Raw genomic sequence first — 112,519 nt, forward strand, 5'->3', positions numbered from 1 at the left:
GCCCAGCGTTTCGCTAAGCGGGTGCAAATATACGACTGTTTTGTTACCCGGCAACTTTTTGGGAAGAAAAAAAAACTTTTTTTTCAGGCCCAACGGCAAGACAAAAAAACATCAATGAGCGTTCGCACCATGTGCTCCCGTACGCCGCCAAAAAAAAGCTCCAACGGCTAACGGGCTGCAAATGTATGACCGTTTTTTAAAATTCAAAGAAAAAAAATCACATTTTTTGGACTTTTTTTTCAGCTTCAATCACAACAATCTTAAAATGAGATAATTGTATTTTTTAAAATAAAAAGGGCCATGAATTTAGTAAAAAAATCTTTCCTCTCAAAGAAAAAAAACAACATAATAACACCCCTATATAATCCAGCGAAATCACAGATTGTGATTTTGCCCATAATGATTACAATTTTACTACTTAAACATATTGTTCCATACTATTGCGGACATAACAACAACATAGTATCTTTGCTCCCCGTATAAAATTACATCATGATAGAGATTGTCTTGCCAGATGGCTCAACAAAGGAATTCCAAAAAGGGGCTACCCCAATGGATGTAGCCAAAAGCATTAGTGAAGGACTTGCCAGAAATGTTATATCTGCAAAATTTAACGACACAACCGTTGAAAGCACCACTCCCCTAACCGAAAACGGATCTCTGACCTTATTTACGTGGAACGACAAAGAAGGTAAGAAAGCTTTTTGGCACTCAACCTCCCATATTGTCGCACAAGCGCTTGAAGCACTATATCCCGGTGTAAAACTAACTATAGGGCCAGCGATAGAAAACGGGTTCTATTATGATGTAGACCTACCTGAGGGCACCATATCCGAAAAAGATTTTTCCAAAATTGAACAAAAGGCCTTGGAAATTGCCCGCGGTAAACATGACTACAAGATGAGAAAAGTATCCAAATCGGACGCTTTAAAATTTTATAAAGAACAAGGCAATGAATATAAGGTCGAATTAATTGAGAATTTAGAGGACGGTTCTATAACATTTTGTGACCATGATACTTTTACCGACTTGTGCCGCGGCGGACATATTCCCAATACGGGAATTGTAAAGGCAATTAAAATTTTAAGTGTTGCAGGAGCTTACTGGCGCGGTGACGAAAACAAGCCCCAATTAACCAGGGTGTATGGTATTTCCTTTCCAAAACAGAAAGACCTTACCGAATATTTAGCGCTTTTGGAGGAGGCTAAGAAAAGGGACCACAGGAAATTAGGAAAAGAATTGGAACTCTTTACTTTTTCACAGAAAGTGGGGCAAGGACTTCCTTTATGGTTACCAAAAGGTGCCGCCCTAAGGGAGCGCCTTGAACAATTTCTAAAAAAGGCGCAAAAGCAAGCAGGTTATGAAATGGTGGTTACCCCACATATTGGACAAAAAGAGCTTTATGTAACATCCGGACATTACGCAAAATATGGGGAGGATAGCTTTCAACCTATTCACACGCCCAAACAAGACGAAGAATTTCTCTTGAAACCGATGAACTGCCCACATCATTGTGAAATTTACAACACCCGTCCGTTTAGTTATAAAGAATTACCTAAAAGGTATGCGGAGTTTGGTACCGTTTACAGATATGAACAAAGCGGAGAACTACATGGTCTTACCAGGGTTCGCGGTTTTACCCAGGATGACGCACATATTTTTTGCACACCTGATCAATTGGATAAAGAATTCAAAAATGTTATCGACCTATCCCTTTATGTTTTGGGCTCTTTGGGTTTCGAGGATTTTACCGCCCAGGTCTCAGTACGCGATTTGGACAAACCTGAAAAATATATAGGTTCCGTTGAAAATTGGGAAAAAGCGGAGCAGGCGATTATTAATGCCGCAAAAGAAAAGGGCCTTGACTATGTCATTGAACGTGGAGAAGCCGCATTTTACGGTCCAAAGTTGGACTTTATGGTTAAAGATGCACTTGGTAGGCAATGGCAATTGGGGACCATACAGGTTGATTATAATTTACCCGAAAGATTTGAACTGACTTATAAGGGGAGCGACAACGAATTGCATAGGCCGGTCATGATTCACCGTGCACCATTTGGCAGTATGGAACGTTTTATCGCTCTTTTATTGGAGCACACAGGTGGTAATTTTCCGCTATGGCTAATACCGGACCAAGCTATTGTCTTGCCAGTTAGCGAGAAACATGAAAAATATGCTGAAAAAGTTTTAAAATCGCTAGAAAATAACGAAATTCGCGCCCTTGTAGATAATAGAAACGAAACGGTCGGCAAAAAAATACGGGAAGCGGAGATGAATAAGATTCCATTTATGCTTATCGTAGGAGAAAACGATGAAAGTTCCAACACCATTTCAGTAAGAAGGCACGGTGGTGAAGATTTAGGAGCCATAACCATTGTAGCATTTACCGACTTGGTATCTAAGGAAATAAATAGTACCTTAAAGTCGTTCAAAAATTAAGTTTAATTAAAAATAGTAAGTCATAGCAATACGTAAAAGATTCAGGCCTCAACCTAGAAGGGAAAATAAAAACCCTCACAATATTAATGAACAGATACTTGCTCCGGAAGTAAGGTTAGTTGGTGACAACATTGAAGTTGGAGTATATCCTATTCGAAAAGCCTTGGATATTTCCAAGGAACTGGAATTGGATTTAGTTGAAATTTCACCAAAGGCGGATCCTCCTGTTTGTAAAATTATAGATTACAAAAAGTTTTTATACGAACAGAAAAAAAGGGAGAAGGCCATGAAAGCCAAGGCTTCCAAAGTAGTTGTTAAGGAAATTAGGTTTGGACCGAATACTGATGACCATGACTATGAGTTTAAAAAGAAGCATGCTGAAAAATTCCTGAAAGATGGTGCAAAGTTGAAAGCATACGTTTTTTTTAAAGGACGCTCGATAGTCTATAAAGATCAAGGAGAAATTCTGCTTTTAAAACTAGCTTCTGAACTGGAAGAACTTGGAAAGGTAGAACAAATGCCAAGGTTGGAAGGAAAAAGAATGACCATGTTCATAGCTCCAAAAACAAAAAAATAAACGCTTCGGTTTTTCAAACCAACTGAAGCTTTTTACATAAAAACTAAACGCTATTAGTAATTCACTGATAGCGTTTGGCTTGGAAAGAGACCCTTAAGCAACCTTCTGGGTCCAAAATATAGAAGGTAGCAAGTGAGATTTAATCAAAAAATAGGAGAAAATGCCTAAACAAAAAACAAAATCCAGTGCCAAGAAGCGTTTTAAGCTTACAGGTACGGGTAAAATCAAAAGAAAGCACGCTTTTAAGAGCCACATTCTTACTAAGAAATCTAAAAAGCGCAAACTTGCTTTAACGCATGATACTTTGGTTCATCCAAATGACGTTAACAGCATCAAGGAACAATTACGTTTAAAGTAAAAGTTCAAAAGGTAAATTTATTAACCATGGAGTTAGGCCAATCAAAAAGAGTTAAAAGTTAGAAGTTAAAAGTTAAGAGCCTCTGAAAAACCTTGACGTACAACGGATAACTATTTAATCGCCAACTACAAAAAAACGAAAAGAAATGCCAAGATCAGTAAATGCAGTAGCTTCCAGAGCCAGGAGAAAAAAGGTAATGAAGCAAGCCAAAGGTTACTTTGGAAGACGTAAAAATGTTTGGACAGTAGCCAAAAACGCGGTCGAAAAAGCAATGTTATATGCTTATAGAGATCGAAAAAACAAAAAAAGAACATTCCGTTCATTATGGATTACCCGTATTAATGCAGGTGCCAGACAGCATGGAATGTCCTACTCGCAATTTATGGGTAAAGTAAAAGCCAGTGGAATTGAACTAAATCGAAAGGTTCTCGCAGATTTGGCCATGAATCACCCAGAAGCTTTTAAAGCTATCGTAGAGCAAGTAAAATAAATTAAAACGAATCTCACTTAAAATAATCCGACTTAAAAGGTCGGATTTTTTATTTTCCATTATGAACTCACCTTCACTTTGACCACCCTACACTTCCCTTAATCCATTAGCGCATCCCTATTTTTACCATATCCCTAAACAAGCCATTAATTTTCTCCTCTTCGGGAAGATTAAAATTTCCCTTTTCAAATGTTCGTTCATTCTGTTTGCCAAGAACACAAAGACTTTTGGTGACTTCTTAATAGGTAATTGATTTAGGTTTGTATTCTGTTCAAAATCGATGCCTCGCAAGTCATTAGGTAAAGACTACTTTATCAATTACCGAAGATGGTAACCACCAATGTTCTACCCGAAGCATGATTCCTGTGTTCACATAGATATATACCTTGCCAAATACCCAAGTTAAGTTTACCCTGTGAAATAGGAATTTGAACCGATGCTCCCATTAAGGAGGACTTAATGTGCGCGGGCATGTCATCTTGCCCTTCATAGGTATGCACATAATACGGGGCATTTTCCGGCACCATCATATTCATATGGCTTTCAAAATCACTTCTTACCGTAGGGTCTGCATTCTCATTAATGGTAAGGCTTGCCGATGTATGTTTGATAAAGACCTGACAAATTCCTATATCAATATCGTTTATCTCTGGACATCTTTCCAATATCCTATTCGTTATTAAATGAAAACCCCTAGAAAATTTGGGAAGTGCAAACTCTTTTTGAAACCAATGCATGCCAATTTCTTATTAAATAAAGGTAAAACTTTACCTATTATCTATTAAATAGATATCGTTGAAATATCTTTGCTCCTTATTTAAAAATATGGATTTATCTAAAATAAGGATGGTCGTCACCGATATGGACGGTACCTTACTCAACTCAAATCACGAAGTAAGTGCTGAATTTTTTAAACTTTTTGAACATTTAAAAAGTAAAGGAATTCATTTTGTAGCGGCCAGTGGCAGACAATATAATAGTATTATTGATAAGTTGTATCCTATTAAGGACGACATCATCGTAATCGCCGAAAACGGGGGGTTTGCAAAACAAAGGGACCGTGAAATTCTATCTACACCCCTTAACACCCAGTATGTTTTCGAAATATTGAAAACAATAAAGCAGGTTCCCAATACCCATCCGGTACTATGTGGCAAGCATATGGCCTACATATCTGGTAAATCCGATTTATTTTCTCAAAAGCTCAAAGAATATTATACGCAATTTGAAATACTGGATGAACTAAGCGTTGTGGATTCAGAAATCATTAAAATTGCCATTTATCATTTTGATGATTCTGAAAGATACATATACCCCCATGTTAAACACTTTGAAAATAGGATGAAAGTCAAAGTTTCAGGTGAAAATTGGGTAGATATATCAAGTCCCAATGCACATAAAGGATTCGCCCTGGAAAAAGTCATGCAAATCTATGGCATTACATCGAATGAAATTATGGTGTTTGGGGACTACAACAATGATTTGGAGATGCTAGCCCTATCCGAATATAGCTTTGCCATGGAAAATGCCCATCCTACCATAAAAAGGGCCGCCAAGTACCTTACATTAAGCAATGACGACATGGGGGTTGAACATCAGTTGAAAAAATTAACTGACTATTTATTGACCAATTAAGTCTTTTGTTTTTTCTTTCTAGCCGCAGGAAACAACACATTGTTTAAAATTAACCGATACCCCGGCGAAGTTGGATGCAATTCCAACTCTGTTTTTGGATCCCCTACCCTGTGTTGATAATCCTCAGGATCATGACCACCATAAAACGTAAAAAAACCCTTCCCTTTTATACCATGAATATAGCGGGCCTCGCCATTTAATTTATTTTCCCCTAGCACCAATACGGTTGGTTTGATTTCAGAACGCTCAAAAGCCGTGGTCTGTCCCATAAACCCTTTTACCAGCGAGGTGTGGTTTTGACATAGCATGGTAGGAACTGCATCCCATTTGGCCGAAAAATCCATTAAGGAAAAATAGTCCTGCTCTTTTGGGACATTCCCCCTTTTTGAAGTCATATCTATGGAAGAAAATTCATATTTGACCGGACTTCTTTCCAAGACAAAATCCGTGAAAGCGAAGGTTTTGTCAAAGTCCAAACTAGCCTGATAATTAGGGTCCGATGGATCCCCATCAAACATGGGCTCACAAATATCTACGCCGTCTGCCGCAAGTGCTATATCAAAACTATCGGTCGCAGAGCACATGGCGAACATAAAACCACCTCCAATTACATAGTTTCTGATCTTTAGTGCGACGGCCAGTTTCTCATCTGAAACTTTATCATAACCTAATTTTCTGGCCAACTTTTCCGCTTCCTTCTTACCTTCGATATACCATGGAGTAGCCCGGTACGCACCATAAAACTTGCCATATTGTCCCGTGAAATCCTCATGATGCAAGTGTAGCCAATCATATAGGGCCAGCTTATCCTCCATGACTTCCTCGTCGTACACCGTGACATAAGGTATTTCGGCATAGGTTAACGCCATGGTAACCGCATCGTCCCATGGCTGGTTTTCTTTAGGGGAATACACCGCAATTTTCGGTGCCTTCTCCAAAATTACAGCATCTTGATTCTTGGACGGACTGCTTATTTCATCGAGTATTGTATTTGCTTGGTCATCCGATAGTATTTCAAAGGAAACGCCCCTGATTTGGCACTCTTTTCGTATAACTTCACCATCCGGCAAAAGAAAGGATCCTCCCCTATAATTAAGCAACCATTGTACTTTTTGCTGTTTGGAAAGTACCCAATAGGTAATTCCATAAGCCTTTAAATGATTTTTTTGAGATTCTGAGTCCATGGGTATTAGAATGGAAGAGGCATGCCCTAAATGGGAAATAAAAAATAGTGACAGTAAAAAAAGAATTCTAGTCATACCAAAGGTTTCAATTGGTCTCCTCCCAAAAATAAACGAAAAAAAACGCTCCTGTGTTTTAGGAGCGTTAAAGATTTTTAAAATTAGACCGATTAAAATCTAAAAAATGAGTGCCTTACGACCTTAAAATGGTACATCGTCTTCATCTTCTGGATCCAACCCTTGATTCATGGAGCTACCAAAGGCGTCGTCAGCACTTGGAAGGTTCTTCGTTGTAAAAGGGTTCTCCTCGTTATCGTTCATTTTGGACTGAAACTCAAAAGGCGAATCGAAATCATCCAAATTATCAAATTTACCTTGACTTCCAATAAATTTAAGTCGAATATTGTCCAATCCACCATTTCTGTGTTTTGCTACAATAAATTCCGCTTGGCCTTGCGTTGGGGTGCGTTCTTCGTCGTCCCATTCCTCAATTTTATAGTATTCGGGTCGGTAGATAAAGGAAACAATATCGGCATCCTGCTCTATAGCCCCGGATTCCCTCAAATCTGAAAGAATTGGTCTCTTGCTACCACCTCTCGTCTCAACGGCCCTTGAAAGCTGTGACAAGGCGATTACGGGCACGTTCAATTCCTTTGCCAACGCTTTTAAATTCCTGGATATCGTAGATATTTCCTGTTCCCTATTTCCTCCTTTTTGACTACCACCGGCCGTCATCAACTGCAAGTAATCTATCATAATCATTTTAATACCATGTTGGGAAGCCAGTCGCCTTGCCTTGGCGCGCAAATCAAATATGGATAAGGAAGGCGTATCATCAATGAACAAAGGAGCTTTTTCCAAGGTTTTTACCTTTACGTTCAATTGTTCCCATTCGTGTTTTTCTAATTTGCCCGTTCTCAATTTCTCCGAAGAAAGACCCGTCTCCGATGAAATCAATCTAGTTATCAACTGTACAGAGGACATTTCCAAGGAAAAGAAGGCTACCGGAGTGTTTGAATTTACGGCCATATTTCTGGCCATGGACAAGGTCAACGCCGTTTTACCCATACCCGGACGCGCGGCAACGATTATTAAATCACTCGGTTGCCAACCTGAGGTCAACTTGTCCAACTTATCAAATCCGGAAGGTATTCCACTAAGACCCTCCCTATTGGCAATCTCCTCGATTTTCTTCTTGGCTTGTATCACCAAATTCTGCGCGGTTTCGGCAGACCTTTTAAGATTACCTTGGGTGACATCATATAATTTAGCCTCGGCATTGTCCAGAAGGTCAAAAACGTCGGTACTTTCATCGTATGCATCCTCAATAATCTCGTTTGAAATTTTTATCAAGCTGCGCTGAATATATTTCTGAAGTATGATACGGGCGTGGAACTCGATATGTGCCGAAGATGCCACTTTTTGAGTCAATTTTATAAGGTAAAAATCGCCCCCAACGGCTTCCAATTTTCCAGCTTTCTTCAATTGGGAAGAAACGGTTAATAAATCCACGGGTTGCGATTCCTCGAACAATATGAATATCGCCTCATAGATAAATCTATGGGCATCCTTATAAAACACATCGGGATGAAGAATATCTATTACTTCATCGACCCCTTTTTTGTCAATCATCATTGCGCCAAGCACAACTTCCTCTAAATCAATAGCTTGTGGCGGTATCTTTCCCCTTTCGAGGCTAATAATTGTAGATTTGTCAATCTTGCGACCAACAAAAGGTTGTGTGTTCTCCATAGTGCGAAAATATACAATTAACCTTTAGTTAACTTTAATTGAGTTGAAACCAATGTCCACAGTTAACTAACAATTGCCTGTTGATAAAATACAATTTTATGTTGATAACATAAAAAAACCGAAGATGAAAATCTTCGGTCCAATGTCATGCTGTTAAAATGGTAGTTTAACCATTAAATACTCCCATATTGGCATATTTTTCCATCCGTTGCTTCACCAATTCTTTTGGTGATAACTTTTGGAGTTCCTCATAATGTGCGGCAATTTTATTTTTGAGGATTTCAAAGGTTTTTTCCCTGTTGGCGTGTGCCCCTCCTGCGGGTTCCTTTACAATTTCATCTATCAATTTGAGTTTTTTCATATCACTGGCCGTAAGCTTCAATGCTTCCGCCGCCCTTTCCTTGAATTCCCAACTTCTCCAAAGAATTGATGAACAGGATTCTGGTGAAATAACCGAATACCAAGTGTTCTCCAACATCAAAACCTTGTCACCTACTCCTATTCCCAAGGCTCCGCCCGAAGCTCCCTCACCAATTATCGCTACGATTATGGGTACTTCCAATCGCGTCATTTCCAAAATATTCCGGGCAATTGCCTCTCCCTGACCTCTTTCCTCCGCCTCAATTCCTGGATAGGCACCAGGAGTATCGATAAGTGTTACCACTGGTATGCCAAATTTCTCGGCAGATTTCATCAATCGTAACGCCTTTCTATACCCTTCTGGATTGGCCATACCAAAGTTCCTGTATTGTCTTGTCTTGGTGTTGTAGCCTTTTTGTTGCCCAATGAACATGTAACTCTGATCACCTATTTTACCCAATCCCCCGATCATGGCCTTATCGTCCTTTACGTTACGATCCCCATGCAATTCAAGAAATGTATCCCCACAAATTGCCCTGATGTAATCCAACGTGTAGGGTCTGTTTGGATGTCTCGATAATTGAACACGTTGCCAAGGTGTGAGGTTCTTATAGATTTCCTTCCTTGTCTCCTCTAATTTCTTCTCTATTTGTTTACAGGTTTCGGATACGTCTACATCACTTTCCTCTCCTATAACAATACACTTGTCCAATTGGTCTTCCAATTCCTTAATTGGAAGTTCAAAATCCAAATACTCCATAGTTTTCAATAAGATTTCGTTCGTTGTGCAGGCAAAGATAAAACTTTAATGGGTAATCTGCCCATAGTCATTTGGCAGATAACTTGGAATGTAAAGCATCCAGCTTTATCCATACTTTACAATTTTTGTTTCCATATAAAAACCTCCTTACTTTCCTTATGGGTAGTCTGTTTAGACTTGCCCTGTATTTTAATATCCCGTTCAATATCACCGTGCATAAAATAATTAGGGCACCTATATAAAACAATGGATTCAATTGTTCTTCCGAACCAAAAATAAACCAAGCCAATAGGATACCGTAAACGGGTTCCAAATTGGTCGTTAACATTACGGTATAGGGTGTCAATACGCGCATCACTTTAATAGAAGCAAAAAAAGCATAGGCAGTACAAATTAGGGCCAGAATAAAAATATATGACCAATCCATCTTGCTTAGTTGAAAAAATTCAGACGAAAAACTGCCTCCTATGGCCAAAATCAAGGAAAGAAACAAGACTCCTATACTTAATTCATAAAATGATATTACCGAAGGTTTATGCTGTTTTACCAATTTTCCATTGACCAATGAAAATACCGCAGCCAAAAAAGCAGAGCATAAGGCCACCAACATGCCATAGGTATGGTTGGACTCCACCCTAAAGATCAAAACGAGCCCTGCAATAACCAAGATCCCAAACAACAATTCATATACAATTACTTTGCGCCCAAAAACGAAGGGTTCCATCAAAGCGGTAAAAAAAGCTCCCGTGGACATCATGGCCAGTGCTACGGATATGGTGGAAATCTTTATGGCATAAAAAAACGTGACCCAGTGGCTGGCAACCACCATCCCTCCAAAAATCAACCAACCCAAAGCCCTTCTGTCTACCTTTAAACGAAGGCGAACCACTAAGATGTAAATTAAAATAAATACAGAAGCCAATAACATCCTATACCATACCAACGGTAGGGAATCAATGGAAATCAATTTTCCCAATATCGCTGTAAAGCCCCAAATAAAAACAATTACGTGTAAATGGATTAGGTTGAGAATTCTATCTTTTTGCATTTTGCAGAAGATAAAAGGCCAATAGGCCAAAAAGTACATTAGGAATGATTACCGCCAATAAAGGCGAAAATCCGGACTGTTCCGCGAGCGTTCCAAAAACCTTGTCAAAAAAGATAAATACAAAGGCCACCAAAATACCGAAAGCCAAGTTCACACCCATTCCACCCCTTCTTTTTACCGAGGAAACCGCTACCGCTATTATAGTGAGAATAAACGCCGTTAAAGGCAATGCCCATCGTTTGTATTTGACCAGAATATAGGTATTGATATTGGATGCCCCCTTTCGTTTTTGATCGGCAATAAATTGATCTAGTTCAAACAGGTTTTTCGTCTCTGCTACATAGGAAACGGGGGTGAGATCATCTATTTTAAATGAAAAAATCGTGTCCAGTCGACGTTTGCTCTCCAAGATTGCGGAATCCCCTACCATTTTACGTTTTACATAGGAAGTAAGCCTATAGGTACTGTCCTTTTCCACCCATCGTATATTTACTGCGGATATTTTAAAATCGAGCTTGTTGTCTCTATGGAACCTTTCATAGGTGAAATTATGCCCCAATTGCCTCGCGGGATCAAAACTACTAACATAGATAAAATCCGTTTCGTTAAGTTGGTTAAATATATTGTTGGTAATCCTGTCCTGCTTACCGCGCTTAAGGTATTTAAACTTGAATTCATTAAAACCGATACTTGCCTGAGGAACAATAAACATGGTCATAAAGAACATGATAATGGCGATGATGGTGGCCCCGATCAAGTAGGGTCGCAGGAACCTGCCATAGGAAACCCCGGAACTTAATATGGCAACGATTTCCGTATTATTGGCCAGCTTTGACGTAAAAAAGATGACCGATAGAAAAAGAAAAATTGGAAAGAGAAGACTACCTATGTAAATGGTAAAATTTAGATAATAGAACAGTATTTCATTCAATGGTGCCTCATTGTCGATCATCTTCCCGATCTGCTCCGCCAAATTTACCATTATCCCTATTGGGATGAATAAGAGCAGCATCAAGGCGAAAGTGGCCAAGTAACGCTTTAATATGTATTTGTCTATTATAGAGAGCACTACAGTCTTCTGTCCATTTGTTTTACCATGCTATTCTTCCAAGTATAAAAATCCCCGTCCAAAATATGCTTTCTTGCTTGACGTACCAACCAAAGATAGAATCCTAAATTGTGAATTGTAGCGATTTGTTTTCCCAAATATTCATTCGCCACGAACAAATGTCTTAAATAGGCCTTGGTGTATTCCCTATCAACAAAGGTAGTTCCCATTTCATCAATGGGCGAAAAATCATCCTCCCATTTTTTGTTCTTTATATTGATGGTGCCATGTGCCGTAAAAAGCATCCCATTTCTTGCGTTTCTGGTCGGCATTACACAATCGAACATATCAATTCCCAGGGAAATATTTTCCAAGATGTTTATGGGAGTACCCACCCCCATTAAATATCTGGGTTTGTCCTCGGGAAGGATTTCACAGACCACCTCGGTCATGCCGTACATTTCCTCGGCAGGTTCCCCAACAGAAAGTCCGCCGATGGCATTTCCCTCAGCACCCGCGTTCGCTATATATTCGGCGGACTGTCTACGTAAATCCTTATAGGTAGAACCTTGTACTATGGGGAAAAAGCTCTGGGAATAGTCGTAGACAAAAGGGGTTTTTTCCAAATGGCCGATACATCGGTCCAACCATCGGTGGGTCATGTGCATGGAACGCTTGGCATAATTATAATCACAGGGATAAGGGGTGCACTCATCAAAGGCCATGATGATATCCGCGCCAATTACACGTTGGATTTCCATGACATTTTCAGGTGTGAACATATGCATTGAACCATCAATGTGGGATTTGAACTTCACCCCTTCTTCCTTTATTTTTCGGTTTCCGGACAGCGAGTACACCTGATAGCCTCCACTATCGGTCAAAATGTTTCGGTCCCATCCCATGAATTTATGAAGACCGCCCGCCTTCTGAAGAATATCGGTCTTTGGCCTTAGAAACAAGTGATAGGTGTTGCCCAGAATAATATCCGGATTTATCTCCTCCTTGAGCTCCTTTTGATGTACCCCCTTGACAGATGCTACCGTTCCAACGGGCATAAAAATAGGGGTTTCAATCTTACCATGATCGGTTACAATAGTTCCCGCCCTAGCCTTGCTCTGAGAATCGGTTTTATGTAGTGTAAATTTCAATACCCTTTAATATAAGGAGCAAAGATAATGAACTCCTTGGCTCCAAAACTTAATAAAAACCAAAGAAGGTTTTAGGTTTTAAGTCAATCTTACTACTCCTTGCGACCAAAGAAAAACCCCAACGCCACTAAATTTGCCAAACAATAAAAGAACTTTACCTTCCGTTCTGATGGTATAACGAGAAAGGAAACGATTGGTATTGTTCTTGATACTGATGTTTCAATAAAAACAAAACTATTATGAAAAAAACACTTTTTCTTACTGTTATGCTCTTGACCGGTCTGACCGCAATGGCACAAAGTGGCTCCGGTTTCGGAATAAAGGGAGGTTTAAATTACGCAGGTAATGGAAACTATTTTGATTCTACACGTGACGCCTTCGAAAACCCCGATAAAAATTTAGGATACCATTTGGGTATTTTCGGGAAATTAGGAGGTAAAATCTATGTGAGACCTGAATTGGTATACACCAAAATATCCTCCACGTATGAGAACGATGATTTTAAAATGAGTAAACTTGATGCTCCCGTTCTATTGGGTATCAATGTCATTGGTCCTTTACATGTATTTGCGGGACCCTCTTTCCAGTACATTTTGGACACCGAGTTTGATGGCGTGACCTTAGGTAATGTAGAGAACGATTTTACCGTTGGCCTAAATATTGGTGCCGGCGTGAATTTGGGCAAGTTGGGAATCGATTTGCGCTATGAACGAGGATTTAGTGAAAACGAGGTCAACTTCATCAACACTACAGGTGGTATACCCACAGGTGATAGAATCGACACTAGACCGGACCAACTTATATTAAGTCTGTCCTTAAAGATTTAACCAGGTATATTTCACATAAAAATTAAAAAGGCTTCCAAAGTTTGGAAGCCTTTTTAATTCCTGAGAATATACTAATACCGATTATGAATCTCTATCCAAATGATCTGGGGTACCATCCCCATCCGTGTCCTTAAACTCCACAAATTTCCCTTCTTCGTCCAGCACGATTTCCTCTCTAGTGGGTATACCATCACCGTCGTCGTCTGTATCGTTATAGTTCGCCAAAAAAACATTAAACTCGGTATCTCCATCCGTATTATCGTTGTTTAAGTTTCCATCACCATCAATATCCTCCAGAATAGAAGGTATACCGTCTCCATCAAAATCCGTATCCTTTTCATAAGCAAATGCGTCAACCTTAAAAATCAACGGTGTATAAGCGGCAATAGCAGAACCTGAACCACGATTAAAATAGGCCAAACCAGATGGTATAAAAATAGCTCCTATACCATAATCCGAATAAGCTACCGTGCCGTCCTCATTCAACATTAGATCGGTACCCGTTTTAAAATATTCCATACCATTACCAAACCCTCGTACAACTCCTGATAAGTTAAATGAAATCGGTTGATTACTGGATGCGTCAAATAATGTACCGTCTAAAAGTGTTCCTTCATATCTCAAAAGCACATTATCACCTATCGTAGGTGTATTCTCTGAGGATCCTTGTCTTACTACAAGATAATATAGTGTATGTTCCGCAATCTCTTCATCACTTACCCCAAAACTAGCCGACTCCACGGTAATCGTTTCCATCCCGAATTCTATACCCGGTAAGGAACCACTATCTAATATGGAGGTCTTTGTTTCATTTTCCCCGGCTATCGTATCAAATCGTATTTTAAAGTCGAATCCTTCTGGCGGGTTTTGAAAATCCTCATAGTTAAAAAAATGGGTACTTAAAAACTCCCGTATTTCGGCATCATCCTCAGCGGCAACTTCTATGATGGATCTTGGAGGAACTATCGTCCCCGGCGAATCATCATCCTTTTTACAGGACCAAATCGTTACGAAAACAACGGTAAGAATTACAATGTTTTTGAATTTCATCAACAATATTTTAGGCGCGCAAGATACAATTTTCCCCTATTTTTGTGGGAAACCTTAACAAAGATTTTAGTTTGCCATGCGTATTGATAAGTACCTTTGGAGTACCCGTTATTTTAAGACAAGAAATATTGCCACCATTGCCTGTAAAAAAGGTCAGGTCAAAATTAATGACCAAACAGCAAAGCCTAGTAGGGAAATATTTCCTATGGATAAAATAATCGTTCGTAAAAACCAAATTGATTACGAACTTACCGTTTTGGATATTCCAGAAAGCAGAGTAGGTGCCAAATTGGTGGATATCTACAGAAAGGACACTACGCCTAAGGAAGCTTTTGACCATCAGGAACTTTTACAATATTCCAAGGAATATTACCGTAAAAAAGGAACGGGTAGGCCTACCAAGAAAGATCGTAGGGAAATCGATGACTATTTGGACATCAATGAAGAAGATGATGAGTAAAGAATGAAGAGTGAAAAATGATCATAAACAACAAGTGCAGAATGAAGAGTTCAGACTGAAAAACGTAAAATGAATAGTTTTTTTCTAAAATCCAACAACGAACAACCAACAAGAAACAATCAACAACCATCAACCAAAAACGAGCAACGTAAATGTGTAGAATGCATAGTTGAAAGTGCAGAGTGAATAGCTCAAAATTCATTAAGAATCAAATTACCAACATCGAATAGCGAATAGCGAATAGCGAATAGCGAATAGCGAATAGCGAATAGCGAAATTAACCTCTATATTTATCCTTTAGAACTGAATGGCCATGCAACAACAAATATTGAACCATCAACAGATTCAGCACAAAATTGAACGGATTGCCTATCAAATTTACGAGACCAATGTTTCAGAAAAGGAAATTGTAATAGCCGGCATTGATGGCGGAGGACTTCTTTTTGCTAAAAAAATAATGGACGTCCTTAAAAAAATTACGGAAGCCGAAATAATTCTTTGCAAAGTTATGATGGATAAAAAGGACCCACTGAAAAGCGGTGTATCCACGTCTTTAGCAGAAAACGACTATGCCAATAAGTCGGTCGTATTAGTAGATGATGTGCTGAACTCTGGCACCACATTGATTTATGGTGTGCATCACTTTCTTAAAACCCCGCTTAAACAATTAAAGACCGCGGTTTTGGTCAATAGAAATCATAAAAAATACCCTGTGAAGGCCGATTATAAAGGAATTTCCCTTTCCACTTCCTTACAGGAACATGTAAACGTGCTCTTTGAACCCAAGAAAAACAGGGTTTATTTAGACTAGTACCTTTTGAATTTCAATTACTACCTCCTCCACTGTTTTATTCTGATTGGAGATTGTGTGATGCGCTTGATTATAAAAAAAACTTCTTTCAAAAAGATGCTTTGCTATAAATTCCTGAAATTCTTCAGGAGCTATATCCGCTATTAGAGGACGCTTCTCCTTTTCCTTCATGAGCCTGTCACTTAAAACATTCAAATCTGATTTTATATATACAGAATTTGGAGTTGCATCATTGATCAATTGCATGTTGATGCCAAAACAAGGAGTGCCCCCACCTACCGATAGGACGAAATCCTCATTTTGATCTAAAACTTCCCTCAAGTACTCGGTTTCCTTTTTTCTGAAATAGACTTCCCCCCTATTCTTGAAAATTTCCCTTATGGACATTTCCTCGGCCTCCTCAATATAATCATCCAAGTCTAAAAATTTAACTTCCAAGTAATTGGACAACCTTTTACCAATTGTTGTCTTTCCACTCCCCATGTAACCTATCAGTATGATTTTCACTGTAGAAATATTTTTGCAAAAATCCATCAAATTAAGCCGATTTCAAAAAAAAATAAATTTTACACTTTTGGACTTGGTAAATAAATAATAGGCCTTATATTTGCACCCGCAAACTAGGAATCTTTGCGTTTACATTTTGACCTGGTAGCTCAGTTGGTAGAGCATTTCACTTTTAATGAAAGGGTCCTGGGTTCGAATCCCAGCCAGGTCACGAATAAATCAACAAGAAGTTGAAAACGAAGCAAGCTAAAAAACATAGCTTGCTTTTGTTTTTTGGCGCAATAGGTTTTCTTTTGTTGATTTTCAACGCGGAGCGTTGAGGGAAAGGCGCAGCCAATCCCAGCCAAGTCACAAAAAACCTTGACTTTTCGGTCAAGGTTTTTTTTATTTAAAAAGCATGCACTTATGGAACCTACAATTGCAAAAAAGTAGCAGTGTTTTCATCATAGCATTAAAAGCTACTTTTCACTAACGATATCTATCACTTCCAAATTCACCTTACGTACTTCTGGAACTTTCATTTTATCCACCTTACGGTCATAGGTCATAAATCCGTTCACTTCCCCTTCAACATCTGTTGTCTGCGTGTAAATCGCCCCTGAGAAACCAGCCTTCACCAATTTTTTCAGTTCTTCGGCGTATTCAACATATTGATTCGTTGTTTCCTTGGAGTTTTTAAATTTTACGTATCCCCAATTGTTATCAGGCTTCCAAAGATGGTTCTCAACTGCCAATCCAATACCGCCATATTCCCCAAGTACGTTTACACGTTGCGCATCGTACAAATACATGGCAGGCCCGGGATAATTATGCAAGTCTACAATATCTCCTGTCCTATAAAAATTTCCGCCACTGGCCGCATTTACCAACCTACTCGGGTCGTAACTTTTGGTCCATTGGGCAATTTCCTCCGTTTTGAATTGCCCCCAGGCCTCATTGAAAGGAACCCAAACCACTATACTTGGTACAGAATACAGGTAATCCATTATTTCCTTCCATTCGGACCTATATATCGCCTCGGATTCTGCACTCCTTGTGAATTCAGTACCTGAGAAATAATCATGGTTCTGCCATTGCGGACCCTTGTCACCATTGGGCATATCCTGCCAAACCAATATGCCCAGTCTGTCACAATGGGCATACCACCGTGCCGGTTCCACCTTTACATGTTTTCGTATCATATTGAAGCCTAGCTCTTTGGTCTTGACAATATCGTATTTAAGTGCCTCGTCCGTAGGCGATGTATAAAGTCCGTCCGGCCACCAACCTTGATCTAAAGGACCATACTGAAAATAATCTTTGTTGTTCAATTGCATTCTTACAATGCCAAAAGCATCCTTTTTCATACGGATTTTTCGCATTCCAAAATAACTAGCGACCCTATCCACTTCCTTGGAATCGGACATGAGACTAACTTCCACATCGTAAAGAAAGGGAGTCTCCGGTGACCATAGTTTTGCATTTTTTACGGGCAACACTATTTCCATACCTGCCCTAGTCTTGGCCTTGGAAACCAAGGCTCCCTCATCAAATATGGATATCTCAACAATATCGCCATAGGAAGTACCTTCAAGTTCAGGAGTAATGGAAACGGTTCCTGTATCCATGTTGGGAACTGTCTTTATGTTGCGAATACGTTTTTTTGGTACCGGTTCCAACCATACGGTTTGCCAAATTCCGGTGACCGGGGTATACCAAATTCCCTCGGGTTTATTCACCTGTTTACCCCTAGGTTGTGGACCATCGTCCGTGGGATCCCAAACCTTCACCAATAATTTTTGTTTTCCATTCCTTAAAAAAGGTGTGATGTCAAAATTGAAAGGAGCATATCCACCAGTATGGGAACCTATTTGAACATCATTTATCCAAACGTCGGCTTTCCAATCTACGGCTCCAAAATGAAGTAGTACATTTTGACCTTTCCAATCCAAAGGAATATCAAAGGAAGTCTGGTACCATAGTTCCTTAGAACCGCCAACTTGTTCCATAACCCCTGATAGACTGGATTCTATGGCAAATGGAACCAAAATCTTACCCCTAAAATCGATTGGGGCAATAGCTCCTTTATCAGTAATTGCGTAATCCCAAAGACCATTTAAATTCTTCCATTGCTCCCTTACCATCAAAGGCCTAGGGTATTCGTTAAGCACATTTGCTGGATCCAATTGATCGGCCCATTGCGTCTTGATTTTATCACCAGCGGGTTTCCACTGACCAAAGGTCATGTTGAAGCCGCCAATAAGATAAGATAGAACGACACAAAAAAGAGTGGCTTTACTTCTACGCATAAGCTATAAATTAAATATTTAAATTTCAACAAGTTAAAAATATTTTCTTCAGGGAATGCATATTGAACTTAGGGAGAACAATAAATTCATGAATTATTTGGAAGGAATCCCAAATAAAATAATTTTTATATCATACATAAAACTCGTCATGGATTTGCTTTGAATTACACAATACCTTTATATCTTTACCGCCGATTCTTAATTGCCCACGTGGTGAAATTGGTAGACACGCTACCTTGAGGGGGTAGTGTTCGCAAGGACGTGCTAGTTCGAATCTAGTCGTGGGCACAAAGGCCAGGTCAAAAACACCTGGCTTTTTTTATTTGGCGAGATTTTAACTTCTTTTACAACGAACTTTAAACTCAATTCCTTAATTTTGTTTAACGTTTTACGGCAAAATATGAACAACGTAAAAAAAGTATTCAGTATTCGAGACCTGGAAAATTTGTCGGGTATTAAGGCTCATACCATTAGAATATGGGAGAAAAGATACAATTTATTTTCACCCGAAAGAACGGACACCAATATACGCACCTATAGCCTTTCCAGCTTACAGAAACTTTTGAACATAACCCTTCTATACGACAACGGCTATAAAATTTCCAAGATTGCGAAAATTCCCGAGTCGGAAATTCCAAATATGGTCAGGGAAGTAGTTTCAAACAAGACGAGCAAGTCGCAAAATTTGAATGCCTTTAAGTTGTCAATGATGAAGTTTGACCAAACCTTATTCTTTGAAACCTATGATAAGCTCTTGAGGACAAAGTCTTTTGGGGAAGTCTTTAAGGAAGTATTCATTCCTTTGTTAAACGAAATAGGCCTTCTTTGGCAAACGGATACCATTAGTCCGGCACATGAGCACTTTATTACTAGTCTTATAAAACAAAAAATACTGGTGAATACGGAGCGTATCCAAAATCAAAAACCTACCAAGACAAATAAAGTCTTTGTGTCCTTTTTACCAGAAAATGAGATACATGAAATTGGAATACTTTATTTGAATTATGAAATACTTTTAAAGGGATATAAAGTAGTGTATTTAGGGCAGACGATACCCATTGAAAATTTAACAGATCTCATAAAATATTTTGACAACATTTATTTCCTATCTTACTTTACCGTAAAACCGGACAAAACTGAGATATCCAACTATCTTAAGGAGTTTGAATTATACTTGAGAGAAAGCTCAAACCCCCATTTTTGGATATTAGGCAGGCAAATCCAACACTTGGAACGTTCCGAAATTCCAAGCTTCGTAAAGACATTCACCTCGATTGAAGAAGTGATTCAAAATTTATAGCCAACCCATGAAAAGGAACATAGCTATCATAGGATCCGGTTTCTCCTCGCTCTCCGCGGCCTGTTATCTTGCCAAGTCCGGCCACGAAGTAGCCATATACGAGAAAAACGAAACCATTGGTGGCAGGGCCGCACAATACATTAAAGATGGATTTACCTTCGATATGGGCCCCAGCTGGTATTGGATGCCGGATATTTTCGAAAAGTTTTTCAACGATTTTGGAAAATCTACGAAAGATTATTATGAACTAGATAAGTTAAGTCCAGCCTATAAAATTTTTTTTGCTGATGATGTTATTACCATTGGCGACTGTATGGATAAAATTTGTGAGGAATTTGAACGCCTTGAATCCGGAAGTTCCCAACAACTAAGAAAATTCATTGCCCTTGCACAAGAGAATTATGAAATCGCTATCAACAAAATTGTCCTAAGACCCGGAATATCGCCTTTTGAATTGGTCACAAAGGAAACCGTTCTAAAGGTGGACCAATTTTTTAAAACTATTAGTTCCGAAGTTAGAAAAAGATTCAAAAACCCAAAACTTATAGCAACATTGGAGTTTCCTGTGCTTTTCCTGGGTGCAAAACCAAGTGATACTCCCTCTTTTTATAGTTTTATGAATTTCGCTGATTTTGGTTTGGGTACATGGCACCCCCAAGGTGGTATGTACCAAATAATCAGGGCCATGGGAAATTTGGCAGAAGAACTTGGCGTCAAGATACATACCGGTTCTAACGTAGAAAAAATATTGGTTTCCAATAAAAAATGTAAAGGGATTATCTGTAATGGTGAAACGATTCTCGCCGATATTGTTGTAAGCGGAGCGGATTACCACCATTCCGAGTCCTTATTGGACCAAGAATACAGACAGTACTCTGAAGCTTATTGGAAAAAAAAGACATTTGCTCCCTCATCCCTGTTGTTCTACATCGCATTTAACGGAAAACTGAAAAATGTTGAGCACCACAACTTATTCTTTGATACGGATTTTGAACAGCACGCAGAAGAGATTTATGACAATCCTAAATGGCCCACAAATCCCCTTTTCTATGCCAATTTCCCTTCCAAAACAGATCAAAGCATGGCACCCAAGGGTTGTGAAACAGGATTTTTTCTGGTACCCATTGCCCCAGGTCTGGAGGATACCAAAGAACTAAGGGATCAATATTTTGATTTGATATTGAATAGGTTCGAAAAAAAAACCGATCAAAAAGTCTCGGAAAAAATTCTATTTAGGGAAACATTTTGTGTGAACGATTTTGTAGAAAGGTACAATTCCTACAAGGGTAATGCCTACGGTATGGCGAACACGCTTTCCCAGACCGCATTTTTAAGACCAAAATTAAAAAGTACTAAAGTCAAGAACCTTTATTTTACAGGTCAGCTTACGGTTCCTGGCCCTGGTGTACCCCCATCGCTAATTTCTGGTAAATTAGTTTCTGAACTTCTAACTAAAAATAACTAACTTAAAACCATGAAAATTACTTTTGACAAGGTATCCTACCAGTGTAGTAAAATAGTTACCGAAAAATACAGTACATCGTTCGCCTTGGCAACCAAAATGCTTCATAACTCCATACGTGGGGATATTTATAATATTTACGGTTTTGTTAGGTTCGCGGATGAAATCGTGGATACTTTCCATGATTACGACAAAAAAACTCTTTTTGATAAATTTGAGGAGGAACTTGCTGCTGCACTTGAAAACAAAATAAGCCTGAACCCCATTCTTAATTCCTTTCAATATACATTTCATAAATACAATATTCCAATGCACTTGGTAGATTCGTTTATGAAAAGCATGCGTGCAGACCTTACCAAAAATGTTTATAAAAGCGATGCGGAATACAAGGAGTATATTTACGGCTCTGCCGATGTAGTAGGCTTAATGTGCTTGAAGGTCTTTGTAAAAGGGTGCGATCAATCTTATGAGAATCTCAAGGATTCCGCTATGGCACTAGGTTCGGCGTTTCAAAAGGTAAACTTCCTTAGAGATGTAAAAGCCGATTTTGAAGAACTGAATCGTTCCTATTTTCCAAATGCTAATTTGGCAGCATTGGACGAAGTTGCGAAAAAAGAAATCGTTGATGAGATACGGAAGGATTTTGAAGAAGGATACAATGGAATCGTTAAATTGCCTATTGAAGCTAAATTTGGAGTATATACGGCCTACAGGTACTATTACAGATTATTAAAAAAATTGCAGGACACGCCATCCACGGAGATTAAAAGCACTCGAATTAGAGTTCCTGATTACGAAAAATTTGGCCTTTTGGCAAGGTCCTACGTTAAATATAAAATGAACCTGGTTTAAATGAAAACTTTTTTTTGGATACTTATTTTTTTGGGCACATTTTCGTTCATGGAATTTATGGCATGGTTCACCCATAAATATATCATGCATGGTTTTCTATGGTCTTTGCATAAAGACCATCACCATAAGGACCATGATTCATGGTTTGAAAGAAACGATGCCTTCTTCATTTTCTATGCAATAGTAAGTATGTCCTTATTTTATACCGGAGCCAATGGATTTTGGTATGGATATCCCCTCGGTTTTGGAATCTTGGCCTACGGCATCGCATACTTCTTTGTGCACGATATCTTCATTCACCAAAGATTTAAAATTTTTAGAAATGCCAATAACTGGTATGCCCGGGGCGTTAGACGTGCCCACAAAATACATCATAAGCATTTGGGCAAAAAGGATGGGGAATGCTTTGGTATGTTGGTCGTTCCTTTCAAATATTTTAAAAAATAGGGAATGCCTCATGCTTTGGTCATTGGTGCCGGCATTGGTGGTATTGCGACATCCCTACGGCTACGCAGTAAAGGCTACGATGTAACGGTTTTAGAATCCAATAGTTATCCTGGAGGTAAACTCCATGCAATTGAAAAAGATGGGTATAGATTTGATCTAGGACCTTCCTTGTTCACGATGCCTCACTTGGTAACTGAACTTTTTGAACTCTATCAGGTAGATTCACAAAAGTATTTTCAATTCAAGAAAAAGGAGATTGTTTGTAATTATTTTTGGCAGGATGGTCAGAAATTTTCAATCACATCGGATTCAGAAAAATTCATAAAAGAGGCGGCGCTTTACTTTAATGAACCACAACAGAAAATAAGGTCCTATTTGAGAAGGAATCAAAAAAAATATGATTTGACCGCTGAGCTTTTTCTAGAAAATTCGCTGCACAAACTATCCACATATCTAACCAAACAAACGATTAAATCTATCCTTCAAATTGGGAAGCTAAACATAAACGACTCTCTTGATTCAGTAAACCAGAAGTACTTTAAAAATCCAAAATTGGTGCAGCTTTTTAATAGATATGCCACTTATAACGGCTCATCACCATACAGGACCCCAGGTATTATGTCTATGATTCCCCATCTGGAAATGTATTACGGCACTTTTTTTCCCAAGGGAGGGATGCATCAAATTAGTATTTCATTATATGAGTTTGCAAAACAGCAGGGTGTCACTTTTAAGTTTGAACATCCTGTGGATAGTATAACCATTAAGAATAAAATAGCACTTGGAGCAGTATGCAACAATGACTTCCATGAGGCGGATGTCGTAGTTTCCAATATGGATATTTTTCCTACCTATAAAAAGCTGATGAAGGACGAACCCCATCCAAAGAAAACCCTGGAACAAGAACGTTCAAGTTCAGCACTTATATTTTATTGGGGCATTTCAAAAGAATTTCCCGAATTGGATCTGCACAATATTTTGTTTACCGAATCCTACCCAAAGGAGTTCAACGCTCTTTTTGAGAAAAAAAACCTTTACAAAGACCCAACAGTATACATCAACATTACTTCAAAAGAGGAAACAAATGATGCTCCTAAGGGACATGAAAATTGGTTCGTAATGATAAATGCACCCGGAAATTACGGACAGGATTGGGAATTATTGAAAAAGGAGGCTAGGAAGAATATCATCTCTAAAATAAATAAGATCTTAAAAACCAATATTGAAGAATTCATAACTACGGAGCAAATTTTAGACCCCGTGGGTATAGAAAACAATACAAGCTCGTATAGAGGCGCATTGTACGGTGCATCAAGCAATAGTAAGTTCGCCGCCTTTATAAGGCATGCAAACTTTTCAAAATCAATCAAAAATTTGTATTTCTGTGGGGGTTCAGTACATCCGGGAGGCGGAATTCCACTTTGCCTATTATCGGCAAAAATAGTTTCCGATTTAGTTCCAATACCTACCCAAAATGCTTGAAACCATTTCAAAAAACAAAGTTATCATCGCCATTGGCATAGTATGGCTCTTTCATATTTCGGCCTTGATCGGAATAGCTTCGGGAGCGTTGGAATGGTTCATTGAAAAAACTCCCTTCAATTTAATGATTAGCCTCTTGCTTTTCCTCTTCATATATCCCATAAACAGTATCGGTAAGATAATAGCCTTTGCACTCTTCTTTTTTGGAGGCATGTTTGCTGAATGGCTCGGGGTACATTACGGTATTTTGTTCGGGGATTATGTATATGGAAACAATCTGGGGCCAAAACTTGACGGAGTACCTTTTTTAATAGGTATCTACTGGGCTCTATTGACTTTTATTACGGCAAGTATCTTAGACTATACCCAATTGAAAGATATTCCAAAAATTTTATTGGCAGCCGCCTTGATGGTATTGTTGGATTATTTTATGGAACATAATGCCCCAGTGTTCGATTTTTGGCGATTTGAGGGAGGAACCGCTCCCTTGGAAAATTATACTACATGGTTTATCCTGGCACTTGTATTTCAATCCGTAGTTAGAGTTCTAAAAATTAAAGGAAATAAACCATTTTCAACACATTTATATTTGGCCCAACTTGTATTCTTTGCATTTTTACTTTATTCATAGGTCAAGTGGGGCAATAGGTTTTCACCCATCCAGGTACCAATGGACCTATAGGGTTGAAACCTTGAAAAAAGCTCCTCTTTGTACCAATTCAACTGTCGGGTTTTTTGAATGGCTTTTTGATGCTCCTTGCTGGAATAGGCAAAATTCATCAAGGATTCTTTATCGCGCCAAATACTGAACGTAGCCATTTGTAGAACCGGTACTTCACCAATTCCCTTTGTAAACAATAAACCAGTATTTTTCCCTAAGGGCTTTTGGGATGTTGGAACATATTTCCAAAATCTGAACAACATTCCAGGTTTTATGGTCGCCCTCGTTATAACGGCTATAAATGGATTTGCCGCTTCTAGGGAATCGCTTTTTAAAAACGGATTTTTACCTGACCATTCGCCCTTTGCCATACTGTTTTTCATGTAGACGGTCCATCGTTCGTCACTTTTTTTTAGATAGCGTTTGATAAGAGGGGATGAATCAAAAAAAGCATCGGCAAATGCTTCATTTTCCCAAATTTGAAGCAATGCGTAAACAGACCAGTCCGGTAGGGGATTAAAGCCCTCCTTTCCACTGCCCATAAGTTTATACATCTGTAGACCGGAAACCTTAGAAAGCGGTGAATTGGCAAATTGCATAGTGCCAAAAGCCCATATTTTACCTTTAAGATTTAAATATCTAAAAAAAGTAAGCGTAGTAACTTGAGACATTGGATATTTAAAGAATAATGGGATTTAGATATGCCCTAAATACAAATTGAAACTATTCCAATCTGTCACTATATATCTATTATACCCTATTCGTCAATTAGCTTTTGCAACAAAGTATCAATAGAAGAATTATCCCAATCGGCAATGGCAGTTTGATGTACCGCTATGAATCCATTTTTATCGATTATATAGGATCCAGGTGGCTTCAAAATAGTAATTGGACTATCTTCTCCCACAATCCTATATGTAACGGGGAATGTATAGCCATGCTTCTCCATAAACAACTCTACAGGGGCCCTTTCCTCATTGGTGATGATATAGAATTTTACTTTTTCCCCGTATTTGTCGTATAAATTCTGGATATCCTTTAGCTGTGCTTGGGATGGCATATGCCATGAGGTCCAAAATGAAATAAATATGACTTTTCCCTTAGCTTCCTCAAAATTAATGAATTTCCAATTTTCATCCTTTAAGGTCCAGTCATAGCTGGCTATTTTCCCCCTTTTTTCTGGGGTAATAATGGTGGGCGCCATAGCGAACCATCTATTTAAAAGAATCTTGCTGTAGTCACCAAGGGGAGTGACAAAGAAAGACAACACAAAAGCTATGACCAAAAGGGTGAAAAAGGTTTGTTTCTTCATTTTAAGATTATGGTATAACCAAAACTAAAAAACTCCCAAATAGGAATGGGAGTTTTCGTAATTTATTTTAAAATTATGTTAAGAAGCGTTTTGCCTCTTGATGACGTTCAAAGCGGAACCTTCCCTAAACCATCCTATTTGAGCATCGTTATAGGTATGGTTTGCCTTTATGGTGTCTTTAGATCCATCTGCATGTACAACCTCAATCGTTAAAGGCGTATCCGGAGCAAATTCGGCAATATCCACAAAATTAAAGGTATCATCCTCTTTGATTAAATCATAGTCCTTCTCATTGGCAAAAGTCAATGCCAACATCCCCTGTTTTTTCAAGTTTGTTTCATGGATACGTGCAAAGGATTTTACCAAAACCGCAGCAACGCCCAAATGTCTTGGTTGCATGGCCGCATGCTCCCTTGAAGAACCCTCACCATAGTTATGGTCTCCAACTACAATGGATTTTATTCCCTTAGCCTTGTAAGCCCTTTGTGTATCCGGCACACCTTCATATTCACCTGTCAATTGATTCTTGACAAGATTTGTTTTTTGATTGAAGGCGTTAACGGCACCTATCAAGGTATTATTGGCAATATTGTCCAAATGCCCCCTAAATCGCAACCATGGTCCAGCCATGGAAATATGGTCCGTTGTACATTTGCCATAAGCCTTTATCAACAGTTTGACATCTTGTAATTCTTCATTTTTAATTGGCTCAAAAGGCTCCAACAATTGCAGCCTTTCCGAATTTGGATCTACAACGACCTTAACACTGGATCCATCCTCCCTAGGGGCTAAATAACCAGCATCCTCAACCTCAAAACCTTTAGGCGGCAACTCCCATCCTGTTGGTTCCTCAAACCTTACTTCCACTCCATCCTCATTGATCAAGGTATCCGTCATGGGGTTAAAATCCAACCTTCCGGCGATTGCTATGGCAGCCGTAATTTCAGGGGAAGCCACAAATGCATGGGTGTTGGGGTTTCCATCGGCACGTTTTGCAAAGTTCCTGTTGAATGAATGGACAATGCTATTTTTTGGTGCATTTTTTGGATCACTGTAACGCGCCCATTGACCGATACAGGGCCCACAGGCGTTTGTAAAAATCTTGGCATCCAATTTTTCAAATATTCCGAGGATTCCATCCCTTTCCGCGGTATAGCGAACTTGCTCTGATCCCGGATTTATACCAAACTCCGCTTTTGTCTTTAGTTTTTTATCCAAAGCTTGCTGTGCAATGGAAGAAGCCCTGGACAAATCCTCATAGGAAGAGTTGGTACAGGAACCTATGAGTCCCCATTCCACTTGCATGGGCCAGTCGTTCTTTGTGGCCTTCTCTGTCATTTCCTTTCCAACGGGCGTTGACAAATCTGGTGTAAATGGACCGTTCAACAACGGATTAAGTGTTGAAAGGTCGATATCGATAACTTGGTCAAAATATTGTTCCGGATTGGCATACACCTCTTCATCTGCCGTTAGGTATTCCTTTACCTCATTTGCGGCATCGGCCACATCTGATCTATCGGTAGCCCTTAAATATCTTTCCATGGATTCATCATAACCAAAGGTCGAAGTGGTAGCCCCAATTTCCGCACCCATATTACAAATCGTACCTTTTCCTGTACATGAAAGCGCTATGGCACCAGGACCGAAATATTCAACGATTGCTCCTGTACCTCCCTTCACCGTAAGAATTTCGGCAACTTTTAGAATAACATCTTTCGGAGCGGTCCAACCCGAGATTTTACCGGTCAACCGAACACCTATCAACTTTGGAAACTTAAGTTCCCAAGCCATTCCCGCCATTACGTCCACAGCATCTGCCCCACCAACGCCTATGGCCACCATGCCCAATCCGCCGGCATTTACAGTGTGTGAATCGGTTCCTATCATCATACCCCCTGGAAATGCATAATTTTCCAAAACCACTTGGTGGATAATACCAGCCCCAGGTTTCCAAAACCCGATTCCATATTTATTTGAAACGGACTCCAAAAAGTCAAACACTTCCGCACTGGTAGAGTTGGCAGATTTCAAATCTGCCGCCGCACCACTTTTTGCCTGGATCAAGTGGTCGCAATGCACTGTTGTAGGCACCGCAACTTTTGGTTTACCGGCCTGCATAAATTGTAACAATGCCATTTGGGCCGTTGCATCCTGACATGCGATACGATCTGGAGCAAAATCAACATAATCCTTACCTCTGACAAAAGCCTTAGTAGGAGTACCATCCCACAAGTGAGCGTATAAAATCTTCTCCGAAAGGGTCAGTGGTTTTCCCACAATTTCACGGGCCTTATCCACCCGCTCCGCCATATTGGCGTACACCCCTTTAATCATATCAATATCAAATGCCATATTTATCTATTTAATGTTAAAGCAATTCCGTAAAATTAAGAAAATCTATAGCGCAATTAAAATTTTAAACGAAGTAATAAGACCTTTTTTATGGTTCCCTGAAATTTGAAACGGCGCATCACGCAAAAAGAAACCTTGGACAAAAAACTTTTGATATATAAATACCTAAGATTGGCTATTTACAATAGTTCCCTAATGATACCTTCTTCAGAAATGCCTTCTGCTTCGGCCTTGTAGTTTTTGATAATTCTATGCTTTAGAATTCCGTTGGCCACTTTTTGGACATCCTCAATGTCGGGTGAAAATTTCCCATGGACAGCGGCGTTCGCCTTAGCTGCCAAAATGAGATTTTGTGATGCCCTAGGACCAGCACCCCAATCCACATATTGTTTCACAAAATCCGACGCTGTTTCTAGATTGGGCCTTGTATTGTTCACCAATTTTACCGCGTATTCCACAACATTGTCCGGAACGGGAATTCTTCTCACCAACTCCTGTATCTCCAGTATTTGTTCAGCATTGAACTGAGGATCCACTTGGTTCCTGATTGTGGTAGTGGTATTTTTAACTATCATTACCTCTTCCTCTACACTTGGATATTTCAATTCTATTGCAAACATAAAGCGGTCCAATTGCGCTTCGGGCAAGGGATAGGTTCCCTCTTGTTCAATGGGGTTTTGGGTGGCAAGTACAAAATAGGGCAAATCCAATTTGTACTGGTGGCCGGCAATGGTCACGGCCCTCTCCTGCATGGCCTCCAATAGGGCCGCTTGGGTCTTTGGAGGAGTTCTGTTGATTTCATCGGCCAGAATAATGTTGGAAAATACCGGTCCCTTGATGAATTTGAAATTCCTGTTCTGATCTAATACTTCACTTCCCAGAATATCGCTCGGCATCAAATCAGGTGTAAACTGGATACGTTTGAAATCCAAACCCAATGCCTGGGCAATGGTATTGACCATCAAGGTCTTGGCCAATCCAGGGACCCCTATCAGAAGGGAATGTCCACCCGTATAAATAGAAAGCAATATTTGGTCGATAACGCCTTCTTGACCAACGATTACCTTGGCAATTTCCTTTTTTAAGGCATTGTGTTTTTCTACCAATAACTTAACCGCAGCAACATCTGACATACTTAATTCTTTACCCAATTATTCGCAAAATCACAATCCTTGTTGGCATCGCTTACACTGATATAAGTGTCCTCTATGTGATCTTCCATCCACTCTTTAATTGCGTTGTATTGCTTTTCCGTTAGGGCAATCTGTTGAATTTTTGTGTAGTCCTTGGCAAAATCCGCTACATGTTCATCATAACGGTTGGTGACCTTAAGAATTTTGTATTTCGAAGGTCCGCCCCTTGGATCCGCTTCCAAAATTGGATAGGATATTTGGTCGTCCTGCAAATCACGTACTTGATTATATAGGGTAGGGTCCATTTTTGTGAGCTCAAAGCGTGAACTGAAATCCTGGGGGTTTCTAAGTAGACCGCCATCGAACTTGGTTTCCTTTTCATCTGAAAAATTAAGGGCCGCTTCGGCAAAAGTAAACTTGCCTTCAATAACTTTCTTACGGATGCTATCCAATTCTTGTTTGGCTTCTTCCAAGGCCTTGTCGGATATTTCGGGCTGAATCAAAATGTGTCTTAAATCCAGTTCTTGACCCCTGATTTTTTCAATATAGATGATATGAAAGCCAAAAGGGGTTTCAAAAGGTTCTGATACCTCCCCTTCCCGCAGACTAAAAGCAACATCCTTAAAGGTTTTATCAAAACCAGTTTCCTTTGTAATGCTATAAAAACCACCTTTTGATTTAGACCCGGGATCTTGGGAATATAGGATGGCCTTTACGCTAAAACTGGCATCGTTATCCTCAACATCCGCTTTGATTTCGTTGAGTTTATCTATAACCTTTTGTTTCTCTTCCTCAGATGGCTCAGGAGCCTTTACGATTTGGGCAATCTCCAATTCCGCACCAAAGACGGGCCTTTCATTTTCCGGAATCTTATTGAAGAATTGACGTACTTCCTCCGGGGTAATTTCAATTTCCGAAATGATATCCTGCTGCATTTTTTCGGATAACATTCTTAGCTTGTTGATTTTATAGAGCTCCTCCCTAAAACTTTGCTCGTCTTCCTTCTTATAGTACTTAAGCACCTTCTCCATAGAACCGATCTGTTGCACCAAGGATTGCAATTGGCGGTCTCCCGTGGCATTTACTTCATCATCCGAGACCAAGATACTATCCTGAACCGCCTGATGGGCATATAATCTATCCTCCATTAATTTCCCCAAAAGACTGCAATGTGTGATATCCTCAGTGGAGGCGCCTTGACTCTTCAAATCGATAAGCGTTTTCTCAATATCCGAATCCAAAATCACATAATCGCCTACTACAGCGGCTATACCGTCCAACTTTATTTTTTTGAAGTCTATGGAATCTTTTTTGGCCGGAGCTTCCACAACTGCCGTCTCTTCAGAGGTTTCTCTCGCAGTGGGTTCCTGTGCCCCCACATGGGCGCAAAAAATACTTGCCAAAAAGACAAACTGTAGTTTATTCATTGTCATTGTAAACTTCGAATTCTTTTTCTCTAATTGCTTCATCTATGATTTCAGTTTCTAGTTTTCGCAGGTAGTCGATTCTTCTGCGACTTAATAAAACTTGCTTAATGGTAGGCGCTATATATGAGAGCGGTGCGATATCATTGACATCCTTCACCTCTTCAATTTTTCCCAAATATACCCCTATTGAATCCTGTAATTCAAAAAATTGTGAATTTTTTAAGTACCTATCCTGATTATCAAAGGTTATGGGCGGAATTTCCTCAAAAATCCTAGCGGAGCTTACCCAAATGGAATCGTTAAAATTCAGTTTCTTGAACTGTACCCCAATGGAGTCCAAATAGACCAAATCTTCCTCTGTAAAGCTCTTCAATCTTTTTACCACTTCGTCCCGGTTCAAAAAATTCAAAGGCAACTGTACGAATCGTATCCTTACGATCCGCTCCTTTAACTTGAAATTTTCTTTTTGGCGGTCGTAAAATTCCTGTAATTGGTTTTCCGTAACTACGGAATCCGTTCCCTGGGCGACCAAAGCCTCTTGATAGGCCCTTGTGTAAAGGTCCGTTCTGTAAGTATCGACCAAAGCATCAAATTCCCTAAGCTTCTCCTCCGGCAAGTTGATTTTAGACTTGGAAAGCAAGAGTTGTTTGGAGGCCCAATTGTTGATGTAATTGGTAACGAACGTAGCACTATCCCCCTTGGAGATACCCACTTTAAGAAAAGGCTCCAAATCCTCCTTGTACAGATAGGATTCCCCCACCCTGGCCAATGGCTCCTTTTCCAGTTTTTTGTTGAAATAAGCATCGCAGGAAATCAAGTTTCCAACAATACCTACGGCCACCAACAAAAAAAAGACCCTCCTTCGTATCATTTGAGAATTACTCATCATGCAAAAATAGTAAATACAATATCCCAAGCAAATGCTATGGGTTTTCCTTAACAGAATTCATAACGAAACGCAATAACACCCTTTACAAACTTCGTTATACCAAATAAAAATTTTGAAATCCATTGAAAAACAACGGCCAAACGTTAATTTTACCCTTCAGGCTTAAATTTTGGAAAGACGGATAAAACTTATATGGGATTTTAGGGGCCCTGCCGCCCTAAAGACCGCGGAACATCATGAGATACATCTCAAGGAATTCATTGCCTTGGAAAAAGCAGAAGTTATTACCACAGGCTACAAAGAAATGAACGACATGTACAGCATTGCCTACATGGTTGTCCATGAGCGCGATATGATCGCCATGCGGGATAAATTAAAACCACATAGAGGGGAAATTTATGTTGAAAACTAGATATACACTTGGATTATTTTCAAAGATCATTTGTTGGGTAAGTATCGGTACGTACTTTTCATGTTCGCATAAACCAATGAACGAGAATATTTTGGAAGTTGCCCTAAGCTCCAAAAATCCAAAAATAAAAGGGGTCATGGATAGCCTAGATCAGTACGAGTTACAGATTAGGTACACCAAAATCGACAGGAAAAATGATAGCATATTTTTTACCGACTATGATTTTCAAGTGGATGAAAACGTTTATTTCTATCCGGCCAGCACTGTCAAGTTCCCAATCGCCGTTTTAGGTCTGGAACGATTGAACGAAACCGATACCTTAAACAGGGAGGTACGCTATTATGTAGAAGGAGACACTTTGGAATCGACATTTTCCAAGGACATTGTCCAAGTCTTTACTGTAAGTGACAATTTGGCCAATAATCGATTGGTGGAACTTTTGGGGCAGGACGCTATAAATGAATCCTTACAAAAAAAAGGAATTGGGCCGGTTCGTATTTCCCATAGATTGGGATACCATTCTGAAGACCTGAAAACAAAACCACTAATAATCTACATGAATGATAGTACCACCAGTATAACCATCCCAAGTATAAACACCGCACCCAAACCCTTATCTTTAAAGGAAATTCGTAAGGGAAAGGGGTATTATGAAGATGGCGCCTTGAAACAGGAACCTTTTGATTTTTCATTAAAGAATTACTATCCCATAACGGCCCAACATGCCGTTTTAAAACGGGTGATTTTCCCCGATGAATTTAGTCCAAAACAACAGTTCAATCTCTCCCAAGAGCAACGCCAATTTTTATTGGAAGCCATGAAAACACTTCCCAGAAGTGCGGGCTACGACCCCATGGAATATTATGATGGTTACTGCAAGTTCTTTATGTACGGTGATACAAAGGACACCATACCCTCCTATATGGAAATCTACAATAAGGTAGGATTTGCCTATGGTACACTTACTGACTGTGCCTATATAAACGATACAAAAAACAAGGTCGATTTTATGCTGACCGCAACCATTTTGGTAAATAAGGACGGGATATTCAATGATGATGCCTATGAATACGATGAAATAGGCATTCCCTTTTTAGCAGAATTGGGAAGGGAAATACACAGATTGGAACTAGAAAGAACCCGGTAGATGCCCGAAGAAACTAAACAGACCCGAATCAATAAATATTTGAGCGAAGTAGGTTATTGTTCCCGTAGGGAGGCAGACAGGCTTATCGAACAAGGACGTGTGACCATCAATGGAAAAATTCCTGAAATGGGCACAAAAATTTCAGAAGGCGATTTGGTCCAAGTGGATGGCGAATCCATTTCCGAACCCAAAGAAAAACCTGTTTATCTGGCATTTAACAAACCTATTGGAATTGTTTGTACTACTGATACCGGTGTAGAAAAGAACAATATTATCGACTTTATAAACTACCCAAAAAGGATATTCCCCATTGGTAGATTGGACAAGCCCAGTGAAGGACTGATTTTCCTTACGAACGATGGCGACATCGTCAATAAGATTTTAAGGGCAAGGAACAATCACGAAAAGGAGTATCTAGTTACCGTTGATAAACCAATAACCCCTGTGTTTTTAAAAAAAATGAGAAACGGCGTACCCATTTTGGATACGGTAACCAGGAAATGCGAAGTGCACCAAGTAAGCAAATATCAGTTTAGAATTATTCTGACCCAAGGACTCAACAGACAAATTAGGCGCATGTGCGAATATTTGGACTACAACGTAAAAAAATTGAAGCGCATTCGAATTATGAACGTTACCCTGGATATACCGGTAGGCAAATGGAGAAACCTTACCCCAGATGAACTAAACGAAATCAACAGACTTGTGCATAATTCTTCCAAAACCCATAAGGAACAAACGTAACCACGTTAAGACTTCGGCAAAATTATTGACCTCGTATTTTAACTAAAATTAATTTTATATACCTCTAAATATCATTAATTTAGATAGGTATCTAGTTAAATAAAAATTATATGAAAAAGATAATAAACAAGGAAAAAATAAAAAGCGTGTTAAACTTAAAGTTTGGACTATTTTTTATTTTAACGATATTGAGTAATGGAGCATTCTCCCAAACGGATGGATTTAAGGAATATTTAGGTGAAATATATGACAGTGATACCAAAAAACCCTTGATTTTTGCGACACTTACCTTGGAGGGAACGAACATTAGTACCATAACGAACACTGAAGGTGAATTTTCACTTAAGGTTCCGGAATCCAATACCAGTGAAAACGTTATCGTGTCGTTTTTGGGCTACAAGACCAAACAAATACCTATATTACAGTTTAAATCTGATGGCAATGAAATAGGTATGACGGAACTTGTTACCCAATTGGCGGAAGTCAATCTTAGCGTTCCGAAAGACGCTAGGGCCCTGGTAAGGGAAACTTTAAAAAAACGAGGGGAGAACTATATAGATAATCCCACCGTAATGACGGCATTTTATAGGGAGACCATTAAGAGAAGAAGACAAAATGTAAGTCTTTCCGAGGCCGTGGTAAACATTTATAAAGCACCCTACTCCAGTAATAAGAACGATGCCCTAAAACTATTTAAGGCTAGAAAAAGTACGGATTATAGCAAATTGGATACTCTGGCCCTAAAACTTCAGGGCGGACCCTTCAATGCCTTATTTGTGGATATGGTAAAATACCCCGACTATATTTTTGCGGATGACCTATTTGAATTTTATGATTTTTCATTCTCCAATGCCACTAGAGTAGACGACAAGCAAATTTATGTGATAAATTTTGAGCAGAAGCCCGGTGTTTTAGAACCCTTATATTCAGGTAAGCTGTATATAGATGTTGATAATAAAATTCTTACAAGTGCCATTTATTCATTGAATATTACGGATAAGGATTTGGCGGCGCAAATGTTCGTAAGAAGAAAACCTAGAAATGCGGATGTTTGGCCAACAGAGGTCGTTTACAGGGTCGATTATCGGGAAAAAGATGGCAAATGGTACTACGGTTATAGCAATGTAATGATGGAATTTAAAATTAATTGGGACAAAAAACTTTTCAATTCCGTTTATAGTATGAGCTGCGAAATGGCCATAACCGATTGGGAAGAAAACCTAAGCAATGAAATTCCCAAATATAAAGATCGCATAAAATCTGACATCATATTGACAGACGAGGCCATAGGTTTTGCCGACCCGGATTTTTGGGGTGAGTACAACATTATAGAGCCAGAAAAATCTATTGAATCTGCCATCAAAAAAATTCAAAGGCAATTAAAGAGAGGTAAAATCGATGGTGGCGGCGCCTCTTCGGCATCTCAATAATTGAGGTAATTAATAAAAAAGCCGTTGAAGAAATCTTCAACGGCTTTTTTATTTCGAAAAACTTTTAATTATTTGGGCATTACTACACTGTCTAAAGCATGGACTACTCCATTGGAAGCAGCAACGTCCGCAATAACCACTTTGGCCATAGCGCCCGTGGCATCTTTCAGCATAACATTTCCTTCTGAAAGGGATAAAGTAATGGTACCGCCCTGAACTGTTTTTACATCAAACGAGCCATTATTGTCGTTGATTGCCTTAATTACATCTTTGGCCATAAATGTACCCGCAACCACATGATAGGTCAAAATTCCTTGAAGTGTTCCTTTGTTTTCCGGCTTTAGAAGACTTTCAACCGTGCCACTGGGCAAGGCCTCAAATGCACTATTCACAGGGGCAAAGACCGTAAAGGGTCCATCACTACTTAATGTGCCCACCAAATCAGCCGCTTTTACCGCTGTCACCAATGTTGTGAAATTGTCATTTCCCGCAGCTACACCAACAATCGTTTGGTTTTGGGAAAACCCTGTAGCAATGCACAGAAAAAAAATACTGAATGTTGTAATTTTCAAAATTTTCATAGTTCTATTTTTTAGATTTAGCCAAATGTAATCGAATGATACATAGCAAACTCTTAATTTTTGTTTAATTTATTTTTAAAATAGTTAAACAAAACAAAATATACGAAATATGCCCCCCATACTTCCAAGAAGAAAGTTTTTAAAACCCACCATGAGCCTATCCGTTTCTACAGGGCATGATTTTCTCAAATGTCCAGTCCAAGAACGAACTACAAGCAAAATTGTATTCAATACCAGAATAGAAAAGGGGCAACCATAGGCTTAATCGCTATAGGTTTTTTTTTGAATTCCTGCCCTTAACCAAAGGCCTACTGGAAAAAATGGGATGAACTTTTTATTTACTGAAAGACTCACTAAGAGCCATGGGTATTTTAGCCATACCGATGTAGAACGGGCAGCCGACCTAATCCATATGTTCCAAAACAAAAATGTGGACGGAATACTATGTATTCGAGAATGTCATGGTTGCACCCAAATTTTGATCCTTATAGAATACGACCTAATACAATCCAACCCGAAACCACTCATTGGCTTAAATGACGTAACGGCGCTATTAAACAGTATTTACAAGAGAACTGGTCTTATTACCTTACATGGCTCCGTGGGAGGCACCTTCGATGATAATTTCCCAAAAAAGGACTGTATTGATGCAATTCGAAAACCCGAACAAGAAATGATCTTACAAAATGCCAAACGTATAAAAGAACATCGTTAAAACCCTTAATAATAACGATATACCATCCATCCCGGTATGGCAAAGGGTGTACTCCGTGGAGGAAGTCCCAGCTTGATAAATGCCCTCATAGGATTTCCCTATGAAATTGATTTTACCCACAATTTGGTTTATCTTGTAGATGCTGGCGAGGCACCTTATTAAATGGATAGAATGCTGACCCAGTTACTATAGGGAAAACTTTTTAAAAAGGCTTCGGGTATTCTTTTTGGTGTTTGTAAAGGATACAATTCAATTTCGGACACCCATTCATTTAATTTAAAAGAAAGTAATACTTAACAGAATAAAATCTTTGGGAATTACCGCTGCCTATAGATTTAGTTTTTGAAATGTGGAACAAGACTTCACATTTCCCATCGGGACGCAAGCCTTTTTTGATACATATGAACAACAGTTCAAACTAACCGAAAAACCAATTGCCTGTGCAATACACTTAATTGGCTACTTCGCTGATGAATTTCAATCGGTATAACCGCAATTCCTCGTCCTCATACTCGCCATCAAATTCCCTCATGGCATCCTCCAAGTTATCGGTTTTGGCCTCCAAAAAGTATTCGTGGATTTCTTCCTGTTGGTCCTCATCCAATACTTCGTCTATCCAATAGTCCAAATTCAGCTTTGTTCCACTATATACGATTTGTTCCATTTCCTTGATCAGTTCGGGTATTTCCAATCCTTTTGCGGAAGCAATATCATCCAAGGGCAATTTTCTATCAATATTCTGAATAATATAGAGTTTTAAACCTGAATTGGCTCCGGTACTTTTTACTACAAGGTCATCCGGACGTAGTACTTCGTTTTCTTCAACATACGATGCAATAAAGGAAACAAAGGGCTTGCCATACTTCTTTGCCTTCCCCTCACCCACACCGTGAACATTCAGAAGCTCTTCCAATGTTATAGGGTACTTAAGTGCCATGTCCTCCAATGACGGGTCTTGAAAAACCACAAATGGCGGCACACCCATTTTATTTGCTTGGGATTTCCTTAAATCCTTTAATTGCTTGAGCAAGTTTTCATCGGCTACACCACCGGCCTTTGAGGCTCCTACTATGGCGTTGTCATTTTCAGCGTTGTATACATGGTCCTTGGTCATCATGAAGGAGTGGGGTTTCTTGAGAAACTCATGACCTTTATCAGTGAAGCGCAATACCCCATATTGTTCAATCTCCTTTTGCAAATACCCTGCTACCAGCATTTGCCGTATCAATGCCATCCAATGGCTCTTATCCTTGTCTGAGCCTATTCCAAAAAATTCCTTTTCATTGGTTTTATGTGAACTGATCAAGGCATTGTTTTTACCTCGCAAGGTATTTACGATTTCCTTGGACTTGAACTTTTCGCTGGTGCCATGTACCACCTTTAAGAGCTTAACGGCATCTTCCATGGCCTCAACCTTTTCTTTGGGATTTCTGGTATTGTCATCCATATCTGCCCCTTCTCCATTGATTTCGTCAAATTCTTCCCCAAAATAATGGAGCATGAATTTTCTGCGTGACATGGATGTTTCCGCATAGGCAACTACTTCTTGCAAAAGGGCATTACCGATTTCCTGTTCCGCCACGGGTTTCCCGGCCATAAATTTTTCCAGCTTTTCAATATCCTTGTACGAATAAAAGGCCAGACAATGGCCTTCGCCACCATCCCTTCCTGCCCTACCGGTTTCCTGATAGTAACTTTCGATGCTTTTAGGGATATCATGATGGATTACATATCGTACATCCGGTTTATCTATACCCATACCAAAAGCGATTGTCGCCACGACCACATTAACATCTTCCATCAGAAACATGTCCTGGTACTTGGAACGGGTCTTAGCATCAAAGCCGGCATGGTAAGGGACGGCACTAATGCCATTGACCTGAAGAACCTGGGCCAATTCCTCCACTTTTTTTCGGCTCAAACAATAAACAATCCCAGACTTGCCCTCGTTCTGTTTTATAAAACGAATGATGTCTGCGTCTATGTTTTCTGTTTTGGTCCTCACCTCATAAAATAGGTTTGGTCTGTTAAAGGAAGCCTTAAATACGGTGGCATCCCCAATGCCCAGGTTTTTAATAATATCTTCCTGAACCTTTGGTGTTGCCGTTGCGGTCAGACCTATTATAGGAATCCCTTCGCCCAATCTTGTAACAATAGCTTTTAGGTTTCTATATTCCGGTCTAAAATCATGGCCCCACTCAGATATGCAATGGGCTTCGTCTACGGCCACAAAGGATAGTTTTATAGAACGCAAAAACTCCACATTCTCGTCCTTGGTCAAAGATTCCGGTGCCACATATAATAATTTAGTGATACCGTCCTTAATATCCTTTTTGACCTGCTTTATTTCGGTTTTGTTCAATGAGGAATTCAAAACATGGGCAATTCCCATTTCCGCGGAAACACCTCTAATGGCATCCACCTGATTTTTCATCAAGGCTATTAGGGGAGAAACAATAATGGCCGTACCATCTTGCATGAGCGCCGGCAACTGATAGCACAACGACTTGCCACCACCTGTGGGCATGATTACAAAGGTGTTCCTACCTTCCAAAATATTTTTCACCACGCCTTCCTGAAGCCCCTTGAACTGGGAAAAGCCAAAATATTTTTTTAAAGCGGCGTGTATATCAATTTCACTCAAATTTATACTGTATTTCAAAAGTATCAGGGTCGGAACAAGGAATCCCGATCACGGTCCAAATTAGAAATTAAATTTTTATTTTAAACAACCAGATAACACTAAAATATTGAAGGATCAGTATCCAATCAAATTAAGTTTACGTAATTTTGTATTCTTAAAGATAACACATCTTTACAAGAATACCATTGATAAAATTAAATAATACATTGACATCCAATAGCACAATTCTTGAGCTGGCAAAAAGAACTATTGAAAAGGAACGGGATGCTATTGGACATCTGGCCACTTTGTTGGATGAGGACTTTTCCAAGGCGGTAGATTGCATTCTAAATTCCAAGGGCCGCGTTATTATTTCGGGTATTGGCAAGAGTGCCATTATAGCTTCGAAAATCGTAGCCACCCTCAATTCTACAGGGACTCCAGCTATCTTTATGCATGCAGCCGATGCCATCCATGGCGATTTGGGAACGATTCAGGATGAAGACGTGGTTATTTGCATATCAAAAAGTGGGAGTACACCAGAAATAAAAATGTTGGTGCCCCTTATAAAAAGAGGCAAAAATACCTTGATCGGTATGACCGGGAGTCCAGATTCATTTTTGGGCAAACAAGCAGATTTCATCTTGAACACGTATGTTGACAAGGAAGCTTGCCCCAATGACCTGGCACCAACTACGAGTACCACTGCCCAATTGGTCATGGGCGATGCGATTGCCATTGTATTATTGGAGCTTAGAGGATTCAGTGAGGCGGACTTTGCCAAATACCACCCGGGGGGAGCTCTTGGAAAAAGACTGTATTTAAGAGTTGCCGATATTGCCAAGAACAATCAAATCCCCGCTGTTCAGGTAACTACGGAGGTGAAGCAGGTCATTGTCGAGATATCCAAAAAGATGCTCGGTGTCACCGCCGTTTTGGACGGAAAGAATGTGGTGGGAATTGTTACCGATGGTGATATTCGTAGAATGCTCAACAATCACGATAACATTAAGGGGCTTACCGCAGCGGATATTATGTCGACCGAACCTAAAACTATAGAAATGGACACCTTGGCGATAAAAGCCCTGGAACTGATGCAAAAAAAGGGAATATCACAACTATTGGCAATGGACAACGGGGAATACTCCGGTGTGATTCATTTACATAACCTTATTAACGAAGGTATTTTATAATGGCAAAAAACAAGACCTCCCCAGATGAGATGTCCTTTTTGGACCATCTGGAAGAATTGAGATGGCATTTAATTAGATCTACCCTAGCCGTAGTCATCATTGGAATCGTAGCCTTTGTATTTAGCAGGTTCATATTTGATGTCATCATCTTTGGCCCTTTAGATATGGATTTTCCCACGTACAAAGTCTTTTGTGACGCTGCAACCTCCATTGGTATGGAATCGGATTTTTGTAAAGACAAAGTTCCATTTACCATCCAAAGTAGAACGATGTCCGGTCAATTTTCGGCAGATATCTGGACGGCCATTTGGGCTGGTATTATCATAGGGTTTCCCTATATCCTTTTTGAATTGTGGAAATTCATCAGTCCTGGGCTCTACGAAAAGGAACGTAAGCATTCCAAAGGTTTCATCTTCATCGCATCACTCCTATTCTTTCTCGGGGTCTTGTTCGGCTACTATATTGTAGCACCTTTGTCCATAAATTTTTTAGGTTCTTATCAGGTAAGTGATATTGTCCTTAATGAATTTGACCTTGATAATTACATAGGACTTCTTAGATCGGCCGTCTTGGCCTGTGGAATTATTTTTGAGCTTCCAATTATCATCTACTTTTTAACAAAGGTGGGATTGGTAACTCCTGAAATTTTGAAGAAATATCGTAAGATAGCCTTGGTTATCGTCTTGATTATATCGGCCGTCATTACACCACCCGATGTTACTAGCCAAATTATTGTGGCCATACCTGTACTCATTCTTTATCAGGTAAGTATTTACATATCTGCCAGAGTATTGAAAAGGGAAGCAAAAAGGGAAGCTAAACTAAAAAAGAACCATGTCAAATCCAGTTGAGGAATTTAACGCCTATCGTTCAAAAATGAACGAGAAGCTTTTAGCGGACAACAATAAAGTCATCAAACGTATCTTTAATCTGGATACCAATGCCTATGCGCCGGGGGCCCTTGACGTAAAGACCAAGGAGCTATTGGGCCTAGTGGCATCGGCGGTACTTCGGTGTGATGACTGCGTAAAATACCATTTGGAGAGTTCCTTTAGGGAAGGTGCCTCCAAGGAAGAGGTCATGGAAACCTTAAGCATTGCTACTTTGGTAGGGGGAACTATTGTAATTCCCCACTTAAGAAGGGCCTATGAATACTGGGAAACATTGGAGGGAATTCAAGGTTAAAGATTTTATAATTGCTTTTCTCCACCGCCAATTAGGGTTAGATTTGAAGAAATGAAGCTAAGAGCAGAGAATATAATGAAATCCTACCGCGGCCGTCAGGTCGTAAAGGGTATTTCCTTGGAGGTTAATCAGGGTGAAATTGTAGGCCTCTTAGGGCCCAATGGAGCTGGAAAAACCACCTCATTCTACATGATCGTAGGACTCATCAAGCCCAATGGTGGCAGTATCTACCTAGATGACATGGAAATTACCAATTTTCCCATGTACAAACGGGCGCAGAACGGTATTGGCTACTTGGCCCAAGAAGCATCCGTCTTTAGAAAACTTAGTATAGAAAAAAATATTTTAAGTGTACTGCAGCTTACCAAATTAAGTAAGAAGGAGCAACAAATGAAGATGGAATCCCTAATCGAGGAATTTGGTTTGGGACACATCCGTAAAAATCGTGGCGATCTCCTATCGGGTGGTGAACGAAGGCGTACCGAAATTGCGAGAGCCTTGGCGACCGATCCAAAATTTATCTTATTGGATGAACCATTTGCAGGGGTTGACCCAGTTGCCGTAGAAGACATACAGCGCATCGTAGCGCAATTGAAGAATAAGAATATTGGCATCTTGATTACGGACCACAACGTACAGGAAACCTTGGCCATTACGGAACGCTCCTATCTAATGTTCGAGGGAGGAATCCTCAAATCAGGTATACCGGAAGACTTGGCCGCCGACGAAATGGTCCGTAAGGTGTATTTGGGGCAAAACTTCGAGCTAAGAAAGAAGAAGCTGGATTTTTAATTGGGATTGATTTCAACCTCTTCCACTGTAGAATAAAGAATACCCCCCTCTCCTATTCCTTCAATAAAGATTTTTATTCGTTCTATATTTAAGTGATTGAAGGTAAAGGAAGTGCTTCCGTTTTTATCTATTTCTAAATTGGGTTGCCAATCAATTGTCCCAAAGTTGTGAAATGAAGTATTGTTAAGGCTTGCATATTTAGGCACATAAAATTCCTTAACAGGACTAAATCCATTTTTTACAGTATGTTCAAAAAAATCACTACTTACATATTTTCTACCTAAACCTGGGGCATCCTTATCAACACCTTTCTTCGTGTATACCCTAATAACACCCCCAGCAGCACCTTGTTCCCCATTCCCTGACCGATCTATAAAATAGCTTTCCAATCTTCCTGTGGGAAAATCCATTAAAATGTTAAAATCGGAATATGGTATGTCATCTACATATAATCTTGGGGAGAGAGGTATTAATGAGAGTGCGGACGGCCTTTTGGAGGTTATTCTAATGCGGTCATAACCTGTATTGGGTGCTTCCCAGACATTAAATCCGCTAGACCTTATAAGGTCCAATAATCTAGGGTAGTTGCCTTCTGTCTTCTGAGTGACTTTTATCAACCTACCCTCGCTAACAAATGGACTAACATAAATCTCCTCTTCTCTTTGTCCCTCTACAGTAACTTCATTTAGGGCGATGGTATTATCGGGAAGGACAAAATTAAAATTGTTTGAATCACTTAATTGGTATTCGAAAATTGTGCTTAAATATTCCAAAGGACGCTCATGTAGTAAATCCGAGGTTGACCCGTCGTCTATCCTAACATATAAATTAGGTCTTGAAAACCTACCATTCGCATCGATTATCGTAAATTTCAAATTGTCCCCTCTATTCAAAAGAAAATTACTAAGGGTAAAACTACCTGAATCCTCTTTCATCTTAATAATTTGGGGTAGCATTCCCTCACCAGGGTAGAACATGATATTTTCATTTTTTCTTAATTCGAAATTCAATGTCGCTAAAATATCAACTCCAGTCTCAAAACCATATCTGTCTACAGGTGGATTTTCAAAGATATTCTTCCAACTAAAACGGGACCAACCCTGCGTTAATAAAAGTAAATCCAAATCCCTCTCTGTTTTTTCTGAAACGTTGGTGAAATAATATCGGGGGTCTTCTACATGTCCCTTTAAATAAGGGTTTAATAAAAAGGTACTGAAAATATTATTTTGATGCCCGTAGGCCTTGGTATCAGCTGGTAGAATTGAAGCACTTAGATACTGTAGACCCCGTGATTTACCGGGTAAAGATATATTTACCGATACCGAATCCAAACTCAATGATTCCAACGAAGTTGTCAACTCCCCCTTTTTAATCGATTGCCTATTAAATACCAATCTTTCCAATAATGGATTTCCCTCAAAATCCAACAACGTAACTATGTTGGTTCCCGGATGCAATGAATTTGCATCCAAAATATGGGAAACATAGTTTTCACCTTCCGGAAACTCAACATTCATATGCTTTAAAAGTCCGTCCCTATGGAAAATCAAGGTATAAGGCCCATTTCCCATTGTAGCCCTTGTCTCTGGGTTCGTACCCAATAAAACTTGAATGCGACCCGCACCTATTCTCTTAATTGACATTATAACTCCTTTCGATTTGGAATTGGGCAGTAAAAATTTATGTTGAATTCCATTATAATCGTCCAGTGTTGCAGAATATAGGCTACCCTGCACTGGTAAAAGGTCAAACTTTGAATGTCCAAAATCATTGGTTTTAAAAGATGTAATGGAGTCCCCTCGTTCATTTCTAACCACACCAACAACTCCTTTGACCCCGTTTCCATTCGTATTTAAAACCTTCACCCCAACCGTTCCCTGTACCCCAGAAACCAAATGTCCACCCTCAGGAAGAAACTGCACATCTATTTTGTCGCTTTGGTTTTTGTCTATTGTCTTAGAACCCTTAATTACCTCAAATTGTGAAATGAATGAATCATCTTCCCTAAAATTTCGTATCCAGCTTGTAGATGCCTTAATATAGTAAGTACCCTTACCAAAAGTAGAATCAATCATTACCTGTCCCTGTGATAAACCATCCCTGCTAAGAAATAGTTCCTTTTTTACCTGACGGCCCACTGAATCATAAATACCAACGTACAAGTTCAGTGGTTCCTTTAAAAGATTATTTTTCAATCGATTGTAGAGATAACCCTTGAACCAAAGGTGTTCGCCTTGAACAAAAACACTTTTGTTTAAATGAAGAAAAACAGATGCCCTTGGCATACCAAAATATTCCTTAAAAGCAGGTTTTATTTTTTTATCAATACTTAGATTTTGTGCGTTTAAAAAGGTAATACCTGTAAAGGCAACAAAAAACAAAAAAAGAGTAGAACTAGGTCTGAATTTCATCCTGTTTTTTCCCTAAATATAAAAACAGTACCGGTAAGAATATTTTTTTAAGTCTAAGTTTGACAATACTTTAACGTATAGAATTACGCACAAGCAATGCTTCCGTAACAACAAAATATTAAAAGTAGTTTATGTGATTTTAATCTAAACTTCTAAACAATCTTAGAAAAAATATAGTACAATTGCGAGGCTATCTCCAAACTTCTTTCCATGTATTTTTCCGTTTGTTGTTCCGTTCCGTCAAAAGCTTTGGGATCATTGAATGTAAGTGGAATTCTCCGTTCCGCCCCGGGAATATACGGACAATTTTCATCTGCATGCCCACAGGTCATAATAGCCGAAAAATTTGATTCTGGATTAAAAGAATGATCGTAGGTTTTTGAAAAACCGATTATTGGTTGGCTATTAGCTCCATATTTTATGGAATAAATAGGATTATTACCATCCGATAGTTTACTAATCTTAAAACCAGAACTTACCAAGGTTTCCGCAATTTTTGGAAACAGCGCTGTAGCTTCGGTGCCACCAGAATAGCAATAAACATTTGGGATTTCAAAATAAGCGGCGATTGTCTGCGCCCAAATTTGCGACAAATGACTTCTTCTGGAATTGTGGGTACAAACAAAGTTCAGGTCGATATTTTCTCCTTTGTCCTTCTTCTCTTGAATGAAATTAATTAGTATTTGTAAAATTCGTAAGCGATCTGCATCAGGCCTATATCCATTAAGACCTTCAATACATTCTTTTATTTCATTAAACATAGTTATCAAATAATATTATCGCAATATTACGATTATAACTATATGAAATTATGACAACAACAAATGATAACCTTTATTTAATCTCAAAGGTCAAGGTAGCCCAATTGGATTCATAATCCACGACATCGCCTTCCTTCTTTTCCATATGAATTGTGGCCACGTACCACTTTCCTTTTGAGGTGGGCAGAATACTTACCATTCCATTCGCATTTGACTTTACGGAATTTTCGTTGGCATGGGCATCCTGACCCGGCATGGAAGTACTGTAGTGAACCGTATGGTTGGCCAAAGGCTTACCGTTTCGCAACAATTTAAATGCGATCCTGTCTCCCAAGGATATTTCAAAAGGATTGTTCAAGGGTACAAATTCTATGGGATAGCCCAAGGGTTTCATGAAATCAATGGAGGTATTTTCTCCCACCTGCAATAATGCCTTCACATGTTTCGAATACCGTTCCTTTGCCCCATTTTTTGAAATCCCTGCTTGTTTTCTGTCAGCTATGGTACTTTCCAGGCCTTCGTGTTCCAAATATTCATTGAAATCATTGGCGTTCATTTCCAATATCCTGGGCAAAGTGGAGATGCCTGCCACATAGGTGCCCGATTCACCCGTCGTATATTTTAGGTAGGTGATATTGTTTTCACTATAATAATCACTGTTGGATGGTTCAAACTGGTACCCAGGCCCCAAAATTTTGGCCTTTACAATGCGGTCACTTGTAATTTCATTCTCACTTGTATCAAAGGTACCATTGAACAAGTATAGCAATCCCGAAGTATTGGGTTTCAAAAAATGGGAATCAGACTTTAAAAAAAGTTCATGTGAAGAACAAAGTAGCACTAGAGCGAGTAGGGAAAGTGATCGGAATGCGATTTTCATAATATAATATTTTGAACGTTTCATGATTTACGAAGTTATGACATTAAGGGTTTTATTTTAAAGCCGATTTATGATTTATATGCTTTTAAATTGTACAGACCCCAAACCATAAAAAGCAGTTCCAAGACCATGGGAATGAAAAAAGCCAAGGAAAAGCCATCAATACACAGGCCTAATAATCTTCCAAAAGCGATTCCCCCCATAAAAAATACATTATTTAGCGTTGCGGGTTTCCACAAAGATGGCCGGAAGGCTCCCAACAGCCAATAGATGCCCAGTCCAAGATAAATCCCCAAAATAGCCCTGAAGATATTCCTCATGGCCAAAGCTTCAACCTCAAAACCCAATGCCAGAGGCATAACATACGACGGGTGCAGACCGTACGCGAAACCTGCCATGATGACGATTGTTCCGGATATCAACAATTGTAGGTTCCTAGGAAATTTTCCTTTCATCCCTCTTATATAATTTATAGTACCTGTAGGCCGCCAGAGCCCCTATAAAAGAAAACCCGGCAATCATATAAAACACATGTTGATGCCCTTTCAACCCGGGACTCCAATCCAACAATACTCCCATAACAGCTCCGGCAAAAATATCAGGGGTATAACCAATGACCGATATAAGTCCCACCGCTGTCCCCGTCAATACCAAGGGTATCCTACCACTTTCCATAACAGCAAAATAAAGGGCCCGGGCCGCATAAATCCCGGAGGTGACGATTAAAATGGAAAAAAGAAACAAGAAGACCGTTGTATCCACCACAAACCCCAAGGCGAATAGCATGGCACCGAAAAAGGACACAACAAAACTCACAAATAGCCAATAACTTGGTAGGGAACGGTCTGCGATTATTCCGATGCAGACCCCTACCACGGGTCTCACATAAAACAAAAAGGCTCCGGTTTTGGCTGCATCCACTTCATCGTACAACATGATCTTACTGGCATACAAGGAAAAGATATCCGTAAGTTTATAGCCAACATAGGCACAGAGTATGATGACCATCAATAACAAAACCGATGGTAGTTTAAGCACCTGACCAATTTGTGTCATTGATATTTTCTCCAGAACGATTTCCTTTTCCAAGCTCTTTGGCAATTTCATAAAAAACCAGACCATAAAACCCACTAATGCAACTATAGCGGACGAAACCAAGATTACCTTTCGGAACGCGAACCGACTTTCGCCAAGATCGGCAACCTCCAAATTATCGGCCATAAACCAAGAAAAAACTACCACTCCCAAAGTGCCAAAGAAAGCTCCTACAAGTCCTCTTCCCCCGTCCAAAAAGCCATAGGCCTTGCCTTGGGAATTACTTCCGCCCCAAACCCTCGTGGCCTTTATCATGGGAGACCAGAAAAGGAAAATAGTAGTAAAGCCCCAATACCCATATAGTATCTGTAAATAATGAAATTCAGGAAAGGTGGCAAAGTAAAACCCCCCAATGGCCGTCGTCCAAAGACCCATGGCAATTAATTTTTGTGGCGGGTATTTATCCGCCAAGGGCCCGCCAAAAAAATAGGAGACCAAGGCAACCACCCCATAGACCGAAAAGCAGAGACCCAATTCCGTATTGTTTAGTTCGAACACCTTTAATATCGTAGGTCGGAAAACCCGCTGTAGGACAAAGGGCAAAATAAAGACGCTTTCTCCGGCTAAAATAAGTAAGGCCAAGTAATACCAAGGTGCTCTTTTTTCGGTATCCATTACTTTTCTTGAATTGGAATCCAAATTTCCTCTTCGGAATTAGGGTCGTTATTTTTATAATTTTTCCCCAACACTTCAAAGTGCGGTCTATGGTCCAGCCAATATGTAGAAGTTGGCAACCACTGGTTAAAGATGTATTGGAATATGCCAGGATCATTGCTTGACCCTTTGTATTCAAAAACCGCATATTTTCCTGCGGGCAAATCAAAAGAATGCATTCCCTGGGGGATATTAGATACTTCCGAGACTTCCACGGCAGCCCATTTTTCAAATGGCATGTTTGGATCAAATTGCCTAAAAAAGTCTATCGGATAGTTTTGCAGGGAGATAAAATCGGATGAAACCCTATGGGAAATCGTGGGAACACCAGCCCTAAATCCTTCCCAAAGTTCTCTAGTCTTATTGTTGGAAATACTCATGGAGCGGGACACACCAATTAATTTTCTCGCATTTATTTCTTCAATTCTTGGTGTGATCTTCAAAATTTTTGAATTGGATTTAGTTTATCTTACCCCTTTGGGATTTTAATACACTGGCGGTTACGAGCAATTGCCCCACATGACGCTGGCTATGCTCCGCCGCATGAAAAAGGAGCCCCAAAACCGTTGAGGGAAGTTTCTTTCTTCCCACCGATCTCGGCTCCATAAGAATATCTTCAGAAAGGCCCTTAAAATAAGCCAACGCCACTTCCACCTGATCTTTAAATCCTGACTTCAAACCCGTTAGTGTCAATTCTTCCTTGGGCACACCTTCGCTTTTTAGATACTCGAATTGGGCGTCCGTTAGCGGCTCACCTTTCGCATACGTCATCATTCTATCCAATACGCCCGTCATGTGTTGTATATGAAAACCTACGGACGCCCTACCCTCCAATTGATTCCAAAGCAAATCTTGGGGAAAATCCCACAAATAATCATGGATCTCCTTATAGGATTGTAGCAAGGCATGGGCCGCAGGTTGCAAAAATGAGGGTATTCCATCCACAGGTCCTCGCAACCAAAACTCGATAGCATCGCTTTTATCTGTTTTCCCCATTATTACCCATAGAATTTTTCCTGCACCAAGGAGCTAAGAATATAAAACAGGATGATGAATGGAATGGCCAGAAATTTCATGGTGATGATCATGACCAAGCTTATAATCAAGAAAATATAACGCAAGGCATTGTCCTTAAAACTCCAATTTTTAAACTTAAGCGCAAACAATGTGATGTTACAATTGAGCAAATAGGCACTTAAGAGGGTAAGCAGGACCAAAAACCAAGGGTTCAAAATAATGGAGTTGACAGTGTCACTCCCATTGTAAAATAGAATAAGGGGCAAGGAAATGATGAGTAATGCGTTGGCCGGTGTTGGCAGGCCTATGAAGGATGATACCTGGTTTTCATCCAAATTGAAATTGGCCAACCGATAGGCGGACGCCATGGTAATGACAAATCCGAAAAAGGGTAAAAAGGAAATCACATCAACCCCTGATTCTCCAAAAAATGGCGCTCCGTTCATATTCCATCCACCACTCTGCGACATTGCCAACAACTGAAACATGAAGACACCGGGCACCAGTCCACTGGTAATTACATCGGCCAAGGAATCCAATTGAAGTCCCAAGTCACTTTTTACATTCAACAACCGGGCGGCAAGGCCATCAAAAAAATCAAAGAAAATGCCCAATGCCACAAATAGGGCTGCCATTTCCAACCTGTTCAAAACGGCAAAAACTGTGGCCACACAGCCACAAAAGACATTCAATAGTGTAATAAAATTGGGAAGGTGTTTTTGCATGAATGAAAGGTATCAATATTTAGTTCACTACCTCGATTTCGAGTAAAAATAAGATAAATTGGTTATTATTCGCATCTTTGTGAAAGCATCTACTCTTTTCAACTATGTTTCAAAGAAGCGTACCAATATTTCTGGTTTTGTTTTTTGGCTTTGTAGGATTCTCCCAAAAAAACCAGCTTTCACCGGTATCCAAAATCAGTTTGTTGACCGTGGGAACAGGGGAAGAGCTTGCCGCCAAATTTGGCCATAGCGCCATCCGATTTCAGGATCCTACTTTGGGAATCGATGAAGTCTACGGCTATGGAACCTATGATTTTGAGGACCCAAACTTTTATTTGAACTTCACACGGGGAAAATTGGCCTACACTATTTCTAGAATGCCGTTCAACTACTTTCAGCGAAGCTATGAAATTGAAAAACGTTGGGTACGGGAACAGGAACTGGATTTGAACCTAGATCAAAGAACGGCCATTGTAGTCTTTCTGGAAAACAATCTCCTACCGGAAAACAGAAAGTACCAGTATGATTTTTTATTCGATAACTGTGCGACCAGAATACCGTTGGTCTTTGAGAAAACACTGGGCCCTTCCTTGAAGTTCGACTACTCCCAACAAAAGGAGTCGTACACCTTTAGGGAATTGATTCACCAGAATTTAGAGCTCAACTCTTGGTCGAATTTTGGCATCGACTTGGCACTTGGTGCGGTCATAGACAGAAATGCCAACCCTTCTGAACTTATGTTTTTACCGCTGTATGTGTATGAGCAAATGAAACACACTACGTTGGATGGACAAGCCCTAGTGAAAAAAGAGTCGGTTTTGGTGGATGTCCCGCCACAGTCCTATTCCACCCCATTTTTAATATCTCCCATTTTCTGGCTCTCTATGCTGTTATTGCTTGTTGGCTATGTAACTTTTAAAGACTATCGAAATAAAAAAAGAACCAAGTGGCTCGATTTACTTTTATTTTTAAGTACCGGTTTGGCCGGTACTCTTATCGTATTCCTTTGGTTTTTTACGGATCATGATGCCACCAAAACAAATTTTAATCTGTTATGGGCATTTGCACCGAACCTTTTCGTGGCCTTTCTTTTGATTAAAAACTCGGCACCCAACTGGATTCGGCCCTATATCCATTTATTGTTGGGATTACTGCTCCTTACTGTTATAATGTGGCTGATAAAATTTCAGGTTTTTTCAATACTCGTAATATTTATTCTGCTGAGTTTGGCGCTTAGATATCTATTTTTGCTATATCATTTGAAGAAAACGAAATAATTCCTGCCCCTAACTACTAACCCCTAACTCATAGATATTATAGAATGAACCTACTTACCGTTGAAAATATTTCTAAATCCTATGGGGAGCTGGTGCTCTTCCAAGATTTGTCCTTTGGTATCAACAAAGACCAAAAAATAGCACTTATCGCCAAAAACGGTACGGGTAAAACATCGATATTGAATATTCTATCCGGAGGTGATCAGCCAGATTCNCAGGTCAGGTGAACTACCGTAAAAGCATACGGGCTTCGTTTTTGGACCAGGAACCCAATCTAAATCCGGATTTATCGGTTGAGGAGACCATATTCGCTTCGGACAATGAAATTCTAAAGGTAATCTCCAGTTATGAAAAAGCACTAAACAATCCAGAGGACACGGACGCCTATCAAAAGGCCTTTGAAGCCATGGACCGTTTTGAGGCTTGGGACTTTGAAACCCAATACAAACAGATTCTTTTTAAGTTAAAATTGGAAGACCTTAACGCAAAGGTGGGCAAATTATCCGGAGGACAAAAAAAAAGATTGGCCTTGGCCAATGCTTTGATCAATAGACCGGATCTCCTCATACTGGATGAACCTACCAACCATTTGGACCTGGAAATGATAGAATGGTTGGAGGCCTATTTTGCCAAAGAAAATTTCACCTTGTTCATGGTTACGCACGACCGTTATTTTTTGGAAAGGGTCTGTAATGAAATACTGGAACTGGAAAATGGTAAACTCTATTCATATAAGGGCAATTACTCCTATTATTTGGAAAAAAAAGAAGCACGAATAGAGCAAGAATCGGTTGAACAGCACAAAACGGAAATCCTCTACAAAAAAGAACTTTCCTGGATGCGTAGGCAACCTAAGGCCAGGACGACCAAATCAAAGTCCAGAATAGATGACTTTCACACCATTAAGGAAAAAGCGAGCCAACGCAGAAAGGAACATGAGGTTCAATTGGAACTTAATATGGAAAGGATGGGCAATAAGATCATCGAAATCCATAAAGTCTCCAAGTCTTTTCCTGGAAAGGTAATACTTGACAAGTTCGACTATTCCTTTACAAAAGGGGAACGCGTGGGCATTATTGGGAAGAACGGTACGGGCAAATCTACCTTTTTAAATATTCTTACAGGAAAGGACCTACCCGATAGTGGCAAGGTAATTATAGGCGACACCATTAAATTCGGTTACTACACCCAAAAAGGGATTCAAATCAAGGACGGCCAAAAGGTCATTGACGTAATAAGGGAATTTGGAGATTATATTCCGCTGATGAAAGGAAGACAAATCTCGGCCCAACAATTATTGGAGCGATTTCTTTTTGATAGAAAAAAACAATATGACTTTGTTGAAAAATTAAGCGGTGGGGAACGCAAACGGCTTTATCTATGTACGGTTTTGATTCAAAACCCAAACTTTCTAATACTGGACGAACCTACAAACGATTTAGACATCGTGACCCTCAATGTACTGGAAAGCTTTTTGTTGGACTTCCCTGGATGTCTCATCGTGGTGTCCCATGACCGTTATTTCATGGATAAAATCGTAGACCACCTTTTTGTTTTCAAGGGCGAAGGAGTGGTTGAGGATTTCCCTGGAAATTATTCAGATTACAGGGCCTATGAAGACAGCAAGGTGATAGAGCAACGCGAACAAAAGGAAAAATTGGAACCCGAAAAAAACAACTGGAAAGAACCCGAAAAAAACAAACTTTCCTATTTGGAACAAAAGGAGTACAAAAACTTGGAAAATGAAATAAAACAATTGGAATCCAAAAAAGTGGCACTACAGGAAAAGTTTACGGATACTTCCTTAACTGGGGAGGAAATAGAGGCACTTTCCATTGAACTTGGAGAAATCTCGAATACCATAGAACAAAAAACGGAACGTTGGTTTGAACTTGCGGACCAAATGGGTTGATAAACCCCAAAAAATCATATCCCATAAAGGAAGCTCTCGACGAACAACACCTTTTTTTCGGTAAGCTGTTTTTACCAAGGAACCCGTTCATCGAGCGAATTTTACACTTAATCCGAATCATTGCCGGATAACGAGAAACCACTGTTTTTCAACGAATGGGGACCCCCTCAAATACGCTTGCGGTAGTTATAATAATGTAACGAAAGCAAGTCATGAAAACAGTAGCGACCATCTTCTTCATCATCTTCATAGGAACAGCGGCAAGCGCACAGGACAGGAACGAGACCGTTAAGGTCGAGACGATAGAGATGGGCATCGTTACCGAAACCGCTGCTTCAAAAAAAATAGAAAGAAAGCAGGAAGTGACCCGTTTGTACAGGTTCAAGAACTCTAGGGTAAAAAAAGAACTTTCCTTCGCGACCAAGAGGAACAGCCCCAAAATGGCATAACATACTCATATTATCCCCTTGGTGACCCTACCTGCCCAAAGGCAGGTTTGGCGCTACCCCATTCCCAAAAATAAATCACGATATATTCAAAACCCCAACCTGGGTGGCCGTTATCGGAAAAATAAAAGGTATTAGTACATTTGGGGAATTTTGAAAGCCCCTAAGTGTATCAGTTACTTTCGTATTTAAAATTTCTTATTGGCTCCACCAACCAACACGGGGTACATTCTCCCTTTGTATACAATTTCTTGACGAAGGGTCTATATAGGGAAAAGAAAAAGGGTATGAGTGTTAAGGAACATGTGCTAACTACGTCAATTTCTTATTTTAAGTATAAAAGTATTGCATTTGTCTATGCAGACGACTATATTATAAATCGGATAGTTGCTATTTTTGGCGATTTGGAGTTTGACACATTACCACTGGATGTAATTTTTGTTGAAGAAAATGGTAAGGTATTTACCTCCATTTCCAAAGAAAGTTACCATAATGATACGATGCTATTGATAAGCGGAATTTACAAAAACAAACAGCGAAAAGTAGCATGGCAAAACATTAAGGAACTGCCAGAGGTAACTGTCACCATAGATTTATTCCATTGTGGACTGGTCTTTTTTAGACGTGAACAGGCCAAGGAACACTTTAAAGTTAGAATATAATACACTCAATGGCCTATTATGGATAATACAATATACATAGTCTTAGGGGTTGTTTTCGCTATTTATCTGGTAATCACCATTGCCAACAAAAGAAAAAACAAGGAACGAAAGTCGCGTAAGTTCATGGGGGATTACAAGCGTAAAGGAAAAGAGGATTGAAGCTATTCCTTCTCCCTTTTTAAAAATAATTAAAATAGTAAAACATACCGTCAAAAATGAAAATCTACACCAAAACAGGAGATAACGGCATCACATCGCTCTTTGGAGGCACGAGGGTTCCCAAACATCACATTAGAATAGACAGTTATGGAACCGTGGACGAATTAAATTCTTGGCTTGGCCTGATTGCGGGACAGGAAATACCTGAGAATTATAAAGACGAGTTACAGACAATCCAGAAAAAACTCTTTACCGTTGGAGCCATTTTAGCAACAGAACCGCAAAAGGCAACACTAAAAAATGGGCAAGAACGTTTGAATATTGAAAGAATTGGCAGTGATGACATTGTATCCCTTGAAATGTCCATGGATAGTATGGACGAAGTGTTGCCACAAATGACACATTTTATTTTACCGGGGGGACATCCCGCAGTGTCATACTGTCATATTGCGAGAACCGTATGTAGACGGGCAGAAAGAAAAACGACCATTCTATACGAGAACGAACCCTTTGACACGAACGTTCTTACCTATTTAAACCGACTCTCAGATTATCTCTTTGTGTTGGCACGAAAGTTGTCAATGGATTTGGGAGTTAAGGAAATAAAATGGATTCCCGAGAAAAGGGACTAATAAATTCACATTTTAAGCGTTATCAATGTATCAATGCAAAAAATATGTTGATAACTCGGTCTAAATAATCACAAATTATCTTGGCCGTTTCCAATTAAAATTTATTTTTGCAAAAATTTTAAAATCAAACAATTACCATGTATTGGACATTAGAATTAGCATCTTATTTAAGCGATGCACCTTGGCCGGCAAGTAAGGATGAGTTAATAGATTACTCCATCAGAACCGGTGCTCCCTTGGAGGTTGTGGAGAATTTACAGTCCATGGAGGAAGAAGGTGGTGAAATCTATGAATCTATCGAAGAGATTTGGCCAGATTATCCAACTGAAGAAGATTACCTCTGGAACGAGGACGAATATTAATATTCCCATATCACAATAACTACTTAAAAGTCTCCTTGGAGGCTTTTTTTTTATGTAATTTTGGCAGTCTAAAAAAGAAAAACAGTGTTTTTTACATACTGGAACAGCTTTTGAACAAGTGAATTGTCGAAATAATTGTCCATAATGGCAAATGGATCGTAAACGGCACAGGCAATCCTGTTGAAATGGTTTACAAATCAAATTACAAACACATACTATGAGTATTATAAATTCTATACTGAAGGCTTTTGTAGGTGACAAATCCAAGAAAGATGTAAAGGAGCTTCAGCCTTTGGTAGAGCAGATAAAGTCTTTTGAAAGCGAATTCGAGAAATTAAGCCATGATGAACTAAGGAACAAAACGATAGGTTTTAAGCAGACCATTAAGAATTCCTACCAAGATATTACGGATAAAATTAAGGAACTTGAAAAAGAAGTTCAGGAGTCCAACGATATCGACAAAAACGAGGACATCTATGCGGAAATAGACAAGTTAAAGGAAGATGCCTATAAAATATCCGAAGATGCCCTTAACAGTATTTTACCAGAGGCGTTCGCGGTTGTCAAGGAAACGGCCAAACGCTTCGCGGCAAATGAAACAATAACGGTTACGGCTACGGAGAACGATCGAAAATTATCCGGTGAAAAAGAATATGTATCCTTGGATGGCGACAATGCCGTTTGGAAAAATTCTTGGAACGCCGCCGGAAAACAGGTGACTTGGGACATGGTACACTATGACGTTCAGTTGATTGGGGGAATCGCCCTGCACCAAGGAAAAATCGCGGAAATGCAAACAGGTGAAGGAAAGACCTTAGTGGCCACTTTACCACTATATTTGAATGCACTAACCGGTAACGGCGCTCATTTGGTGACCGTAAACGATTACCTGGCGAAAAGGGACAGTGCCTGGATGGCACCAATTTTTGAATTTCACGGACTCTCCGTAGATTGTATAGACCATCACAGACCAAATTCAGACGGTAGAAGGGCCGCATATAATGCCGATATTACTTATGGGACCAACAACGAATTCGGTTTTGATTACTTGAGGGACAATATGGCCCATACCCCTAAGGACCTGGTGCAGCGTCCGCATAACTACGCCATAGTGGATGAGGTGGATTCTGTTTTAGTGGATGATGCCAGAACGCCCTTGATTATATCTGGACCGGTACCTGAAGGTGACAGACATGAATTTAATGAGTTGAAGCCCAAGGTAAGTGAAATTGTTCAAAAACAAAGACAACACTTGACAGGGGTCTTGGCAGAAGCCAAAAAATTAATTGCGGAGGGCAATACAAAGGATGGTGGTTTCCTATTGCTGCGTGTGTATAGGGGCCTACCTAAAAATAAGGCTCTTATTAAATTCTTGAGTGAGGAGGGTGTAAAACAGCTGCTCCAAAAAACGGAGAATTTTTACATGCAGGACAACAACCGTGAAATGCCCAAGGTGGATGAAGACCTGCTTTTTGTCATCGATGAGAAAAACAACCAAATAGAGCTTACGGATAAGGGTGTCGATTATATATCAGGGGAGCAAAACAGGGATTTCTTTGTCATGCCCGATATTGGTGCCGAAATTGCCAAAATTGAACAGCAAAACCTTGACATTGAGGAGGAGGCGGAATTAAAGGAGGAACTTTTCAAGGATTTTACCGTCAAGAGCGAACGTATCCATACCATGAGCCAGTTGTTAAAAGCCTATACCCTATTTGAAAAGGATGTGGAATATGTGGTTATTGACAATAAGGTGATGATCGTGGATGAACAGACCGGTCGTATCATGGACGGTCGTAGATATTCAGATGGTCTTCATCAGGCCATTGAAGCCAAGGAGAATGTGAAGATAGAAGCCCTGACACAAACCTTTGCCACCGTTACCCTACAGAACTATTTTAGAATGTACAGCAAATTGGCAGGCATGACCGGTACGGCCATTACGGAAGCGGGCGAGTTCTGGGAAATCTACAAATTGGACGTCGTTGAAATACCTACAAATAGGCCCATCGCAAGGGATGATAGAAACGACTTGATTTATAAAACCAAGCGCGAAAAGTACAATGCCATCATTGACGAGGTAACTAAGTTAAGTCAGGCCGGAAGACCCGTGCTTATTGGTACTACATCAGTAGAAATATCAGAATTACTTTCAAAATTATTGAGCGTACGCAAGGTTCCGCATAACGTGTTGAACGCCAAATTGCATAAGAAGGAAGCCGATGTTGTTGCAGATGCGGGTAATCCCGGGGTAGTGACCATTGCTACCAACATGGCGGGCCGTGGTACGGATATTAAACTGACCCCTGAAGTTAAAAAAGCGGGCGGATTGGCCATAATCGGTACGGAACGACACGATTCTAGGCGTGTGGATAGGCAGTTACGAGGACGTTCCGGGCGTCAAGGGGACCCAGGAAGCTCTCAATTTTATGTATCCTTGGAAGATAACCTAATGCGACTTTTCGGTTCGGATAGGGTCGCCAAGATGATGGATAAAATGGGCTTGGAGGAAGGTGAGGTCATCCAACACAGCATGATGACCAAATCCATTGAACGAGCGCAGAAAAAAGTCGAGGAGAACAACTTTGGGGTGCGTAAGCGACTTTTGGAGTATGATGATGTAATGAACGCCCAACGTGAAGTAGTCTACAAAAGAAGGCGCCATGCCCTGCAAGGTGAACGGCTTAAAGTGGATATTGCCAATATGGTTTATGATACCTGCGAGGTAATTGTAGAGGGTAACAAAGCTGCCAACGATTATAAAAACTTCGAGTTTGAATTGATCAAATATTTCTCCATGACCTCGCCGGTAAGCGAGGAGGAATTTGGCAAACTCAGTACCCAGGAAATAACCGGTAGGGTATACAAGGCAAGTTACGACCATTATAAGGAAAAAATGGAACGCAATGCCGCCACCGCACTACCCGTAATCAAAAAGGTATACGAGGACAATGCAAATAATTTTGAGCGTATCGTAGTACCCTTTACGGATGGTATCAAAACGCTGAATGTGGTCACCAACCTGCAAGAAGCGTATGAAAGTAATGGTAAGCAATTGGTGACGGATTTTGAAAAGAATATTTCATTGGCCATCATCGATGACTCTTGGAAAACACATCTACGTAAAATGGATGAATTAAAACAGTCCGTTCAATTGGCCGTTCATGAACAGAAAGATCCTTTGTTGATTTATAAGTTCGAAGCTTTTGAACTATTTAAACAAATGATTGAAAAGGTAAATAAGGAAATTGTCTCCTTCCTATTTAAAGGAGAACTACCTTCCGGAAATCCCAATGATATTAGGGAGGCCAGAAACGCTCCACAACGAAAGGAAAAAATACAGACTTCAAAGGAAGAAATACCCAATAGTGACGAACTGGCCGCACAGAATAGGGCGGTGGGACAGACACAAAGACAACGACCATCGGTTACGGAAACCATTATAAGGGAGCAACCCAAAATTGGTAGAAATGAAAAAGTGACCATTAAAAATGTTATGTCGGGAGAAAGTAAAACCGTGAAATATAAACAGGCAGAACCACTCATCTCCAAAGGGGAATGGGTTCTGATAAACGATTAAATCCTTATCCACTTTAAAAAGGGCGCTCAAATGAGCGCCTTTTTTGTTTTCTTCTTTTTTTCCTTTGCTGCAAATATTGAACCCTTAAATATGAGTCCTTTATAAATTTTAAATATCTTTAAAAGGATTGTTTGAATTTATACCATGAAAAATACAAGAAGGGAATTTATTTTCTCTGTTAGCATGTTGGCGGCAAGCAGTGCCTTTCCGGTACACGCATTTGCCTTTAATAAATCAAAAAAACTCAAAGTTGCCCTTGTAGGTACAGGTGTAAGGGGTATTACATTTTGGGGAAAACGTTTGTTGGACGAGTATTCTGAAATTTTGGAATTTGTAGGCCTCAGTGATATAAATCCAAGCCGGTTGGAATATGGCAAGCAATATATAGGAGCTACCTGCCCTACGTTTGCTTCCTTTGAGGAAATGGTTTCAATAACAAAACCAGACCTTGTAATCGTAACCACGAAAGATTCAACCCACCATGAATTTATCATCAAAGGTCTTGAAATGGGCTGCGATGTCCTCACGGAAAAGCCCTTAACCGTTGATGAGGTAAAATGCCAGCAAATACTCGATGCCGAAAAAGCGTCCAACAAAAACCTAATTGTTGGGTTTAATTATAGATGGAGCCCCTATGCCACAAAAATCAAGGAATTGATTGCAAATAAGACGATTGGAAATTTAGTCTCGGTTGACTTTAATTGGTATCTAAATACCTATCACGGTGCTTCGTATTTTAGAAGATGGCATGGTGAAATGGAGAGTAGCGGATCACTTTGGGTCCATAAGGCCACCCATCATTTTGATTTGCTCAATTGGTGGATCGACTCTGAACCCAATGAAGTCTTTGCCTATGGCGACTTGGAGTTTTACGGAAAAAATGGCCCTTTTAGGGGAAAGAATTGTAGAACCTGCGGCCATAAAACCGAATGTGCCTTTTATTGGGACATCAACAAGGATGAATTTTCCAAAAAATTATATGCGGACCATGAACACGAGGACGGATACATAAGGGACAACTGCCTTTTTAGGGAAGACATCAATATTTACGATAAAATGTCTGCCCAAGTAAAATACACGGACAATACGATACTGAATTATTCCCTGACCACCTATTCCCCGTTTGAGGGATGGCGGGTTGCCTTCAACGGAACCGAAGGTAGAATAGAGGCCTGGTTGGATATTCCTTACTATGAGAAAACATCTATCGAGGAAGCTGAAAAACACGCCAACGAAATGGCACAGAACGGCGAGGAAATCGTTGCGAAAAAACCTATTGTAATTCATAAATTGTGGCAAGAGTTTGAAACCGTCCAAGTGGATATGGAAGAAAGCGGTCACGGCGGGGGGGATAAACGCCTTCAAGATAAAATATTCGTCAACCCTAAAGTACCGGACCCCTACGGAAGAACTGCCGGCATAAGGGATGGAGCCATGTCCATATTAATTGGAATAGCAGCGCGGAAGAGTATTCAATCCGGGACCCCCATAAATATATCCGAATTAACGGATTTGAGGCCACAGGAAAGAAGATCATAAGTTTCGGATTATTTTCTTGGAGAAAACAAAATATCTTAGCATGGTGTTAAAAACATACCTAGATTTACAAAGGAAACTTTGATTACCAATTTTTTAAGTTGATAGTATGCCAGATTCTCATATAGAACAAGAATACGTTAGGGACAAAACAAAACTAGTTTTAAAGGTAAATTATATTACTAGTGCTTTGGCCATTGCTTTCGGAATTGTTTGTGTATTTCTAATGAATATAAAAGAGGTAATTCCACACGTGCTTTTTCTTTATGGAGTTGCCAATCTTGCCAATACGCATGTGTATCGATATACAAAAAAGATTGATATTACTTACTACATATCTTCATTTATGGCCTTGGTCAGCGCTCTGATCGTGACCCTTTATAGTGGAGGCATCAATAGTTCCTTTATTTTTATGTTGGCCCTAGTGGTATTTGCCGGGTACGTGAATACACGTAAACAAGGTCGGTTTTTTTCATACTTGACTTTTGGCATCATCATTTTCATATTCTCGCAAAGTTTTCCTGAACTAAGCTTTACACGAAATCTTGTTCCAACTGAGTTCAGAAGTGTATTCAGTCTCTTATCGGTATCTTTTTCCCTCTTTTTATTGGGCAGCATCTTTGGAAAGGATTTACTAAAGTCGCACAACGCCCTATACAAGTCAAAAAAAGAGCTCACACTGCAAATGCACGAAAAGGAATTACTCTTAAAAGAAGTGCACCACAGAGTGAAGAACAATCTTCAAACGGTATCCAGTCTCTTGAGCCTTCAGACCCGTAATGTGGAGGAAACCAGAATGAAGAATCTCTTGAAAAGCACGCAGAACCGTGTAATTTCCATGGCCATGGTACACGAAATGCTCTATATGCGTAAGGACATTAGTCAAATCGAATATAAATCCTATGTACAGGAACTTAGCGAATATTTGATCCGATCCATAAAAGGTTTGGACAGTAAAGTCCAACTAAAAATCGATATCCCTGAAATCAAATTGGGAATCGATACGGCCATTCCATTAGGTCTTTTGATAAACGAAGCTGTCACCAACGCACTCAAATATGGTTTTGCAGATGATCAGGAAGGGGAAATCTATATTGCCCTTAAAAAAGAAATAGATAAACACTACGTGCTAAATATTGGTGATAACGGCGTAGGTTTTCCCGATACCATAAGCTATAAGAATTCCAAATCCTTGGGGCTCAAATTGATTCACAATCTTACAAGACAACTTAAGGGATCCATACAGAAAGATACAAGCAAAAAAGGGACCAACTATATTATTAGGTTTCAGGAAATAAAACAGCAATTGTCACCGGTAGCATAAATTTCTACTACCAAATCTGCTTACTTCACAATATTGATTGAAACAACGTATTGGGTATCCTGATTTCCCCCGATATTTCCTATATTTAGAAAGCTATTATAACGCGAAGCTTTCACCAACCTAAAACCAAATGAAAAAAGTATTCTTCCCGATTTTCCTATTAGTCCTTTGTATAAACATTTCATTTTCCCAATCCCTGGAGGGTGATGGCCCCTATCCACAGTTAATAATTCGCGGGGTCATGCTGATCAATGGAAATGGGGCACCGCCTCAAGGACCTATTGACATAGTCGTAGAAAATAATATTATCAAGGACATCCAAGTTGTTGGGTATCCTGGGGTAAAAATCAAAGAATCGGATAGGCCACAATTGAAACCTGATGGCAAGGAGTTGGACTGTACCGGAATGTACCTCATGCCCGGTCTTATTGATATGCACGGACATATTGGTGGAAAAGCCCAAGGTGCAGAACCTGATTATGTATTCAAACTATGGATGGCCCATGGAATCACCACGGTACGGGAACCGAGCGGGAGGGGCGTTGACTTCACCATGGACCTCAAGAAAAAAAGTGAAAAGAATGAAATCATTGCCCCACGTATTATGGCCTATACGGCATTTGGGCAAACCAGTAAATCATTCAATCCACTCAATGACATTCCTATCTCCACTCCAGAACAAGCAAGGGAATGGGTTAGGGCCAATGCCAAAAAAGGTGCGGACGGCATAAAATTCTTTGGGGCAGAACCAGAGATTATGGAAGCGGCCTTGGACGAAAATAAAAAATTGGGGCTGGGTTCCGCTTGCCATCATGCCCAATTAAGTGTTGCAAGATGGAACGTACTGCACTCTGCACGTGCTGGTCTAACATCCATGGAACACTGGTACGGACTCCCGGAAGCTTTATTCGACAGTAGAACGGTACAGGATTACCCTTTGGACTACAACTACCAAAATGAACAACATCGCTTTGAAAATGCGGGTAACCTATGGTCGCAGGCTGCGGAACCGTATTCTGAACATTGGAACAGTGTGATGAACGAACTGTTGGAACTCGATTTTACCCTGGACCCAACTTTCAATATCTACGAGGCCAGTAGGGATTTACATAAGGCCAGAAGAGCGGAATGGCACGAGGATTATACACTTCCTACTCTCTGGGAGTTTTATCAGCCCAGTAAAATATCGCACGGTTCTTATTGGCACGACTGGGGAACCGAGCAGGAAGTGGCCTGGAAAAAGAACTACGATCTTTGGATGACCTTCGTCAACGAATACAAAAACAGGGGTGGCAGGGTCACCACTGGATCTGATTCCGGTTTTATTTTTCAATTGTACGGTTTCGCCTATATACGTGAATTGGAATTGTTGAGGGAGGCCGGATTCCATCCCTTGGAAATCATCAGGTCGGCTACTTTGAACGGAGCCGAGGCCCTTGGAATGGATGACAAAATAGGCAGTGTGGCAATAGGAAAATTGGCCGACTTTGCCATTATAGCCGAAAATCCACTTCAGAATTTAAAAGTACTTTACGGAACAGGTGCCATCAAACTTACCGAAGACAATCAAGTAGTTCGTGTTGGTGGTGTAGAATATACCATCAAAGATGGGATAATCTATGATTCAAAGGCATTATTGGCCGATGTAAAACGACAAGTGGATGAAGCCAAGGCCAAGGAAAATTATACGATAAAACAACCTGGTATCAAACAGTAATGGTACTATTGGGACGCTTGTAAAGCCCGTGTTATCTTTTATTTTGGTCTACGGGTATTTTAATCGGTTTTAAGTCTCCCTTTGATTTTGGAAAAATAACCAAATAGGTTGCAATCAATAATCCGGCAATAAGTGTGATAGATAGTAACATAGCTTTAAGGTTTAAGTGTATGACACGCTAAAGTGCCTTATATGTTCGGTAGGTCAAATTTTATGCCAATTTAGGGGTATCGTTCTTTGTTGTGAAAAATAGCGCGCTTTTAACCCTGGAATTCTTATGTCGATATAACCTTGCAATTCCAGTTTGTCCTTCTTTCCCTATAACATCCATAGTATCGGTTTGAACGGTGCTGTCTATTAGGATGACACTTTCTTGAAGTGTGGCTACCTTTACATTGACTTTACCATCTTGAGCCAAGGAAGTTCCTCCGAAAAAAAGAACTAGGGAAAGGGTTAAAATAGCTTTCATAACATTGATTTGGGTTATATAAAGCTAACTTGGCAAGTAAATTAATATCGGTATATCTCGCTGAAATACACCATTTTTCGGCCTTTGGATTTTTGTTGGATGAAGTGTAAAAAACCCTCGGTAAACGGGTTGTTGTTCTGGTTCAGCTTATCGATGAATAAAGCACTTTAACGACCATTTTATTGTAATTAAACAGAAGCAGGGATTAAATCCAACGAAAAATACTTAACTATTTTCCTTACGGAGCACTTGAAGTGGCGGACTTTTTAGTACCGAAATATTATTGCTAAGCCCTATCATTAAAACCAGCAACGTAATGCCAGGAAGTACCACTAAAAATGGAATCCAAGACGGTACAAAGGGTGTTTCGAAAATAAAATATGCCAGGAGCTGACTCCCAATCAAGGATAACAATACCCCGATGCCACTTCCCAAAATACCCAAGTACAGGTATTCCAGTGCCGTGATTTTAAGAATCTGGCCGCTCTTTGCACCAATGGTCCTTAAAAGTACGCTTTCCCGAATCCGTTGGTATTTGCTATTTCGTACAGAACCTATAAGCACAATAATTCCGGTAAGGATGCTGAAGAAAGCCATAAAACTTATCACCCAGGATATTTTGTCCAATATACTTTCTACGAGGGTAATCACCTGCCGTAAGTCCAAAATGGAAACATTGGGAAATTTCTTTACCAATTCTCGCTGTAAGTTGGCGGATGAAGACTTGTCCGGGGCATTGGTGGTCAATACATGAAACTGTGGTGCATTTTCCAAGATACCTGTTGGGAAAACAATGGAAAAATTAAGCTGCATTCTACCCCAGTCCACTTCCCGGATACTCCCTACGACCGTCTCCATCAACATGCCCTGTACATTAAACAGCAACGTATCGCCTACCACTACCTGTGCGTCTCTAGCTACATTATCCGCCAATGAGATAGGGACCGGGCCATTTGGAGGCATATTCTTGGTAAACACTCCAGATATCAATTTTTCAGACCCAATAAGCGAGTCTCTATAGGTTACCCTAAACTCATGGTTAAGAATCCATTTATTGATACTGGTTGTTGTATCCAAACGGATTTCATTGACACTACGGTCCTTGATACGTTCCATACGCATGGTAACGATCGGGATGTTATCCAAAATGGGTAATCCTTTTGGGGTTACCGTATTTATAATTTCCTGCTTTTGGTTCGTCTGCACATCGAACATAATGATATTGGGACTCTTTTCATTGGACTCCACCACGGCCTTGGCCAATAAAAAGTCCTTGGTAAAGTACAGGGTGCTGATCAAAAAGGTCCCAATTCCAATGGCCAAGATTAAAACGGCTGTTTGGTTATTGGGCCGAAATAAATTCAATAGGCTTTGCCTTGATGTAAAACTCCAAGATTTTGGAAAATACTTTTTAACCAATCGCATGAATAAGATGGAAACTCCTCCCAAGATGGAGAAGGTGACCAAGATACCCACAACAAACCCCAGTGCATATTTAAGGTTGTCCAAGAGCCACAAAGCGAACAAAAAGACAAACAGTACAATGGCCAAAACGACCCATATCTGGGCCTTTCTTGATTTTACCCCAGTATTCTCCTGAACCCTCAGAACTTGCAAAGGTGATACGAACCATGTATTGAGCAAAGGGGAAAGGGCAAATAAGACGGACATGAGCACTCCTAAAATCAAACCGACGGCTATTGCGGAATACGAAGTGGAGATTTCAACCTCAAACGGTAGAAATTCCTGCAATATCATGGGGAAGGTCTGCTGGAGCAATAGTCCAATGACCGTGCCTATGAATCCACCTAACAATCCCATTCCAGAAATTTGCAGGAGATATATTAAAAATGTCTGTTTTCTAGTGGCTCCCAAACATTTTAGAACGGCCACTGCCTTCAGTTTTTCCTTGATATAGATATGAACGGAGCTTGCGATTCCCACACAACCCAAAAGCAGGGCAATGAATGCCACCAAGTTTAGAAATCTACCTACATTGTTATATCTTCTTCCCAACCGGTCACTGGTAGAAGTATGGGTATCCAAATCGGCATTTTGTTCATCCAAGATAGGGTCCACTTCCTTATCAAGTTGTTCCAGGTCCGCATCCGGGGATTTAAAATAATAGGCATATTCTAACCGACTTCCCTTTTGCAGTAATCCGCTAAGCTCCATATACTCGAAAGGAACGATAATAGGTGGTGCTACTGATGTTCCAATGCCTGTGCTTCCAGGTGCGGTAATCAAAGATCCAACTATCGGGAAGGTAATGCTCCCCAATTTTACACTGTCCCCCACTTTTAAATCGAACTGGATCATGGCTGTGGCATCCACCAAGGCACCGCCTTTTTCCTGATACTCTAAGGCCGCGGTGGCCGGTTCTGTTTCCAATTCTCCATAAAAAGGAAAATTCCCTTCCACACCCCTAACCTGTACCAATTTGGTTTGGCCGTTTTTTACAAAGGCGGCCATGGAAGCAAATTTCACCTCCATGGCTCCAGCCCCACCCAAAGAGTCCATGATTTGAAGTACACGTTCATTGGCAGGCTCATTACTGTCAATTAGAAAATCGGCCCCCATTAAAGCCTTGGATTGCCCTCCAATATTCTTCTGAAGGTTTTCACTGAAAGATTGAATCGATACAACGGCCGCAATGCCCAGAATAATACTTCCCATAAAAAGGAAGAGTCGTCTTCCACTGGCCTTGCCATCACGCCAAGCCATTTTAAGCAACCATATAAATGGGGTTTTGGTAGATGTTTCTAAACCGTTCAAGCTAGGGTTTTAGTTTGATTGGAAATAATTTTACCACCTTTCAAGCGAATGATTTTTTGGGTTAACTGGGCCAAATCCAAATCATGGGTGACTATAACCAAGGTCGTTCCCATTTCCTTGTTCAGCTCGAACAAAAGTTGAATGACCTTTTCACCGGTCTCCTCGTCCAGGTTACCCGTGGGCTCGTCTGCAAATAAAATATCGGGGGTTGTTGAAAAAGCCCTCGCCAAGGCGACCCGCTGTTGTTCCCCACCTGATAACTGTGAAGGATAATGATCGTACCTGCTCCCAAGACCTACTTTGTCAAGCAAATCCTTGGCCATATTTTGGGCGTTGGGATTACCTTGCAATTCCAAAGGAACACTAACGTTTTCCATGGCTGTTAATGTAGGCAATAATTGAAAATCCTGAAAAATAAACCCGACCTTTTGGTTTCGTAACAACGCCAATTCATCCTCGTTCAGGTGGCTAAGTTCTACTCCACAGAGTTCAATACTGCCTTCATCTACGTGGTCCAAACCTGCACATAATCCTAAAAGTGTCGTTTTACCACTTCCCGAAGGGCCAACAATCGAAAAAGTTTCACCGGCCTCAATGTCGAATGAAATACCATCCAAAACAGTTAAATAATTAGAACCACTTTTATAGGTTTTCCTTAGATTCCGTACGTTTAATATCTTTGCCATAAATCGTTTGGTACAAGCTAACAAAGTAAACAAATGATTTCTACTTTTAGAAGAAACCATGATGCACAAAGTATTAAAGTTTAGTTATTTTTTGGCCTTTTTAGTCCTATTTGCCTGCGGCGAAGGTAAAAAACAGGACAATACTTCTGGGGAAGGTAAGGACGAATCCACGGAATCCATTCAGCAAGTGGAAAGCACCAACGAAAAGGTCATCCTTTTTTTTGGGAATAGTCTTACCGCCGCTTATGGATTGGAAACGGAGCAGGGATTCCCCAATTTGATTCAGCAGCGAATCGACTCCTTGGGGTTGAACTATACAGTAATCAACTCCGGACTGAGTGGAGAAACGACCTCTGGAGGCCTCAATAGGTTGGATTGGGTGTTAAACCAAGATGTGGACATCTTTGTATTGGAACTAGGTGCCAACGACGGCCTTCGGGGTATTCCTTTAGATAAATCAAGGGAAAACCTTCAGAAAATTGTCGATGCCGTCCAAGAAAAAAACCCGGAAACCATCATTATTCTTGCCGGTATGCAGATTCCCCCCAATATGGGATTGGAGTATACGGCAGAATTTAGGGGTATGTATTCAGACCTTGCGGAAGAAAACGATATTTTGCTTATTCCCTTTCTATTGGAAGGGGTAGCGGGCGAACCGGAACTAAACCTGGAAGATGGAATACACCCAACGGCGGAAGGCCAAAAAATAGTCGCCGAAAATGTTTGGGATATTCTGGGACCCGTAGTCCTTGAAGAAAACGAAACTGAAACATCCCAGGATTAGGCCAATTTTTCAGTTTTTTCTTCCACAACAAAAGATAGGGCTCGCTTTACCCTTGAATGCTTAAGTACAAAAATACCTGTTACCGCAGGGAGCTTTTCACCCAAATTAGTTTGGTCCATGGGTTCAGTAATGGGCATTGAAATGGTTCTTACTTTCATTTCAGATACCGGTTTCTGAGCTTGGGCAAAAGCGCCCGTGCAGATAACAAGCATAAAAAAAAGAATGGTTTTCATTAGTAGGTAGATTTGGTCTGTATATAACTCCATCATTGTTGATTTCAAATTCAGGATTCGATGAAGTGTTAGGTTTTACCGATGAATTTCAAACTTTTCGATGAACAACATTGGTTAATAAGTAATTTCCTACATTAATATTTTAAGTTCATCGATGTTTTCGTGCATTTCATCGATAAATTAATTCGATTCCTACATGTTTAAAGTAGATGATTACCAAAAAATAGATGGAGGTACTTGAAAAGTTTTGAAGGGGTAGCCCCAAACCTGCCATTCGGCAGGTAGGGATACCGAGGGGATAATATTGTAGTCTAGGCCATTTTAGGGCTGGTCGCTCTTGTAGCAAAGGAAAGTTCCTTTTTGACCCTTGAGTTTTTGAATCGGTACAAACGGGCCACTTCCTGTTTTCCTTCCATCTTTATTGATTTTTCGGTTTGGGTATCTATGCCCATCACTATCGTCTGTACCTTTGAGTTCTCGGTCCTGTCCTGTGCGCTGGCCGCGGTCCCTATTAAGAAGATGAAGAAGATGGTTGCTATTGTTTTCATGACTTACGTTTGTTACACTATTATAACTGGCGCAAGCGTATTTGAGGGGGTTGCCATTCGTTGAAAAACAAGCATTTCTCGATATCCGGCAACATAACGGACAATGTGTAAAATTCAATCGACGAACGTACTCGGCGTAAAAAACAGGTTATCGAAAAAAGGTGTTTTTAATCGAGCGGGATTATCAAATTTTCAATAGCAAATTAGGATCTGGGCAATTCTTCTTGTAATAATCAAGGTCTTCTTGAGCACATACGCCCGGATAATCACCTACGTAGTCTGACAAATCCTGGATAATCTGAAAATGCAGGTGCGGAGCGTAATTTACATTGATATCCGGGGTACCCAAGGTCGCCAGTACGCTTCCGGCACTAAACTCCATTCCAACGGTTAATCCCTTTAAGGATTCAAGACTCAAATGACCGTAAAGGGTGTAAAATATTAAATCATCAAAATGGTGTTCCATAATTATGGTAGGGCCATAATCCCCTTTTACATCATTGTTCTTAAAACTATGGATTTTTCCATCCAAAGGAACCAGTACCTTGGTTCCGGCAGGTGCCCAATAATCGATTCCTAAATGTATATTTCTTTGCAGGTCAGCACTGTAGAAACTACCTTTATCGTCGTATAAATTTCTTTGTTCCAAGTAGCCCCCATAGGCAACAAGACCCTCTTCTTTCTTTAAAACCAAATCTATATAGGTTTGACAGACTATCGGGTTGGTAATGTCAAGATCCTTCAAATGGGGATTCTCAACGGATAGATCCAGTGGAACATAACTTGATACAGGATAGGTGTGTTCCAAAATAGGGATTGTCCCTTCGGAACATGAAAAAAGTAATTGCTCGAAAGTGTTCATCGGATAAAAATAAGTTGAGAATCTATATCCTTAACATATTTTAACCTTTTTTGAGGTAAGTCCTTTGTATTTTTCCTACTAACTAGATAAAACCCATTATAATGAAGAACATACAACTAATTGTTTTAGGCTTTGCCATACTCTTAGCTACAAGCTGTCAGTCCAAAACCAAACAGCATACGATTTCCGAAAATGCTTCTGAAAAGGTGGCAACTCCTGAAAAAATTGAAAAATTGAGTCGGCAAGACCTAAGCAAATATGAAACCGCCTATTTTGCCAGTGGCTGCTTTTGGTGTGTGGAAGCCATATTTGAAAGTGTTAGAGGGGTACAGGAAGTAATTTCTGGCTATGCCGGGGGAACGGAAAAAAATCCAACCTATGAAATGGTGGGCAGTGGACAGAGTTCACATGCCGAAGCTGTGGAAGTATATTATGACCCTAAAGTCATATCCTTTGTGGAATTGGTCCAAGTATTTTTTGGGTCCCACGACCCCACCACGTTAAACCGCCAAGGTCCAGACCGGGGAACGCAATATCGTTCCATTGCTTTTTATAAAAATGAGGAAGAAAAAAAGATTATAGAAAGTTATATCCAGGCATTAAAAAATCAAAATGTTTACAGCGGGGCGCCCATTACTACGGAAGTGACCGCCTTTACCAAGTTTTATGATGCGGAGGAATACCATCAGGATTACGAAAGAAAACATCCTAACAATTCCTACATTCGTAACGTTTCCATTCCAAGGTTGAATAGGTTTAAGGCCAATTTTGGGGGTTATTTAAAAGAGGAAGTCCATTAAGGAATTTCCTTACATTATAAAATTTTTTAGTATTTTAAAGGACGTAAATACTTCGCTATGAAAAAATTACGTCCTTTTCTCTTTTTGGCCTGTCTCTTTATGATGGGCCTCATTTCTTTCGATACACCCGTACAGGAAAGTGTACAGATCAAGAACATCCTGGGAAAGCTCCTGCTCTACAGCAAGAACGAAAGGCCGGAGAAAACCTATCTGCTGACGGACAAGGACTTCTATACCAACGGGGAGACCATATGGTTCAAAACCTATCTCGTGGACGGCATAGACCACAAGGCAAGCAACAAGAGCAAGGTCGTTCATGTGGAACTGGTAGGCCCGGACGGACAGGTCGTGGAACGAAGGAAACAATTCGCTATGGGCCCGGGGGCCGAGGGCGAAATTAGGTTGGACCAAGAACTCGAACAGGGCGAATATACTCTGAGGGCCTATACAAAATACATGCTCAATGAGGACGAGCCCATACTCTTCGAAAAGAATATCCACATTTGGATGCAGAGCATGACCACATCCGATTTTCCTGAAAATTCCCAAAACTTAGGCAATTCCAAGGAAAACGGCGAAGGTGATGCTTCGGAACAGGCATCCCGTACCATCGTGCGCTTTTTCCCGGAAGGCGGACAGCTCGTTTACGGGATGGCCACCAAACTCGGCATCGAGGTGACCGACGGACTGGGCAACGGTCTAGCTGCTAGGGGCAGTATTCTGGACGGGGAAGGCAACATCGTTACCGACTTCAATAGTGGGGAGTTCGGCCTGGGCATGGTCAACCTTAAACCACTTCCAGGAAAGACTTATTATGCACGGTTGAACGGAGAGTCCTATAACAATGAATTTGAACTGCCAAAGGCCATAAACGAAGGGTATCTGCTCAACGTTACGGACCGAGGGGAATATATCCTGGTACAGGTGGCCACAAACCTATCGGACGGACTGCAGGGAGCACTATTACTGGGCCACCTAAGGGGCGAGGTCTTCCTAAAACAGGTGGTGAACGGTTACGGGACGAAGGAACATGCCGTAAAGATATATCCGGAACAGCTTAAGGAAGGAGTGGCACAGTTCACCTTGTTCACGGCCAAGGGCGAGCCCGTAAGCGAACGGCTCTTCTTCGTGGAAAATCCCGATCAGCGCGCATCGCTTTCCATGGATACGGACAGGAAAAGCTACGGAACAAGAGATCGCATTCAAATCGACCTGGCACTAGCAGATTCCGAAGGAAATTCATTGGAAGGTGAGTTCTCCATGAGCGTGGTTTCCGATAATTCCCTGACCTCCGAATATTCCCGCGATATACGCAGTTGGCTCTTGCTCGACTCCGATGTGGGGGCTACCGTTCCCGATGCCGGTTATTTTTTCAAGGATGCCTCCCAAGATAGAAAACAGCTTTTAGACGCTCTTATGCTCACCCATGGATGGCGACGGTTCGAGTGGCAGGAACTCCTACGACAAAAAACAAGCAAGAAGCTGCGATTCCCACCAGAAAAGGGCATTACCATCAGCGGTAGGACCGTCAGCTTCCACGACAACGAAAAGCCCAGACAGAGCGTGGCATCCCTCACCCTTATGGGAGAGGACCTTATCTATGAAAAGGACTCGACCGACATCGATGGAAGGTTCAGTTTCGGGAACTTCTATTTCCAGGACAGTTTGGACGCCATACTCCAGGCGGAAAGCATCTCCAAAAAACCAAGGTCTATCGACTTTATCCTAGACTCGACCCACCCGATGAATCTGCCAGCCGCTCGAAAAAATTCTACCAAAATTTCAAAAGTTGTCAAACCCGATAACGACTATCTTCTCAATGCTTATAAAAAAAAGGTAGCAGATTTCAAATATGATCCTAAGGAGGTTACCCAACTGGATGAAGTGGTTGTAACCGAAAAGAAAAAAACAAGAAAGGAATTGATTAATGAAGCTTATAATACTATGTTTTCGTCAAGTCCCTTTTCAAGAAGAGTTTATCGTGATTCCATTTTTGGGGGAGTTTCCCTTAGCGCAATGGATTTATTAGCAAGAATATCCGGAGTTTGGGTTACAGGGACATATCCATTTCAACAAATCAAACTCCCAGGTGGTCCCAAATCTATGAACGCGGGATCTATTCCAGGGGTTATGGTTGATGGTGTCTGGTCGGATATTACGTACTTACAAGGTTTAAGGGCTATAGAGGTAAGTTTTATGGATGTAAATTGGGCAGATACCACGATTTTTGGTTCACAAGGAGGGGCTGGTGTTATTTCAATATATACCGAAAAAGGTTTGACGTTTGATGAAATACCCGAAAAGTATCCGGGTATTAAAGATTTTAAAATACCCGGTTTCAACAAGGTAAGGGAATTTTATACCCCTAATTATTCATTAGACAAAAAAGAACATGAAAAGCCCGATTACCGCTCTACCCTGTTTTGGGAGCCCAACATAATGCTAAAAAAGGAAGGGGACAACAAACTAGAATTCTTTACGGGGGATAACCCGGGCAGATACCTGATAAAAATGGAAGGGCTTACGAACGATGGCATTCCCGTAAGTCATACCGTAGAAATTGAAGTGGATTCATCCAATTAAAAAAACATCAAAAATTACTATCTTCAAGCGTCCAAAATGGACGCTTTTTTTATTTAACCAATTGATAGAGCATGATAAAACACAAATTAAGCCTTACGGCACTTGTCTTAGGAGCACTTCTAATTTTAGCCTGCAAACAGGAACCAGTTGATGACACTCCATGGGTATCCCTTTTTGATGGTCAATCCCTTAATGGATGGACTCAAAAAGGTGGAAAGGCAAATTACACGGTTCGGGATAACAGTATTGTTGGGAGTACGGTCCACAATACGCCCAATTCATTTTTAACTACGGACAAGATGTACGGGGATTTTATCATGGAGCTGGACTATAAAGTTGACCCTAGCATGAATTCCGGAATTCAAATCAGAAGCAACAGTTTTCCCCATTATATGGACGGAAGGGTGCACGGATATCAAATTGAGATAGATCCTTCGGATAGGGCCTGGAGTGCCGGTATTTATGATGAGGCCAGACGAGGATGGTTAAACCCTTTGACCGGAAATCCGGAAGCTCAAAAGGCTTTTAAACAAAATGATTGGAACCATTATAGAATTGAGGCCATTGGGGATACCCTTAAAACATGGATCAATGGAGTTCCTGCCGCTCACCTCGTTGATGATAAAACCTCTGAAGGTTTTATTGCGCTACAGGTTCACAGTATTGGTGATGACCAAAAGGAAGGTACTGAAATCATTTGGAAAAACATCAAAATCCTTACAGATAGTCTTTCCAAATATTCCAAAAAAACTTCAATCGACCCGATTATTACCAAAAATGCCTTAGGCGTTGACGAGGAAAAAAATGGCTGGCAAATGCTTTGGGACGGCAAGACAACCAACGGCTGGCGGGGTGCCCGTTTGGATGAATTCCCCGATAAGGGCTGGGAAATAGAAGACGGCGTCTTGACCGTACTTTCCTCAGGAGGTGAAGAATCCGCAGCCGGTGGGGATATCGTTACCAAGGAAACCTATGGTGAATTTGAATTAAAGGTAGACTTTAAACTTACCGAAGGAGCTAATAGTGGAATTAAATACTACGTGAACACGGACCTCAATAAAGGCCCTGGTTCCTCCATAGGTTTGGAGTATCAAATATTGGACGATCAAAGGCATCCAGATGCCAAACTGGGCAACCATGAGGGTAGTAGAACGGTTTCCTCACTATATGACCTCATCAAGGCAAGTGAGGATAAACCCATCAATCCAATTGGGGAATGGAATACCGCCCACATTATTTCCAAGAATGGACACGTGGAGCATTGGTTAAACGGTATGAAAGTGTTGGAATATGAACGGGGAAGCGATGAATACAAAAAATTGGTATCCGAAAGTAAGTATGTGACATGGCCCAACTTTGGGGAAGCCGAAAAAGGACATATTCTTCTACAGGACCATGGAGACAGAGTCTCCTTTAAAAATATAAAGATAAAACCAACCACTAAAGAATAGGCAATGACAACTAGGAGAAATTTTATAAAGAAAACGAGCGCGGGAACAGCCGCCTTAACGTTAGGAGGATTGATACTACCATCTGCCTCATATGGTAAAATATTAGGGGCCAACGATAAGATAAACTGTGCGGTTATAGGAGTGCGCAGCCGAGCAAAGGCTCATGTTAAGGCCATACATGCAGATGCAAATGCCACCATTCTTTACAATTGTGACGTGGATGATGTTATTATTGAGGAACACAATACTTGGTGTAAAGAAAACATTGGGTATGTACCCAAGGTAGAAAAGGACTTTCGTAAAGTATTGGAGGACAAAAGGGTGGATGCCGTTTTTATTGCCACCCCTGAACACTGGCATGCACCAATGGCGATTTTGGCACTTCAGGCAGGAAAACATGTCTACGTTGAAAAACCCTGTAGCCATAACCCCCACGAAAACGAACTACTTACTGCAGCACAGCGCAAATATGGCAAAAAAGTACAGATGGGGAATCAGCAACGCTCGGCCATCACCTCCATTAGTGCCATTAAAGATATTAGGGAAGGAATTATTGGGGATGTGTATAAAGGCGAAGCCTACTACTCCAACAACCGAGGTAGTATTGGCAAAGGCAAGGTAATAGATGTGCCAAAGACTTTGGATTGGGAATTGTGGCAGGGACCCGCTTTACGGGAAAAGTACAAGGACAATGTCCACCCCTATAACTGGCATTGGTTCCGGAATTGGGGAACGGGAGAAATCCACAATAATGGAACGCATGAAATAGATATCTGTAGGTGGGCACTTGGGGTTGACCTACCCAACAGTGTAACTTCCTTTGGTGGAAAATACACCTACGATGATGATTGGGAATTTGTAGATAACCAACAGGTCACCTATACTTTTGACAACGACAAGTTCATTACATGGACGGGACATAGTAGGGGTATCATGAAACCGGAAAGACCGGGCAGGGGTATTACGATTTATGGAAGTAAGGGCTCCATTATGCTGGACCGTAACTTTTATCAATTGTACGACCTACAAGGAAATTTATTGAAAGAGGAAAAAGAAGGTGGAGTCAGCGAAACGACCAATACCCGCGGGGAAGGCCAATTGGATGTGAACCATGTCGCCAATTTCTTCAACGCCATACGGCAGGACGAAAGTTTACATTCAGATATTCAGGATGCCAGTATTACGACTATGTTATGCCATTTGGGCAATATGGCCCAAGACGCTGGAGAGACCTTAAAAATCGATACGGTAACAGGCAAGGTATTGAACAATGAAATGGCCATGAAATTCTGGAAAAGGGAGTATACGCAGGGCTGGGAACCTAAATTGTAAAAAAGAAGGGAAAGGGTGTTTATTGGATGGTTACTTCGCTATAATCTGAGGTAATGACAATGGAACGATTGCTATTGTCCGATAGGTGATATCCTTTTAAAATCCTTGTGTTTCCATTTTTGGTCTCCTTTAAAGTTAAACTTTTGGGCAAAGCCAATTCCGAGGCTGTTCCTTTTATATAAATCGATGTAGGCGAACTTGGTAGCTGAGAATGGAGTTCTGCGTTATTTAAAGAAATATCCATTTCTTCAAAACCGTCATCTATAGAAATAATTTTTAGAGGGCCAAAATCATTTTTGATAAAGGCCTTCTTCAATAATCTATGGATGGTGACGTCTGAAGAATTGGCCTGTAGGTTCAAATTTAGCACCTCACTTAGTTCCACGCCTTTTGAATAATTGGTTTTGAGCTGACCAAAGTTCCAATTTTGGACACTGACAGGAGAGTATGAAACTGAAACACTGGTCTCGTTCCCGTCAATAGTTGCGGCCCAAAGGCTTGAATGCGACAAGGTCGCATTCAAGTTCCTTGTGTTCTCGGCCAATTTCACTTCACCATGCCTTACATTCATTTTGATTTTGGTCGATTTTGGCATTTTGATCTTGATGGTTTTTTTGATTTTATAGTTCTTGTTTTCCCCATCGGTAGAAAAATAAAATATATTGGGGCCTTCATGTTTCTCCCTTAGCTCTATCATCTCACGCCTTTTGTCCCTATGGGCCTCCCTTGCTTCTTGCATGGCTTCCTGGCTTTCCATTCTTTTCTCCACCATTTCCTCGCGCTTTTTCATCATTTCCTCCCTTCTTTTATCCTGCTCCTCTAAACGCTTCTCCATTTCTTTACCGCGTTCTTCCATACGCTTGGCCCATTCCTCCAATCTTTTTTGATGCTTCTCATCAAAACTCTTTTTAAATTCCTCTTGCCATTTCTTCATGTACTTTTCCCCATCTTTTTGATAAGCTTTATAGTCAAACTTAAAGCCATCTGTTAACGGTAAGGGGGGCATGGGGGGCATTTCGACGATTTCAGGGAAAGGAGCGATTTCTGGAATTTCCACTACAAAAGGAGCAATTTCAGGAAGCTCAATGTCCAAATCCCCAAATTCAAACTCAAAATTCTGGGAGCCAAAAAGTCCAAACTTATTGGAACCGGAGGTAATCTCGATCCTTGAGCTATTTCCCAAAATTTTAATGGGATCATTCTCAAAATATTCCTTGGCTTCCTCTTTTCCTGCCCCCTCAAGATCTACGGTGGCTGTTATTTCAACGGTGCTTTTATTCCAAGTTTCGAATTCAATATCGGTATAACTTGTATTGATATCCAAAATGGCATCCTTATCCACATTGAAACTTTCCTGATAAGTCTTACTTTCCTTTTGTCCAAAAGCACCCCATGAAGTAATTAAAAATCCTAAGGCGATGATGAGCTCCTTAGATACTATTTTCTGTGATCTGTTCATTTTTTGATGATTTTAATTGATTTATCTTCTTTTTTAATTTTTGCAATAATTGTAATCTCAACTGAAGGTTTTCTATCAAGGCCGATATGGTCTGATCGTTTGGACCCAGTTCGTTCAGTTCGCCGTTAAGGCGTTCATATTCTGAATTGAGCTCCGACAGTCGCTCCATAAAACTATCCACAAGCTCTTTATTCGCTTCGGAAATATCCAATTGTGATAGCTCCATGTTTATATTCGCCACGTAATAATTCTCCACCTTTTTTAAATCTGGGGAAAGGTCGCCAAATGAAAAACTTTTATTTTCCCCATCGGGATCAACCTTATCCACAATAGTTGCCGGCATATCCGCTTTCGTACCAAATTGCAAATAGGCCAGTAGCCCTGCCCCAACTAGAAGAAGGATGGAGGCGGCTATCCTCCACCTATTAGAGGAAGTTTTTGCTTTTTTTGGTAGCGACGCCTCCAACTTGGACAAAAAGCGTCCTTCATGGCCTTGTTCCATTCTGAACTTTTGTTCCTCACGTTCCTTATCAAACATTTTTTTAAGATCCTGTGCCATAACCCTTTATTTTTAAAAATTCCTTTAACTGGCCTTTACCACGTAAGAGCCTTGTCCTGCATGCGGTTTCAGATATCTGCAATACCTCGGAAATTTCTTGGTGGTCAAACCCCTCTACCAAATACATCATTACCACATATTTGTATTTATTGGGCAACTGCCCTATGGCTTCCTTGACTTCATTCAAGTCAATTTGCCCGTCAACCCTCCAATCATCGTCTTCATCTACCGGTTTCATGTACGTTTCATCCAAGGAGATAGTATGTTCGTTTTTAGACTTCAAAAAATCGATGCATTTGTTCACTACGATCCTCTTCAACCAAGCCCCAAAAGTGACCTCTCCCTTATACTGATGCATCTTTTGAAATGCTTTGATGAACGCTTCCTGCAACACATCCTCCGCATCATCCGCATTTTTCAAAAAACGCATGGCCACACAGTACATCCCATCACAATATTGCCTGTACAATTTTAACTGTGCAGAACGGTCATTGGCCTTACATTTTTCTAAAATGTCAGCTTGAAACATGGGTCGGTTTGATGTTTGTTTTAGTGCTTGTTATTTTAAGGACGAAAGAAAAAAAGGGATGTTGCAAAAAACTGCTATTTTTACGAATCTTTTTTAATTATTTCACTTGAAACAAGTTACGATATCCAATGAATTTATGACCCTGATGGTCCTGGACTATGGTGCCATCATCCAAAAATTATTGGTAAAGGGAAAGGATGGAAACTACACCAACGTGGTAGTAGGCTATAATCACCCTAGTAGGTACCGCTTGGACGAAAATTGCTTGGGTGCCTGTATTGGAAGGTACGCCGGACGTATTTCCAACGGGAGTTTTGTATTGGACAGGGAAAAATTTCTTTTGTACCATGAGGACGGAGTGCATCTACACGGGGGAAAAGAAGGTTTTCATCAAAAATACTGGAATATTGAGGAAGTGTCCTACGGAGATGACCCTATGGTAAAACTATCCTACCAAAGCAAACATCTGGAGGAAGGGTATCCTGGCAACCTTACAGTGAACGTAACCTATAAATTGGTCAACAACGCCCTTCAAATTATACACGAGGCGATTACCGACCGTAGCACCGTGGTAAATCTGACGAACCATTCCTATTTTAAATTGGACGACAGCCCATTCATTGATGCATATGAACTGCAGCTTAATTGTCCTTACCTACTGGAAACGGATGATAATCTATTGCCTACCGGCAATATCATACCGGTACGAAAAACGAATTATGACTTTCTCTTACCCAAGGAAATAGGAGTTCAAAGGTTGGACACGCCATTCATCAAGGATATGGGGAATGAAAAAGTAGCGGAGTTACATTCGGCCAAATCAGGTATTACCATGTCCGTGTTTACCAATCAGCCCGCATTAGTGGTCTATACACCCTTGGACTTTCCAGGAATTTGTTTTGAAACCCAGAATTACCCGGATGCCCCCAACCAACCGGACTTCCCCAATAGTGTTTTAAGACCCGGTGAAACCTATAACAACATTACCATCTTTAAATTTGATTTAGTACCTTAGAACGAACTAAACCCAAGGTGTCCCATGAAACTATTGAAAAGACTCATAGTAGTATTTTTGGTACTATTTGGCTTGTTTTACTTTGTGGGCCTTCCCTACTTGAGAAATCAAACCAAGAAACATAGTCCAGAAAAGACCAGTACCTATGTTCTTCAAGGCGCGGAACTCGAAGTCCATTACTCAAGTCCGTCGAAAAAAGGAAGGGAGATTTTTGGGCAACTGGTACCTTTTGACAAAGTGTGGCGAACTGGAGCCAATGAACCCACTACTTTTACAACTTCAGAAGCAATCAAAATAATTGATAAGCCCCTACCTGCAGGAACCTATTCCCTATGGACCATCCCCAATAAAGATAGTTGGAAGGTAATTTTCAATAAGGAAGTTCCGGATTGGGGGGTCAGTTTATTTGGAGGGGGCACCCAAACAACCCGGGAAGCCAGTGAGGACTTGATCATTGTAGAAGTGCCATCAAGGAACGTTCAGGAACCTATTGAAAACTTTTCTATCGATTTTATCAATGAAGACCAACTATACCTAAGCCTATCCTGGGACAAAACTATTATAAACGTCCCCATTAACAGATAAAAAACCCAGAAACCCAAAGACATAGGAGCATTGGATAACAGCCTTGATACGACCCCCGGTGCGGACTTCATAGATACCTTGTCCCAAAAAGTTCTCGAAAACGATAGAACCGCCCTGGCAAAGGCCATCACCCTTATTGAAAGTACCAAGAAAGAACATCAATCTTTGGCGGATAAACTGCTGGAAAAGTGCCTTGGGAATCAAAAAGAGTCGGTTCGAATTGGTATTACGGGCGTACCAGGTGTCGGTAAAAGTACCTTTATTGAAAATTTTGGAAATTTCTTGATAAAGAGGGGCAATAAGGTTGCGGTCCTCACGGTAGATCCCTCGAGCACTGAGAACAAAGGGAGTATTTTGGGGGATAAGGTACGCATGGAAACCCTGTCGAATGAAAAAAATGCCTTTATAAGGCCATCCCCAACCAGCGGCTCATTGGGAGGGGTTGCGAGAAAAACAAGGGAAACCATCATACTCATGGAAGCCGCCGGCTACAATATTATTTTGATAGAAACCGTTGGGGTTGGTCAAAACGAAACCACGGTACGGGATATGACCGACTTTTTCCTTTTGTTAAAACTACCCGGTGCAGGCGATGAGCTCCAAGGAATCAAAAGAGGGGTCATGGAAATGGCCGATGCCATTGCTATCAATAAAGCAGATGGTCACAACGTAAAATCTGCCGAAACAGCTAAACAAGAGTTTAGCCGTGCACTACATCTTTTTTCCGCCAAAGAAAATGGTTGGGTTCCCAAAGTAATGACCTGCTCCGCCTTAGAAAACAAAGGCTTGGAACCTATTTGGTCCTGCATTGAAAAATTTGTGGAACACACTAAGGAAAATGGTCATTTTAGCAATACGAGGAAACTACAGAACAAAAAGTGGCTCCGGCAGCATTTGAACCATATCCTTCTTCAGGATTTTTATGAAAATCCAACCCTTTCCGCATCACTTTCCCTTTTGGAAGAAAAGGTTATGAAAAGTGAGATTACACCATTTACCGCCGCAGAAAGCTTACTCAGGGACTACAGAAAAACCTATTAAAAAAATCGTTTATATCAGTATTAGGATAAAAACTTAACTTTGCTCCATAATCCTAAAGCAGCTTAATGGATATTGTTACTCCTTCCCTACTCTCTGTGGTGGTACCTCTGTACAATGAGGAAGAAAATGTGGTTTTATTGACCCAAAAAATCCATGAGAGCCTAATGGGATATAATTACCAAATTATATACATAGACGATTTCTCAAAGGACAACACCAAAAAAGTGGTCAAGGGAATGGAAGACCCAAAAGTCCATCTGATCGAGCTCAAGAAAAATTATGGTCAGAGTTTGGCCTTGGCAGCTGGTATAGATTATGCAGAAGGAGAATACATTATCACCATGGATGGGGATTTGCAGAACGACCCAAGTGACATTCCACAAATGCTTTCCTTTGCGCTAGACGGCGAATATGACTTGGTTACAGGTATTCGACAGAAACGTAAGGATTCCTTGGTAAAGAAAATTCCTTCCAAAATTGCCAATTACTTGGTGCGCAGGGTAACCAAATTGGATATCAAGGACAATGGGTGCGCCCTAAAGGTCTTTACTAAGGACATTGCCAAGGATTTGAACTTATATGGGGAGATGCACCGATTCATTACCCTACTGGCCCATTTGGAAGGAGCACAGATAAAACAGGTCCCGGTAAAACACCACGCACGACATGCCGGAGTTTCCAAATACGGACTGGAACGCGTTTTTAAGGTGGTGGCCGATATGATGTTGCTACTTTTTATCAGAAAATATTTTCAAAGGCCGATTCACCTTTTCGGGATTTTTGGTTTTCTCTTGATCATTCTTGGTGTGCTCATAAACATATATTTGCTCATAGTAAAGTTTGGATTGGGCGAGGATATTGGAAACAGGCCCTTGCTAACTTTCGGACTGATGTTCATTTTGGGAGGCATTCAATTGTTCACTATAGGCATTGTGATGGAATTGTTGATACGCACCTACTACGAGTCGCAACAAAAAAGACCGTACCGAATCAAAAAAGTAAGCATAGGTGGCCAATCCGCGTAAGACCCTTACCACCGCTCTTAAGTTGTTGATAAGCGTTGCGCTTGTTTACTTCATATTTACCAATATCGATTTCACGGAAGTGGTGGACACCTTAAAAAAAAGCAATCCGTTTTATTTGGCTTTGGCGATGCTCTTGTTTTTAGTGTCCAAAGTAATTGCCTCCTTTAGATTAAATACCTATTTCCATCAACTTGGAATCCCTTTGTCCCAAAAAAGCAATTTAAAACTTTATTTACTGGGGATGTTTTACAATCTTTTCTTACCCGGTGGAATTGGCGGCGATGCCTACAAAGGGTACTTGATCAAAAAGACTTTCGAGGTGCCCACTAAACGTGTTGTTAGTGTTTTGGTGCTTGACCGACTCAGTGGTCTGCTGTTACTATTTATTTATGCCTGCGGCCTTTTATGGGTATTGGAATTTGAGCTTTTCAATCCGTATCGATGGCTATTCTTGGTTTTAATACCATTATCGATGACTGTCTTTTACTTCTTGAAAAAGAAATTTTTTGGTTATGTGCTACCCATTTTTTGGAAATCGGTAGGGTATTCTGCCCTAATACAATTCGCCCAAATTATTTGCGTACTCTGTATTATGCAGGCACTGTCCATTGAGGGAAATGCCATAGCTTATTTGGTGATATTTTTGGTCTCTTCCATTGTATCGGTCGTCCCTTTGACCATTGGTGGTCTTGGAAGTAGGGAAGTTACCTTTTTTTATGGGGCAGCCCTTTTAAACTTGAACGAGGGCATTTCGGTAGGGATAAGTGTGGTGTTCTTTTTGATTACAGCGTTGGTTTCCTTAATGGGAATTGTTTTTCATTTTAAGAAAATCAAACTATAAATCTTCCTGGATTGTAGAAACGTTTCAAAGATTGCCCCAAAAACAGTAATTCTGAATCGTCAGAAAATAGGAGATGTTCATACCTATCCAGATTTATATTCAAATACTATTTATTTAACCATTCCTTAAAATCACTGGTTTTTGAGCGGCTGACTATGAATTCTTGATCACGTGGATTTGTTATGGAGAGTTTCACCCGGTGATTAAAATAAGAATCTATTTTTTCAATGGCATTTTTGGCAATGATTTGACTGCGATTTATTTTAAAAAACCTATTTGGGTCCAAAGATTCAAACAGTTCGTCTAGCGTTTCATTGATGATGAAACGTTTGCAAGAAGTCACACCAAAAGTGACACTTTCCTCGGAATAACAGTACAAAAGTTCCGACACTTTAATTTGAAGAAAACTACTACCATCTTTGACCAGGATACCTTCCCGTTTCGGAGTCGTTTGAAAACTGCTTAGGAGTTGTCTCAAAACACTTGGCTCAACTGCGTTTGGTTTATTGGATTTTTTGAATTTGTCCAAGGCCCTTTTCAAGTCGACTTCTTGAATAGGTTTTAGCAAATAATCAACACTATTCACCCTAAAGGCTTGTATCGCATATTGATCAAATGCGGTCGTAAAAATGATGGGCGAGTCGACATCGATTTTTTGAAAAATCTCAAAACTCAACCCGTCCGCCAATTGAATATCCATAAAAACTAAATCAGGTTTGGAATTTGCCTCAAACCAACGTGCGGAATCTTCAACCGTATCAATAATTTCCAAAAGCTCGTGCTCAAAACCACAAGATTTTAACATTCGCTGCAATTGATTTGCCGCCCTGGCCTCATCCTCAATAATCAATATTTTCATAGTTAGGTTTTTGTTCTGATACTTTTATTAAGGGTAGGGTTACTATAAATCGGTTACCATCATCATTAATTTCAATGGATGTATCGGAAATCAACGCATACCTTTTTTGAATGTTGGCGAGACCCAACTTTGTGGAGGGTAGTTGTGTAGATTTCGGTTGAATATTATTCTCCACGGTTAATTTGTCATTATTGACAAATACTTCTATCGATAAGGGTTTTGCCTTGGATATTACATTATGCTTGATCGCATTTTCCAACAACAATTGCAAGCTCATAGGGACAATCCTAAAATTTAGCGAAGTTTCGGGAATCTCCCAATTGACGACTAGATTGGTGCCAAACCGTTCGGATTGTATGTGTATATAGGCTTTTGCAAACTTAAGCTCGTCTCGAAGTGGAAGGAGATTTGCATTGCCTGCCTCCAGTAAAAATCGGTAAATATCGGATAACTTATCTACGAATTTCTTGGCATCCTCCCTAGGGTTTTGGTCGATAATATCACGTAATGTATTCAGGGTATTAAAGAAAAAATGGGGTTGGGCCTGATTTCTCAAAACATCTAGTTGCGCTTGTACAATGGCCTGTTTAGAACGCTCCTCCTGCCTGATGGATTTTTGAAGCCGAATGTTATAATAAATTGCTTCATATATCGCCATGGTCATTATGGTAATTAGAATAATAGGAAGAAGCATTTTAAGTCTGGATACATTAACGTTATAATTTATACCCGGTATTAAGGACAATAACGCACCCCCTACATAATCTACGAAGACAACCGTGAAAGTTATAGTAAGGAAAAACAGCATGATGCGCTTGGCATCGTCATTAAATGCTGGGTATTTCCTTCGTAAAAAAATCATCACCCCCCTGTTGACTAGCCAGTCGACTGTAGAAAACAGTAAGGATACCACCCAACTTAAGACCATTTCCAAGGGATAAACAACCGCTGTTGAACTACTGAAAAGGTACGCCGTAACCACACTTAAGATAAAAATGCCAACAACAGAAAACCAAAAGTCATCAAACCCTAAATATTTTATACGTTTTTCTTTGTTAAATACCACTTTGGATTAATTAAGATGCTACGAAGGGAATACCCTGTTTTGCTTGATAAAAAACATAGCCAATCATTAGGGCCAGCATAAAGGCAAAGACAGTTACAATCAGTATTTGTGTCCTATGCCGTAGTTTCCTTTTATGACCCATCCACATAGCGAATAACGGAATTATCTGTATACTATGCAATGCGAAGAAATGGGCAACTCTTAAATCCCCGCCTTTTACACTCCAATTTACAAATGGCAATCCTTTCTCTCCGTCAACTACTCCAACACTATGACCCAATTGGCTAATCATCTGCCCTCCTATCCAGCTACCTAAAAGTACAATTAGCCAACCTAAAAATATTGCCCATTGAACGGGCCTTGTCACTTTCAGCTTCAATCTTAGGGTATCCGCTACAAACAATACCATCGTCAAAACATTAATGCCCACAAAAACACCCATGAACATAAATAGAATACCATCAAAGGGAGTAGCCATGTTATAATGACTCTGAACACCCTTGGAACCTTGATAGAATATAATCAGAAACTCTAATAATAAGGTCCATGCGGTTATATGGTTGATAATCGCCTTCTTTTTATTGGAGTATGGATATTTTGTAATTAGATAACCGACCGTAATCAAATAAATGGCAATAGAAATGGAAAACTTAAGTGGTTTCAACCAAACATTGACACCTAATAAGGTTCTATCGTCAATAAAAAGTCCAAAAACACATCCCAAGCCTAACAGAGATATAATAATGGCGACCCAGTATACAATAGGACTTTGGTCCTTTACGATTAAAAAAAGACGTTTTAGTTTTATCCCAGTCCACGAATTGGTGCCTAAGTATTCATTTGAAGACTGGTCATTCTTGTCGACTATTGATATAAGTTGTTCCATGGTTAAAAATTTTGAATTCTTAAATAGTTTATGTTATTAATTTAGGCCGGATTGTACTTAAGGGCTTTTAGCACCATAAACAGTAGGAAACCTAAGGGGCCAAACATGAAGGTTAGGAATAAGCAAGGTGCCATTAATACCAAATGAATATTGACATTCTTGTTTTGGTTTATCATCAACATGCCTATTAATAAATCAAATGCCAGATAATGTATCCATCCAGCCAAAGCTGCGTTTTCCACAGTAAACAATTCCATTACGCTTTTAAGACTCCCAAAGTCCATCATACCGTTTGCAATCAGTGCTTGTAGGATGTATAAAACATATATAGCTGATAGGACTATCGGTACAATTTTATAATGAATGAGGAATTTAGTCGGCTTCCATTTTGGTAGGAAAATCAACAAGAGCCACATGGGCATGACCAGAAAATTTACCAGTGAAAAAACAGTTGTTGGTGTCATTATATTTCTTTTAAAGATTTTTTTGATGTGTCAAAAATGAACATGATCGCTCTCAATTAAAATGATATTTCATTGAATCATCTTAAAAAGAAGTTGGATTGTTGCAATTCCGATTAAAAAGAGAGCTGTATACTTTATCCTTATATAAATGGAATCCTAGAAGACCTAATTAGAGGTAAATTGAAACATATAAAACATAACTCGAAGGAGGACTTTAATTAAAATCTAACATTGGATTTTAATGAGAGATAATGATGAAGTATCTACACGTACAATTAATTAAATAATATTAATTGCTAATTAAGTGTACCAAATGCATATTGTTGACAACATTCTTCCTAGTATTAGGATTAAGAAACTTTCCCTGCAATCGAGTGATTCGGAATTGGTCAACTGTCAATTGCCTGTCCCAGTCCAGCGGAGATTTTCGTATTATTTCCAGTTGGACATCGTTCACATAGACCCAAACATCCTTTTTGTTTTTTAGGTCTTTCAAGGAACTGATCTGTACGGGGAACTTATTGTAAAAGTCCAGGGCCCAGGTATGGTCATCTCCAATTTTATAAATTTTATCTACGGATATGTTATTTTCCGATATCAATTCAGACATATTGGATCCACCCTGATATTTGAGAAGGTTCGGGTAGAAATGAAGGTTCAAAACCGCATTTAACAAAACGGAGGCACAAACCGAAACGGTAATGAGTTTTGTATAAAAGGTCTCCCTTTTAAGCGCAAAATAAACAACTACCAACCCTGAAACACTAAGTAGTATCGGAATTAAAAGACCATCGAACTTAAAGACATAAAAACAGATCAAGGCACTTGCCAAGAATACAACCGATAAAATAAAATATTGGCCGCCCATTAAAAACTTGGTCATCCTTTTTTTGTCGGACCGATGCACATCGTACACAAAAGAAGCCGTAAGCACCGAAAACAAAGGGATGGTAACGTTCAGGTAATGCGGTAGTTTGAATTGGGCAAAACTAATCAGTATAAAGACCAGGGTAATCCCGCCCAAGGTCAAAAATTCATGGCCCGGCTTGTAGGCAAACCGTACTTTTAAAAAGGCCTTTGCCTTACTCCAATAAGCTGCCAACGCCAAAAGGGTCCAAGGTAGGAAGATCCATAAAAAGGTATGGAAGAAGAAAAAGTAATCACTGCTGTTCTTCCCGATGCCTTCCCCACTCATCCTCTCAAAACTCTGTTCCCAGAAAATAAAAAAGATGCCACTTCGGTTTCCCCTACCCCGAATTATTTTTTCAGGATGTAGGTCAAATTGCAGGTAATATGCATACAGCATAGGCGCAATGGTCAAACCAAAAATTACCAGGGCCAAAAGTACCTTCCAACTTAAAAATCTGTACCACTTTCGGGTATAGGCCAAATGGCATAAAATAGGTAAACCTATGACTACCAGAGCAATCTGTCCTTTGGTGGAAAAGGCCATCCCGGCGCCAAAACCTCCCAAGAGAATTGCCATGAAATTTCCTTTTTCAATATAGGCCGTTAGTTGCCATATGGCGAAAATGGTAAAGCCGGTCAAAACGGCATCGGTACGCACGTCTATCGCTCCCAATACAATTGTCTGGGCGGTCATAAAGACGAGCGCTGCCAATTTTCCCGTTTCCACGTTATACAAGAGCCTTCCAAGTCCGTAGCAACTATAGGCTCCCAAAAGCGTTGCCAATATCCCCGGTATTCTGTAAGCCCAGTCGTGGATTCCAAAAATTTTATAGGAGAGCGCCGCCAACCAATAGTGCATGTGCGGCTTGTCCAAATACTCATTGGGGCCCTTGAACAAATTAATAAAATCGTTCTCGTTGACCATTCGCATGGCCATCACCGCAAACTGGGCGGAATCGTTTTCAAAGAGGGCCACAAAGCTTCCGGCAATATAGACCAGAACAATAAGAAGTATTAAAAACCAGTACCTTAGGTTGGATATCATAGGGAGAATTTCCGATGTGCAAATATAAATAACTTCGCAAACAACCACCCCAAGAAACTTCCGATCAGGGCACCGGTCAATACATCCAAAGGAAAATGCACACCGATATAAATCCGACTATAAGCTACCAACAAGGCCCAAAAAACTAAGGCCAAACGTATTAATCGGATTTGGGAACGTAATATAAAACCGAAGAAAATGGCCAATGCAAATGAATTTGAGGCGTGTGCTGAATAGTATCCGAATTTTCCTCCGCAATAGCTCTTTACCAACCTCATGAGGGAACTCACTTCCGGATCATGGCAGGGCCGTAACCTAGTAACACCATATTTAAAAAAGTTGCTAAGTTGATCGGATACCGTTATCAACAACGCAACCGTCACCACCAACACCAAGGTTCCTTTCAACCCGAATTTCCGATATGAAAGAATGAGCAGGAAAAGGTATAAGGGAAGGGCACTGAGCTTATGGGAAACAAACTGCCAGTAAGTGTCCCAGGCAGGGGTGCCCAAACCATTTAAATAGATAAATACATCTTTGTCTAACTGCAGTAGCTGATCGAGCATCCCTAATCTTCGTATCTCGAAACTTCCCTGTCATAAAAGGCCGTGGCCGCCTCAATTAGGTTTTCTGCTTCAGATTCCAGTTCCTTTTCGTCCTCCTTTGAAAATTCTTCCAACCACTCCACCTCATCGTCCTCCAAATTGATGATAAACCTGGGATAATCGGTATGGATAACATAGATGGCATTTGGATAGTCCGTATTGTCGCCTAATATAAACTTGGGTAATTCCATTCTTGCATTTTTACTAAATTCCGATAAAGATACACCCAAAAATTAGGTAGTCCGAATCAATTTTTGAGTCAAATAGTTAAACCGAATATACAACATAATCGCAGACGCCGTGAGGCCCGTAAGTAGTCCGACCCAAATCCCCACACTCTCCAAAGAGGTATGTAAACCTAGGTAATAGGAAATGGGAAATCCGATCAACCAATAGGCCACAAAGGTAATGAAGGTGGGTATCTTAACATCCTGCAAGCCCCGCAAAGCACCTAAAACAACAACTTGAATCCCATCCGAAATCTGAAAGAAGGCCGCGACCAATAACAGTTGCGAAGCCAATAAGATAACCTCTGTATTGTCCGTGAAATTCATCATGTCATCCTCATCCAAATAAAGGGTGGGAAACCATTCACGACCCAAAAGGAACAAACCGGCAAAAACAATTTCCAACAACAAGGTCAGGAAAAAAATGGATTGGGCAATCCGTCTCAATTCCCTGTAATCCTTAAGTCCTTTCTGATTGCCCACGCGTATCATGGCCGCCACTCCCAACCCCATCCCGAACATGAACGTCATACTGCTCAAGTTCAGCGCAATTTGGTTGGCAGCCTGTGGATTCTTTCCCAGTACCCCACTTAGCCAAATAGCGGCTGTAAAAATGGCCACCTCAAAAAACATCTGTAAGGCGGATGGAAATCCTAATGAAATTATTTTTCTTAAAACCAGTTTTTCGATGTTTTTTAGGTTAAAACCGGTTACATAATCATGGAATTTCTTTTTATTATTCAGTAACATCCATAAATAAAATACCATTACAACTCTTGAAATTAGTGTTCCCAACGCCGCTCCTACAATACCCAATTCTGGAAATCCGAAGGTTCCAAATATTAAAAGATAGTTTAGAGTGATATTTACCACATTGGCTAAAATGGTTGCATACATGGGGTATCTCGTTTGGGACAAGCCATCGGAAAATTGCTTAAAGGCCTGAAAAACGATGAGCGGTACCAACGAAAAGGCCACCAAATCCAAATAGGGCATGGCAAGTTCCACCACTTCCTCCGGTTGCTCCATCATATACATCAATGGCTTGGCCAATAGAATTAGAAGAAATAACGAAAAACCCAAAATAGTACAGAGTACGAGTCCATGTTTTAGGGCACTCTTGGCATTTTGCTTGTTTCCGGCCCCATCTGCTTCCGCTACCAAAGGGGTAATGGCCGTTGAAAACCCGATGCCCAGTGACATGGCAATGAACACAAAACTATTCCCCAACGAAACGGCAGCCAGTTCTGCCGTACCCAATTGCCCAACCATGATATTGTCCGCAAACTGCACAAAGGTATGGCCCAGCATCCCCAAGATGACGGGCACGGAAAGCTTTATGTTATATGCGAATTCTTTGGTGTAGTTGGAAAACACGGTTGGAAATTTAAAAGGACAAAGATACTTTTATAAACCGATTTTAAAGGCAGGGATTCAATCCATTTCCTTGGCCTTGTTCCAATAGGTGTCCATCTCGGCCAAGCTCATGTCCTTTAAGGCTTTTCCCTGCTTTTGCGCCTCGTTTTCCAAAAACTGAAACCGTTTGGAGAATTTTTTGTTGGTCCGCTCCAAGGCATTTTCAGGGTTTATTCCCAAGAATCGGGCATAGTTAATCATGGAGAAAAGCACATCCCCAAATTCCGATTCTATCCGATCTTTGTTTCCGTGCGAAACTTCCTCTTGCAATTCTCCCAATTCTTCCTGTAGTTTTTCAAAGACCTGCTCCGGTTGTTCCCAGTCAAAACCTACACCGGCTACCTTATCTTGAATGCGGTTGGCCTTCACCAAAGCGGGCAGACTCTTGGGTACGCCTTGTAAAACGCTTTTCTTCCCTTCCTTCAGTTTTATTTTTTCCCAATTCTGCTTTACCTCTTCTTCATTTTCAACTTTTACATCGCCATAAATGTGGGGATGCCTATTGATCAATTTCTCACAAATACCGTTCGCAACATCGGCAATATCAAAACTTCTGCTTTCCGAACCTATTTTAGCATAAAAAACGATATGTAGCAACAGGTCGCCCAACTCTCCCTTTACCTCATTTAAATCATTGTCCAAAATGGCATCGCCCAATTCATAGGTTTCCTCGATGGTCAAGTGCCTAAGGCTCTCCATGGTCTGCTTTCTATCCCAGGGACACTGTTCCCGGAGCTCGTCCATAATGGTAAGCAAACGATCAAATGCCTTTAGTTTCTCCTCCCTTGTATTCATTTCAAAAGTTTTTGCAAAAGTACAAATCTAAGGGTACAGGCCATGTTGTATATTTTAGTAACTTGGGAGATTGTGATGCTTTCCATAAAACGCATCGGTACTAACGCAAAGAATACATGAAAAGAAGAGATTTTTTAGTCCGCTCCTCGCTTTTTTCGGCAGGTACGGTTCTTTTACCCTCGCTAAGTTTTGCCTCGGAAACGGATTTGAAATTCGGGATACAATTATATAGTTTTAGGGACCAGATGGCCAAGGATCCTTTGGGTACCTTGGAGCAGATAGCCGCCATCGGCATAAAGGAAATAGAATCCGCCAGGAGCAATAAAGGGCATTATTACGGGCTAACGCCGAAAATCATGAAACAGGCCTGTGAGGATCTGGGGATGAAATTGGTCAGCGGACATGTACATCTTGATTCCGATTTTGAGAAAACAATGGAAGAGGCCGCTGCCTCCGGACAAGACTATTTGATCTGTTCCTCCATGCCTTCAAACGGCCAAACTCTGGACAATTATAAAAAGGTGGCGGAGGAATTCAACAAGGCCGGCGAAGCTTGTCAAAAAATGGGCATTAAGTTCGGTTATCACAATCATGAATACGAATTTGAATCGGATCAAGGGCAAGTGCTTTACGATGTGCTAATGGACCAAACCGACCCAAATTTGGTGCATATGGAACTTGATTTGGGTTGGGTTGTAGTGGCCGGTAAGGACCCTTTGGACTATTTCAAAAAATATCCGGGCAGGTTCCCACTTTGGCATCTAAAGGACATGGATATGGACAAAAAGGAAAGTACGGAATTTGGCAAAGGAGGTTTGGATATCCAGGCCATGATGAATAATCGGGAAGCCTCCGGTGTCAAACATATCCTTATCGAACAGGAGGAATATGCAAGCACCCCGTTGGAAAGCATGCAACACAATATGGATTTTCTAAACAACCTCTAGATGTCAAAACAATACCTTTTTGGTCTAATGCTGCTTCTAGCGTTTTTCACGGCCTGTGAAAATCGGGAAAAAACAACCTATGATGTGGTGATACGAAACGGACAGATTTTGGATGGCTCCGGCAAGGCATCCTTTACCGGTGATATTGCCATCAATGCCGATACCATTGCGGCCATAGGCTCCCTTGAAAATGCGGTAGGCAAAGCTGAAATCGACGCTACCGGGCTTTCGGTCGCGCCGGGCTTCATCAACATGTTAAGCTGGGCCAACATCTCCCTTTTGGAAGATGGGCGTTCCCAAGGGGATATTCGGCAAGGAGTTACACTTGAAGTATTGGGCGAGGGTTCTTCCATGGGACCTTTAAGCGAGCAAATGAAGCAGGAAATGAAGGACGGGCAGGGCGATATCAAATACGATATCCCATGGACTTCCTTAGGAGAGTACTTGACATATTTGGAACAAAAGGGCATCTCTACCAATGTCGCCTCCTTTGTTGGGAATGCAACGTTGCGGGAGTATGCCATCGGTATAGAAAAAAGACCTCCTTCGCCCGAAGAAATGGAAACCATGAAAAACCTGTTGCGGCAAGGTATGGAAGAAGGTGCCGTTGGATTGTCCACTTCCTTGATCTATGTTCCTAGCGGACACGCCCAAACCGATGAAATTATAGAACTGGCCAAAGTAGTGGCCGAGTATGAAGGTATGTATATTTCCCACATCCGGGACGAGGAAGGCGGGCTCCTAGAAGCTGTGGACGAACTGATTACCATTTCAAGGGAAGCGAAACTCCCTGCGGAAATTTATCACTTTAAGGCATCGGGGAACGCGAATTGGCATTTGTTGGACAGTGCGATTACCATGGTAAACGCCGCCCGTGCCGAAGGTCTGGCCATCACGACGGATATGTACATGTACAACGCCAGTTCTACGGGATTGAACGTGGTACTTCCGGCATGGGCCAAGGAAGGGGGGCACAAGTCCACCATTGCCTTGATGGAAAACCCGGTCACGCGAAAAAAAATGATGGACGAGATCGACTTTCATGTACCGCCCGAGAATATTTTGCTCGTGGGATTCAGGAACAAGGACTTGAGGCATTTAATAGGCAAGACCTTGGCGGATGTCGCCCAGGAACGCCAAAAATCGGCCAACGAAACCTTGGTGGACCTTATCTACGAGGATGATAGCAGGATTCAGGTGGTCTATTTTTCCATGTCCGAGGAAAACGTAAAAAAGAAATTGAAACTGCCCTACATGAGCATTTGTTCCGATGCGGGTTCTTATTCCAATGAGGGCGTATTTTTGGAGCAAAGTACCCATCCCCGCGCCTACGGCTCCTTTGCCCGTTTGTTGGGTCATTTTGTGCGAGATGAAAAAGTGATTTCCCTGGAAGAGGCTATTTATAAGTTGACGACACTACCGGCCACCAACCTCAAGTTGAAGAAAAGAGGTGCTTTAAAAGCCGGGTATTTTGCCGATGTGGTCGTCTTCGACCCAAACACCATCAAGGCAAACGCCACTTTTGAGGAACCCCACCAATATGCAACGGGCATGCAACAAGTCTTCGTCAATGGGGGACATGTATTGAAAGACGGGGAACATACGGGTACCCTTTCGGGCCGATTCGTAAAAGGTCCGGGGGCCACACAATAAATACCATTTAAATCAAATTCACAATGAAAGTTCTGTACATTTTTTTAGTATCTCTCCTTTTGAATTCTAATATCAAAGCCCAAGATATTATCGAAGAGGGCGCTACGCTTCAATTGGTCTCGGAGGAGTTTAAGTTTACCGAAGGTCCGGCGAGGGATTCCGAGGGAAATGTGTATTTCACGGACCAGCCTAACGACCGCATCGTTAAATGGGACGCGATGACAAATTCGGTTTCGGACTGGATGTCGCCTAGTGGACGTTCCAACGGACTTTATTTTGATGCCAATGGCAATCTGATTTCCTGTGCCGATAATAAAAATGAACTATGGAAAATCGACCCGAATAAGAACGTTACTGTTTTGGTGGACAAATTTGAAGGGAAATTCTTGGGCGGCCCCAACGATTTGTGGATCGATAAAAAAGGGGGCATCTACATTACAGATCCCTTGTATAAAAGGGATTGGTGGGGCACAAGAGAACCTGAGGTAGAAAAAAGAAGGGTATATTATTTGGCTCCTGGTAGCGAGGAACTCAAAATCGTAGCGGAAGACTTTGTCATGCCCAACGGTATCATCGGCTCCAAGAACGGCAAGAAATTGTATGTGGCGGACATAGGCGATAAAAAAACATACGAATTTACCATAAACAAGGACGGAAGCCTATCGGAACGAAAACTGTTCTGCGAAATGGGATCAGATGGGATGACCCTTGACAAAAAGGGCAATGTATACCTTACAGGTCAGGGCGTTACCGTTTTTGATAAAAGCGGAAAACAAATTGAACATATCGATGTCCAGGAAAATTGGACGGCGAACGTCACCTTTGGAGGACCCAAAAAAGACCTGCTTTTTATCACCGCAATGGATGCGGTGTATACCTTACAAATGAACGTAAAAGGAGCACACTAAAACCAAAATACGATGACTTGGAAAAATTTATTCGACAAGCAAGAATGCGAGGAAACCATTGGGCGTGTCAACAAGTTGACCCCAAAAACAGCTCCCAATTGGGGCAAAATGAACGTCTCGCAGATGTTGGCACACTGTAACGTTGCCTACGAAACTACCTTTACGGATAAGTATCCCAAACCAAAAGGACTTCAAAAATTCTTGATCAAGCTATTGGCAAAAAATACCGTTGTAGGGCCCAAACCCTACAAGAAAAACGGACCCACTTCGCCCGTTTTTAGGATCAGTGATGAACGGGATTTTGAGAAAGAAAAAAACAATCTCATTTCCAACATGCGAAAGACCCAAGAACTTGGGTCGGCCCACTTTGACGGGAAGGAATCCCATGCCTTTGGCCCCCTGACCCAGTCGGAATGGAACACCTTGTTTTCAAAACATCTGGACCATCACCTACAGCAATTTGGAGTTTAAACATGAAATTTTAATTCTATCTCTTTAAAAAGTATAAACCAACCAACTATGACAGCGTATATTTTTGAAATTATCGGCACGGGAATGCTTATTCTTATCGGTAACGGAGTCGTTGCAAACCTTGTTTTAAAAGGCACCAAAGGTGCTGATAGCGGCTGGATAGGCATTTCCCTCGCTTGGGGGATAGCCGTATTCATTGGAGTTTTTATATCTGCTGATGTCAGCGGCGCCCATTTGAATCCCGCTGTCACCATTGGTCTTGCCGCCGCCGGAAAATTTTCCTGGACTTTGGTGCCCGGTTATATTATCGCCCAAATTTTTGGGGCCATGATCGGTAATTTTTTGGTATGGCTCACCTATAAAAAACAATATGATCTGACCGAGGATACCGATGCCGTTTTGGCCACCTTCAGTACGGCACCGGCAGTGCGAAGCTATGGTTGGAACGTGGTTACCGAAGCGATCGGCACCTTCGCCCTCGTTTTTGGGGTGTTCTACATCGCTGGTGGGGCCTTGGCCAACGAACCCATTTCCCTGGGGTCCCTAGATGCCCTCCCCGTTGCCCTGTTGGTGATGGGCATCGGTTTTGGATTGGGAGGCCCCACGGGCTATGCCATCAATCCAGCTAGGGATTTGGGGCCACGGATCATGCATGCCATCCTACCTTTAAAAAATAAAGGAAAGAGCGATTGGAGCTATGCTTGGGTACCTGTTGTGGGCCCGGTTATAGGTGCTCTTATGGCAGCAGGCGTATTTTTGTTATTGAATTAATTAGATAGTTATGAAGCATATAATCAAAGTTTTAGTCCTTTGCTTTTCAAGCAGCCTTTTTGCCCAACAATACATTGAACTGCCCCATGAAACCCCTTCAAACGTGCAATGGGAAGGGGGCGAGAAGGAATACTTTTCTGATATTTGGCAGACCCAAGTGGTCACGAACGTCTCTATCCCCACCTTAGAGGTATTTGCCCCCGAAAACCCCAATGGCACAAGTGTTATTGTGGCCCCAGGAGGTGGCCTGTATGCCTTGAGCATAGAGAGTGAAGGCAAGCAAGTTGCCAAATGGTTGGCAGAAAGGGGGATTACGGCCTTTGTGTTGAAATACCGATTGGTCCCCACTGGTACGGACGGTGTCCAGGAAATTACCGAAGAAGGCGCCACCAATCCCATGCAAATTATGCAACGGGTAGCACCGGTGCTTCCTTTATCGGTTCAGGATGGACTCAACGCCATTGCCAATGTTCGGTCAAATGCCCAAAAATATGCACTGGACCCAAATAAAATCGGTTTTATGGGCTTTTCCGCCGGGGGTGCCGTCACCATGGGCGTGGCCTACAACTACAATGAAAAAAATAGGCCCGACTTCCTAGTGCCTGTATATCCTTGGACCACGGCCCAACCTGTCCAAACGGTACCCAAAGACGCCCCTCCCATGCTGATCATTTGTGCCACGGACGACCCGTTGGGACTGGCTGCCGGGAGCATTGAACTCTATTCCTCATGGCTCAAGGAAAACAAAACTGTGGGCCTACACATGTATTCCAAAGGCGGACACGGATTTGGAATGAAACAACAAAACCTACCCTCGGATGATTGGATCCAGCGTTTTTATGATTGGTGGGAGGTGGAGATAAATTAAAAGAAAGTTGACCAGACCAATTAAAAAATTTTTACCAAAATTAAGTTCAATTGCTTGCTATATAAAATGTACCCGATCATTAGAATAAACTTTATTTCGTTAATTTTTTTAATTACAAATTTTTGTCTTTCTGCCCAAGAAAAACCTGCTTTTGAGGAGGAAGTAATGGTATTGACCCAAAAAAACGATTCCCTTTGGGACCCAAACAAGGAGACCATTGTTTTTACGGGGAGTTCCAGTATCCGTAAATGGGACAATTTACAAGCCTCCTTTCCAGAGCATCAGGTCATAAATGCCGGTTTTGGCGGATCCCAAGCCCATGACCTTTTATACTATCTGGACACGTTGGTCATCAGATACAACCCTAGCAAGGTCTTTATCTATGAAGGCGACAATGATATATCGGCCAAAAAAAGACCACGGGAGATTATCGGTACCACGAGGACCATTATTGATAAACTCAAAGGGCAAAATCCGGAAATGCAGATTGTGTTGATATCGGCCAAACCTAGTATTAGCCGCTGGAACTTGAGAGGAAAATACAAAAGACTTAACAGGAAGTTCGAAAGGCTAAGCAAAAGAGATGAAGCCTTGCTTTATGTGGATGTTTGGAATCCCATGTTGAATGGGAAAGAAGTCAAAAAGGATATCTTTGTATCAGATGGACTTCACATGAACCAAAAAGGATATGATATTTGGTTCCATGCCATGCAAGATTTAGTAAATAACCCCTAAACCATAGCAATGATCAAAACTGTTTTCACAAGAAGTCTTTTTTTCCTGTCTCTTGGGATGGTCTTTTTGGCCTGCCAAAGTGAACCTGAAAAACCACGCATCCAAATGCCCGAAACGGATTTGGCCACCATTAGTCTTATCCCAAAACCGGTAAAGGTGATTCCAACGAATTCGGCTTTTGCGCTGGATCAATTCACGGCCATTTACACCTCCAAAAATGCCACGGGTTTTGCCAAGGTGGGCGAATTTTTGGCCGAAAAAATAAAGGAGCATATCGACTTGGACGTGCCCGTAAACGGAGAAAATGCCAACACGGTAGAACGGATCATTTACATCAACCAGTCGGACAGTCTTGAATTGAACGCCCCCGAAGCCTATCAGCTGTACATCAATCAGGATTCCATCATATTGAACGCCAATACCGCCGAAGGTGCCTTTAGAGGTATCCAGACCTTGCGTCAATTGGTTCCCAATACCAGCAATGATACCCTGGCCGCTCAGAAAATTTGGCCCATTCCATCGGGGAAAATTACGGACAATCCTAATTTTGGCTATCGGGGTGCCATGCTGGACGTAGCCCGACATTTTTTCAGTGTAGAGGATGTGAAAAAATATATCGACCTATTGGCCTACTACAAGATTAATATGTTGCACCTACACCTGACGGACGATCAGGGCTGGCGCATCGAGATTAAATCCTGGCCCAAACTTACGGAGGTTGGTGGCAGCACGGAAGTAGGCGGTGGCCCTGGAGGTTTTTATACCCAAGAGGATTACAAGGAAATCGTTCGCTATTCACAGGAACGATATATGACGATTATTCCTGAAGTGGACATGCCCGGTCATACCAACTCGGCCTCGGTAGCCTATCCCATCCTGAACGGCAATGGAAAGACACCAAAGCTGTACACGGGCATGCAAGTAGGATTTAGCACTTTTGACACCCGAAAGGATACGGTTTATGCCTTTCTTGACGATGTGGTTCGGGAAATTTCAGATATGACCCCTGGCCCCTATTTCCACATGGGTGGGGATGAAAGCCATGTCACCAAAAAGAACGACTATATCCATTTTGTGAACAAGGTGGAGAAAATTGTGCAAAAACACGGGAAGCGTATCATCGGCTGGGACGAAGTTGTTAATGCAGATATAGACTCTAACGCCATTGCACAATGGTGGGCCAGTGAAGAAAATGCAAAGAAAGCAGTGGCAAAAAACATGAAAGTCATCGTCTCTCCTGCGAATAAGGCCTATCTGGATATGAAATACGATACCCTGACCGACCTAGGCCTTCATTGGGCGGCCTATATTCCGGTGGATACGGCCTACCAATGGTCTCCGGAGGATTACGGGATTCCCAAAGAAAACATATTGGGAACGGAAGCACCCTTATGGTCGGAAACAATCACCAATATTAGCGAATTGGAATATCTTGCCTTTCCTCGAATCATTGGCTATTCAGAACTCGCCTGGACGGCACCAGAAAACAGGGATTGGGAAGATTACAAAGTGCGACTTGCGGACCAAGCTCCTTTTTTGGAAAGGAACAACGTAAATTATTATCCATCCAAACTGATAGATTGGAAGAAAAGTAAATTTACGTACGAGACCATTGAAAAGGATTAATTGATTTCTTGAATATCCAAAAAATAGGCCCTTTCTCAGGGCCTTTTTTTATTTATCTATACCAGGTACGTTCAATGGACCTTTATTGTTCCAATCAAAAGGTGCCGATTTTACTTCATTAGGCCAAACCTCATCCAAAGTATTCGCCTCATAGACCTTTCCATTTTTTATTACATGGGACACCGTATTGGTATTTCTCAAATCTTCTAAAGGATTTTTATCCAATACAACAAGATCGGCCAATTTGCCCGTTTCCAAACTTCCCAAGTCACCATCCAGCCCTATAGCCTCCGCGCCCACGATCGTAGCTACTTTCAGGGCATCCATAGGTTTCATACCGCCACTGGCCACGGACCAAAGTTCCCAATGAAAGCCAAGTCCCTGTAATTGGCCATGACTGCCAATACCTGCCAAACCACCAGACTCGACCAATGATTTCATAAATTGCGCATGTTTTTTAAAAATATGTTCCTCCTCCATGAACCAGCCTGGTCTCCTCCTACTTTTACTAGCCAATTCTTTGTAGGGAGTAAAGTGTTGGAGTTTTTCGTCCCCCCATACATCCTCTCTGGAATAATAGTAATTTTCTGCCCAAGGACCTCCATAGGATACTAGCAACGTAGGGGTCACGGCCATTTTAGATTCGGCTACGGTTTTGACCACATCCTCATAAATTGGGTAAATAGGAAGTGAATGTTCATGACCCGGATACCCATCTATGAGTTGGGTCATGTTCAATTTAAAATCCAGACCACCCTCTGTTGTTGGCATTAATTTTAATTCTTTGCAGGCCTCTATTACCCATTGCCGTTGTTGCCTGTTTCCTACCAGATACATCTTAATTGTCTTGGTATCAAAATAGTCACCGTACTGTTTCAGCACATCCTTGGTGTGTTCCAGACTTTCCAATTGATAGCCCCAATATCCAAGACCAGGGCCGGTACTATAAATTCTTGGACCATCGATCATACCAGCTTCTACCATATCCCCGTAAGTCAATACATCTGTAGTTCCTGTTTGGGGATCCCTAGTTGTGGTGACCCCATAGGCCAAGTTGGCAGCATACATCCAAACCTGCTGCTTATGAATGCCCCATGCCGGTCTCAAATGGGCATGCGTATCTACAAAACCGGGTAAGATAGTCTTCCCGGACATATCCATTTCTTTGGTTCCATTGGGAACGGAAATACTTCCGGTAGGTCCTACGGATTTGATTCTATTATTTTCAATAAGTATATCACCGTTTTCAAGGACCTCATCATCCTTCATTGAAATGATTCTGGCTCCTTTTAGCAATAGTCTTCCTTTTGGTATGTACTTTTCGTAATGTACCCTTATTTTGTATTCCTCAGCCCTAAATTCTGGAAGGTCCGTGTCATCTTCTTTTTTTTCCGTAGAATCTTTTTTTCTTTCCTTTTTTTGATTCTTTAGAACCTCTGCAATACTGTCCTTATATTTCTTCCCAGCGGGAACATCATAAATAAAATGACTGGACCCTAAAGACCAGTGTACTTTTTTACTTGTGTTAGACCAAACAGGAAACTCGCCTCCGATTTTGGTCAATTTCATTGCCGGAAACGCAGCCTTATCAGCCTTTGCTACAGAAACTGTGGGGGTCTTTCCATACTTTGGAATGGTAGCCACATAAATATCATTATTGATTTTTGCCATAGCCGATGTACCATCCGGTGAGATACGAATTTCGTCCGGTTTTGAGGATTTATCCTTGTCATCGGCCTCTATGGAATTGGGCAGTACTGCATGGTCATCAAAAACATCTTGAGATCCATAGGTCACAATTCCCTTTAATTTTAAATGTTCCTTTTGATCGGTTCCATCCCACCGGATTGAAACCAGCCCTTTTTCGGAATCTGTCAAATAGATACGGTCATCGCCTTTTGTAAAGTGTGGCACGGACCTATTTTTGGACTTGTCTATAAACTGAATCTCACCACCCTCTGAAGAAATCCATACCAAATCCTCCATATTTCTGCTTGAAAACAAGCCCAATAAATCCTGAAATGATTGGGCAGTACCCCTGTGAAAAACAATACGATCTGAATTATATGACCAAGCAGGGTGAGTATATAGACCAAGCACTGTAGTGAGTTTTTTTATTCTAGTCCTTCCGTTGGTGTTTACGGTATATAAATGTCCGCCATCCTTTTCCCAGGTTGTAAAAACCAAATTGGAACCATCTGGAGACCAAGCGGGTTGGGCTTCGATAAAATCATTTTGGGTAACTCTTTTTGGTGTTCCATTGGGGAAATCCATAATATAAAGTCGGTTTAAGGCGGTAAAGGCCAATTTACTACCATCAGGTGATGGTTTTGCATCCCGAATTTGTGTAGCCAAAGCTTCCTTTGAATCCTCAATAGGATATTTGAAGGAAAGCATAGGTCCCATATCCAAAACAACATCCACAGAAAAAGGAATTTCCTTGGCACTTTTTTCTTCAACAGAAATGGCATAAATCTTTCCGCCATATGAAGCGATCAATTGTTTGCTGTCCGGAGTAAAGGACATGGCCGGTAGTACGCCCAATGGCGCTATGGATTCCTGCTCATCCCTTTGCACAGGATACGCCAACCATTCTTCATTACCTGTCTTCAAGTCGCGAAGTATAAGACCCGTTTCGGTCTCGTAGCGAGTTCCGTATACCAACCATCTGCCATCTGGGGATAGCGTTGGTGTAAATGCTGATCCGTATTTTGAGGTAATGACGGCCATTTCACCATCTTCCATATCATAGGTACCTATTTGATATTGTGGTAATTGGGCGTTATAGTTCCATGCACTTTGTCTTTGGGAGAAATACACCAGTTTTCCATCTGGACTAATAGCGGGATCAATGAGTTTGATATTTTCAGGTTCGCTTACCAATTGGCTTCCACCGCCCCCTTCTTTATGATAAATATGGGGTTTGATATTCCTTCTTCCTTTTACACCGATGATATAGTCACCATCCGGGGTCCATTCGGCCGAAAAGAAATTATGCTTTTTCTCCTCCGTTATTTGCTTTTCCTCCTCGGTCTGTAAGTTCAAGGTCCAAATATTATCAGACCCGCTTTTATCGGAAATAAACACCAGACTTTTACCATCTGGACTGTATCGTGGGTGTACATCGTATTGCATCCCCGAAGTAATCTTAGTAGCAGTACCTCCTGTAATGGGCATGGAATAAATATCCCCCATCAAGTCAAATACAATAGTCTTCCCATCTGGACTTACATCCAGGGATATCCAAGTACCCTTATTCGTAGTAAAACTGATTTTTCTTTCTGGCTCCAAAGGAAGTTCTTCCGTGGCCTTCTTCGTAATTTCATTTGATTCTTGTGCAATCATTTTAACACTTAGAGCAAAGCACAGAACTACTAAAAAACGGAGTATTAAAATTTTCATTTTTTTGGATTTAGTTGAATCTTTTAAATATACAGATTTAGGCGGGTACTAAATATAAAAAAGCCCCGATTTAAGAATCAGGGCTTATTCAATATTCTAAAAAATAATGTTTATTTTTTTTCCTCGGTCTTCTTATTAGCTTCAGCAGAATTCTCTTTTGTAAAATCTGCCAAGTTATTCTCCACTAAAAGATTATACCACTGAATTATTTTCTTGATATCGCTGGTATACACCCTATCCTCATCATAGTTGGGCAATACCTCGAAAAAGTATTCCTCCAATTTTATCTTTTCATCCTTATGGCTTACCGATGTTTTTTCACCATTTTCCTTCTCTTGGATTTTTAAGAAAACGTCCCGCAATGGCAATTCCTCATCCAAAGTATAAATGGCTATTTCAGAAAGTACACTGACGTTGCTGCGCAAACCTACACTTATTTTCTTTCCGTCCAATAGGGACTCCGCTACAAAGCCTGTTCTTGTCTGTGTAATCAATTTATACAATCCAGGTTTACCGGCAACCGACAAAATTTTCTCCAAACCCATATGCACTATTTTTTAATTTTTTGAGTGGGCAAAGATGCCACTTTTCTATTGAATAAAATTCTCTTTACCTGCCTTTTTTCACATTGGGAAAACGCATTCTATAATCCACGCTTATTTTCCCTTTAGATATATTTGCCAATCTACCTTTTAACAATCGCTTCTTCAAAGAGGAAAGCTTATCTGTGAAAAGAATACCTTCAATGTGGTCATATTCGTGCTGGATGACCCTGGCCAATAGTCCGTCGTAGGTTTCTACATTTTCATTGAAATTTTCATCCAAATAAGAAATCTTTATTTGTTCCTTTCTTTGCACATCCTCACGAACATCCGGAATACTCAGACACCCTTCGTTAAAAGGCCAATCGGCACCGGTCTCTTCCTCAATCTGTGCATTGATAAAAACCTTTTTGAAACCGTTCAGCTGCTTTTGCTCTTCTGGAGTTAAGTCCTCATCGTCCGAAAAAGGCGTAGTATCCACTACGAACAATCGAATGGGCAATCCTATCTGCGGTGCAGCCAACCCTACCCCGCTGGCATTATACATGGTTTCCCACATATTAGTAATTAATTCCTCGAGTTTCGGGTAATTCTTATCAATATTATCCCCAACTTTTCGTAAGACAGGGTCACCATAGGCTACAATTGGTAATATCATTTAGATTCGCTTTAAATAATCTTGTAAAATGAGCGTCGCGCTGATTTCATCGATCAGCTCCTTATTTCTTCGCTGTTTTTTCTTCAACCCACTATCCAACATACTCTGGAATGCCATTTTTGAGGTAAACCGCTCATCCTGACGTTCAATTATAATATCGGGAAAGGCTAGGGACAGTTGCGCCAAAAAAGGTTTTATAAATATTTCGGATTCCGATGGCAGGTTGTTCATTTGTTTGGGTTCCCCAACAACAAGTACATCCACCGACTCCTCCTTAAAATATCGTGTCAAAAATGGAATGATTTCGTTCGTAGGTAGCGTGGTCAGTCCGGATGCAATGATGCGCAGCTCATCCGTTACCGCAATGCCAGTTCGTTTTTGACCATAGTCCAACGCAAGAATCCTTCCCACTTTAAATTTTTGGCAAAAATAAAGGATAATTTGTTATATGAAGATAGACCGATAGGGAATTCCTAGGCTTCCGCTTATATTTGACAAAATTTTAATACAAATGACAGAATTACGGGATACCATAGAAAAAGCATGGGAAAATAGGGACCTTTTAAAAGAAACGGAAACACAAAATGCCATTAGAGAGGTTATAGACCTTATAGACGCCGGAAAATTACGTTGCGCACAACCTAACGGGGACGATTGGCAAATCAATGAATGGGTAAAAAAGGCCGTAGTACTTTATTTCCCCATCCAAAAGATGGAGACTTTGGAAGCGGGTATATTTGAATATCACGATAAAATGCCTTTGAAAAAAGGATACAAAGAGAAAGGAATTAGGGTAGTTCCCAATGCCGTGGCCAGACACGGTGCCTACATTTCCTCCGGCACTATCCTAATGCCCAGTTACGTGAATATTGGCGCCTACGTGGACGAGGGAACCATGGTGGATACCTGGGCGACGGTGGGCAGCTGCGCTCAAATAGGAAAGAACGTCCATCTTAGCGGAGGCGTAGGAATTGGTGGGGTTTTAGAACCCTTACAGGCCTCTCCCGTAATCATTGAGGACAATGCGTTTATTGGATCAAGATGTATTGTAGTGGAAGGAGTCAGGGTAGGAAAGGAAGCCGTCCTAGGTGCTAATGTGGTACTTACGGCATCCACTAAAATCATCGATGTTACAGGAGACAAACCACTAGAGAACAAAGGATTTGTGCCACCACGGTCGGTTGTAATTCCAGGCAGCTACACCAAAAAATTTGCAGCTGGTGAATATCAGGTGCCTTGCGCCTTGATCATTGGCAGACGTAAGGAAAGTACCAATAAAAAGACTTCCTTGAACGATGCCCTCAGGGAATATGATGTAGCGGTCTAAGGCGAAAAGGGTATAATTTTAAAGGCTGATATTTTCAAATTCATAATTTTGAAAATTTCGGCCCTATTTTTTCCCATCCTTTTAAAAATCGGGATTGATTTCAGTGGATACCATTTAAATGCATCTTGTTACGCAACCAAAACAACCTTTTACATCTCTCTATTGGAGAAAGGTCTTTTAAGGATTTTGTAAGAAATTTACCAAGGATTACAATTTTTGCCTTTTTTTTTTGTTATACCTTTGTTAGCCCAATGCTATCGACCCTACTTATTCTAGAAAAATGATGAGTAATAGAGAAAAAATTACGGCCCTGATCATAACCTTCAATGAGATTGGATACATTGAAAAGTGTTTGGAGTCCGTTTCCTTTGTTGACGAAATCATTGTGGTGGATTCCTTCAGTACGGATGGTACTTATGAGTATCTTCTTAACCACCCGAAGGTAACCGTCATTCAAAATCCATTTGAAAATTTTACGGCCCAAAAGTCATTCGCTCTTAAGCAGGCAACCAACGACTGGGTACTTTTCTTGGATGCTGATGAAGTGGTACCTGCATCGTTGAAAAACGAAATTTTGGACACAGTTTCCAAGGAAAGCGAAATAGCTGCCTATTGGTTTTACAGACAGTTTATGTTCCAAAATGAGAAATTAAGGTTCAGCGGATGGCAGACCGACAAGAATTACCGACTTTTTAGAAAGAGTAAAGCCAAATTTTCAGATAGAAGAATCGTCCATGAAACCTTGGACGTAGAAGGAGCATCTGGTATACTGACAGAAAAGCTTATCCATTATTGCTATAAAAATTACGAGGACTACAAATCCAAAATGCTAAATTATGGCAGATTAAAGGCTATTGAATGTTTCTACCGCGAACGTAAATTCAATTATGCGGCGATGTATTTGAAAACTGGTTGGAAATTCTTTAACCATTACATCCTTAGACTTGGATTTTTGGATGGAAAAAAAGGTTTTGTTATTTGCTATTTGAATGCTCTTGGGGTCTTGGAGAGATTCCGGGAATTAAAACGTTTGGAACAAAAAAACGAATTGGCCTACTACTTGGTAATGCCATAAAAGGTCCAAACCCTCTTTTCCTTTTTTGTCTTTTTTCTAATTCCTTGGTTTTTTGCAATGGAATCTGGTGTCTTATATCCTCTTTTGTGGTCTAAATGAACGCATACAGCACTGTATCTCAGTTGTTTAGATTTTATCCCGAAGTTGAAAAGGCGTTCTCCCAATTCCCTATCCTGACCGCCGTATTGCATACGCTCATCGAAACCGTTTACATTCAATATATCATGCTTCCACCCCGATGAATTATGGCCGTTCCAACTGGCGTTCGTTGGAGTTATCCAATTCAAGACCTTTGAAATAAGACCGTTGGCGGTAAGTTTATTGTTTTTAAAGGTTTTGGGTATACCTTTTTCTTTAAGCCAGTGAATATCAAAGCATCGTTGCTGCTCTATATCTTCAAGGCTTATCAATTTGGAAATATTCATCGGCAACATGTAATATCCACCGGAAATGAAGTAGCCTGGCTCCTTATTGATGTAATGCACATGCACAAAATCCTCCCGGGGAATACAATCGCCATCGGTCATAATAATATAATCCGTCCGGCACGCAACGACCGCTTTGTTTAGGATTCTCGACTTTTGAAACCCATCGTCCTCCTGCCATACATGCAGGATTGGGTAAAATACCTCCTTCGACATTTGGTCCAACAACTCCTTGGTCGCGGTTTTGGACCCATCGTCTGCAATGACCACTTCAAAATTCTTGAACGTCTGCTGGTTGAAACCCCAAAGAACCTTCTTGAGCCACTCCTCCGCATTGTAGGTGCTCACAATTACACTTATTTTTAGGTCCTCTGGTGTATTGGTCATAGTTTGGCAAAAATATAAAAGTCTTCCAGTATCTTTGAAAATTAATAGAAGATAAACATGCTCAAAAAGAAAATAGCCCTGATAGAGCTAACAACGTCCCATGAAGAATGTTTATACAGTCAAATCCGATTTCTAAAGGACGCCAATTACGATGTTCATTTAATCATTAACCCAAAATTCAAAAAAAACCTAAATCTATACGGTATTGATACTGGCAAAGTAAGGTTTATAGATCCAAGGGGTGCTTCAACACTTTTAAAAAGAATGCATAATTGGTTATTAACTTATAAATATATTGTTGGAAACGCCTTTGACACAGTAGTTTTCAATACGGCAAGTAGCAATAAGGAAACCATTGCACTTTCCAGGCTATTGCCCAAAAGAATCAAATGTCTCGGCAGTATACATAACCTAAAAAAACTGAACGATAGTTTTTCCCAAAAAGTCATTAGCAAACGGATTAAAGACTACTACGTGTTAAACGACTTTTTGGTGAACTCCATGGAAATTAATGATAGTAAAATTCGGCTTTTTCCCTACTACCCTATATTCTTTCCGGAGTATCAAGGTTCAAATCTTGTGGACAAAAAAAATGATATTTGGGTATGCATCCCTGGAGAGCTTAGCTTTAAAAGAAGAAACTACGACGTGGTATTGCAAGCTCTTTCCAAACTTGAAGGAAGCCAAACCAACTTAAAAATTATCATTTTGGGAAAAATGAACCCAAAAAGTACAGATGTACCCTATTTTAAAAATCAAGTTGAGGAACTGAAGTTAGAACCTTATATAGTGACATTTGATCACTTTATTCAAAATGATTTGTTTCACGATTACATCCAAGCTTCGGATTACATTATGGCACCGGTTTCCAATACGGAGCAAAACTATTTGAAATACAAAATAACAGGGGCCTACAATTTGGCATTTGCCTACAAAAAACCATTAATAACCCCCAAAGAAATGAATGTAATGCCAGATTTAAATGAAAACTCATACTTCTATGAAGATTCAGATAGCTTGGCGATGCTTTTTAAAAGTATTGTGGATAATACCCTAGAAACAAAAAATATTTACACAAATGAGAAGTGGCAATATTCATATCAATTAAAAAAATATTTGAATTTAATCGAGCAGGCGTAAAGAATGGATTTCACCCTTAAAATAAACCAGTGCATTGAAGTCCTACAAAACGGCGGCCTTATCCTCTACCCTACGGATACGGTTTGGGGCATTGGCTGCGATGCGACCAACGAAAGGGCCGTAATAAAGGTACTCGACCTAAAAGGCATCGAGTCCAAAGGACTCATCTGTCTTGTTTCCAATGACGCCATGCTGGAAAGATACGTGGAAAAGGTTCCGGATTTGGCCTATGATATCTTGGACTTGGCTACCAAACCTACGACCATTGTTTATGATACCTCTAAAGGATTAGCTCCTAACTTGCTTGCCCGCGACAATTCGGTTGCCATAAGGGTCGCTTCCGATAAATTTTGCAAATACCTCATTGGAAAATTTAAAAAACCGATTGTTGCCACCACTGCCAACATTTCCGGAAGTAGAACGCCCAGAAATTTCAAAGAAATTGACAAGGCCATTTTAACAGGTGTAGACTATGTGGTAAATTTGGAGCCTGAAATTCAGAATGCAGTTCCATCTTCAATAATCAAACTGGGCATGGATGGACTGGTAAAAGTGATTAGGGAATAATGCCGGTGAAAATCTAATGGACTATAAAAAAGCCTTGAGCCAACCCATTTTCGAAATTATTGGTCGGACCGCAGACGAACTCAATCTGGACACCTACGTCATTGGAGGTTTTGTTAGGGACTACCTTTTAAATAGGAAAACACCAAAAGATATCGATGTTGTCGCCGTAGGAAGTGGCATAGCACTGGCTAGGGAGCTAGCTTCCAAACTTCCAAAAAAACCACAAGTTTCCGTATTCAAAAACTTTGGCACCGCCATGGTCAAATTTGGAGAATTGGAACTCGAATTCGTTGGAGCAAGAAAGGAAAGTTACCATAGGGACAGTAGAAAACCGGTTGTGGAGGACGGTACACTGGATGAGGACCAAAAGCGTAGGGATTTCACCATCAACGCTTTGGCCATTTCGCTGAACGAAAAGGATTATGGCACACTTATAGACCCTTTTAATGGGCTGGAGGACTTGGAAAACAAATTGATAAGGACTCCACTGGATCCGGACATTACCTATTCCGATGATCCTTTGAGAATGATGCGGGCCATACGCTTTGCGACTCAATTGGATTTTAGGATTGAAGCTACATCCTTGGAAGCCATAACCCGAAACAAGGAACGCATCAAGATAATATCCAAGGAACGCATCGTAGAGGAACTGAACAAAATTATGCTCTGCCCAATCCCATCAAAGGGCTTTTCCCTCCTCCATACAACCGGCCTCTTGGAAATCATAATACCTGAATTGACGGCACTACAGGGAATCGAAGAAATTGAAGGGCAAAGACACAAGGATAACTTTTGGCATACTTTGGAGGTCGTAGATAATATTTCCATGGAAACCGATGACCTTTGGTTGCGTTGGGCAGCCCTGCTCCATGATATTGGAAAGGCCCCTACCAAACGTTTTCACAAAAAAATTGGATGGACCTTCCATGGCCATGAATATGTAGGTTCCAAAATGGTGTACAAGCTATTTAAAAGGCTACGGATGCCATTGAACGACAAAATGAAATTCGTTCAAAAATTGGTTATGATGAGTTCACGCCCCATTATTTTGGCTGAGGAACACGTGACGGATTCCGCCGTGAGAAGGCTGGTTTTCGATGCCAGTGAGCATGTGGAGGACCTTATGACTTTATGCGAAGCGGATATCACCACAAAAAACCCAAAAAAGCAGCGAAAGTATAAGAACAACTTCAAACTGGTGCGAGAAAAAATAAAGGAAGTTGAGGAACGAGATCGTATCCGAAACTTTCAACCTCCGGTTTCGGGAGAGGAGATTATGTACACCTTTAACTTAAAACCTTCAAAGGAAATTGGTGTAATAAAGGAAGCCATTAAAGAGGCGATATTGGAAGGTGAAATCCCCAATGAATATGATGCGGCCAAGGCTTTTATGATAAAAAAAGGTTTATCATTGGGCTTAATTCCTAAATAGGGGAAAATCTATCCACCTATCAAGGTAGATTATTTTAAAAACTTCAAATCTGTTACCCACAGATAATCCAAGGTTTACCTTTCCTTTTACTGTCTTTACAACATTAAATTTCTAAAGAATTTGTGTCAGATTACTTTTATGAATCAATTTAGTGCCACAATTCCACGAAAACCAGGTTGGAAAGGTGGAATAATTAGGATTAAAAAATAATGGCCAAATCAATTAAAGACCAATTGACCAAAACAAATCTTGGGAAGCGGTTTTTTTCTCTTATATTGGTATTGGCAAGCTACTGTCTTTACTCCCAACAAACTACAACTTGGACCCCTATTAATTTAAACACTTGGGAATCCCTAAGCTCCGACGGCCTTGTCCGTGTAGTATGCAGGGTAACCGGGAGTGTTTTGGTATCTGGCAATGAAACAATGGGATGTACTTCGGACACCACCTATAACGATCCTACACCGGATGTTTTTGGTAGTCCATCCTTAGAAATTTCTGTTGCCTCTTTATTGACCGGTACTTTGGAGTTTCATTTTTTTGATGCAATCACTGGGAATCCGGTTTACCTTACCAATCCCTTTGTAAATGTTGATAAGGTAGGTACCTATGGTATTTTGCCATTTCCGCTGTTGAACGGGACAAATACCGGAGTTTTTACCTTAAGCAATGAAACATGGACCAATATTAGTCGCAATGGGCCCATTTTTCAATCCACCAACACACAATTTCAAATTGATGCGGGTGCTATACTCAGCTCTAATGGCGGCGAGTGTGGAAATGGTGTGGACCAAGGTACCGGAGGAGGGACAATGCGTATGGATGCTCCTGTTCAATCCATCGAAATGGACGTATCGGTTTCCGGAAGCCTTATCAGCTTTAACGAAAACGTAGAATTTGTCCTATCCAATCTGATAATTGCTGAACCTTCCATTGAAGTAACCAAATTTGTTACAGAAAATTATAGCACGCCTGTTTCCATCGGTGATGCGGTCAATTACACCATTCAAGTAGAGAACACGGGTAATGTGGAAATCAAAAATATCGAACTCACCGATACTTTTACGGATGCTAATGGAAATCCGTTGACGTTAACCAGTGCCCCTTCTTTCATTTCTGCAACCATGGGTTCTGGGGAAGGAACTTTACAAGCAAACGAAATAGCCACCTACGCTGCTGGGTATACTTTTGATGGAAATGCAATTGATGCCGGAGGAGTTATAAATCAGGTTACGGCAACGGGCGACAGTCCATACGGACCCGATGACACTTTTGATACTTCGGATGATGGCAATGATATGGATGGAAACCTATTGGATGATCTTACGGAAAGCTTCTTCCCAGTACCTCAAGATGATACGGCCACAGTTGAAGAAGATGATTCCGTAGATATTTTGGTTATAACCAACGATGATTTTGGTGGAAATGGCCCACATACGGGTAGCATTATTTTGATAAGTACACCAATAAACGGGACAATTGTATTGAATAATAATAGCACACCTAACAATCCTGTGGATGACTATTTCACTTATACTCCCAACGCTGATTATTTTGGTTCTGACTCATTTGTTTACGGCATTTTGGACTTTGAAGGACATACACAATATGCAACGGTGACGATTACCATTTTTGCTTGTCCGGATGCCGGGACCGACGGCGTTTTGAACATCTGTCAGGGGGACACTTTCGACAACGACGACCT

107 protein-coding genes, 2 tRNA genes and 1 pseudogene are annotated in these 112,519 nt (G+C 40.7%); 61 read left to right on the forward strand and 49 right to left on the reverse strand.

Annotated elements, in window-relative coordinates; genetic code table 11:
• Positions 1-492 precede the first annotated feature (492 nt).
• The 4 genes from thrS to rplT all read left to right on the forward strand — a co-directional run bounded on the left by thrS (position 493) and on the right by rplT (position 3,864).
• Positions 493-2,439 (forward strand): threonine--tRNA ligase, encoded by a 1,947-nt coding sequence (gene thrS, locus DZC72_RS16890; protein ID WP_125224109.1) that lies wholly within the window; start codon positions 493-495, stop codon positions 2,437-2,439.
• 22 nt (positions 2,440-2,461) lie between these two features.
• The gene (gene infC, locus DZC72_RS16895; protein ID WP_099543237.1) at positions 2,462-3,016 is read left to right on the forward strand and encodes a translation initiation factor IF-3; all 555 of its coding nucleotides are present in this window, start codon (positions 2,462-2,464) and stop codon (positions 3,014-3,016) included.
• 160 nt (positions 3,017-3,176) lie between these two features.
• Positions 3,177-3,374: a 50S ribosomal protein L35 gene (gene rpmI / locus DZC72_RS16900; RefSeq protein WP_099543236.1), complete on the forward strand. Its 198-nt coding sequence runs from the start codon at positions 3,177-3,179 to the stop codon at positions 3,372-3,374.
• A gap of 145 nt (positions 3,375-3,519) precedes the next feature.
• Positions 3,520-3,864 carry a 50S ribosomal protein L20 gene (rplT, locus tag DZC72_RS16905; RefSeq protein WP_099543235.1) on the forward strand — a complete coding sequence of 115 codons (345 nt, stop codon included), beginning with the start codon at positions 3,520-3,522 and terminating at the stop codon, positions 3,862-3,864.
• 314 nt (positions 3,865-4,178) lie between these two features.
• Here rplT and DZC72_RS16910 read toward each other — a convergent pair whose 3' ends face one another.
• Entirely contained in the window at positions 4,179-4,601 is a 423-nt protein-coding gene (locus DZC72_RS16910) for a secondary thiamine-phosphate synthase enzyme YjbQ (RefSeq protein ID WP_125224110.1), read from the reverse strand.
• An 88-nt stretch (positions 4,602-4,689) separates the two neighbouring features.
• On the opposite strand from DZC72_RS16910, the gene DZC72_RS16915 reads away from it, so the two are divergent.
• Positions 4,690-5,499, forward strand: a complete 810-nt coding sequence (locus tag DZC72_RS16915; RefSeq protein WP_125224111.1) for an HAD family hydrolase — start codon at positions 4,690-4,692, stop codon at positions 5,497-5,499.
• On the opposite strand, the gene DZC72_RS16920 is transcribed toward DZC72_RS16915, so the two are convergent.
• The 6 genes from DZC72_RS16920 to tgt all read right to left on the reverse strand — a co-directional run bounded on the left by DZC72_RS16920 (position 5,496) and on the right by tgt (position 12,799).
• Positions 5,496-6,758, reverse strand: a complete 1,263-nt coding sequence (locus DZC72_RS16920; protein WP_125224112.1) for an asparagine synthetase B — start codon at positions 6,756-6,758, stop codon at positions 5,496-5,498. The two genes, DZC72_RS16915 and DZC72_RS16920, sit on opposite strands and share 4 nt — an antisense overlap.
• A gap of 123 nt (positions 6,759-6,881) precedes the next feature.
• Entirely contained in the window at positions 6,882-8,432 is a 1,551-nt protein-coding gene (dnaB, locus tag DZC72_RS16925) for a replicative DNA helicase (protein ID WP_125224113.1), read from the reverse strand.
• 166 nt (positions 8,433-8,598) lie between these two features.
• The gene (locus DZC72_RS16930; RefSeq protein ID WP_125224114.1) at positions 8,599-9,552 is read right to left on the reverse strand and encodes an acetyl-CoA carboxylase carboxyltransferase subunit alpha; all 954 of its coding nucleotides are present in this window, start codon (positions 9,550-9,552) and stop codon (positions 8,599-8,601) included.
• A 67-nt stretch (positions 9,553-9,619) separates the two neighbouring features.
• Positions 9,620-10,600, reverse strand: coding sequence for a DMT family transporter (locus DZC72_RS16935; RefSeq protein WP_125224115.1), 981 nt, complete (start codon positions 10,598-10,600; stop codon positions 9,620-9,622).
• Positions 10,587-11,669 carry an LptF/LptG family permease gene (locus tag DZC72_RS16940; protein ID WP_125224116.1) on the reverse strand — a complete coding sequence of 361 codons (1,083 nt, stop codon included), beginning with the start codon at positions 11,667-11,669 and terminating at the stop codon, positions 10,587-10,589. The genes DZC72_RS16935 and DZC72_RS16940 overlap by 14 nt, the downstream gene beginning before the upstream one ends.
• Positions 11,669-12,799 (reverse strand): tRNA guanosine(34) transglycosylase Tgt, encoded by a 1,131-nt coding sequence (gene tgt, locus DZC72_RS16945; protein WP_125224117.1) that lies wholly within the window; start codon positions 12,797-12,799, stop codon positions 11,669-11,671. The genes DZC72_RS16940 and tgt overlap by 1 nt, the downstream gene beginning before the upstream one ends.
• 239 nt (positions 12,800-13,038) lie before the next feature.
• Here tgt and DZC72_RS16950 point away from each other — a divergent pair, with 239 nt between their 5' ends.
• Positions 13,039-13,626 (forward strand): outer membrane beta-barrel protein, encoded by a 588-nt coding sequence (locus tag DZC72_RS16950; protein WP_125224118.1) that lies wholly within the window; start codon positions 13,039-13,041, stop codon positions 13,624-13,626.
• An 81-nt stretch (positions 13,627-13,707) separates the two neighbouring features.
• Here the strand turns inward: DZC72_RS16950 and DZC72_RS16955 are convergent, their stop codons facing one another.
• Positions 13,708-14,676 carry an FKBP-type peptidyl-prolyl cis-trans isomerase gene (locus DZC72_RS16955; protein WP_125224119.1) on the reverse strand — a complete coding sequence of 323 codons (969 nt, stop codon included), beginning with the start codon at positions 14,674-14,676 and terminating at the stop codon, positions 13,708-13,710.
• Between the two features lie 76 nt (positions 14,677-14,752).
• Between DZC72_RS16955 and DZC72_RS16960 the strand changes: the two genes are divergently transcribed.
• Both DZC72_RS16960 and DZC72_RS16965 read left to right on the forward strand, forming a co-directional pair.
• Positions 14,753-15,136: an RNA-binding S4 domain-containing protein gene (locus tag DZC72_RS16960; RefSeq protein ID WP_125224120.1), complete on the forward strand. Its 384-nt coding sequence runs from the start codon at positions 14,753-14,755 to the stop codon at positions 15,134-15,136.
• Positions 15,137-15,449: 313 nt separating this feature from the next.
• Positions 15,450-15,947: a phosphoribosyltransferase domain-containing protein gene (locus tag DZC72_RS16965; RefSeq protein WP_125224121.1), complete on the forward strand. Its 498-nt coding sequence runs from the start codon at positions 15,450-15,452 to the stop codon at positions 15,945-15,947.
• On the opposite strand, the gene DZC72_RS16970 is transcribed toward DZC72_RS16965, so the two are convergent.
• A complete protein-coding gene (locus DZC72_RS16970) occupies positions 15,939-16,454 on the reverse strand; it encodes a shikimate kinase (RefSeq protein ID WP_125224122.1) in 516 nt (171 codons plus the stop codon). The two genes, DZC72_RS16965 and DZC72_RS16970, sit on opposite strands and share 9 nt — an antisense overlap.
• A 138-nt stretch (positions 16,455-16,592) precedes the next feature.
• Here DZC72_RS16970 and DZC72_RS16975 point away from each other — a divergent pair.
• Positions 16,593-16,665: transfer RNA gene (locus DZC72_RS16975), tRNA-Lys, on the forward strand.
• A gap of 247 nt (positions 16,666-16,912) precedes the next feature.
• On the opposite strand, the gene DZC72_RS16980 is transcribed toward DZC72_RS16975, so the two are convergent.
• Positions 16,913-18,742, reverse strand: coding sequence for a glycoside hydrolase family 2 protein (locus DZC72_RS16980; RefSeq protein WP_125224123.1), 1,830 nt, complete (start codon positions 18,740-18,742; stop codon positions 16,913-16,915).
• Between the two features lie 204 nt (positions 18,743-18,946).
• On the opposite strand from DZC72_RS16980, the gene DZC72_RS16985 reads away from it, so the two are divergent.
• The 7 genes from DZC72_RS16985 to DZC72_RS17015 all read left to right on the forward strand — a co-directional run bounded on the left by DZC72_RS16985 (position 18,947) and on the right by DZC72_RS17015 (position 24,916).
• Positions 18,947-19,030 (forward strand) — tRNA-Leu (locus DZC72_RS16985).
• A 112-nt stretch (positions 19,031-19,142) separates the two neighbouring features.
• Positions 19,143-20,042, forward strand: coding sequence for a MerR family transcriptional regulator (locus DZC72_RS16990; protein WP_125224124.1), 900 nt, complete (start codon positions 19,143-19,145; stop codon positions 20,040-20,042).
• Positions 20,043-20,049: 7 nt separating this feature from the next.
• Complete coding sequence (locus DZC72_RS16995; RefSeq protein WP_125224125.1) at positions 20,050-21,507, forward strand: phytoene desaturase family protein; 1,458 nt, start codon at positions 20,050-20,052, stop codon at positions 21,505-21,507.
• A 9-nt stretch (positions 21,508-21,516) separates the two neighbouring features.
• A complete protein-coding gene (locus DZC72_RS17000) occupies positions 21,517-22,356 on the forward strand; it encodes a phytoene/squalene synthase family protein (protein WP_125224126.1) in 840 nt (279 codons plus the stop codon).
• Complete coding sequence (locus tag DZC72_RS17005; RefSeq protein ID WP_125224127.1) at positions 22,357-22,803, forward strand: sterol desaturase family protein; 447 nt, start codon at positions 22,357-22,359, stop codon at positions 22,801-22,803.
• Between the two features lie 3 nt (positions 22,804-22,806).
• Positions 22,807-24,285, forward strand: a complete 1,479-nt coding sequence (gene crtD, locus DZC72_RS17010) for a 1-hydroxycarotenoid 3,4-desaturase CrtD (protein WP_125224128.1) — start codon at positions 22,807-22,809, stop codon at positions 24,283-24,285.
• Positions 24,278-24,916 (forward strand): carotenoid biosynthesis protein, encoded by a 639-nt coding sequence (locus tag DZC72_RS17015; protein WP_125224129.1) that lies wholly within the window; start codon positions 24,278-24,280, stop codon positions 24,914-24,916. Before crtD ends, DZC72_RS17015 begins: the two co-directional genes overlap by 8 nt.
• On the opposite strand, the gene DZC72_RS17020 is transcribed toward DZC72_RS17015, so the two are convergent.
• From DZC72_RS17020 to DZC72_RS17045, 6 genes are all read right to left on the reverse strand, one after another.
• Entirely contained in the window at positions 24,907-25,617 is a 711-nt protein-coding gene (locus tag DZC72_RS17020; protein WP_125224130.1) for a DUF3291 domain-containing protein, read from the reverse strand. The two genes, DZC72_RS17015 and DZC72_RS17020, sit on opposite strands and share 10 nt — an antisense overlap.
• Positions 25,618-25,703: 86 nt before the next feature.
• Positions 25,704-26,258 carry a TlpA family protein disulfide reductase gene (locus DZC72_RS17025; RefSeq protein WP_125224131.1) on the reverse strand — a complete coding sequence of 185 codons (555 nt, stop codon included), beginning with the start codon at positions 26,256-26,258 and terminating at the stop codon, positions 25,704-25,706.
• Positions 26,259-26,336: 78 nt separating this feature from the next.
• Positions 26,337-28,610 carry an aconitate hydratase gene (locus DZC72_RS17030; RefSeq protein WP_125224132.1) on the reverse strand — a complete coding sequence of 758 codons (2,274 nt, stop codon included), beginning with the start codon at positions 28,608-28,610 and terminating at the stop codon, positions 26,337-26,339.
• A 179-nt stretch (positions 28,611-28,789) separates the two neighbouring features.
• Positions 28,790-29,743, reverse strand: a complete 954-nt coding sequence (locus tag DZC72_RS17035) for an AAA family ATPase (protein ID WP_125224133.1) — start codon at positions 29,741-29,743, stop codon at positions 28,790-28,792.
• A 2-nt stretch (positions 29,744-29,745) separates the two neighbouring features.
• On the reverse strand, positions 29,746-31,170 hold the full coding sequence (locus DZC72_RS17040) for a peptidylprolyl isomerase (RefSeq protein ID WP_125224134.1): 1,425 nt from the start codon (positions 31,168-31,170) through the stop codon (positions 29,746-29,748).
• Positions 31,163-32,059 (reverse strand): peptidyl-prolyl cis-trans isomerase, encoded by an 897-nt coding sequence (locus tag DZC72_RS17045; protein ID WP_125224135.1) that lies wholly within the window; start codon positions 32,057-32,059, stop codon positions 31,163-31,165. Before DZC72_RS17045 ends, DZC72_RS17040 begins: the two co-directional genes overlap by 8 nt.
• A 169-nt stretch (positions 32,060-32,228) precedes the next feature.
• Between DZC72_RS17045 and DZC72_RS17050 the strand changes: the two genes are divergently transcribed.
• From DZC72_RS17050 to DZC72_RS17065, 4 genes are all read left to right on the forward strand, one after another.
• A complete protein-coding gene (locus DZC72_RS17050; RefSeq protein ID WP_125224136.1) occupies positions 32,229-32,471 on the forward strand; it encodes a hypothetical protein in 243 nt (80 codons plus the stop codon).
• Positions 32,472-32,547: 76 nt separating this feature from the next.
• On the forward strand, positions 32,548-33,618 hold the full coding sequence (locus tag DZC72_RS17055; protein WP_243641771.1) for a serine hydrolase: 1,071 nt from the start codon (positions 32,548-32,550) through the stop codon (positions 33,616-33,618).
• The gene (rluF, locus tag DZC72_RS17060) at positions 33,619-34,362 is read left to right on the forward strand and encodes a 23S rRNA pseudouridine(2604) synthase RluF (protein ID WP_125224138.1); all 744 of its coding nucleotides are present in this window, start codon (positions 33,619-33,621) and stop codon (positions 34,360-34,362) included. It abuts the gene before it with no gap.
• A 110-nt stretch (positions 34,363-34,472) separates the two neighbouring features.
• Positions 34,473-35,792, forward strand: a complete 1,320-nt coding sequence (locus DZC72_RS17065) for a carboxypeptidase-like regulatory domain-containing protein (RefSeq protein WP_125224139.1) — start codon at positions 34,473-34,475, stop codon at positions 35,790-35,792.
• 68 nt (positions 35,793-35,860) lie between these two features.
• Here DZC72_RS17065 and DZC72_RS17070 read toward each other — a convergent pair whose 3' ends face one another.
• Complete coding sequence (locus DZC72_RS17070) at positions 35,861-36,373, reverse strand: fasciclin domain-containing protein (protein ID WP_125224140.1); 513 nt, start codon at positions 36,371-36,373, stop codon at positions 35,861-35,863.
• A gap of 325 nt (positions 36,374-36,698) precedes the next feature.
• Between DZC72_RS17070 and DZC72_RS17075 the strand changes: the two genes are divergently transcribed.
• Together DZC72_RS17075 and DZC72_RS18045 are read left to right on the forward strand one after the other, a co-directional pair.
• Positions 36,699-37,088, forward strand: coding sequence for an LD-carboxypeptidase (locus tag DZC72_RS17075; RefSeq protein ID WP_125224141.1), 390 nt, complete (start codon positions 36,699-36,701; stop codon positions 37,086-37,088).
• Between the two features lie 36 nt (positions 37,089-37,124).
• Positions 37,125-37,250: a hypothetical protein gene (locus DZC72_RS18045; RefSeq protein ID WP_262707272.1), complete on the forward strand. Its 126-nt coding sequence runs from the start codon at positions 37,125-37,127 to the stop codon at positions 37,248-37,250.
• A gap of 289 nt (positions 37,251-37,539) precedes the next feature.
• Here the strand turns inward: DZC72_RS18045 and recQ are convergent, their stop codons facing one another.
• On the reverse strand, positions 37,540-39,738 hold the full coding sequence (recQ, locus tag DZC72_RS17080; protein WP_125224204.1) for a DNA helicase RecQ: 2,199 nt from the start codon (positions 39,736-39,738) through the stop codon (positions 37,540-37,542).
• A 200-nt stretch (positions 39,739-39,938) separates the two neighbouring features.
• Between recQ and DZC72_RS17085 the strand changes: the two genes are divergently transcribed.
• Genes DZC72_RS17085 through lptB form a run of 4 tightly spaced genes read left to right on the forward strand, consistent with a single transcriptional unit; the run spans position 39,939 to position 42,881 of the window.
• Positions 39,939-40,904, forward strand: a complete 966-nt coding sequence (locus tag DZC72_RS17085; RefSeq protein WP_125224142.1) for a KpsF/GutQ family sugar-phosphate isomerase — start codon at positions 39,939-39,941, stop codon at positions 40,902-40,904.
• A complete protein-coding gene (tatC, locus tag DZC72_RS17090) occupies positions 40,904-41,755 on the forward strand; it encodes a twin-arginine translocase subunit TatC (protein ID WP_125224143.1) in 852 nt (283 codons plus the stop codon). Before DZC72_RS17085 ends, tatC begins: the two co-directional genes overlap by 1 nt.
• Complete coding sequence (locus DZC72_RS17095) at positions 41,739-42,089, forward strand: carboxymuconolactone decarboxylase family protein (RefSeq protein ID WP_099543208.1); 351 nt, start codon at positions 41,739-41,741, stop codon at positions 42,087-42,089. The genes tatC and DZC72_RS17095 overlap by 17 nt, the downstream gene beginning before the upstream one ends.
• Positions 42,090-42,140: 51 nt before the next feature.
• Positions 42,141-42,881: an LPS export ABC transporter ATP-binding protein gene (gene lptB / locus DZC72_RS17100; RefSeq protein WP_099543207.1), complete on the forward strand. Its 741-nt coding sequence runs from the start codon at positions 42,141-42,143 to the stop codon at positions 42,879-42,881.
• Here lptB and DZC72_RS17105 read toward each other — a convergent pair.
• The 8 genes from DZC72_RS17105 to DZC72_RS17140 form a co-directional block, all read right to left on the reverse strand.
• Positions 42,878-45,292, reverse strand: coding sequence for a hypothetical protein (locus DZC72_RS17105; protein WP_125224144.1), 2,415 nt, complete (start codon positions 45,290-45,292; stop codon positions 42,878-42,880). The genes lptB and DZC72_RS17105 overlap by 4 nt on opposite strands.
• A gap of 152 nt (positions 45,293-45,444) precedes the next feature.
• Complete coding sequence (locus tag DZC72_RS17110; RefSeq protein ID WP_125224145.1) at positions 45,445-46,053, reverse strand: low molecular weight phosphatase family protein; 609 nt, start codon at positions 46,051-46,053, stop codon at positions 45,445-45,447.
• A gap of 73 nt (positions 46,054-46,126) precedes the next feature.
• On the reverse strand, positions 46,127-46,933 hold the full coding sequence (locus DZC72_RS17115; protein WP_165869344.1) for a DUF4198 domain-containing protein: 807 nt from the start codon (positions 46,931-46,933) through the stop codon (positions 46,127-46,129).
• Between the two features lie 68 nt (positions 46,934-47,001).
• Positions 47,002-47,388, reverse strand: coding sequence for a DUF4345 domain-containing protein (locus DZC72_RS17120; RefSeq protein ID WP_125224147.1), 387 nt, complete (start codon positions 47,386-47,388; stop codon positions 47,002-47,004).
• A complete protein-coding gene (locus DZC72_RS17125; RefSeq protein ID WP_125224148.1) occupies positions 47,369-48,643 on the reverse strand; it encodes an MFS transporter in 1,275 nt (424 codons plus the stop codon). The genes DZC72_RS17120 and DZC72_RS17125 overlap by 20 nt, the downstream gene beginning before the upstream one ends.
• Complete coding sequence (locus tag DZC72_RS17130) at positions 48,643-49,125, reverse strand: GyrI-like domain-containing protein (protein ID WP_243641772.1); 483 nt, start codon at positions 49,123-49,125, stop codon at positions 48,643-48,645. The genes DZC72_RS17125 and DZC72_RS17130 overlap by 1 nt, the downstream gene beginning before the upstream one ends.
• 16 nt (positions 49,126-49,141) lie before the next feature.
• Entirely contained in the window at positions 49,142-49,678 is a 537-nt protein-coding gene (locus DZC72_RS17135; RefSeq protein ID WP_125224149.1) for a DinB family protein, read from the reverse strand.
• A gap of 2 nt (positions 49,679-49,680) precedes the next feature.
• Positions 49,681-50,424 (reverse strand): CDP-alcohol phosphatidyltransferase family protein, encoded by a 744-nt coding sequence (locus tag DZC72_RS17140; RefSeq protein ID WP_125224150.1) that lies wholly within the window; start codon positions 50,422-50,424, stop codon positions 49,681-49,683.
• A 104-nt stretch (positions 50,425-50,528) separates the two neighbouring features.
• Here DZC72_RS17140 and DZC72_RS17145 point away from each other — a divergent pair, with 104 nt between their 5' ends.
• The 11 genes and pseudogenes from DZC72_RS17145 (at position 50,529) to DZC72_RS17190 (ending at position 64,031) form a co-directional block, all read left to right on the forward strand.
• On the forward strand, positions 50,529-51,701 hold the full coding sequence (locus DZC72_RS17145) for a lipoprotein N-acyltransferase Lnb domain-containing protein (RefSeq protein ID WP_125224151.1): 1,173 nt from the start codon (positions 50,529-50,531) through the stop codon (positions 51,699-51,701).
• 44 nt (positions 51,702-51,745) lie between these two features.
• A pseudogene (locus DZC72_RS17150) lies at positions 51,746-53,613 on the forward strand (ABC-F family ATP-binding cassette domain-containing protein).
• A 212-nt stretch (positions 53,614-53,825) separates the two neighbouring features.
• On the forward strand, positions 53,826-54,062 hold the full coding sequence (locus tag DZC72_RS17155) for a hypothetical protein (protein WP_125224152.1): 237 nt from the start codon (positions 53,826-53,828) through the stop codon (positions 54,060-54,062).
• A gap of 164 nt (positions 54,063-54,226) precedes the next feature.
• Positions 54,227-54,721, forward strand: a complete 495-nt coding sequence (locus DZC72_RS17160; protein ID WP_125224153.1) for a hypothetical protein — start codon at positions 54,227-54,229, stop codon at positions 54,719-54,721.
• Positions 54,722-54,739: 18 nt separating this feature from the next.
• Complete coding sequence (locus DZC72_RS17860) at positions 54,740-54,880, forward strand: hypothetical protein (protein WP_165869345.1); 141 nt, start codon at positions 54,740-54,742, stop codon at positions 54,878-54,880.
• Positions 54,881-54,936: 56 nt separating this feature from the next.
• Entirely contained in the window at positions 54,937-55,512 is a 576-nt protein-coding gene (locus DZC72_RS17165) for a cob(I)yrinic acid a,c-diamide adenosyltransferase (RefSeq protein ID WP_125224154.1), read from the forward strand.
• 137 nt (positions 55,513-55,649) lie between these two features.
• Entirely contained in the window at positions 55,650-55,874 is a 225-nt protein-coding gene (locus tag DZC72_RS17170) for a DUF2795 domain-containing protein (protein ID WP_027064442.1), read from the forward strand.
• 217 nt (positions 55,875-56,091) lie between these two features.
• Complete coding sequence (gene secA, locus DZC72_RS17175; protein ID WP_125224155.1) at positions 56,092-59,454, forward strand: preprotein translocase subunit SecA; 3,363 nt, start codon at positions 56,092-56,094, stop codon at positions 59,452-59,454.
• A 144-nt stretch (positions 59,455-59,598) separates the two neighbouring features.
• Positions 59,599-60,993, forward strand: a complete 1,395-nt coding sequence (locus DZC72_RS17180) for a Gfo/Idh/MocA family oxidoreductase (RefSeq protein WP_125224156.1) — start codon at positions 59,599-59,601, stop codon at positions 60,991-60,993.
• A gap of 106 nt (positions 60,994-61,099) precedes the next feature.
• Positions 61,100-62,314 (forward strand): sensor histidine kinase, encoded by a 1,215-nt coding sequence (locus DZC72_RS17185; RefSeq protein WP_125224157.1) that lies wholly within the window; start codon positions 61,100-61,102, stop codon positions 62,312-62,314.
• A gap of 130 nt (positions 62,315-62,444) precedes the next feature.
• A complete protein-coding gene (locus DZC72_RS17190; protein ID WP_125224158.1) occupies positions 62,445-64,031 on the forward strand; it encodes an amidohydrolase family protein in 1,587 nt (528 codons plus the stop codon).
• A gap of 211 nt (positions 64,032-64,242) precedes the next feature.
• On the opposite strand, the gene DZC72_RS17195 is transcribed toward DZC72_RS17190, so the two are convergent.
• The 3 genes from DZC72_RS17195 to DZC72_RS17205 form a co-directional block, all read right to left on the reverse strand.
• A complete protein-coding gene (locus tag DZC72_RS17195) occupies positions 64,243-64,500 on the reverse strand; it encodes a hypothetical protein (protein WP_125224159.1) in 258 nt (85 codons plus the stop codon).
• Positions 64,501-64,725: 225 nt separating this feature from the next.
• On the reverse strand, positions 64,726-67,224 hold the full coding sequence (locus tag DZC72_RS17200; RefSeq protein ID WP_125224206.1) for an ABC transporter permease: 2,499 nt from the start codon (positions 67,222-67,224) through the stop codon (positions 64,726-64,728).
• Positions 67,225-67,271: 47 nt separating this feature from the next.
• Positions 67,272-67,961, reverse strand: coding sequence for an ABC transporter ATP-binding protein (locus tag DZC72_RS17205; RefSeq protein ID WP_125224160.1), 690 nt, complete (start codon positions 67,959-67,961; stop codon positions 67,272-67,274).
• Between the two features lie 58 nt (positions 67,962-68,019).
• On the opposite strand from DZC72_RS17205, the gene DZC72_RS17210 reads away from it, so the two are divergent.
• Positions 68,020-68,745 (forward strand): arylesterase, encoded by a 726-nt coding sequence (locus DZC72_RS17210; RefSeq protein ID WP_394340662.1) that lies wholly within the window; start codon positions 68,020-68,022, stop codon positions 68,743-68,745.
• Here the strand turns inward: DZC72_RS17210 and DZC72_RS17215 are convergent.
• The 3 genes from DZC72_RS17215 to DZC72_RS17225 all read right to left on the reverse strand — a co-directional run bounded on the left by DZC72_RS17215 (position 68,742) and on the right by DZC72_RS17225 (position 70,388).
• Positions 68,742-68,978 (reverse strand): hypothetical protein, encoded by a 237-nt coding sequence (locus tag DZC72_RS17215; RefSeq protein WP_125224161.1) that lies wholly within the window; start codon positions 68,976-68,978, stop codon positions 68,742-68,744. The two genes, DZC72_RS17210 and DZC72_RS17215, sit on opposite strands and share 4 nt — an antisense overlap.
• A 311-nt stretch (positions 68,979-69,289) precedes the next feature.
• Entirely contained in the window at positions 69,290-69,526 is a 237-nt protein-coding gene (locus tag DZC72_RS17220) for a hypothetical protein (protein WP_125224162.1), read from the reverse strand.
• Between the two features lie 184 nt (positions 69,527-69,710).
• On the reverse strand, positions 69,711-70,388 hold the full coding sequence (locus DZC72_RS17225) for a peptidoglycan DD-metalloendopeptidase family protein (RefSeq protein ID WP_125224163.1): 678 nt from the start codon (positions 70,386-70,388) through the stop codon (positions 69,711-69,713).
• 101 nt (positions 70,389-70,489) lie between these two features.
• Between DZC72_RS17225 and msrA the strand changes: the two genes are divergently transcribed.
• The 4 genes from msrA (at position 70,490) to DZC72_RS17245 (ending at position 76,554) form a co-directional block, all read left to right on the forward strand.
• On the forward strand, positions 70,490-71,188 hold the full coding sequence (gene msrA, locus DZC72_RS17230) for a peptide-methionine (S)-S-oxide reductase MsrA (RefSeq protein WP_125224164.1): 699 nt from the start codon (positions 70,490-70,492) through the stop codon (positions 71,186-71,188).
• Positions 71,189-71,245: 57 nt separating this feature from the next.
• A complete protein-coding gene (locus DZC72_RS17235; protein WP_125224165.1) occupies positions 71,246-73,771 on the forward strand; it encodes an MG2 domain-containing protein in 2,526 nt (841 codons plus the stop codon).
• 71 nt (positions 73,772-73,842) lie between these two features.
• The gene (locus DZC72_RS17240; RefSeq protein WP_125224166.1) at positions 73,843-75,222 is read left to right on the forward strand and encodes a 3-keto-disaccharide hydrolase; all 1,380 of its coding nucleotides are present in this window, start codon (positions 73,843-73,845) and stop codon (positions 75,220-75,222) included.
• Between the two features lie 3 nt (positions 75,223-75,225).
• The gene (locus DZC72_RS17245) at positions 75,226-76,554 is read left to right on the forward strand and encodes a Gfo/Idh/MocA family oxidoreductase (RefSeq protein ID WP_125224167.1); all 1,329 of its coding nucleotides are present in this window, start codon (positions 75,226-75,228) and stop codon (positions 76,552-76,554) included.
• A gap of 19 nt (positions 76,555-76,573) precedes the next feature.
• Here the strand turns inward: DZC72_RS17245 and DZC72_RS17250 are convergent, their stop codons facing one another.
• The 3 genes from DZC72_RS17250 to DZC72_RS17260 are packed head-to-tail and all read right to left on the reverse strand — an operon-like array spanning position 76,574 to position 79,101.
• Positions 76,574-78,013, reverse strand: a complete 1,440-nt coding sequence (locus tag DZC72_RS17250; RefSeq protein WP_125224168.1) for a hypothetical protein — start codon at positions 78,011-78,013, stop codon at positions 76,574-76,576.
• Complete coding sequence (locus DZC72_RS17255; RefSeq protein WP_125224169.1) at positions 77,985-78,572, reverse strand: hypothetical protein; 588 nt, start codon at positions 78,570-78,572, stop codon at positions 77,985-77,987. Before DZC72_RS17255 ends, DZC72_RS17250 begins: the two co-directional genes overlap by 29 nt.
• On the reverse strand, positions 78,556-79,101 hold the full coding sequence (locus DZC72_RS17260; RefSeq protein WP_125224170.1) for an RNA polymerase sigma factor: 546 nt from the start codon (positions 79,099-79,101) through the stop codon (positions 78,556-78,558). Before DZC72_RS17260 ends, DZC72_RS17255 begins: the two co-directional genes overlap by 17 nt.
• 106 nt (positions 79,102-79,207) lie before the next feature.
• Here DZC72_RS17260 and DZC72_RS17265 point away from each other — a divergent pair, with 106 nt between their 5' ends.
• The 5 genes from DZC72_RS17265 (at position 79,208) to DZC72_RS17285 (ending at position 83,608) form a co-directional block, all read left to right on the forward strand.
• The gene (locus DZC72_RS17265; RefSeq protein WP_125224171.1) at positions 79,208-80,116 is read left to right on the forward strand and encodes an aldose epimerase family protein; all 909 of its coding nucleotides are present in this window, start codon (positions 79,208-79,210) and stop codon (positions 80,114-80,116) included.
• 24 nt (positions 80,117-80,140) lie between these two features.
• Positions 80,141-80,701 (forward strand): DUF2911 domain-containing protein, encoded by a 561-nt coding sequence (locus DZC72_RS17270; protein WP_125224172.1) that lies wholly within the window; start codon positions 80,141-80,143, stop codon positions 80,699-80,701.
• Positions 80,702-80,731: 30 nt separating this feature from the next.
• Positions 80,732-81,742, forward strand: a complete 1,011-nt coding sequence (meaB, locus tag DZC72_RS17275; RefSeq protein ID WP_243641773.1) for a methylmalonyl Co-A mutase-associated GTPase MeaB — start codon at positions 80,732-80,734, stop codon at positions 81,740-81,742.
• 65 nt (positions 81,743-81,807) lie between these two features.
• Positions 81,808-82,767 carry a glycosyltransferase family 2 protein gene (locus DZC72_RS17280; RefSeq protein WP_125224174.1) on the forward strand — a complete coding sequence of 320 codons (960 nt, stop codon included), beginning with the start codon at positions 81,808-81,810 and terminating at the stop codon, positions 82,765-82,767.
• Complete coding sequence (locus DZC72_RS17285) at positions 82,751-83,608, forward strand: lysylphosphatidylglycerol synthase transmembrane domain-containing protein (RefSeq protein WP_125224175.1); 858 nt, start codon at positions 82,751-82,753, stop codon at positions 83,606-83,608. Before DZC72_RS17280 ends, DZC72_RS17285 begins: the two co-directional genes overlap by 17 nt.
• A 106-nt stretch (positions 83,609-83,714) precedes the next feature.
• On the opposite strand, the gene DZC72_RS17290 is transcribed toward DZC72_RS17285, so the two are convergent.
• The 9 genes from DZC72_RS17290 to mazG all read right to left on the reverse strand — a co-directional run bounded on the left by DZC72_RS17290 (position 83,715) and on the right by mazG (position 91,880).
• Positions 83,715-84,467: a LytR/AlgR family response regulator transcription factor gene (locus DZC72_RS17290; RefSeq protein ID WP_125224176.1), complete on the reverse strand. Its 753-nt coding sequence runs from the start codon at positions 84,465-84,467 to the stop codon at positions 83,715-83,717.
• Positions 84,448-85,533: a sensor histidine kinase gene (locus tag DZC72_RS17295; protein WP_125224177.1), complete on the reverse strand. Its 1,086-nt coding sequence runs from the start codon at positions 85,531-85,533 to the stop codon at positions 84,448-84,450. The genes DZC72_RS17290 and DZC72_RS17295 overlap by 20 nt, the downstream gene beginning before the upstream one ends.
• Positions 85,534-85,543: 10 nt before the next feature.
• Positions 85,544-86,419 carry a hypothetical protein gene (locus tag DZC72_RS17300; RefSeq protein ID WP_125224178.1) on the reverse strand — a complete coding sequence of 292 codons (876 nt, stop codon included), beginning with the start codon at positions 86,417-86,419 and terminating at the stop codon, positions 85,544-85,546.
• 41 nt (positions 86,420-86,460) lie between these two features.
• On the reverse strand, positions 86,461-86,883 hold the full coding sequence (locus DZC72_RS17305; RefSeq protein WP_125224179.1) for an ABA4-like family protein: 423 nt from the start codon (positions 86,881-86,883) through the stop codon (positions 86,461-86,463).
• Positions 86,884-87,172: 289 nt separating this feature from the next.
• Positions 87,173-88,837 carry an ArnT family glycosyltransferase gene (locus tag DZC72_RS17310; protein WP_125224180.1) on the reverse strand — a complete coding sequence of 555 codons (1,665 nt, stop codon included), beginning with the start codon at positions 88,835-88,837 and terminating at the stop codon, positions 87,173-87,175.
• The gene (locus tag DZC72_RS17315) at positions 88,834-89,403 is read right to left on the reverse strand and encodes a phosphatase PAP2 family protein (protein WP_125224181.1); all 570 of its coding nucleotides are present in this window, start codon (positions 89,401-89,403) and stop codon (positions 88,834-88,836) included. Before DZC72_RS17315 ends, DZC72_RS17310 begins: the two co-directional genes overlap by 4 nt.
• Before the next feature lie 2 nt (positions 89,404-89,405).
• Positions 89,406-89,633: a hypothetical protein gene (locus DZC72_RS17320; protein WP_125224182.1), complete on the reverse strand. Its 228-nt coding sequence runs from the start codon at positions 89,631-89,633 to the stop codon at positions 89,406-89,408.
• Positions 89,634-89,675: 42 nt separating this feature from the next.
• Positions 89,676-91,046 carry an MATE family efflux transporter gene (locus DZC72_RS17325; protein WP_125224183.1) on the reverse strand — a complete coding sequence of 457 codons (1,371 nt, stop codon included), beginning with the start codon at positions 91,044-91,046 and terminating at the stop codon, positions 89,676-89,678.
• A 57-nt stretch (positions 91,047-91,103) separates the two neighbouring features.
• Positions 91,104-91,880, reverse strand: coding sequence for a nucleoside triphosphate pyrophosphohydrolase (gene mazG, locus DZC72_RS17330; protein ID WP_125224184.1), 777 nt, complete (start codon positions 91,878-91,880; stop codon positions 91,104-91,106).
• Between the two features lie 116 nt (positions 91,881-91,996).
• Between mazG and DZC72_RS17335 the strand changes: the two genes are divergently transcribed.
• The 8 genes from DZC72_RS17335 to DZC72_RS17370 all read left to right on the forward strand — a co-directional run bounded on the left by DZC72_RS17335 (position 91,997) and on the right by DZC72_RS17370 (position 99,859).
• The gene (locus DZC72_RS17335) at positions 91,997-92,827 is read left to right on the forward strand and encodes a sugar phosphate isomerase/epimerase family protein (protein WP_125224185.1); all 831 of its coding nucleotides are present in this window, start codon (positions 91,997-91,999) and stop codon (positions 92,825-92,827) included.
• A complete protein-coding gene (locus DZC72_RS17340) occupies positions 92,828-94,480 on the forward strand; it encodes an N-acyl-D-amino-acid deacylase family protein (protein WP_125224186.1) in 1,653 nt (550 codons plus the stop codon).
• A gap of 23 nt (positions 94,481-94,503) precedes the next feature.
• A complete protein-coding gene (locus tag DZC72_RS17345) occupies positions 94,504-95,388 on the forward strand; it encodes an SMP-30/gluconolactonase/LRE family protein (RefSeq protein WP_125224187.1) in 885 nt (294 codons plus the stop codon).
• Positions 95,389-95,400: 12 nt separating this feature from the next.
• On the forward strand, positions 95,401-95,859 hold the full coding sequence (locus DZC72_RS17350) for a DUF1569 domain-containing protein (protein ID WP_125224188.1): 459 nt from the start codon (positions 95,401-95,403) through the stop codon (positions 95,857-95,859).
• Positions 95,860-95,907: 48 nt separating this feature from the next.
• Entirely contained in the window at positions 95,908-96,630 is a 723-nt protein-coding gene (locus DZC72_RS17355) for an MIP/aquaporin family protein (RefSeq protein ID WP_125224189.1), read from the forward strand.
• A 10-nt stretch (positions 96,631-96,640) separates the two neighbouring features.
• Complete coding sequence (locus tag DZC72_RS17360; RefSeq protein WP_125224190.1) at positions 96,641-97,498, forward strand: alpha/beta hydrolase; 858 nt, start codon at positions 96,641-96,643, stop codon at positions 97,496-97,498.
• A 66-nt stretch (positions 97,499-97,564) separates the two neighbouring features.
• Positions 97,565-98,233 carry a GDSL-type esterase/lipase family protein gene (locus DZC72_RS17365; protein WP_125224191.1) on the forward strand — a complete coding sequence of 223 codons (669 nt, stop codon included), beginning with the start codon at positions 97,565-97,567 and terminating at the stop codon, positions 98,231-98,233.
• Positions 98,234-98,242: 9 nt separating this feature from the next.
• Positions 98,243-99,859 carry a beta-N-acetylhexosaminidase gene (locus DZC72_RS17370; protein WP_125224192.1) on the forward strand — a complete coding sequence of 539 codons (1,617 nt, stop codon included), beginning with the start codon at positions 98,243-98,245 and terminating at the stop codon, positions 99,857-99,859.
• 48 nt (positions 99,860-99,907) lie between these two features.
• Here DZC72_RS17370 and DZC72_RS17375 read toward each other — a convergent pair whose 3' ends face one another.
• The 4 genes from DZC72_RS17375 to ruvX all read right to left on the reverse strand — a co-directional run bounded on the left by DZC72_RS17375 (position 99,908) and on the right by ruvX (position 104,872).
• On the reverse strand, positions 99,908-103,261 hold the full coding sequence (locus DZC72_RS17375) for an amidohydrolase family protein (protein WP_125224193.1): 3,354 nt from the start codon (positions 103,259-103,261) through the stop codon (positions 99,908-99,910).
• 110 nt (positions 103,262-103,371) lie between these two features.
• Entirely contained in the window at positions 103,372-103,806 is a 435-nt protein-coding gene (locus DZC72_RS17380; protein ID WP_125224194.1) for a DUF5606 family protein, read from the reverse strand.
• A 64-nt stretch (positions 103,807-103,870) separates the two neighbouring features.
• Positions 103,871-104,461: a peptide deformylase gene (gene def / locus DZC72_RS17385; RefSeq protein WP_125224195.1), complete on the reverse strand. Its 591-nt coding sequence runs from the start codon at positions 104,459-104,461 to the stop codon at positions 103,871-103,873.
• Complete coding sequence (ruvX, locus tag DZC72_RS17390; protein ID WP_125224196.1) at positions 104,462-104,872, reverse strand: Holliday junction resolvase RuvX; 411 nt, start codon at positions 104,870-104,872, stop codon at positions 104,462-104,464.
• 100 nt (positions 104,873-104,972) lie between these two features.
• Between ruvX and DZC72_RS17395 the strand changes: the two genes are divergently transcribed.
• A complete protein-coding gene (locus DZC72_RS17395) occupies positions 104,973-105,788 on the forward strand; it encodes a 2,3,4,5-tetrahydropyridine-2,6-dicarboxylate N-succinyltransferase (RefSeq protein ID WP_125224197.1) in 816 nt (271 codons plus the stop codon).
• A gap of 280 nt (positions 105,789-106,068) precedes the next feature.
• Entirely contained in the window at positions 106,069-106,863 is a 795-nt protein-coding gene (locus DZC72_RS17400; protein WP_125224198.1) for a glycosyltransferase family 2 protein, read from the forward strand.
• Here DZC72_RS17400 and DZC72_RS17405 read toward each other — a convergent pair.
• A complete protein-coding gene (locus tag DZC72_RS17405) occupies positions 106,845-107,675 on the reverse strand; it encodes a glycosyltransferase family 2 protein (RefSeq protein ID WP_125224199.1) in 831 nt (276 codons plus the stop codon). The genes DZC72_RS17400 and DZC72_RS17405 overlap by 19 nt on opposite strands.
• Positions 107,676-107,732: 57 nt before the next feature.
• Here DZC72_RS17405 and DZC72_RS17410 point away from each other — a divergent pair, with 57 nt between their 5' ends.
• From DZC72_RS17410 to DZC72_RS17425, 4 genes are all read left to right on the forward strand, one after another.
• Positions 107,733-108,815: a glycosyltransferase family protein gene (locus DZC72_RS17410; protein WP_125224200.1), complete on the forward strand. Its 1,083-nt coding sequence runs from the start codon at positions 107,733-107,735 to the stop codon at positions 108,813-108,815.
• 3 nt (positions 108,816-108,818) lie between these two features.
• Positions 108,819-109,382, forward strand: coding sequence for an L-threonylcarbamoyladenylate synthase (locus tag DZC72_RS17415; protein ID WP_125224201.1), 564 nt, complete (start codon positions 108,819-108,821; stop codon positions 109,380-109,382).
• Positions 109,383-109,398: 16 nt separating this feature from the next.
• A complete protein-coding gene (locus DZC72_RS17420; protein ID WP_125224202.1) occupies positions 109,399-110,814 on the forward strand; it encodes a CCA tRNA nucleotidyltransferase in 1,416 nt (471 codons plus the stop codon).
• A 209-nt stretch (positions 110,815-111,023) separates the two neighbouring features.
• Positions 111,024-112,519: Ig-like domain-containing protein (locus DZC72_RS17425; RefSeq protein ID WP_125224203.1), on the forward strand; the 1,496-nt coding region annotated here is incomplete at its 3' end.

This window comes from Maribacter algicola (assembly GCF_003933245.1).
Taxonomy (GTDB): Bacteria; Bacteroidota; Bacteroidia; order Flavobacteriales; family Flavobacteriaceae; genus Maribacter; species Maribacter algicola.

Excerpts from the sequence above, each read along its gene's own strand:
- DZC72_RS16935 (WP_125224115.1), bottom strand. The coding sequence starts at position 10,600 with ATGCAAAAAGATAGAATTCTCAACCTAATCCATTTACACGTAATTGTT.
- DZC72_RS16915 (WP_125224111.1), top strand. The coding sequence starts at position 4,690 with ATGGATTTATCTAAAATAAGGATGGTCGTCACCGATATGGACGGTACC.
- DZC72_RS17205 (WP_125224160.1), bottom strand. The coding sequence starts at position 67,961 with ATGGCAAAGATATTAAACGTACGGAATCTAAGGAAAACCTATAAAAGT.
- DZC72_RS17245 (WP_125224167.1), top strand. The coding sequence starts at position 75,226 with ATGACAACTAGGAGAAATTTTATAAAGAAAACGAGCGCGGGAACAGCC.
- DZC72_RS17260 (WP_125224170.1), bottom strand. The coding sequence starts at position 79,101 with ATGTTTCAAGCTGACATTTTAGAAAAATGTAAGGCCAATGACCGTTCT.
- DZC72_RS17270 (WP_125224172.1), top strand. The coding sequence starts at position 80,141 with ATGAAACTATTGAAAAGACTCATAGTAGTATTTTTGGTACTATTTGGC.
- DZC72_RS17200 (WP_125224206.1), bottom strand. The coding sequence starts at position 67,224 with ATGGCTTGGCGTGATGGCAAGGCCAGTGGAAGACGACTCTTCCTTTTT.
- DZC72_RS17235 (WP_125224165.1), top strand. The coding sequence starts at position 71,246 with ATGAAAAAATTACGTCCTTTTCTCTTTTTGGCCTGTCTCTTTATGATG.
- DZC72_RS17300 (WP_125224178.1), bottom strand. The coding sequence starts at position 86,419 with ATGGAACAACTTATATCAATAGTCGACAAGAATGACCAGTCTTCAAAT.
- DZC72_RS17350 (WP_125224188.1), top strand. The coding sequence starts at position 95,401 with ATGACTTGGAAAAATTTATTCGACAAGCAAGAATGCGAGGAAACCATT.
- DZC72_RS17345 (WP_125224187.1), top strand. The coding sequence starts at position 94,504 with ATGAAAGTTCTGTACATTTTTTTAGTATCTCTCCTTTTGAATTCTAAT.
- DZC72_RS17110 (WP_125224145.1), bottom strand. The coding sequence starts at position 46,053 with ATGTTTAATGAAATAAAAGAATGTATTGAAGGTCTTAATGGATATAGG.
- DZC72_RS17365 (WP_125224191.1), top strand. The coding sequence starts at position 97,565 with ATGTACCCGATCATTAGAATAAACTTTATTTCGTTAATTTTTTTAATT.
- DZC72_RS17315 (WP_125224181.1), bottom strand. The coding sequence starts at position 89,403 with ATGCTCGATCAGCTACTGCAGTTAGACAAAGATGTATTTATCTATTTA.
- DZC72_RS17025 (WP_125224131.1), bottom strand. The coding sequence starts at position 26,258 with ATGAAGAAACAAACCTTTTTCACCCTTTTGGTCATAGCTTTTGTGTTG.
- DZC72_RS17250 (WP_125224168.1), bottom strand. The coding sequence starts at position 78,013 with ATGAACAGATCACAGAAAATAGTATCTAAGGAGCTCATCATCGCCTTA.
- DZC72_RS17095 (WP_099543208.1), top strand. The coding sequence starts at position 41,739 with ATGTCAAATCCAGTTGAGGAATTTAACGCCTATCGTTCAAAAATGAAC.
- DZC72_RS17310 (WP_125224180.1), bottom strand. The coding sequence starts at position 88,837 with ATGATATCCAACCTAAGGTACTGGTTTTTAATACTTCTTATTGTTCTG.
- DZC72_RS17380 (WP_125224194.1), bottom strand. The coding sequence starts at position 103,806 with ATGGGTTTGGAGAAAATTTTGTCGGTTGCCGGTAAACCTGGATTGTAT.
- DZC72_RS17075 (WP_125224141.1), top strand. The coding sequence starts at position 36,699 with ATGAACTTTTTATTTACTGAAAGACTCACTAAGAGCCATGGGTATTTT.
- DZC72_RS17115 (WP_165869344.1), bottom strand. The coding sequence starts at position 46,933 with ATGAAAATCGCATTCCGATCACTTTCCCTACTCGCTCTAGTGCTACTT.
- DZC72_RS17020 (WP_125224130.1), bottom strand. The coding sequence starts at position 25,617 with ATGTCTCAAGTTACTACGCTTACTTTTTTTAGATATTTAAATCTTAAA.
- mazG (WP_125224184.1), bottom strand. The coding sequence starts at position 91,880 with ATGAATACAAGGGAGGAGAAACTAAAGGCATTTGATCGTTTGCTTACC.
- DZC72_RS17055 (WP_243641771.1), top strand. The coding sequence starts at position 32,548 with ATGAACGAGAATATTTTGGAAGTTGCCCTAAGCTCCAAAAATCCAAAA.
- DZC72_RS17155 (WP_125224152.1), top strand. The coding sequence starts at position 53,826 with ATGAAAACAGTAGCGACCATCTTCTTCATCATCTTCATAGGAACAGCG.
- DZC72_RS17290 (WP_125224176.1), bottom strand. The coding sequence starts at position 84,467 with ATGAAAATATTGATTATTGAGGATGAGGCCAGGGCGGCAAATCAATTG.
- DZC72_RS17320 (WP_125224182.1), bottom strand. The coding sequence starts at position 89,633 with ATGGAATTACCCAAGTTTATATTAGGCGACAATACGGACTATCCAAAT.
- DZC72_RS16955 (WP_125224119.1), bottom strand. The coding sequence starts at position 14,676 with ATGAAATTCAAAAACATTGTAATTCTTACCGTTGTTTTCGTAACGATT.
- tatC (WP_125224143.1), top strand. The coding sequence starts at position 40,904 with ATGGCAAAAAACAAGACCTCCCCAGATGAGATGTCCTTTTTGGACCAT.
- DZC72_RS17215 (WP_125224161.1), bottom strand. The coding sequence starts at position 68,978 with ATGAAAACCATTCTTTTTTTTATGCTTGTTATCTGCACGGGCGCTTTT.
- DZC72_RS16990 (WP_125224124.1), top strand. The coding sequence starts at position 19,143 with ATGAACAACGTAAAAAAAGTATTCAGTATTCGAGACCTGGAAAATTTG.
- DZC72_RS17225 (WP_125224163.1), bottom strand. The coding sequence starts at position 70,388 with ATGAACACTTTCGAGCAATTACTTTTTTCATGTTCCGAAGGGACAATC.
- DZC72_RS17190 (WP_125224158.1), top strand. The coding sequence starts at position 62,445 with ATGAAAAAAGTATTCTTCCCGATTTTCCTATTAGTCCTTTGTATAAAC.
- DZC72_RS17120 (WP_125224147.1), bottom strand. The coding sequence starts at position 47,388 with ATGAAAGGAAAATTTCCTAGGAACCTACAATTGTTGATATCCGGAACA.
- DZC72_RS17255 (WP_125224169.1), bottom strand. The coding sequence starts at position 78,572 with ATGGCACAGGATCTTAAAAAAATGTTTGATAAGGAACGTGAGGAACAA.
- DZC72_RS16950 (WP_125224118.1), top strand. The coding sequence starts at position 13,039 with ATGAAAAAAACACTTTTTCTTACTGTTATGCTCTTGACCGGTCTGACC.
- DZC72_RS17280 (WP_125224174.1), top strand. The coding sequence starts at position 81,808 with ATGGATATTGTTACTCCTTCCCTACTCTCTGTGGTGGTACCTCTGTAC.
- DZC72_RS17375 (WP_125224193.1), bottom strand. The coding sequence starts at position 103,261 with ATGAAAATTTTAATACTCCGTTTTTTAGTAGTTCTGTGCTTTGCTCTA.
- DZC72_RS17220 (WP_125224162.1), bottom strand. The coding sequence starts at position 69,526 with ATGAAAACAATAGCAACCATCTTCTTCATCTTCTTAATAGGGACCGCG.
- crtD (WP_125224128.1), top strand. The coding sequence starts at position 22,807 with ATGCCTCATGCTTTGGTCATTGGTGCCGGCATTGGTGGTATTGCGACA.
- DZC72_RS17195 (WP_125224159.1), bottom strand. The coding sequence starts at position 64,500 with ATGAAAGCTATTTTAACCCTTTCCCTAGTTCTTTTTTTCGGAGGAACT.
- DZC72_RS17170 (WP_027064442.1), top strand. The coding sequence starts at position 55,650 with ATGTATTGGACATTAGAATTAGCATCTTATTTAAGCGATGCACCTTGG.
- DZC72_RS17015 (WP_125224129.1), top strand. The coding sequence starts at position 24,278 with ATGCTTGAAACCATTTCAAAAAACAAAGTTATCATCGCCATTGGCATA.
- DZC72_RS17030 (WP_125224132.1), bottom strand. The coding sequence starts at position 28,610 with ATGGCATTTGATATTGATATGATTAAAGGGGTGTACGCCAATATGGCG.
- DZC72_RS17305 (WP_125224179.1), bottom strand. The coding sequence starts at position 86,883 with ATGACACCAACAACTGTTTTTTCACTGGTAAATTTTCTGGTCATGCCC.
- DZC72_RS17360 (WP_125224190.1), top strand. The coding sequence starts at position 96,641 with ATGAAGCATATAATCAAAGTTTTAGTCCTTTGCTTTTCAAGCAGCCTT.
- DZC72_RS17355 (WP_125224189.1), top strand. The coding sequence starts at position 95,908 with ATGACAGCGTATATTTTTGAAATTATCGGCACGGGAATGCTTATTCTT.
- DZC72_RS17395 (WP_125224197.1), top strand. The coding sequence starts at position 104,973 with ATGACAGAATTACGGGATACCATAGAAAAAGCATGGGAAAATAGGGAC.
- DZC72_RS17145 (WP_125224151.1), top strand. The coding sequence starts at position 50,529 with ATGTTTCAAAGAAGCGTACCAATATTTCTGGTTTTGTTTTTTGGCTTT.
- thrS (WP_125224109.1), top strand. The coding sequence starts at position 493 with ATGATAGAGATTGTCTTGCCAGATGGCTCAACAAAGGAATTCCAAAAA.
- DZC72_RS16930 (WP_125224114.1), bottom strand. The coding sequence starts at position 9,552 with ATGGAGTATTTGGATTTTGAACTTCCAATTAAGGAATTGGAAGACCAA.
- DZC72_RS17240 (WP_125224166.1), top strand. The coding sequence starts at position 73,843 with ATGATAAAACACAAATTAAGCCTTACGGCACTTGTCTTAGGAGCACTT.
- DZC72_RS17180 (WP_125224156.1), top strand. The coding sequence starts at position 59,599 with ATGAAAAATACAAGAAGGGAATTTATTTTCTCTGTTAGCATGTTGGCG.
- DZC72_RS17415 (WP_125224201.1), top strand. The coding sequence starts at position 108,819 with ATGGATTTCACCCTTAAAATAAACCAGTGCATTGAAGTCCTACAAAAC.
- DZC72_RS17105 (WP_125224144.1), bottom strand. The coding sequence starts at position 45,292 with ATGAAATTCAGACCTAGTTCTACTCTTTTTTTGTTTTTTGTTGCCTTT.
- DZC72_RS17370 (WP_125224192.1), top strand. The coding sequence starts at position 98,243 with ATGATCAAAACTGTTTTCACAAGAAGTCTTTTTTTCCTGTCTCTTGGG.
- dnaB (WP_125224113.1), bottom strand. The coding sequence starts at position 8,432 with ATGGAGAACACACAACCTTTTGTTGGTCGCAAGATTGACAAATCTACA.
- DZC72_RS17045 (WP_125224135.1), bottom strand. The coding sequence starts at position 32,059 with ATGATGAGTAATTCTCAAATGATACGAAGGAGGGTCTTTTTTTTGTTG.
- rluF (WP_125224138.1), top strand. The coding sequence starts at position 33,619 with ATGCCCGAAGAAACTAAACAGACCCGAATCAATAAATATTTGAGCGAA.
- DZC72_RS16910 (WP_125224110.1), bottom strand. The coding sequence starts at position 4,601 with ATGCATTGGTTTCAAAAAGAGTTTGCACTTCCCAAATTTTCTAGGGGT.
- DZC72_RS17410 (WP_125224200.1), top strand. The coding sequence starts at position 107,733 with ATGCTCAAAAAGAAAATAGCCCTGATAGAGCTAACAACGTCCCATGAA.
- DZC72_RS17210 (WP_394340662.1), top strand. The coding sequence starts at position 68,020 with ATGATGCACAAAGTATTAAAGTTTAGTTATTTTTTGGCCTTTTTAGTC.
- DZC72_RS16995 (WP_125224125.1), top strand. The coding sequence starts at position 20,050 with ATGAAAAGGAACATAGCTATCATAGGATCCGGTTTCTCCTCGCTCTCC.
- DZC72_RS17340 (WP_125224186.1), top strand. The coding sequence starts at position 92,828 with ATGTCAAAACAATACCTTTTTGGTCTAATGCTGCTTCTAGCGTTTTTC.
- DZC72_RS16960 (WP_125224120.1), top strand. The coding sequence starts at position 14,753 with ATGCGTATTGATAAGTACCTTTGGAGTACCCGTTATTTTAAGACAAGA.
- DZC72_RS17140 (WP_125224150.1), bottom strand. The coding sequence starts at position 50,424 with ATGCAAAAACACCTTCCCAATTTTATTACACTATTGAATGTCTTTTGT.
- DZC72_RS17335 (WP_125224185.1), top strand. The coding sequence starts at position 91,997 with ATGAAAAGAAGAGATTTTTTAGTCCGCTCCTCGCTTTTTTCGGCAGGT.
- msrA (WP_125224164.1), top strand. The coding sequence starts at position 70,490 with ATGAAGAACATACAACTAATTGTTTTAGGCTTTGCCATACTCTTAGCT.
- rplT (WP_099543235.1), top strand. The coding sequence starts at position 3,520 with ATGCCAAGATCAGTAAATGCAGTAGCTTCCAGAGCCAGGAGAAAAAAG.
- DZC72_RS17125 (WP_125224148.1), bottom strand. The coding sequence starts at position 48,643 with ATGGATACCGAAAAAAGAGCACCTTGGTATTACTTGGCCTTACTTATT.
- def (WP_125224195.1), bottom strand. The coding sequence starts at position 104,461 with ATGATATTACCAATTGTAGCCTATGGTGACCCTGTCTTACGAAAAGTT.
- DZC72_RS17070 (WP_125224140.1), bottom strand. The coding sequence starts at position 36,373 with ATGAAAATTTTGAAAATTACAACATTCAGTATTTTTTTTCTGTGCATT.
- DZC72_RS17040 (WP_125224134.1), bottom strand. The coding sequence starts at position 31,170 with ATGAATAAACTACAGTTTGTCTTTTTGGCAAGTATTTTTTGCGCCCAT.
- DZC72_RS17135 (WP_125224149.1), bottom strand. The coding sequence starts at position 49,678 with ATGGGGAAAACAGATAAAAGCGATGCTATCGAGTTTTGGTTGCGAGGA.
- DZC72_RS17420 (WP_125224202.1), top strand. The coding sequence starts at position 109,399 with ATGGACTATAAAAAAGCCTTGAGCCAACCCATTTTCGAAATTATTGGT.
- DZC72_RS17005 (WP_125224127.1), top strand. The coding sequence starts at position 22,357 with ATGAAAACTTTTTTTTGGATACTTATTTTTTTGGGCACATTTTCGTTC.
- DZC72_RS17165 (WP_125224154.1), top strand. The coding sequence starts at position 54,937 with ATGAAAATCTACACCAAAACAGGAGATAACGGCATCACATCGCTCTTT.
- DZC72_RS18045 (WP_262707272.1), top strand. The coding sequence starts at position 37,125 with ATGGCAAAGGGTGTACTCCGTGGAGGAAGTCCCAGCTTGATAAATGCC.
- DZC72_RS17000 (WP_125224126.1), top strand. The coding sequence starts at position 21,517 with ATGAAAATTACTTTTGACAAGGTATCCTACCAGTGTAGTAAAATAGTT.
- DZC72_RS17035 (WP_125224133.1), bottom strand. The coding sequence starts at position 29,743 with ATGTCAGATGTTGCTGCGGTTAAGTTATTGGTAGAAAAACACAATGCC.
- DZC72_RS17065 (WP_125224139.1), top strand. The coding sequence starts at position 34,473 with ATGAAAAAGATAATAAACAAGGAAAAAATAAAAAGCGTGTTAAACTTA.
- secA (WP_125224155.1), top strand. The coding sequence starts at position 56,092 with ATGAGTATTATAAATTCTATACTGAAGGCTTTTGTAGGTGACAAATCC.
- DZC72_RS16980 (WP_125224123.1), bottom strand. The coding sequence starts at position 18,742 with ATGCGTAGAAGTAAAGCCACTCTTTTTTGTGTCGTTCTATCTTATCTT.
- DZC72_RS17400 (WP_125224198.1), top strand. The coding sequence starts at position 106,069 with ATGATGAGTAATAGAGAAAAAATTACGGCCCTGATCATAACCTTCAAT.
- DZC72_RS17405 (WP_125224199.1), bottom strand. The coding sequence starts at position 107,675 with ATGACCAATACACCAGAGGACCTAAAAATAAGTGTAATTGTGAGCACC.
- DZC72_RS17860 (WP_165869345.1), top strand. The coding sequence starts at position 54,740 with ATGGATAATACAATATACATAGTCTTAGGGGTTGTTTTCGCTATTTAT.
- DZC72_RS17185 (WP_125224157.1), top strand. The coding sequence starts at position 61,100 with ATGCCAGATTCTCATATAGAACAAGAATACGTTAGGGACAAAACAAAA.
- DZC72_RS16965 (WP_125224121.1), top strand. The coding sequence starts at position 15,450 with ATGCAACAACAAATATTGAACCATCAACAGATTCAGCACAAAATTGAA.
- DZC72_RS16920 (WP_125224112.1), bottom strand. The coding sequence starts at position 6,758 with ATGACTAGAATTCTTTTTTTACTGTCACTATTTTTTATTTCCCATTTA.
- rpmI (WP_099543236.1), top strand. The coding sequence starts at position 3,177 with ATGCCTAAACAAAAAACAAAATCCAGTGCCAAGAAGCGTTTTAAGCTT.
- lptB (WP_099543207.1), top strand. The coding sequence starts at position 42,141 with ATGAAGCTAAGAGCAGAGAATATAATGAAATCCTACCGCGGCCGTCAG.